General features: G+C 60.3%; 112 protein-coding genes, 2 tRNA genes and 1 pseudogene (2 of these 115 running past the window's edge). 57 read left to right on the forward strand and 58 right to left on the reverse strand.

What is annotated here, in order from left to right:
* Positions 1 to 1459: the 3' portion of an RNA polymerase-associated protein RapA gene (rapA, locus tag AB4N47_RS16895; protein WP_041478023.1), read on the forward strand. Its footprint begins 1388 nt before the window's first position; 1459 of the gene's 2847 nt are visible here — the last part of the coding sequence; the start codon falls outside the window, past its left edge; the stop codon is at positions 1457 to 1459.
* 173 nt (positions 1460 to 1632) lie between these two features.
* Here the strand turns inward: rapA and AB4N47_RS16900 are convergent, their stop codons facing one another.
* Complete coding sequence (locus AB4N47_RS16900) at positions 1633 to 2982, reverse strand: spinster family MFS transporter (RefSeq protein ID WP_073475856.1); 1350 nt, start codon at positions 2980 to 2982, stop codon at positions 1633 to 1635.
* A 301-nt stretch (positions 2983 to 3283) separates the two neighbouring features.
* Between AB4N47_RS16900 and AB4N47_RS16905 the strand changes: the two genes are divergently transcribed.
* On the forward strand, positions 3284 to 3652 hold the full coding sequence (locus tag AB4N47_RS16905; protein ID WP_016771350.1) for a YkgJ family cysteine cluster protein: 369 nt from the start codon (positions 3284 to 3286) through the stop codon (positions 3650 to 3652).
* Between the two features lie 150 nt (positions 3653 to 3802).
* On the forward strand, positions 3803 to 6085 hold the full coding sequence (locus AB4N47_RS16910; protein WP_341638641.1) for a putative bifunctional diguanylate cyclase/phosphodiesterase: 2283 nt from the start codon (positions 3803 to 3805) through the stop codon (positions 6083 to 6085).
* On the opposite strand, the gene AB4N47_RS16915 is transcribed toward AB4N47_RS16910, so the two are convergent.
* On the reverse strand, positions 5976 to 6872 hold the full coding sequence (locus tag AB4N47_RS16915) for an NAD(P)-dependent oxidoreductase (RefSeq protein WP_177435491.1): 897 nt from the start codon (positions 6870 to 6872) through the stop codon (positions 5976 to 5978). The genes AB4N47_RS16910 and AB4N47_RS16915 overlap by 110 nt on opposite strands.
* A 196-nt stretch (positions 6873 to 7068) precedes the next feature.
* Here AB4N47_RS16915 and AB4N47_RS16920 point away from each other — a divergent pair, with 196 nt between their 5' ends.
* Entirely contained in the window at positions 7069 to 9267 is a 2199-nt protein-coding gene (locus AB4N47_RS16920) for a hypothetical protein (RefSeq protein ID WP_095180557.1), read from the forward strand.
* 282 nt (positions 9268 to 9549) lie between these two features.
* On the opposite strand, the gene AB4N47_RS16925 is transcribed toward AB4N47_RS16920, so the two are convergent.
* Positions 9550 to 9855: a DUF2288 domain-containing protein gene (locus AB4N47_RS16925; protein ID WP_016771353.1), complete on the reverse strand. Its 306-nt coding sequence runs from the start codon at positions 9853 to 9855 to the stop codon at positions 9550 to 9552.
* 351 nt (positions 9856 to 10206) lie between these two features.
* On the opposite strand from AB4N47_RS16925, the gene AB4N47_RS16930 reads away from it, so the two are divergent.
* The 9 genes from AB4N47_RS16930 (at position 10207) to AB4N47_RS16970 (ending at position 17943) form a co-directional block, all read left to right on the forward strand.
* Positions 10207 to 11334 carry a branched-chain amino acid ABC transporter substrate-binding protein gene (locus tag AB4N47_RS16930; protein WP_016771354.1) on the forward strand — a complete coding sequence of 376 codons (1128 nt, stop codon included), beginning with the start codon at positions 10207 to 10209 and terminating at the stop codon, positions 11332 to 11334.
* Between the two features lie 229 nt (positions 11335 to 11563).
* Positions 11564 to 12487 carry a high-affinity branched-chain amino acid ABC transporter permease LivH gene (gene livH, locus AB4N47_RS16935; RefSeq protein WP_016771355.1) on the forward strand — a complete coding sequence of 308 codons (924 nt, stop codon included), beginning with the start codon at positions 11564 to 11566 and terminating at the stop codon, positions 12485 to 12487.
* Positions 12484 to 13740 carry a high-affinity branched-chain amino acid ABC transporter permease LivM gene (locus AB4N47_RS16940; protein WP_016771356.1) on the forward strand — a complete coding sequence of 419 codons (1257 nt, stop codon included), beginning with the start codon at positions 12484 to 12486 and terminating at the stop codon, positions 13738 to 13740. Before livH ends, AB4N47_RS16940 begins: the two co-directional genes overlap by 4 nt.
* On the forward strand, positions 13737 to 14504 hold the full coding sequence (livG, locus tag AB4N47_RS16945; RefSeq protein WP_016771357.1) for a high-affinity branched-chain amino acid ABC transporter ATP-binding protein LivG: 768 nt from the start codon (positions 13737 to 13739) through the stop codon (positions 14502 to 14504). The genes AB4N47_RS16940 and livG overlap by 4 nt, the downstream gene beginning before the upstream one ends.
* On the forward strand, positions 14505 to 15206 hold the full coding sequence (locus AB4N47_RS16950) for an ABC transporter ATP-binding protein (RefSeq protein ID WP_003222380.1): 702 nt from the start codon (positions 14505 to 14507) through the stop codon (positions 15204 to 15206).
* A gap of 290 nt (positions 15207 to 15496) precedes the next feature.
* Positions 15497 to 15802, forward strand: coding sequence for a BufA1 family periplasmic bufferin-type metallophore (locus tag AB4N47_RS16955; RefSeq protein ID WP_016771358.1), 306 nt, complete (start codon positions 15497 to 15499; stop codon positions 15800 to 15802).
* A gap of 25 nt (positions 15803 to 15827) precedes the next feature.
* On the forward strand, positions 15828 to 16715 hold the full coding sequence (gene bufB / locus AB4N47_RS16960; RefSeq protein ID WP_341638640.1) for an MNIO family bufferin maturase: 888 nt from the start codon (positions 15828 to 15830) through the stop codon (positions 16713 to 16715).
* Positions 16712 to 17470 carry an HvfC/BufC N-terminal domain-containing protein gene (locus AB4N47_RS16965; RefSeq protein ID WP_460154289.1) on the forward strand — a complete coding sequence of 253 codons (759 nt, stop codon included), beginning with the start codon at positions 16712 to 16714 and terminating at the stop codon, positions 17468 to 17470. Before bufB ends, AB4N47_RS16965 begins: the two co-directional genes overlap by 4 nt.
* The gene (locus tag AB4N47_RS16970) at positions 17467 to 17943 is read left to right on the forward strand and encodes a DoxX family protein (RefSeq protein WP_341638638.1); all 477 of its coding nucleotides are present in this window, start codon (positions 17467 to 17469) and stop codon (positions 17941 to 17943) included. Before AB4N47_RS16965 ends, AB4N47_RS16970 begins: the two co-directional genes overlap by 4 nt.
* Positions 17944 to 18053: 110 nt before the next feature.
* Here the strand turns inward: AB4N47_RS16970 and AB4N47_RS16975 are convergent, their stop codons facing one another.
* Positions 18054 to 18968 carry a LysR family transcriptional regulator gene (locus AB4N47_RS16975; protein WP_024011919.1) on the reverse strand — a complete coding sequence of 305 codons (915 nt, stop codon included), beginning with the start codon at positions 18966 to 18968 and terminating at the stop codon, positions 18054 to 18056.
* A 104-nt stretch (positions 18969 to 19072) separates the two neighbouring features.
* Between AB4N47_RS16975 and AB4N47_RS16980 the strand changes: the two genes are divergently transcribed.
* From AB4N47_RS16980 to AB4N47_RS16990, 3 genes are all read left to right on the forward strand, one after another.
* Complete coding sequence (locus tag AB4N47_RS16980) at positions 19073 to 19672, forward strand: short chain dehydrogenase (protein ID WP_341638637.1); 600 nt, start codon at positions 19073 to 19075, stop codon at positions 19670 to 19672.
* A gap of 60 nt (positions 19673 to 19732) precedes the next feature.
* Entirely contained in the window at positions 19733 to 20386 is a 654-nt protein-coding gene (locus AB4N47_RS16985; RefSeq protein WP_236168017.1) for a COG3650 family protein, read from the forward strand.
* A gap of 96 nt (positions 20387 to 20482) precedes the next feature.
* Positions 20483 to 22096, forward strand: coding sequence for an NAD(P)/FAD-dependent oxidoreductase (locus AB4N47_RS16990; RefSeq protein ID WP_341638636.1), 1614 nt, complete (start codon positions 20483 to 20485; stop codon positions 22094 to 22096).
* A gap of 138 nt (positions 22097 to 22234) precedes the next feature.
* Here AB4N47_RS16990 and AB4N47_RS16995 read toward each other — a convergent pair whose 3' ends face one another.
* Positions 22235 to 23329, reverse strand: coding sequence for a PLP-dependent cysteine synthase family protein (locus AB4N47_RS16995; protein WP_341638635.1), 1095 nt, complete (start codon positions 23327 to 23329; stop codon positions 22235 to 22237).
* Between the two features lie 251 nt (positions 23330 to 23580).
* On the opposite strand from AB4N47_RS16995, the gene nhaA reads away from it, so the two are divergent.
* From nhaA to AB4N47_RS17020, 5 genes are all read left to right on the forward strand, one after another.
* The gene (gene nhaA, locus AB4N47_RS17000) at positions 23581 to 24765 is read left to right on the forward strand and encodes a Na+/H+ antiporter NhaA (RefSeq protein WP_041478038.1); all 1185 of its coding nucleotides are present in this window, start codon (positions 23581 to 23583) and stop codon (positions 24763 to 24765) included.
* A gap of 170 nt (positions 24766 to 24935) precedes the next feature.
* On the forward strand, positions 24936 to 26108 hold the full coding sequence (locus tag AB4N47_RS17005) for an S-type pyocin domain-containing protein (RefSeq protein WP_460154290.1): 1173 nt from the start codon (positions 24936 to 24938) through the stop codon (positions 26106 to 26108).
* A 36-nt stretch (positions 26109 to 26144) separates the two neighbouring features.
* Positions 26145 to 26381 (forward strand): DUF7683 domain-containing protein, encoded by a 237-nt coding sequence (locus AB4N47_RS17010; protein ID WP_437180348.1) that lies wholly within the window; start codon positions 26145 to 26147, stop codon positions 26379 to 26381.
* A 63-nt stretch (positions 26382 to 26444) separates the two neighbouring features.
* A complete protein-coding gene (locus AB4N47_RS17015) occupies positions 26445 to 26690 on the forward strand; it encodes a colicin E3-like toxin immunity protein (protein ID WP_341638633.1) in 246 nt (81 codons plus the stop codon).
* Positions 26691 to 26710: 20 nt separating this feature from the next.
* Entirely contained in the window at positions 26711 to 26962 is a 252-nt protein-coding gene (locus AB4N47_RS17020; RefSeq protein ID WP_341638632.1) for a pyocin S6 family toxin immunity protein, read from the forward strand.
* Between the two features lie 73 nt (positions 26963 to 27035).
* Here AB4N47_RS17020 and AB4N47_RS17025 read toward each other — a convergent pair whose 3' ends face one another.
* From AB4N47_RS17025 to dinG, 6 genes are all read right to left on the reverse strand, one after another.
* The gene (locus tag AB4N47_RS17025; RefSeq protein ID WP_016771369.1) at positions 27036 to 27500 is read right to left on the reverse strand and encodes an outer membrane lipoprotein; all 465 of its coding nucleotides are present in this window, start codon (positions 27498 to 27500) and stop codon (positions 27036 to 27038) included.
* Between the two features lie 180 nt (positions 27501 to 27680).
* A complete protein-coding gene (gene pdxH, locus AB4N47_RS17030; RefSeq protein ID WP_130902007.1) occupies positions 27681 to 28328 on the reverse strand; it encodes a pyridoxamine 5'-phosphate oxidase in 648 nt (215 codons plus the stop codon).
* A 24-nt stretch (positions 28329 to 28352) separates the two neighbouring features.
* Positions 28353 to 29456 carry an OmpA family protein gene (locus tag AB4N47_RS17035; protein WP_186568211.1) on the reverse strand — a complete coding sequence of 368 codons (1104 nt, stop codon included), beginning with the start codon at positions 29454 to 29456 and terminating at the stop codon, positions 28353 to 28355.
* A gap of 113 nt (positions 29457 to 29569) precedes the next feature.
* A complete protein-coding gene (locus AB4N47_RS17040; protein WP_341638631.1) occupies positions 29570 to 30715 on the reverse strand; it encodes a serine hydrolase domain-containing protein in 1146 nt (381 codons plus the stop codon).
* Positions 30716 to 30925: 210 nt separating this feature from the next.
* Positions 30926 to 33394 (reverse strand): beta-galactosidase, encoded by a 2469-nt coding sequence (locus tag AB4N47_RS17045; RefSeq protein WP_341638630.1) that lies wholly within the window; start codon positions 33392 to 33394, stop codon positions 30926 to 30928.
* Positions 33395 to 33489: 95 nt separating this feature from the next.
* Positions 33490 to 35634 carry an ATP-dependent DNA helicase DinG gene (gene dinG / locus AB4N47_RS17050; RefSeq protein ID WP_024011911.1) on the reverse strand — a complete coding sequence of 715 codons (2145 nt, stop codon included), beginning with the start codon at positions 35632 to 35634 and terminating at the stop codon, positions 33490 to 33492.
* Positions 35635 to 35733: 99 nt separating this feature from the next.
* Here dinG and AB4N47_RS17055 point away from each other — a divergent pair, with 99 nt between their 5' ends.
* Entirely contained in the window at positions 35734 to 36198 is a 465-nt protein-coding gene (locus tag AB4N47_RS17055; protein ID WP_341638629.1) for a DUF2269 family protein, read from the forward strand.
* Positions 36199 to 36413: 215 nt separating this feature from the next.
* On the opposite strand, the gene AB4N47_RS17060 is transcribed toward AB4N47_RS17055, so the two are convergent.
* From AB4N47_RS17060 to AB4N47_RS17075, 4 genes are all read right to left on the reverse strand, one after another.
* A complete protein-coding gene (locus AB4N47_RS17060) occupies positions 36414 to 37172 on the reverse strand; it encodes a collagen-like triple helix repeat-containing protein (RefSeq protein ID WP_341638628.1) in 759 nt (252 codons plus the stop codon).
* The gene (locus AB4N47_RS17065; RefSeq protein ID WP_341638627.1) at positions 37165 to 37446 is read right to left on the reverse strand and encodes a DUF1145 domain-containing protein; all 282 of its coding nucleotides are present in this window, start codon (positions 37444 to 37446) and stop codon (positions 37165 to 37167) included. Before AB4N47_RS17065 ends, AB4N47_RS17060 begins: the two co-directional genes overlap by 8 nt.
* Positions 37447 to 37606: 160 nt before the next feature.
* Positions 37607 to 38329, reverse strand: a complete 723-nt coding sequence (locus AB4N47_RS17070) for an OmpA family protein (protein ID WP_024011909.1) — start codon at positions 38327 to 38329, stop codon at positions 37607 to 37609.
* Positions 38330 to 38419: 90 nt separating this feature from the next.
* Positions 38420 to 39115, reverse strand: a complete 696-nt coding sequence (locus AB4N47_RS17075; RefSeq protein ID WP_024011908.1) for an OmpA family protein — start codon at positions 39113 to 39115, stop codon at positions 38420 to 38422.
* Between the two features lie 199 nt (positions 39116 to 39314).
* On the opposite strand from AB4N47_RS17075, the gene AB4N47_RS17080 reads away from it, so the two are divergent.
* The 4 genes from AB4N47_RS17080 (at position 39315) to AB4N47_RS17095 (ending at position 41107) form a co-directional block, all read left to right on the forward strand.
* On the forward strand, positions 39315 to 39821 hold the full coding sequence (locus AB4N47_RS17080) for a DUF6231 family protein (protein WP_341638626.1): 507 nt from the start codon (positions 39315 to 39317) through the stop codon (positions 39819 to 39821).
* A gap of 4 nt (positions 39822 to 39825) precedes the next feature.
* Positions 39826 to 40302 carry a YchJ family protein gene (locus tag AB4N47_RS17085; protein ID WP_071174594.1) on the forward strand — a complete coding sequence of 159 codons (477 nt, stop codon included), beginning with the start codon at positions 39826 to 39828 and terminating at the stop codon, positions 40300 to 40302.
* A 92-nt stretch (positions 40303 to 40394) separates the two neighbouring features.
* Positions 40395 to 40880 (forward strand): LEA/WHy family protein, encoded by a 486-nt coding sequence (locus AB4N47_RS17090; protein ID WP_460154291.1) that lies wholly within the window; start codon positions 40395 to 40397, stop codon positions 40878 to 40880.
* 5 nt (positions 40881 to 40885) lie between these two features.
* Entirely contained in the window at positions 40886 to 41107 is a 222-nt protein-coding gene (locus AB4N47_RS17095; RefSeq protein WP_341638623.1) for an SEC-C metal-binding domain-containing protein, read from the forward strand.
* Between the two features lie 147 nt (positions 41108 to 41254).
* On the opposite strand, the pseudogene AB4N47_RS17100 reads toward AB4N47_RS17095, so the two are convergent.
* A pseudogene (locus tag AB4N47_RS17100) lies at positions 41255 to 41812 on the reverse strand (cysteine hydrolase family protein).
* A 201-nt stretch (positions 41813 to 42013) separates the two neighbouring features.
* Between AB4N47_RS17100 and AB4N47_RS17105 the strand changes: the two are divergent.
* The 10 genes from AB4N47_RS17105 (at position 42014) to pdeM (ending at position 55376) form a co-directional block, all read left to right on the forward strand.
* Positions 42014 to 44464, forward strand: a complete 2451-nt coding sequence (locus AB4N47_RS17105) for a penicillin acylase family protein (RefSeq protein WP_341638622.1) — start codon at positions 42014 to 42016, stop codon at positions 44462 to 44464.
* Between the two features lie 302 nt (positions 44465 to 44766).
* Entirely contained in the window at positions 44767 to 45801 is a 1035-nt protein-coding gene (locus AB4N47_RS17110; RefSeq protein WP_024011903.1) for a ligase-associated DNA damage response exonuclease, read from the forward strand.
* On the forward strand, positions 45798 to 47486 hold the full coding sequence (locus AB4N47_RS17115) for an ATP-dependent DNA ligase (protein ID WP_341638621.1): 1689 nt from the start codon (positions 45798 to 45800) through the stop codon (positions 47484 to 47486). The genes AB4N47_RS17110 and AB4N47_RS17115 overlap by 4 nt, the downstream gene beginning before the upstream one ends.
* Before the next feature lie 370 nt (positions 47487 to 47856).
* Positions 47857 to 48639 carry a transporter substrate-binding domain-containing protein gene (locus AB4N47_RS17120; RefSeq protein ID WP_042608231.1) on the forward strand — a complete coding sequence of 261 codons (783 nt, stop codon included), beginning with the start codon at positions 47857 to 47859 and terminating at the stop codon, positions 48637 to 48639.
* A gap of 56 nt (positions 48640 to 48695) precedes the next feature.
* Entirely contained in the window at positions 48696 to 49424 is a 729-nt protein-coding gene (locus tag AB4N47_RS17125; protein WP_016771383.1) for an ABC transporter permease, read from the forward strand.
* A complete protein-coding gene (locus tag AB4N47_RS17130; protein ID WP_130912856.1) occupies positions 49421 to 50131 on the forward strand; it encodes an ABC transporter permease in 711 nt (236 codons plus the stop codon). Before AB4N47_RS17125 ends, AB4N47_RS17130 begins: the two co-directional genes overlap by 4 nt.
* Before the next feature lie 27 nt (positions 50132 to 50158).
* Positions 50159 to 51277 carry a succinylglutamate desuccinylase/aspartoacylase family protein gene (locus AB4N47_RS17135; protein WP_341638620.1) on the forward strand — a complete coding sequence of 373 codons (1119 nt, stop codon included), beginning with the start codon at positions 50159 to 50161 and terminating at the stop codon, positions 51275 to 51277.
* 12 nt (positions 51278 to 51289) lie between these two features.
* Positions 51290 to 52054 (forward strand): ABC transporter ATP-binding protein, encoded by a 765-nt coding sequence (locus tag AB4N47_RS17140; protein WP_041478066.1) that lies wholly within the window; start codon positions 51290 to 51292, stop codon positions 52052 to 52054.
* 182 nt (positions 52055 to 52236) lie between these two features.
* On the forward strand, positions 52237 to 54726 hold the full coding sequence (locus tag AB4N47_RS17145) for a ligase-associated DNA damage response DEXH box helicase (RefSeq protein ID WP_341638619.1): 2490 nt from the start codon (positions 52237 to 52239) through the stop codon (positions 54724 to 54726).
* A complete protein-coding gene (gene pdeM / locus AB4N47_RS17150; RefSeq protein ID WP_016771388.1) occupies positions 54723 to 55376 on the forward strand; it encodes a ligase-associated DNA damage response endonuclease PdeM in 654 nt (217 codons plus the stop codon). Before AB4N47_RS17145 ends, pdeM begins: the two co-directional genes overlap by 4 nt.
* Positions 55377 to 55420: 44 nt before the next feature.
* On the opposite strand, the gene AB4N47_RS17155 is transcribed toward pdeM, so the two are convergent.
* Together AB4N47_RS17155 and dcd are read right to left on the reverse strand one after the other, a co-directional pair.
* Positions 55421 to 55630 carry a hypothetical protein gene (locus AB4N47_RS17155; protein WP_016771389.1) on the reverse strand — a complete coding sequence of 70 codons (210 nt, stop codon included), beginning with the start codon at positions 55628 to 55630 and terminating at the stop codon, positions 55421 to 55423.
* Between the two features lie 107 nt (positions 55631 to 55737).
* Positions 55738 to 56304 carry a dCTP deaminase gene (dcd, locus tag AB4N47_RS17160; protein WP_460154292.1) on the reverse strand — a complete coding sequence of 189 codons (567 nt, stop codon included), beginning with the start codon at positions 56302 to 56304 and terminating at the stop codon, positions 55738 to 55740.
* Positions 56305 to 56659: 355 nt separating this feature from the next.
* On the opposite strand from dcd, the gene AB4N47_RS17165 reads away from it, so the two are divergent.
* Positions 56660 to 56869 (forward strand): cold-shock protein, encoded by a 210-nt coding sequence (locus AB4N47_RS17165; protein WP_002554837.1) that lies wholly within the window; start codon positions 56660 to 56662, stop codon positions 56867 to 56869.
* A 118-nt stretch (positions 56870 to 56987) separates the two neighbouring features.
* Here AB4N47_RS17165 and AB4N47_RS17170 read toward each other — a convergent pair whose 3' ends face one another.
* The gene (locus AB4N47_RS17170) at positions 56988 to 57995 is read right to left on the reverse strand and encodes a DUF481 domain-containing protein (RefSeq protein WP_024011896.1); all 1008 of its coding nucleotides are present in this window, start codon (positions 57993 to 57995) and stop codon (positions 56988 to 56990) included.
* A 165-nt stretch (positions 57996 to 58160) separates the two neighbouring features.
* Here AB4N47_RS17170 and AB4N47_RS17175 point away from each other — a divergent pair, with 165 nt between their 5' ends.
* The 4 genes from AB4N47_RS17175 to AB4N47_RS17190 all read left to right on the forward strand — a co-directional run bounded on the left by AB4N47_RS17175 (position 58161) and on the right by AB4N47_RS17190 (position 62933).
* Positions 58161 to 58514: an MGMT family protein gene (locus tag AB4N47_RS17175; protein WP_071174585.1), complete on the forward strand. Its 354-nt coding sequence runs from the start codon at positions 58161 to 58163 to the stop codon at positions 58512 to 58514.
* Positions 58515 to 58557: 43 nt separating this feature from the next.
* A complete protein-coding gene (locus tag AB4N47_RS17180; protein ID WP_024011895.1) occupies positions 58558 to 60117 on the forward strand; it encodes an AmpG family muropeptide MFS transporter in 1560 nt (519 codons plus the stop codon).
* A 129-nt stretch (positions 60118 to 60246) separates the two neighbouring features.
* A complete protein-coding gene (locus AB4N47_RS17185) occupies positions 60247 to 61962 on the forward strand; it encodes a proline--tRNA ligase (RefSeq protein ID WP_024011894.1) in 1716 nt (571 codons plus the stop codon).
* A gap of 17 nt (positions 61963 to 61979) precedes the next feature.
* Positions 61980 to 62933 (forward strand): hypothetical protein, encoded by a 954-nt coding sequence (locus AB4N47_RS17190; RefSeq protein WP_073475925.1) that lies wholly within the window; start codon positions 61980 to 61982, stop codon positions 62931 to 62933.
* Between the two features lie 126 nt (positions 62934 to 63059).
* Here AB4N47_RS17190 and dinB read toward each other — a convergent pair whose 3' ends face one another.
* Positions 63060 to 64121, reverse strand: a complete 1062-nt coding sequence (gene dinB, locus AB4N47_RS17195; protein WP_071174711.1) for a DNA polymerase IV — start codon at positions 64119 to 64121, stop codon at positions 63060 to 63062.
* 279 nt (positions 64122 to 64400) lie between these two features.
* Here dinB and AB4N47_RS17200 point away from each other — a divergent pair.
* The 4 genes from AB4N47_RS17200 (at position 64401) to AB4N47_RS17215 (ending at position 68985) form a co-directional block, all read left to right on the forward strand.
* Positions 64401 to 64477, forward strand: a tRNA-Met gene (locus tag AB4N47_RS17200).
* Positions 64478 to 64694: 217 nt separating this feature from the next.
* Positions 64695 to 64771 (forward strand) — tRNA-Met (locus AB4N47_RS17205).
* 279 nt (positions 64772 to 65050) lie between these two features.
* On the forward strand, positions 65051 to 67690 hold the full coding sequence (gene mprF / locus AB4N47_RS17210) for a bifunctional lysylphosphatidylglycerol flippase/synthetase MprF (RefSeq protein ID WP_341638618.1): 2640 nt from the start codon (positions 65051 to 65053) through the stop codon (positions 67688 to 67690).
* A complete protein-coding gene (locus tag AB4N47_RS17215) occupies positions 67690 to 68985 on the forward strand; it encodes a virulence factor family protein (RefSeq protein ID WP_217864209.1) in 1296 nt (431 codons plus the stop codon). The genes mprF and AB4N47_RS17215 overlap by 1 nt, the downstream gene beginning before the upstream one ends.
* Before the next feature lie 199 nt (positions 68986 to 69184).
* Here AB4N47_RS17215 and AB4N47_RS17220 read toward each other — a convergent pair whose 3' ends face one another.
* The 3 genes from AB4N47_RS17220 to AB4N47_RS17230 are packed head-to-tail and all read right to left on the reverse strand — an operon-like array spanning position 69185 to position 71332.
* A complete protein-coding gene (locus AB4N47_RS17220) occupies positions 69185 to 69868 on the reverse strand; it encodes a serine/threonine protein phosphatase (protein WP_341638617.1) in 684 nt (227 codons plus the stop codon).
* Positions 69865 to 70563, reverse strand: coding sequence for a nucleotidyl transferase AbiEii/AbiGii toxin family protein (locus AB4N47_RS17225; RefSeq protein WP_341638616.1), 699 nt, complete (start codon positions 70561 to 70563; stop codon positions 69865 to 69867). The genes AB4N47_RS17220 and AB4N47_RS17225 overlap by 4 nt, the downstream gene beginning before the upstream one ends.
* A gap of 1 nt (position 70564) precedes the next feature.
* Positions 70565 to 71332 (reverse strand): MarR family transcriptional regulator, encoded by a 768-nt coding sequence (locus AB4N47_RS17230; RefSeq protein ID WP_341638615.1) that lies wholly within the window; start codon positions 71330 to 71332, stop codon positions 70565 to 70567.
* A 469-nt stretch (positions 71333 to 71801) separates the two neighbouring features.
* On the opposite strand from AB4N47_RS17230, the gene AB4N47_RS17235 reads away from it, so the two are divergent.
* Positions 71802 to 72128 (forward strand): DUF3077 domain-containing protein, encoded by a 327-nt coding sequence (locus AB4N47_RS17235; RefSeq protein WP_460154293.1) that lies wholly within the window; start codon positions 71802 to 71804, stop codon positions 72126 to 72128.
* A 161-nt stretch (positions 72129 to 72289) separates the two neighbouring features.
* Here AB4N47_RS17235 and AB4N47_RS17240 read toward each other — a convergent pair whose 3' ends face one another.
* Positions 72290 to 74131: a potassium transporter Kup gene (locus AB4N47_RS17240; protein WP_371699263.1), complete on the reverse strand. Its 1842-nt coding sequence runs from the start codon at positions 74129 to 74131 to the stop codon at positions 72290 to 72292.
* 349 nt (positions 74132 to 74480) lie between these two features.
* On the opposite strand from AB4N47_RS17240, the gene rimO reads away from it, so the two are divergent.
* From rimO to tsaA, 8 genes are all read left to right on the forward strand, one after another.
* Entirely contained in the window at positions 74481 to 75818 is a 1338-nt protein-coding gene (gene rimO / locus AB4N47_RS17245; RefSeq protein ID WP_024011887.1) for a 30S ribosomal protein S12 methylthiotransferase RimO, read from the forward strand.
* 215 nt (positions 75819 to 76033) lie between these two features.
* Positions 76034 to 76507: a GNAT family N-acetyltransferase gene (locus AB4N47_RS17250; RefSeq protein ID WP_073475936.1), complete on the forward strand. Its 474-nt coding sequence runs from the start codon at positions 76034 to 76036 to the stop codon at positions 76505 to 76507.
* A gap of 191 nt (positions 76508 to 76698) precedes the next feature.
* Positions 76699 to 77409, forward strand: coding sequence for an rRNA pseudouridine synthase (locus AB4N47_RS17255; RefSeq protein ID WP_341638613.1), 711 nt, complete (start codon positions 76699 to 76701; stop codon positions 77407 to 77409).
* A 70-nt stretch (positions 77410 to 77479) separates the two neighbouring features.
* Positions 77480 to 77950 carry a YehS family protein gene (locus tag AB4N47_RS17260; RefSeq protein ID WP_056783315.1) on the forward strand — a complete coding sequence of 157 codons (471 nt, stop codon included), beginning with the start codon at positions 77480 to 77482 and terminating at the stop codon, positions 77948 to 77950.
* Between the two features lie 129 nt (positions 77951 to 78079).
* Complete coding sequence (locus AB4N47_RS17265) at positions 78080 to 78850, forward strand: SDR family oxidoreductase (protein WP_041478080.1); 771 nt, start codon at positions 78080 to 78082, stop codon at positions 78848 to 78850.
* 151 nt (positions 78851 to 79001) lie between these two features.
* Positions 79002 to 79304 carry a transposase gene (locus AB4N47_RS17270; protein ID WP_341638612.1) on the forward strand — a complete coding sequence of 101 codons (303 nt, stop codon included), beginning with the start codon at positions 79002 to 79004 and terminating at the stop codon, positions 79302 to 79304.
* Positions 79301 to 80137 carry an IS3 family transposase gene (locus tag AB4N47_RS17275; RefSeq protein ID WP_341638611.1) on the forward strand — a complete coding sequence of 279 codons (837 nt, stop codon included), beginning with the start codon at positions 79301 to 79303 and terminating at the stop codon, positions 80135 to 80137. Before AB4N47_RS17270 ends, AB4N47_RS17275 begins: the two co-directional genes overlap by 4 nt.
* Positions 80138 to 80265: 128 nt before the next feature.
* Complete coding sequence (gene tsaA / locus AB4N47_RS17280) at positions 80266 to 80964, forward strand: tRNA (N6-threonylcarbamoyladenosine(37)-N6)-methyltransferase TrmO (RefSeq protein ID WP_341638610.1); 699 nt, start codon at positions 80266 to 80268, stop codon at positions 80962 to 80964.
* A gap of 173 nt (positions 80965 to 81137) precedes the next feature.
* Here the strand turns inward: tsaA and fpr are convergent, their stop codons facing one another.
* Positions 81138 to 81917, reverse strand: coding sequence for a ferredoxin-NADP reductase (gene fpr, locus AB4N47_RS17285; RefSeq protein ID WP_007908723.1), 780 nt, complete (start codon positions 81915 to 81917; stop codon positions 81138 to 81140).
* 132 nt (positions 81918 to 82049) lie between these two features.
* On the opposite strand from fpr, the gene AB4N47_RS17290 reads away from it, so the two are divergent.
* Positions 82050 to 82976: a LysR family transcriptional regulator gene (locus tag AB4N47_RS17290; RefSeq protein ID WP_024011881.1), complete on the forward strand. Its 927-nt coding sequence runs from the start codon at positions 82050 to 82052 to the stop codon at positions 82974 to 82976.
* Here AB4N47_RS17290 and AB4N47_RS17295 read toward each other — a convergent pair.
* The 3 genes from AB4N47_RS17295 to AB4N47_RS17305 form a co-directional block, all read right to left on the reverse strand.
* Positions 82973 to 83335 carry a diacylglycerol kinase gene (locus AB4N47_RS17295; RefSeq protein ID WP_341638609.1) on the reverse strand — a complete coding sequence of 121 codons (363 nt, stop codon included), beginning with the start codon at positions 83333 to 83335 and terminating at the stop codon, positions 82973 to 82975. The two genes, AB4N47_RS17290 and AB4N47_RS17295, sit on opposite strands and share 4 nt — an antisense overlap.
* Before the next feature lie 74 nt (positions 83336 to 83409).
* A complete protein-coding gene (gene erdR / locus AB4N47_RS17300) occupies positions 83410 to 84060 on the reverse strand; it encodes a response regulator transcription factor ErdR (RefSeq protein WP_016771412.1) in 651 nt (216 codons plus the stop codon).
* Between the two features lie 223 nt (positions 84061 to 84283).
* Positions 84284 to 85030 carry a tRNA-uridine aminocarboxypropyltransferase gene (locus tag AB4N47_RS17305; RefSeq protein WP_341638608.1) on the reverse strand — a complete coding sequence of 249 codons (747 nt, stop codon included), beginning with the start codon at positions 85028 to 85030 and terminating at the stop codon, positions 84284 to 84286.
* Between the two features lie 189 nt (positions 85031 to 85219).
* Here AB4N47_RS17305 and AB4N47_RS17310 point away from each other — a divergent pair, with 189 nt between their 5' ends.
* Positions 85220 to 85645 carry a PA3611 family quorum-sensing-regulated virulence factor gene (locus AB4N47_RS17310; RefSeq protein WP_007908738.1) on the forward strand — a complete coding sequence of 142 codons (426 nt, stop codon included), beginning with the start codon at positions 85220 to 85222 and terminating at the stop codon, positions 85643 to 85645.
* On the opposite strand, the gene AB4N47_RS17315 is transcribed toward AB4N47_RS17310, so the two are convergent.
* Positions 85646 to 85843, reverse strand: a complete 198-nt coding sequence (locus tag AB4N47_RS17315) for a hypothetical protein (RefSeq protein ID WP_016770569.1) — start codon at positions 85841 to 85843, stop codon at positions 85646 to 85648. It abuts the gene before it with no gap.
* 340 nt (positions 85844 to 86183) lie between these two features.
* Between AB4N47_RS17315 and AB4N47_RS17320 the strand changes: the two genes are divergently transcribed.
* Positions 86184 to 87299 (forward strand): LOG family protein, encoded by a 1116-nt coding sequence (locus AB4N47_RS17320; protein ID WP_341638607.1) that lies wholly within the window; start codon positions 86184 to 86186, stop codon positions 87297 to 87299.
* A gap of 59 nt (positions 87300 to 87358) precedes the next feature.
* On the opposite strand, the gene recX is transcribed toward AB4N47_RS17320, so the two are convergent.
* The 29 genes from recX to AB4N47_RS17465 form a co-directional block, all read right to left on the reverse strand.
* The gene (recX, locus tag AB4N47_RS17325) at positions 87359 to 87829 is read right to left on the reverse strand and encodes a recombination regulator RecX (RefSeq protein ID WP_341638606.1); all 471 of its coding nucleotides are present in this window, start codon (positions 87827 to 87829) and stop codon (positions 87359 to 87361) included.
* An 8-nt stretch (positions 87830 to 87837) separates the two neighbouring features.
* Positions 87838 to 88896, reverse strand: a complete 1059-nt coding sequence (recA, locus tag AB4N47_RS17330; RefSeq protein ID WP_024011876.1) for a recombinase RecA — start codon at positions 88894 to 88896, stop codon at positions 87838 to 87840.
* A gap of 83 nt (positions 88897 to 88979) precedes the next feature.
* Positions 88980 to 89480 (reverse strand): CinA family protein, encoded by a 501-nt coding sequence (locus AB4N47_RS17335; RefSeq protein WP_038861108.1) that lies wholly within the window; start codon positions 89478 to 89480, stop codon positions 88980 to 88982.
* A gap of 67 nt (positions 89481 to 89547) precedes the next feature.
* A complete protein-coding gene (locus tag AB4N47_RS17340) occupies positions 89548 to 90066 on the reverse strand; it encodes a lysis system i-spanin subunit Rz (protein WP_341638605.1) in 519 nt (172 codons plus the stop codon).
* Positions 90045 to 90611, reverse strand: a complete 567-nt coding sequence (locus tag AB4N47_RS17345) for a glycoside hydrolase family 19 protein (protein ID WP_341638604.1) — start codon at positions 90609 to 90611, stop codon at positions 90045 to 90047. Before AB4N47_RS17345 ends, AB4N47_RS17340 begins: the two co-directional genes overlap by 22 nt.
* A gap of 69 nt (positions 90612 to 90680) precedes the next feature.
* Entirely contained in the window at positions 90681 to 91829 is a 1149-nt protein-coding gene (locus AB4N47_RS17350) for a phage tail protein (RefSeq protein WP_341638603.1), read from the reverse strand.
* A gap of 10 nt (positions 91830 to 91839) precedes the next feature.
* Positions 91840 to 92439 carry a YmfQ family protein gene (locus tag AB4N47_RS17355; protein WP_341638602.1) on the reverse strand — a complete coding sequence of 200 codons (600 nt, stop codon included), beginning with the start codon at positions 92437 to 92439 and terminating at the stop codon, positions 91840 to 91842.
* Positions 92427 to 93470 (reverse strand): baseplate J/gp47 family protein, encoded by a 1044-nt coding sequence (locus AB4N47_RS17360; RefSeq protein ID WP_341638601.1) that lies wholly within the window; start codon positions 93468 to 93470, stop codon positions 92427 to 92429. The genes AB4N47_RS17355 and AB4N47_RS17360 overlap by 13 nt, the downstream gene beginning before the upstream one ends.
* Complete coding sequence (locus tag AB4N47_RS17365; protein ID WP_341638600.1) at positions 93460 to 93858, reverse strand: phage GP46 family protein; 399 nt, start codon at positions 93856 to 93858, stop codon at positions 93460 to 93462. The genes AB4N47_RS17360 and AB4N47_RS17365 overlap by 11 nt, the downstream gene beginning before the upstream one ends.
* Entirely contained in the window at positions 93858 to 94367 is a 510-nt protein-coding gene (locus tag AB4N47_RS17370; RefSeq protein ID WP_341638599.1) for a phage baseplate assembly protein V, read from the reverse strand. The genes AB4N47_RS17365 and AB4N47_RS17370 overlap by 1 nt, the downstream gene beginning before the upstream one ends.
* A gap of 142 nt (positions 94368 to 94509) precedes the next feature.
* A complete protein-coding gene (locus tag AB4N47_RS17375) occupies positions 94510 to 95553 on the reverse strand; it encodes a phage baseplate assembly protein (RefSeq protein ID WP_341638598.1) in 1044 nt (347 codons plus the stop codon).
* 3 nt (positions 95554 to 95556) lie between these two features.
* Positions 95557 to 96795, reverse strand: a complete 1239-nt coding sequence (locus AB4N47_RS17380; protein WP_341638597.1) for a DNA circularization protein — start codon at positions 96793 to 96795, stop codon at positions 95557 to 95559.
* Positions 96782 to 98332 (reverse strand): phage tail tape measure protein, encoded by a 1551-nt coding sequence (locus AB4N47_RS17385; protein ID WP_341638596.1) that lies wholly within the window; start codon positions 98330 to 98332, stop codon positions 96782 to 96784. The genes AB4N47_RS17380 and AB4N47_RS17385 overlap by 14 nt, the downstream gene beginning before the upstream one ends.
* Before the next feature lie 130 nt (positions 98333 to 98462).
* Positions 98463 to 98759, reverse strand: a complete 297-nt coding sequence (locus AB4N47_RS17390; RefSeq protein WP_341638595.1) for a phage tail assembly protein — start codon at positions 98757 to 98759, stop codon at positions 98463 to 98465.
* Positions 98756 to 99103 (reverse strand): phage tail tube protein, encoded by a 348-nt coding sequence (locus AB4N47_RS17395; protein WP_007908779.1) that lies wholly within the window; start codon positions 99101 to 99103, stop codon positions 98756 to 98758. The genes AB4N47_RS17390 and AB4N47_RS17395 overlap by 4 nt, the downstream gene beginning before the upstream one ends.
* A gap of 67 nt (positions 99104 to 99170) precedes the next feature.
* Entirely contained in the window at positions 99171 to 100667 is a 1497-nt protein-coding gene (locus tag AB4N47_RS17400; protein WP_341638594.1) for a phage tail sheath subtilisin-like domain-containing protein, read from the reverse strand.
* Positions 100667 to 100849, reverse strand: a complete 183-nt coding sequence (locus tag AB4N47_RS17405) for a DUF2635 domain-containing protein (RefSeq protein WP_016771429.1) — start codon at positions 100847 to 100849, stop codon at positions 100667 to 100669. Before AB4N47_RS17405 ends, AB4N47_RS17400 begins: the two co-directional genes overlap by 1 nt.
* Positions 100846 to 101430 carry a phage tail terminator protein gene (locus tag AB4N47_RS17410; protein ID WP_341638593.1) on the reverse strand — a complete coding sequence of 195 codons (585 nt, stop codon included), beginning with the start codon at positions 101428 to 101430 and terminating at the stop codon, positions 100846 to 100848. Before AB4N47_RS17410 ends, AB4N47_RS17405 begins: the two co-directional genes overlap by 4 nt.
* Positions 101431 to 101587: 157 nt before the next feature.
* Positions 101588 to 102610, reverse strand: coding sequence for a phage late control D family protein (locus AB4N47_RS17415; RefSeq protein WP_341638592.1), 1023 nt, complete (start codon positions 102608 to 102610; stop codon positions 101588 to 101590).
* Positions 102611 to 102619: 9 nt separating this feature from the next.
* Positions 102620 to 102832: a tail protein X gene (locus tag AB4N47_RS17420; protein WP_341638591.1), complete on the reverse strand. Its 213-nt coding sequence runs from the start codon at positions 102830 to 102832 to the stop codon at positions 102620 to 102622.
* The gene (locus tag AB4N47_RS17425) at positions 102825 to 103208 is read right to left on the reverse strand and encodes a phage tail protein (protein WP_341638590.1); all 384 of its coding nucleotides are present in this window, start codon (positions 103206 to 103208) and stop codon (positions 102825 to 102827) included. The genes AB4N47_RS17420 and AB4N47_RS17425 overlap by 8 nt, the downstream gene beginning before the upstream one ends.
* Complete coding sequence (locus AB4N47_RS17430) at positions 103208 to 105469, reverse strand: phage tail tape measure protein (protein WP_341638589.1); 2262 nt, start codon at positions 105467 to 105469, stop codon at positions 103208 to 103210. The genes AB4N47_RS17425 and AB4N47_RS17430 overlap by 1 nt, the downstream gene beginning before the upstream one ends.
* A gap of 128 nt (positions 105470 to 105597) precedes the next feature.
* A complete protein-coding gene (locus AB4N47_RS17435) occupies positions 105598 to 106179 on the reverse strand; it encodes a phage tail assembly protein (protein ID WP_341638588.1) in 582 nt (193 codons plus the stop codon).
* Positions 106180 to 106337: 158 nt separating this feature from the next.
* A complete protein-coding gene (locus AB4N47_RS17440; RefSeq protein ID WP_039762530.1) occupies positions 106338 to 106844 on the reverse strand; it encodes a phage major tail tube protein in 507 nt (168 codons plus the stop codon).
* Positions 106844 to 108010, reverse strand: coding sequence for a phage tail sheath protein (locus AB4N47_RS17445; RefSeq protein ID WP_341638587.1), 1167 nt, complete (start codon positions 108008 to 108010; stop codon positions 106844 to 106846). Before AB4N47_RS17445 ends, AB4N47_RS17440 begins: the two co-directional genes overlap by 1 nt.
* A gap of 2 nt (positions 108011 to 108012) precedes the next feature.
* Entirely contained in the window at positions 108013 to 108198 is a 186-nt protein-coding gene (locus AB4N47_RS17450) for a hypothetical protein (protein WP_341638586.1), read from the reverse strand.
* Between the two features lie 101 nt (positions 108199 to 108299).
* Positions 108300 to 108845 carry a DUF4376 domain-containing protein gene (locus tag AB4N47_RS17455; RefSeq protein ID WP_341638585.1) on the reverse strand — a complete coding sequence of 182 codons (546 nt, stop codon included), beginning with the start codon at positions 108843 to 108845 and terminating at the stop codon, positions 108300 to 108302.
* Positions 108846 to 108854: 9 nt separating this feature from the next.
* A complete protein-coding gene (locus AB4N47_RS17460; RefSeq protein ID WP_341638584.1) occupies positions 108855 to 111278 on the reverse strand; it encodes a phage tail-collar fiber domain-containing protein in 2424 nt (807 codons plus the stop codon).
* On the reverse strand, positions 111279 to 111868 hold the 3' portion of the coding sequence (locus tag AB4N47_RS17465; RefSeq protein ID WP_341638583.1) for a phage tail protein I. The gene runs 46 nt beyond the window's last position; only the last 590 of its 636 coding nucleotides appear in the window; the start codon falls outside the window, past its right edge; its stop codon occupies positions 111279 to 111281.

Raw genomic sequence — 111868 nt, forward strand, 5'->3', positions numbered from 1 at the left:
AGAAGAGCGCTGGTGGAAATTCGACCCGCGCGTGGAGTGGCTGATCGATCAGCTGAAAATGCTCAAGCGCACCAAAGTGCTGGTGATCTGCGCCCACGCCGAAACCGCGATGGACCTGGAAGACGCGTTGCGCGTGCGTTCCGGCATCCCGGCCACGGTGTTCCACGAAGGCATGAACATCCTTGAGCGTGATCGCGCCGCCGCCTACTTCGCTGATGAAGAGTTCGGCGCGCAGGTGCTGATCTGCTCGGAAATCGGCAGTGAGGGTCGCAACTTCCAGTTCGCTCACCACCTGGTGCTGTTCGATCTGCCGTCGCACCCGGACCTGCTCGAGCAGCGCATCGGCCGTCTCGACCGGATCGGCCAGAAGCACATCATCGAACTGCACGTGCCGTACCTGGAAACCAGCCCGCAAGAGCGCCTGTTCCAGTGGTACCACGAAGCGCTCAATGCGTTCCTCAACACCTGCCCGACCGGCAACGCCTTGCAGCATCAGTTCGGCCCGCGCCTGCTGCCGCTGCTCGAAGAAGCCGATGACGGCGAGTGGCAAGCGCTGATCGACGAAGCACGCGCCGAGCGTGAGCGTCTCGAAGCCGAGCTGCACACCGGCCGCGACCGACTGTTGGAACTCAATTCCGGCGGCGCTGGCGAAGGTGAAGCTCTGGTCGAGGCGATTCTCGAGCAGGACGACCAGTTTGCCCTGCCGATCTATATGGAAACCCTGTTCGACGCGTTCGGCATCGACAGCGAAGACCATTCGGAAAACGCCCTGATCCTCAAGCCGAGCGAGAAGATGCTCGACGCCAGTTTCCCGCTGGGCGACGACGAAGGCGTGACCATCACCTACGACCGCAACCAGGCGCTGTCGCGCGAAGACATGCAGTTCATCACCTGGGAACACCCGATGGTGCAGGGCGGCATGGATCTGGTGCTGTCCGGCTCGATGGGCAACACCGCCGTCGCGCTGATCAAGAACAAGGCGCTGAAGCCGGGCACCGTGTTACTGGAATTGCTCTACGTCAGCGAAGTGGTCGCACCGCGCTCGCTGCAACTGGGTCGCTACCTGCCACCGGCGGCGCTGCGTTGCCTGCTCGATGCCAATGGTAATGACCTGTCTCCACGGGTGTCGTTCGAAACCCTCAACGATCAGCTGGAAAGCGTGCCGCGTGCCAGCGCCAACAAGTTCATCCAGGCCCAGCGCGATCAGTTGACGCCACGGATCAACGCTGGCGAAGAAAAGATCGCCCCGCGTCACGCCGAGCGTGTGGCCGAAGCGCGCCGTCGTCTGGCCGCCGACACTGACGAAGAACTGGCGCGCCTGACCGCGTTGCAAGCGGTCAACCCGACCGTGCGTGACAGCGAACTGGAGGCGTTGCGCACTCAGCGTGAGCAGGGTCTGGCGATGCTCGACAAAGCGGCGCTGCGCCTGGAAGCGATTCGGGTGTTGGTGGCGGGTTAACCGCCCCGCTCCACCGCTGAAAACCAAGAGGCCCGCAGTGATGCGGGCCGATCGTTCCCACGCTCTGCGTGGGAACGATCATCAAAGCAAAAGCAAAGATCGCAGCCTTCGGCAGCTCCTACAGGAAACCGCATTCCCCTGTAGGAGCTGCCGAAGGCTGCGATCTTTTGTTCTTAAGCAGTCGCCGCAGAAATTTCAGGCTCAACCACCGCCACCAAACCCTCCTTCATCCGCTGCGCATCCCGCACAAAGCAACGCGATGCCAGAAACAGAAAGACCATGGTCAGGAACAGCGCCACCGGGATCAGGTACATCGCGTCATGCAGGCCGACAGCCTTGAACGCTTCGGTCATCTGCTCAGCCCCTGCCGCCAGCATCGCCGTATGCGCGAAGTGATCCGACAGCCCACCCACCACCACCGGCCCCAACCCGCCGCCGAGCAGATACAGACCGGCAAAGAACAACGCCATCGCCGTGGCCCGCAGGCGTGGTTCGACGACGTCCTGAATCGCCGTGTACACGCAGGTATAGAAGTTGTAGGCGAATAGCCAGCCGACGCTGAACACCGCGACGAACACACCAATCTCGATGCGCCCGGCATGCAGCGCCCACGCCGTACACAGGGTCGAAATGATCAGACTGAACGCGGCAAACAACAGCCGCCCACTGGCGAAGCGCTGGTGAATCTTGTCGGCGATCCAGCCGCCAAGGGTCAGCCCGACCAGTCCGGTGACGCCGACGATCACGCCGGTGGCCACCGCCGCCTCCTGCAACGGCATGAGGAAATAGCGTTGCAGCATCGGCACCAGAAACGAGTTGCAGGCATAGGTCGCGAAGTTGAAGCACAGCCCGGCCATCACCAGCCACAGGAAGGTCGGCACGGCGAGGACGCGGCGGATCGGTTTGTCGACTTTCTCTTGCGAGACCTGCACGGTTTCAGCCGCGCCGCGTTTCGGCTCTTTGATGAAGAACATGAACACCGCGAGGATCAGCCCCGGCACGGCGGCGATGAAGAACGGCGCGCGCCAGCTGTCGAACGCCTTGACCATCGCGCCGATGGTGAAGAACGCCAGCAGCAGCCCCAGCGGCAGGCCAAGCATGAAAATACCCATCGCCCGCGCCCGACGGTGCGCCGGAAACAGATCGCCGATCAGCGAGTTGGCCGCTGGTGCGTAACTGGCTTCGCCGATGCCGATGCCCATGCGCACGATGAGGAAACTCCAGAAACTGCCGACCATGCCGTTGACCGCAGTCAGCGCACTCCAGGTCGCCAGGCCCCAGCCCATCAGTTTGCTGCGTGAACCGGTGTCGGCCATGCGCCCGAGTGGCAGGCCGGCAATCGCGTAAACGATGGTGAACGCAGTGCCGATGATGCCCAGCTGAAAGTCGCTGAGGTGCCATTCCATGCGGATCGGTTCGATGATGATCGCCGGGATGGTGCGGTCGAAGAAATTGAACAGGTTGGCGAGGAACAGCAGGAACAGAATGCGCCAGGCATTCGCCGCTTGGGTCGAGTTCTGCATGGGTCCGTCTCTTTATTGTTATGAGGGCTTCACTGCCAGCGCGTCGAGCCCGGAACCTGCAATCTAGTCAGCCGCGCGGGGGCTGTCTGTCATCATTCGTCAGCCTGATATCGACCCATCGCACTGTAACGAAACGTAAGCCCTTGATAAGTCTGGAATCCCCCGCCATACGGGGCTTTCGCGGCAAAATCCGGCGACAAAAAAATAGTTTCGCGCCCCCCTTCCCAACGCCATGGCAAAGCCTAGAATGGCCGCCGGATCCGTCCGGATCTTCCGATCAATCCCTTTGATACCCCCGCCCATGTCCGAAGCCAGTCCGTGTCTGAATTGCGGTGCCTGCTGTTCCCATTTTCGCGTGTCTTTTTTCTGGGGTGAGTGCTCATCCGCTGGCGGGACGGTGCCCGATGAACTGGTCGCGCAGATCACTCCGAGCCGGGTAGCGATGATCGGCACCGATCGCAAGCCCACACGTTGCACGTCTCTGGCGGGTGAGGTCGGCAGCGCTGTGGCCTGCACGATCTACGACAAGCGCTCGAGCACCTGCCGCGAGTTCGAGGCGTCATGGGAGAACGGCGAGCACAATCCCGACTGCGACAAGGCCCGCGCCGCCCACGGCTTGCCACCCTTGCCGCCACACTGGAACGATCTGCCGCTGGAGCGCATTGCCTAAGCCTTAGCGCGAATCGCTATGAGGCTAATGGCAAAATCATTACCACCAATGTGCCACTACGGCTTGCAGCCGGAAAACCGCCTCTATACTGCTTTCATTCGCCTGCGTTGATTGACGCACGGGCCAGATGAATCCGAGACGGGGCATGCTATGGAGTGGCTTGGTTTGCAGTTTGTTGCCGAGCTGCCGGCGAGCGGGCAGATTCTCCTCGATTGCAGCCACAACCCTTTGTTGGTGATGGTGGCCTATCTGGTCGCCTGCGCGGCGAGCTTCGCCACCCTGGACATGGCAGAGCGCCTGGTGCATGCCGAAGACCCGGGGTCGCGGCGAATCTGGCGCTGGATCGGCGCGACCTGCCTGGCCGGCGGCATCTGGGCCATGCACTTCATCGGCATGCTGGCTTTCCAGACCCCCATCGATATTCAGTACGACCTCGGCATCACCCTCTTGTCGTTGCTGATCGCCCTGCTCGCCTCTTGGCTGGCCATGCACACCCTCAGTGAGGTGCAGCCGAGCGCGTTGCATTGCCTCAAGACCGCGTGTGTCATCGGTTTGGGCATCGCTGGCATGCATTACGTCGGCATGGCCGCGATGAAGTCGAGCGCCACCGCCTACTACAAGCCGGAGCTGTTCGCGCTGTCGGTGCTGATTGCCATCGGCGCCAGTTTCACTGCGCTGTGGGTAGCCCGCTATTTGAGCGAAGGCAGCGGAGTCGCGCATCAATTGCTCAAGTACAGCGCGGCGCTGATTCTCGGTGCCGGCATCATCAGCATGCACTTCACCGGCATGGCTGCGCTGGATCTGGTGCTTCCCGAAGGTGCCCTGGCAGCGAGCGGCAGTGAAACCGGGCATTTGCAGCTGGGCCTGACCGTGGCGCTGATCATCCTGTTGATTCTCGGCAGTGCGATAAGCGCCGCCCTCGCCGACAAGAAGCTGCAGAACAAGGAAAACGACCTGCGCCGGGTCAACGCCCTGCTCAGCCAACTCGATCAGGCGCGCATGTCCCTGCAGCAAGCGGCCAATTACGACGCGCTGACCAACCTGATCAACCGCCGTGGTTTCAACCAGATGTTCGCCGAAAAACTCAGCCAGAAAACCAGCGAAGGCGGCATGCTCGCGGTGATGTTTCTCGACATCGACCACTTCAAGCGCATCAACGACAGCCTCGGCCATGACGCCGGTGACGCGCTGCTCAAAGTCATCGCCCAGCACATCAAGAGCTCGGTACGCAGCCATGAAGACGTGGTCGCGCGGTTCGGCGGCGACGAGTTCTGCATCCTCATCAGCCTGCGTGACCGCGAAGAGGCGCGCGGCATGGCGCAGCGCATCATGCACAAGATGAAAGAGCCGATCGAACTGGCCGGCCGGCGCATGGTGATGACCACCAGCATCGGCATCAGCCTGTTTCCCGAAGACGGCACCACTTGCGAAGAGCTGCTCAAACACGCCGACCTGGCCTTGTACCAATCCAAAGGCGCCGGGCGCAACGGTCTGCACTTCTTCAATTCCAGCCTGAAGACCCGCGCCAGTTTCGAGCTGCAACTGGAAGAGGAACTGCGCAGTGCGCTACGGCAAGACCACGCGCTGATGCTCTACTACCAGCCGATCTTCGAAGTGAAAACCGGACGCGTGACCAAGCTCGAAGCGCTGATTCGCTGGCAGCATCCGGTTCACGGTTTGCTCACCCCGGATCGCTTCATCGGTATTGCCGAGAACAACGGGCTGATCGCCGAACTGGACAACTGGGTGCTGCGCCGCGCCTGCAAGGATCTTGGCGAGCTGTCGCGGCATGGTTGTGCCGAACTGAAAATCGCCTGGAACTGCTCGCCGCTGAATCTGGCGCGCGAAGAGCTGGCCGAGGAGATCGAGCACGCCTTGCACACGGCGGGCGTTGCCCCGGAACGCCTGGAACTGGAGGTCACCGAAAACGCCTTGATGGGCAATATCGCCGACACTCTGGTGCTGCTGCGGCAGATCCGCGCCCTCGGTGTGTCGCTGTCGATCGATGATTTCGGCACCGGCTACTCGTCGCTGGCCTACCTCAAGCGCCTGCCGTTGAACACCCTGAAGATCGACCGCTCGTTCATCCTCGACATCCCCACCGCCACGGCGGACATGGAGATCGTCCAGGCGATCATCGTCATGGCTCACACCCTGCATTTGCAGGTGGTCACCGAGGGCGTCGAGAGCCTGGAGCAATACGAGTTTCTCGAGCGTTCGGGCTGCGACTTCATTCAGGGTTATCTGCTCAGCCGCCCGGTGCCGCTGGACGAATTGCGCGCGGTGCTCGATGAAATCAATCAGCGCAAACCCGTGCTCGGAGTCAATCCGTTGAGTCTGGCGCGCGATACATTTGCACCAGCGTCGCTGGATCCTTCGCTAAAAAGCCTTGCGCCCCATGCAGGCGCATCAATTGTGCGGCCAATCCGCTGATTGGCGTCGCCGAGCCCTGCTCGCGGGAAAATTTCACCGCTGTATCGAGATCCTTGAGCAGCGTGCGCACGTGCCATTTGATCGGTTCGAAACGGCTCTCGGCCATTTGCGGGGCAAGGATCTGCAACGGCTTGGAATCGGCAAAGCCACCGGCCAGCGCCTCGGCGATCAGACTGGCATCGACCCCGGCCTGCTCGGCCAACGCCACCACTTCGGCAATCACCAGCGCATTGCAAGCGACAATCATCTGGTTGCAGGCCTTGGTCACCTGGCCGGCACCGATGCCGCCCATGTGCGTGACGCGCTGACCGAGGTTGAGCAGCACCGGGCGCACGCGCTCAAGATCTGCCGCTGCACCACCGACCATGATCGCCAGACTGCCAGCCTCGGCGCCGACCACACCGCCGGACACCGGTGAATCAAGCCAACCCATAGCGGTTTTCTCGGCCAGCTCTGCGGCCATCTCGCGAGTCGCGGTCGGTTCAAGACTGGAGAAATCCACCAATAGCTGGCCGTTTTTTGCACCTTCGGCAACACCGCCAGCACCAAACACCACCTCACGCACCACGGCAGTGTCGGCCAGACACAGCATGACGATGTCGGCGTGCGCGCACAGTTCGGCGGGGCTCGATACCTGTCGGGCGCCGGCCGCAACCAGCGGTGCACACTTGTCCGGGTTGCGGTTCCACACTGTCAGCGGGTAACCCGCCGCCAGCAGACGCCGGCACATCGGCAGGCCCATCAGGCCGATTCCGGCAAACCCCAACGAAGGTAGCGTTGACATCATTTCGCCTCTTTTCGATTAAAGATCACCGAATCATGGCCGATTCATCAACGATCAGGAAAGGATTCCGCCCGGCGATCAGACCAGCCAGCACTACGACGCCCGGGCCGTATTCGCGCACACAAGACGCGAGATCTTATTCCGTGAGGTTCGCCGGCACTGTTCGGCGGGCCAACCCAGTCCAGGTAAATGGCGCACCATGACCTCTAAAAACAACCCCGCCAGTGCAACAGCCGATCTGACCCTGAGCCCCGCCGCGAACAGCGCGTCATTATCCAGGCCGACGCCGCCTTCGCGCCCGCTGTCGACCCAGCAATACCTGTACTTCACCGAAACCAACACCGACCGCATCCTCGATAACCTCGACGGCCTGCGCGATTCGGTGTTCCCGCGCCCGGCGCATCAGGAAGGCGACAACGAACAGCACAACGACCAGGAATTCCCCTCGGTGTGCCTGATCGGCCTCGGTCGCTGCGGCTCCAACATCGCCCTTGACGTGGCGGAGTTGGTGTACAACGCGCGCAAGTTCTACCTCAACGAATTCAACAACGAAGACCGCCCGAGCGACCGGCGTCTGGCGGACAAAGGCTACAGCCCGGCGCAATGGATCAAGAACAACCTGCGCATCGGCACCAGCAAATCGACCAAACCGGTGTTTCTGGTCGAACCGCTGGTGATGCTGGGCGACCTCGACAAGGACATCGCCGGGCGCATCCGTTTCTCGCGCAAGGGCGAGAAAAGCGGCTTCCTGCGCGACTACAGCAAAATGAAGATCATGGACTTGTCCGAAGTCCACGCCGGTGGCGCCGGTAACGCGCCGATCCTCGGCCAGTACCTGGCGAAGATCATCCTCAACAAGGACACCCAGCGCTTTTCCAGCCCCGACTGGAAAATGATCCACTCGTACCTGATCGACAGCTGCGGGATCAAGGCCAACCAGTCGCGCCTGTATTTCTCGATCTTCAGTGCCGGCGGCGGTACCGGTTCGGGCATGGCCTCGGAGTTCGGTCTGGCCCAGCAGCACTCGTACATGAACAAGACCTTTGATACCAAGCCGATGGATGAGCATGACGGCAAGAGCGGTCATTCGTTTGTCTTCGAGCCGATCTTCACCAGCGGCATCTGCGTGCTGCCGAACATTTCCGACCACCGCAGCGAAATGTCCGAGGCGCTGCACATCAACGCCGGGCGCCTGCTGTGCAAATACCTGTCGGAGGAATGGGATTTCTCCTACAACTTCGCCAACGAAGACAGCAGCGAAGCCAGCGTGATGGGGCGTATCCGCCCGTGGAACGCGATGATGCTGATCTCCAACGACATCATGCGTTACGCCGAAGAAAGCGATGACGGCAATATCCAGAACATTGATGTCAATGCCATGGAGAAACACGCCAACCAGTACATCTCGCAGCAGATCTTCAACATTCTCACGGCGCAGGCAGTCACTACTGACTACGACCAGAACTACTTCCGCCGCGCCGGCATCGACATCGGCGAAACCATCCGCCTGGACGCCAACGACCTGTTCATGAGTCTGGCCGGGCCGGTGGCGATTGCCTACGCCGAATCGGTAGTCCCGGAAACCCCGCCGCCGAGCAGCGACAAGTTCAAGGTCTTCGACAAAGAGCCGCAGCGCCTGAACATCGACGACCTGTTCTTCCGTTCGATCGACCTGCCGCACTTCAACAAGGTCACTCAGGCCATCGAAGGCATCAGCCTGCTGCCGATCGAATCCAAGCGTTATCGCGCTTCGCTGGAGCAGTACAAGAATTCCGGCTACGACGCCGCCGCGCTGCACGACCTGCACTTCTTCAAGAATTGCTCGTCGGTGGTCTCGATCGTCTCGCTGCCGAAAGACTACAAGCTGTCGTACATGGACCTGAACCGGTTGAAGACCCACCTCAACAGCCTGTTCCCCAACACCACGCTCAAGCGTTACGCGCTGGTGATCGGCGCTTCGGCCAACCTGTCGCTGACCACCCTGATCGCCAAGAGCCCGTGCCTGTCGGACGACTTCCTCACGCTGATCGTGGCGTTCATCAAGCGCTGCTTTGCGAAGAATCCGTACCGTTTCGACGAGACGCTGGATAACTCGATTCTCGACTTCATCATTCAGGAAGACTTCGACGAAGAGCGGATCGACGACCTGCTCAACGAATTCGAAAACCCGGCGAAGATCCTCGATACCAACTGGTACGCGATCAAACCGATGTACGAAAAGAAATACCGTGAGTTGATCAACGACAAGGACAAGTTCGTCTCGATCAATGACATTCGCCTGTCACGCGATTGCGTGAAGAAGTCGATCAAGTACCTGCGCGAGATCTACCGCCACCGGATTGGCAAGACCAAGGTGATTTCGCTGAATAACCATACCGGGAAGACTTACTCGGTCTGATCTGGCACCGAGTCGCCCCATTCGCGAGCAGGCTCGCTCCCACAGGAAAGTGCATTCCGGTGTGGGAGCGAGCCTGCTCGCGAAGGCGCCCTCAACCTCACCGACAAATTCAGCTTACGAACATCCAGAAACAATTAAGCGGCCCTCAGGCCGCTCTAGAAACTGTTCCCGTTACGTTTACGTCACCGTGAGGCGTGGCATTTCTCCACGGCAAGGTGCCATCACGCTACTCCGCTACACACTTGCGGCGCGGCAATCGAGGCACCAAAAGAGTGCGAGCAATTAAACGGCCGCCCTTTCCTGGATCAGAATCCACGGCGAAACCACCACGGCCCACAGCTGCGGATCACGTTCGAAAATATCCAGTGCCCGCGTTTCAGACAGCTTGGCGACCTTGTCGTCGGCCAGCCAGGCCGCGACTTTCTCGCCTTCATCCGATGCCACGGCCTCGGCGGCGGCGATCAAATCCAGGTCAGGGTCGACCCACAATAGGGCACCCTTGGCGAAGAACGGCTCCAGCTCTTTCCAGGTAATAGATGCCGTTTCACCAAGCAGCTTGGCATAGAGGGTGCTAGGTTCTTGATTCATGGGAGCTGTCCGGAAAAGAAATCGACGCGAATGATAACGTCGGTGGTCCGTCAGAAAAACCCGGTTGCAAATCGCTGCACCGAACGAAAAGAGCAGGAACGCAAGGGAATGCTGCCTTTTGGGATATATGCCCCCGATTGCACCGCCGCAATTCTGTCTCTTTCATTCAAAAATGCGACACCCCCAAGTTTTGCCCCGTGGCGCCCGCTTCCCAGTTGATCAAGCGGCGCTCTACACTGTACCGGTACAGTTGCCGGGGCATTTTCCGGAGGGTATCGCAAAGATATCTGACCCGGTTCTGCTGCTACGGCGCCAGAACTCTAAAAAATACAACAGTAAGAGTGGAGCACTATGACTAAGGCTACTAAGCAGATTTCCAAACTGTTTGCCGCTATGGTTCTGGCCGGGGTTGCCAGCCATTCGTTCGCAGCTGACACCATCAAAATCGGTATCGCCGGTCCTAAAACCGGTCCAGTAGCCCAGTACGGCGACATGCAGTTCAGTGGCGCGAAGATGGCCATCGAGCAGATCAACGCCAAAGGCGGCGTCGACGGCAAGAAACTCGAAGCCGTTGAATACGACGATGCCTGCGATCCGAAACAAGCGGTAGCGGTAGCGAACAAGGTCGTCAACGACGGCGTCAAGTTCGTGGTCGGTCACCTGTGCTCCAGCTCCACCCAGCCTGCTTCGGACATCTACGAAGACGAAGGCGTGATCATGATCACCCCGGCTGCCACCAGCCCGGACATCACCGCCCGTGGCTACAAAATGATCTTCCGCACCATCGGTCTCGACAGCGCCCAGGGCCCTGCCGCCGGCAACTACATCGCCGATCACGTGAAACCGAAAGTGGTTGGCGTGCTGCACGACAAACAGCAGTACGGTGAAGGCATCGCCACCGCCGTGAAATCGACCCTCGAGAAGAAAGGCACAAAGGTTGCCGTCTTCGAAGGCGTCAACGCCGGCGACAAAGACTTCTCCGCCATCATCGCCAAGCTCAAGCAAGCCGGCGTCGACTTCGTCTACTACGGCGGCTACCACCCGGAGCTGGGCCTGATCCTGCGCCAGGCTCAGGAAAAAGGCCTGAAAGCCCGCTTCATGGGTCCGGAAGGCGTGGGTAACGACTCGATCACCCAGATCGCCAAGGACGCGTCCGAAGGCCTGCTGGTGACCCTGCCGAAATCCTTCGACCAGGATCCGGCCAACGTTGCCCTGGCTGACGCGTTCAAAGCCAAGAAGGAAGATCCGAGCGGTCCGTTCGTGTTCCCGTCCTACTCGGCAGTAACCGTGATTGCCGAAGGCATCAAGGCGGCCAAGTCCGAAGACGCGACCAAAGTGGCTGAAGCCATCCACGCCGGTTCGTTCAAGACCCCGACCGGCGACCTGAGCTTCGACGACAAAGGCGACCTGAAGGACTTCAAATTTGTCGTGTACGAGTGGCACAACGGCAAACCTAAAACCGAAGTTTCGCCTCAGTAAGGCCTTGCCCGACTGACTGCCAATAAAGCCCACGGCGTGCCGTGGGCTTTGTTTTGCGAATGTATGGGCCGCGCTGGCGTGATCCGCCAGTCGACCCACCTGAAAATCTCAAAACCGTCATCAGCGGTTCGCTGGCAAAACCCGGATTCGAAGTGGATAGAGATCCACGGGGCCGGGCGGGAAAATGACTCCACCAGTGAAATGCGTACAGGTTTTTAGGAGCGCTGTAATGCCTGACCTCTATCACTTCTTCCAACAGCTGGTTAACGGCCTCAACGTTGGCAGCATGTATGCCCTGATCGCCATCGGCTACACGATGGTCTACGGCATCATTGGAATGATCAACTTCGCCCACGGCGAGGTGTACATGATCGGTTCCTACGTGGCCTTCATCGCCATCGCCGGGCTGACCATGATGGGACTCGACAGTGTCCCGCTGTTGATGACCGCGGCGTTCATCGCCAGCATCGTCGTCACCAGTTCCTACGGTTACAGCATCGAACGGATCGCCTACCGCCCCCTGCGCGGCAGCAACCGTCTGATCCCGCTGATTTCTGCCATCGGTATGTCGATCTTCCTGCAGAACACCGTTCTGCTGGCGCAAGACTCCAAGGACAAAGCTATCCCCAACCTGATCCCGGGCAACTTCGCCTTCGGTCCGGGTGGCGCACAAGAAGTGCTGATTTCCTACATGCAGATCGTGGTGTTCGTGGTGACCCTGATCGCCATGCTCGGCCTGACCCTGTTCATCTCCCGTTCCCGTCTGGGCCGCGCCTGCCGCGCCTGTGCCGAGGACATCAAGATGGCCAACCTGCTCGGCATCAACACCAACAACATCATCGCCCTGACCTTCGTCATCGGTGCTGCGCTGGCGGCGGTCGCTGCCGTGCTGTTGAGCATGCAATACGGCGTGATCAACCCTAACGCCGGTTTCCTCGTCGGCCTCAAGGCCTTCACCGCTGCGGTACTGGGCGGCATCGGCAGCATTCCCGGGGCAATGCTCGGCGGCCTGGTGCTCGGTGTAGCGGAAGCGTTCGGTGCCGATATCTTCGGCGACCAGTACAAGGACGTCGTTGCGTTCGGCCTGCTGGTTCTGGTGCTGTTGTTCCGTCCGACCGGCATTCTGGGCCGTCCGGAGGTTGAGAAAGTATGACTAGGAATCTTAAACAGGCACTGTTCAGTGCCTTGCTGGTGTGGGCGGTGGCCTACCCGGTACTGGGTCTGAAACTGACCATCGTCGGCATCAATCTGGAAGTGCACAACACCAGCCCTGCGGTACTCGCGACCATCGCGATCTGCTCGGTGCTGATGTTCCTGCGCGTGCTGTTCAACCAGCAGATCAGCAAGGCCTGGCGCTCCTCGCCGGGCATGCCGCTGATCCCGGCCAAGGCCAGCAACTTCCTGACCCTGCCGACCACCCAGCGCTATTTCATCATCGCGCTGATTCTGATCGCCCTGGTCTGGCCGTTCTTCGGCTCCCGTGGCGCGGTGGATATCGCAACGCTGATCCTGATCTACGTGATGCTTGGCCTCGGCCTGAACATCGTCGTCGGTCTGGCCGGTCTGCTCGACCTGGGTTACGTCGGTTTCTACGCCGTCGGCGCCTACAGCTACGCGCTGCTGTCGCATTACTACGGCTTGAGCTTCTGGATCTGCCTGCCGATTGCCGGCCTGATGGCGGCGACGTTCGGCTTCCTGCTGGGCTTCCCGGTGTTGCGTCTGCGTGGCGACTATCTGGCGATCGTTACCTTGGGTTTCGGCGAAATCATCCGTCTGTTCCTGCGTAACCTGACCGACATCACCGGTGGCCCGAACGGCATCAGCAACATCGAAAAACCGACGTTCTTCGGCCTGACCTTCGAGCGCAAAGCCGCCGAAGGCCTGCAGACGTTCCACGAGTATTTCGGCCTGCAATACAACTCGATCAACAAGGTGATTTTCCTTTACCTGGTTGCGCTGTTGCTGGCACTGGCCGCGCTGTTCGTGATCAACCGTCTGCTGCGCATGCCGATCGGCCGTGCGTGGGAAGCACTGCGTGAAGACGAAATCGCCTGCCGCGCGTTGGGCCTGAACCCGACCGTGATCAAGCTCTCCGCGTTCACCCTGGGTGCTGCGTTCGCCGGTTTCGCCGGCAGCTTCTTCGCCGCGCGCCAGGGTCTGGTGACCCCGGAGTCGTTCACCTTCATCGAGTCGGCGATCATCCTCGCCATCGTCGTATTGGGTGGCATGGGCTCGCAATTGGGTGTGATTCTGGCGGCGATCGTGATGATCCTGTTGCCGGAAATGATGCGTGAGTTCAGCGAGTACCGCATGTTGATGTTCGGTGCGCTGATGGTGCTGATGATGATCTGGCGTCCACAAGGTCTGCTGCCGATGCAACGCCCACACATGGAGTTGCGCAAATGAGCCGCGAGATCCTTAAAGTCGAAAATCTGAGCATGCGCTTCGGCGGCTTGCTCGCGGTCAACGGCGTGGCGCTGACCGTCAAGGAAAAACAGGTGGTTGCCCTGATCGGCCCGAACGGCGCCGGCAAGACCACCGTGTTCAACTGCCTGACCGGCTTCTATCAGCCTACCGGCGGCAGCATCCTGCTCGACGGCGAGCCGATCCAGGGCCTGCCGGGCCACAAGATCGCCCTCAAAGGCGTGGTGCGGACCTTCCAGAACGTGCGTTTGTTCAAGGACATGACTGCGGTCGAGAACCTGTTGATCGCCCAGCACCGTCACTTGAACACCAACTTCCTGTCCGGCCTGTTCAAGACCCCGGCGTTCCGCAAAAGCGAGCGCGAGGCCATGGAATTTGCCGAGTACTGGCTGGAAAAGGTCAACCTCAAAGAGTTCGCCAACCGTACCGCCGGCACCCTCGCCTACGGCCAGCAACGGCGTCTGGAAATCGCCCGCTGCATGATGACCCGTCCGCGGATCCTCATGCTCGACGAACCGGCCGCTGGCCTGAACCCGAAGGAAACCGAAGACCTCAAGGCGCTGATCGGTGTGTTGCGCGAAGAGCACAACGTCACCGTGCTGCTGATCGAACACGACATGAAGCTGGTCATGAGCATTTCCGACCACATCGTCGTGATCAACCAGGGCACACCGTTGGCCGACGGCACGCCGGAACAGATCCGCGACAATCCTGAAGTGATCAAAGCCTACCTGGGGGAAGCGTAAATGCTGCAGTTCGAAAACGTTTCCACCTTCTACGGCAAGATCCAGGCCCTGCACAGCGTCAACGTCGAAGTCCGTCAGGGCGAGATCGTGACGCTGATCGGCGCCAACGGTGCCGGCAAATCCACGCTGCTGATGACACTCTGCGGTTCGCCGCAGGCGCACAGCGGCAGCATCCGCTACATGGGTGAGGAACTGGTCGGCCAGGACTCGTCGCAGATCATGCGCAAGAGCATCGCCGTGGTCCCGGAAGGTCGTCGAGTGTTTGCCCGTCTGACCGTTGAAGAAAACCTGTCGATGGGCGGATTTTTCACCGACAAGGGCGACTATCAGGAACAGATGGACAAGGTCCTCGGACTTTTCCCACGCCTGAAAGAGCGCTTCAACCAGCGCGGCGGCACCATGTCCGGCGGCGAACAGCAAATGCTCGCCATCGGCCGTGCGCTGATGAGCAAGCCCAAGCTGCTGCTGCTCGACGAGCCATCGCTGGGTCTGGCGCCGATCATCATCCAGCAGATCTTCGACATCATCGAACAGCTGCGCAAGGACGGTGTGACGGTGTTCCTGGTCGAGCAGAACGCCAACCAGGCGCTGAAAATCGCCGACCGCGCCTACGTTCTGGAGAACGGCCGCGTGGTCATGCAAGGCACCGGTGAAGCGCTGCTGACCGACCCGAAAGTACGCGAGGCGTACCTCGGCGGTTGAGTATTACCGCTGCACAAAAAAACGGCCTTCGGGCCGTTTTTTATTTCCTGAGCACCACCAGGGTAGCCCTGTGGGAGCGAGCCTGCTCGCGAAAGCGCTCTGTCATTCAACTATGGGTGCCTGACACACCGCCTTCGCGAGCAGGCTCGCTCCCACAGGGATACAGCTGAATCCGAAATTTTTTATAAATTTCTCGCCCCGCCTGTAACGCATCCCCCCACCCGTTCTCTAGAGGGACAAGCAAGCGCAAACCGCTTGCAGAAACCCTGATAAAAAACTGGAGAAACATCATGACTGCGACTACCCGTACCCTGTCCGCCACCGCCCTGGTTCTGGCCCTCGGTTCCGCTCTGAGCATCGCCACTGTCTCCACCGCCCAAGCCGCCGATGCCAACATGGAAAAATGCTTCGGCGTGGCCATGAAGGGTAAGAACGATTGCGCCGCAGGTGCCGGGACTACCTGCGCCGGCACGGCGAAAATGGACTATCAGGCCAACGCCTGGAAGCTCGTTCCGAAAGGCACCTGCGCCACCACCGAAAGCAAAACCTCGCCGACCGGTTTCGGTCAGCTCGAAGCCTTCAAAGCCAAATCCTGATCCACGGCCTGCCTGAGTGACGCCCATGTTCAGTCATCACGAACCGCCCCTGCCGCGCACTCAGGCAGCTCGCACCGAGCTCCCTGCCCGCGCCGGGCTGGGGCTCAAGACCGGGCACTTCCTCGAAGTGCTCGGCTCCGTACCGGACCTCGGCTTCTTCGAGGTCCACGCCGAAAACTACATGGTGGCCGGCGGCCCGTTTCATCATTTCCTCGGTCTGATTCGCGAACAGTACCCGCTGTCACTGCATGGCGTGGGACTGTCGATCGGTGGCGAAGGCGCGCTGGACAGCCAGCACCTCAAACGCCTCGCCGAGCTGATCGAGCGCTATCAACCGCAAGCCTTTTCCGAACATCTGGCATGGTCGAGCCACGGCCCGGTGTTCCTCAATGACCTGCTGCCACTGGCTTACGACACGCCGACGCTGAACCGCGTCTGTGCGCACATCGACCAGGTGCAGAACACTCTGAAACGACCGATGCTGCTGGAGAACCCGGCGACCTATCTGGGGTTTGAGCATTCGACGATCGACGAGGCCGAGTTCATCGCCGAAGTAATCCGCCGCAGCGGCTGCGGCTTGTTGCTCGACGTCAACAATGTCTACGTGTCGTGCATCAATCATCAACGCGATCCTTTGGCCTACCTTGATGCATTACCGCTGCACGCGGTCGGCGAGATTCATCTGGCCGGCTTCGCTGAAGATTGCGACAACCTCGGCGATCGCTTGCTGATCGACGATCACGGCGCGCCGGTTGATCAGGCCGTTTGGGATCTGTACCGGCAAGTGCTGCGCCGTATCGGCCCGGTGGCGACGCTGATCGAACGTGACAATCAGGTGCCGGCCTTCGACGTTTTGCTCGCCGAAGCGCAGCAAGCCGAGACGCTGTTGCGCCACGCGGAGCGTGCGGCATGAGCACGCAAGCGGATTTCGCCGCCGCCCTGCTCAATGCGCAACTGCCGTGTCCCAAGGGCCTGTGCAGCCGCAACGGCGCCGATCCGTCGCGGCGTTTCGCGGTCTATCGCAACAACATGCAAAGCTCGCTGAACAATGCCCTGGCCGACAGCTATCCGGTGGTGCTGCAATTGGTCGGCGAGGAGTTCTTTCGCGCCATGGCGGCGATTTTCGTCCAGAGTCAGCCGCCACACAGTCCGTTGATGAGCCGCTATGGCGAGCACTTTGCCGACTTCATCGCACAATTCGAACCCATTGCCGGCGTGCCTTATGTCGCTGACGTCGCGCGACTGGAGCACTTGCGTACTGTTGCCTACCACGCCGCTGATGCGCAGCCGATCCGGCCCGAACAAGTCAGTGCCGCGCTGGCCGATCCGCAGTCGCTGACTGAACTGTGTTTCGAACTGCATCCCTCGCTGCACCTGCTCGACTCTGCTTTTGCGGTCGTGGCGATCTGGGCCGCGCATCAGCAGGAGCCAACTCTGGCGGGCATTGGCCTGAATCAAGGCCAGCACGCTCTGGTGCTGCGCAATGGTCTCGACGTTGAGGTGTTTGCGCTTGAACCAGGTGCGAGCGTGTTCCTTCGTCATCTGCTCCAGGGCTCGCCACTGCTCGCGGCGGCAGAAAACAGCCCGCCGTTCGATCTCGCCCAAACCCTCGCCTTACTGATTGCGCATAACGCGATCACGCAGCTGAATTACAAGGAGTTGCTATGAACGCTTTTATCCTGCGCGTCATCGCGCTGTTCGAAAAAATCCCGCACAGCCTGATTGCCTTCATCGCGCGTTTCTCCATTGCCGCGGTGTTCTGGAAATCCGGGCAAACCAAGGTCGAAGGATTGGCCGTCGATTTGATTGACGGCACCTTTGAACTGGGCTGGCCACGTTTGGCCGATTCGACGATTCCGCTGTTTCAGAGCGAGTACAACCTGCCGCTGCTGTCGCCGGAAATTGCCGCGCATCTGGCGGCGTTTGCCGAGCATGTGTTTCCGCTAATGATCCTGCTCGGCCTAGCGACGCGGTTTTCCGCGCTGGCACTGCTGGGCATGACCCTGACCATTCAACTGTTTGTCTACCCGGATGCCTACCCCACCCACGGCACCTGGGCGGCGGTGTTGCTGTACCTCATGGCGACCGGGCCGGGCAAATTGTCGATCGACCAGCTGATTGCCCGCCGTTTCGCAAAATAAGATCCCCCCTGTGGGAGCGAGCCTGCTCGCGAAAGCGGTGTGTCATTCAACATCGGTATCGACTGAACTGACGCATTCGCGAGCAGGCTCGCTCCCACAGGGAAATCACATCAGCGCTGCAGTCGATCCAGCGCTTCGCCACTGCGCTTGAACCAGCCCATCAGATAATCCGCGAGCACCTGCGTGCGTTTCGGTAATCCACCCTGATACGGGTGCACCAGATACATCGGCATGCGTCGGGTCTGGTAATCGCGCAGCAACCAGCGCAAGCGGCCGTCCGCCAGTTCCGCTTGCAGCAGATACGACGGTAAACGCGCGATGCCGGCGCCGGACAGCGCTGCTTTCTTCAACAGGCTGTAGTGATTGCTGGCAAACGGACCCGAGACCCGTACCCGCAACAACTCGTGCTGCTGGTGATACAGCCATTCTTCGCGGCCGCTGTAATGGCTGTTGAGCAGACAACGATGCTCGGCCAAGGCATGCGGCGTCGCTGGCTCGCCGAAGCGCTCGAGGTAGGCCGGGCTGGCGCAGGTCATTTCGTGCCACGCCAACAGCGGCTTGGCCACCAGCCGATCGTCATTGGCCACTTCGGCACGAATCGCCAGATCAAAGCCATCGCGGGCCAGATCGCGATAGCTGTTGTCCAGCTCCAGCTCAATCTGCACCTCGGGGTATTGCCCGGAAAACTCCAGCAGCAAGCCATCGAAGAAGGTCTCGCCGAGCGACACCGGAACCGTCATGCGCACCGGGCCGGCCATGTCGTCCTTCAACCGCGCCAACGCCTGCCGTGCGCGTTCGACCTGGACCACCAGCGCCTGAGCCTGCGGCAGCAGCGCCGCCCCCGCCGCCGTCAGGCTCAAGCGCCGGGTCGTGCGTTGCAGCAGCACCACACTGAATTGCGCTTCGAGCTGGCTGATGCGCTTGGAGAGTTGGCCCTTGCTGCAGCCCAACTGCTGCGCGGCCAGGGTAAAACTGCCGGCTTCGATAAGCACGGCAAACGCGGCAAGGTCATCCATTTCGCTCATGGATTGTTTCCAATTGAAAACCAAAGGTTGCCCATTAGTGCGCTTATCCGCGGAAAAAACCACCCTAGACTGAAACCTCATTCACACACATGGGGTACAGCTCGATGAAAATTCTGTTGATAGGCGCAGGTGGCACTATCGGTTCGGCGGTGGACAAAGAGTTGTCGCAACGCCACGAGGTCATTCGTATCGGTCGCAACAGCGGTGACTTGCAGGTGGATATCAGCGACAGCGCGTCGATCCGCAAGCTGTTCGAACAGACCGGCAAGTTCGATGCCTTGATCTGCGCGGCGGGCAACGTGACGTTTGCAGCGCTGGACGAGATGACTGGGGACAGCTTCGCCCTCGGCCTGAAAGACAAGCTGATGGGCCAGGTCAACCTGCTGCTGATCGGCCGCGAGTTCGCCAATGACGGCGCCTCGTTCACCTTCACCACCGGCGTGCTCAGCCACGACCCGATTCGCAGCGGCGCCTCGGCAGCGCTGGTCAACGGCGCCCTCGACAGCTTCGTCCGCGCCGCCGCCATCGAACTGCCGCGTGGCCTGCGGGTGAACTCGGTGAGCCCGACCGTGCTGACCGAAGCCCTGGGCAAATACGCGCCCTACTTCCGTGGCTTCAAGCCGGTTCCTGCAACGGAAGTGGCATTGGCCTACGCGAAAAGTGTCGAAGGCCTGCAAACCGGTCAGACGTTTCACGTCGGTTAAGGCCCTTGTGATGAACGGTCAGGCTGCGTAACGTGGCGACACTTGTCTGGAGAGCCAAAGATGCGTGTTGCCCGTTCGTTCGTCCTCGTTGCCCTGCTGCCGATGTTTGCCGCCTGCCAGTTGTTCGACGGCCAGCGTGAAAGTGTGTCCCATGCCGGGCAGACGCGGATGCAGGGGCAACTGACCGCCGCCGACGGCAAACTGGTGTTCCAGCCGTGCCAGGATCAGCGGCAACTGGTGGTCAACGACATCGGCGGCACCAGCGTCCTGCAAGAGGCCGCCACCCTTGCCGACGAGCAGGGCAAGCTGTTTGCCGATGTGCGCGGCAAGGTCTCCGGCGACCGTCTCGACCTCGGCCAGTTGTATCGCGTCGAGCGCTCGGGCACGGCCTGCGACGATCCGAATTTCAAACTGCTGATCCTGCGCGCCGCCGGCCATGGCCCGGAATGGAACGTCAAAGTCAGCGGCAAAGGCATGGTCATCGAGCGCGACGGCCAGCCGCCGCTGGCCGTGCCGTATGTGGAAGAGCAATTGGGCGACGGCCGCTTCAATCTCAGCAGCGAAGCCAACAACCAGCGCATCGAATTGTGGGTCGCGCCACAGCGCTGCGTCGACAGCAGCACCGGCAGCGTGCAGCACATGAGCGCCGAGTTGCGTATCGACGGTCAGGTGCAGCGCGGCTGCGGCTATTTCGGCGGCGCGCGTAACGACTGATCGTTTTTCCCCCACGGAACCGCTCGCGGCGGCTTATAATCGCCGCCTTCAAACGCCCTGGCGCAGTTGTGCGCCCCGCGAATCCGGATCCCCGCCATGTTACGAATCACTGAACTCAAGCTGCCAATCGACCATCCCGAAGAAGACCTGCGCGTTGCTATCGTGCAACGCCTGGGCATCGCCAGCGATGATCTGCTCGATTTCACCTTGTTCAAGCGCAGCTATGACGCGCGCAAAAAGTCCTCCGAACTGTGCTTCATCTACACCATCGACCTCAACGTACGCGACGAGGCCAGGGTGTTGGGCAAGTTCGCCGACGACCGTAACGTCAACGTGGCGCCGGATGTCAGCTACAAATTCGTCGGCCAGGCACCGAGCGATCTCGGCCAGCGGCCGATCGTCGTCGGTTTCGGCCCGTGCGGCATCTTCGCCGGCCTGCTGCTGGCGCAGATGGGCTTCAAACCGATCATTCTCGAACGCGGCACCGAAGTCCGTCAGCGCACCAAGGACACCTGGGGCCTGTGGCGCAAAAGCGTGCTCAATCCCGAGTCCAACGTACAGTTTGGCGAAGGCGGCGCGGGCACGTTCTCCGACGGCAAGCTGTACAGCCAGATCAAGGACCCGAAATTCCTCGGCCGCAAAGTCCTGCACGAGTTCGTCAAGGCCGGTGCGCCGGAAGAAATTCTCTACGTCAGCAAGCCGCACATCGGTACGTTCCGCCTGACCGGGATGGTCGAAAACATGCGCGAGCAGATCCGCGAACTGGGCGGTGAAGTGCGCTTCCAGGAGCGCGTCAGCGACGTGCTGATCGAAGACGGCCAACTGGTCGGCGTGCAACTGGCCAGTGGCGAAACCCTGCATTCCAGACACGTGGTCCTGGCCCTCGGCCACAGCGCCCGCGACACCTTCCGCATGCTCCACAGCCGTGGCGTGTTCATGGAAGCCAAGCCGTTCTCGGTGGGTTTCCGCATCGAGCACCCGCAGTCGCTGATCGACCGCGCGCGCCTGGGCAAATACGCCGGCCACCCGAAACTCGGTGCTGCCGATTACAAACTGGTGCACCACGCCAAGAACGGGCGTTCGGTGTACAGCTTCTGCATGTGCCCGGGCGGCACCGTGGTCGCGGCAACGTCCGAGCCCAATCGCGTGGTCACCAACGGCATGAGCCAGTACTCGCGTAACGAGCGCAATGCCAACTCCGGCATCGTCGTCGGCATCACCCCGGAAGTCGATTATCCGGGCGGCCCGCTCGCCGGTATCGAGTTGCAGGAGCGCCTGGAATCCCACGCGTTCATCCTTGGCGGCAGTGACTACAAGGCCCCGGCGCAACTGGTTGGCGACTTCATCAACGACATTCCATCGACCGAACTGGGCGAAGTCGAGCCGTCGTACAAGCCAGGCGTGGCGCTGGGCGATCTGGCCTTGGCGCTGCCGGACTTTGCCATTGAGGCGATCCGTGAGGCCTTGCCGGCGTTCGAGAAGCAGATTCGCGGTTATTCCCTGCACGACGCTGTGCTGACCGGAATCGAGACCCGCACTTCATCGCCGCTGCGCATCACCCGCAACGAGTCGCTGCAGAGCATGAACGTCAAAGGCCTGTTCCCGGCCGGTGAAGGCGCGGGCTATGCCGGCGGAATTCTCTCGGCGGGTGTTGACGGGATTCGCATTGCCGAGGCAGTGGCTCGCGATATTCTCGGCCTCGACGCCTGATCCGCTAAGTTCGCAACAACGCAAAACCCTGTGGGAGCGAGCCTGCTCGCGAAAGCGGTCTGTCACTCAATGAAGTTGTTGAATGTGACTCCGCCTTCGCGAGCAGGCTCGCTCCCACAGTGGTTTCTGCATTTGGCTTTAGATATTCGCGCGCAGCACCGAGGTCGGCAGCGCCTCCCCGCGCTCGGCACTTGCCGCCACCGCTGCAATCAAATCACCCAGTTCATACCCTTGCGCTTTCAGCCACGCCTGATCGTAATACGTGTCGGCATAACGCTCGCCGCCATCGCACAGGATCGCCACGATCGACCCCGACTGCCCCGCCGCTTTCATCTGCTGCGCCGCCATCAGCGCACCGATCAGATTGGTCCCGCTCGACCCGCCGACATGCCGCCCCAAACGCTGCGCCAGATAATGCATGGCCGCCAGGGACAGGGCGTCCGGCACCTTGACCATCGCATCGATCACCTTGGGCAGGAACGACGCTTCCACCCGAGGCCGGCCAATGCCTTCGATGCGTGAACCGCAATCCAGACGCAGGCTGGCATCTCCCGTCTGATAAAAATCGAAGAACACCGAACGCTCGGCATCGGCACACAACACGCGGGTGCAGTGCTGGCGATAGCGCACGTAACGGCCGAGGGTCGCGGTGGTGCCGCCGGTGCCGGGGCTGGAGATCAGCCAGGTCGGTTCAGGGTGTTTTTCGTAGCGCATCTGCTGGAAGATCGACTCGGCGATGTTGTTGTTCGCTCGCCAGTCGGTGGCACGTTCGGCGTAGGTGAACTGATCGATGAAGTGACCGCCATGCTCGCGGGCCAGGCGCTCGGATTCGGCGTAGATCTGCGTCGGATCCTGCACCAGATGGCTCTGCCCGCCATAGAAGGCAATCTGGGCAATCTTCTCTTTCGAAGTGGTCGCCGGCATCACCGCGATAAACGGCAAACCGAGCATGCGCGCGAAATACGCTTCGGAAATCGCCGTCGAGCCGCTGGACGCTTCGATCACTGGCGCACCGGGTTTCAGCCAGCCGTTGCACAGCGCGTAAAGGAACAGCGACCGGGCCAGGCGATGCTTGAGGCTGCCGGTCGGGTGGCTGGATTCGTCCTTGAAATACAACTCGATGCCGGCAAAACCGGGCAGCGGCAAAGGGATCAGGTGGGTGTCGGCGCTGCGCTGGAAGTCCGCCTCGATGATGCGGATGGCTTCGCGGGCCCACTGTCGGTTGTCGCTCATGGTTTCGGTTCTCGTTGAATCAGCCAGAAGATCGGTCTTCTGAAAAAGGTCTGCCGCAAGCTTAGGAAAAATCCCGCTGGCGGCAAAGATACAGCTGAGTCTCAATGTGTCAGGCAACTGCTAGGCTCAGTGCTGCCCGTACCAGACAGCCTGTAACGACATATAACAAAAAAGAATATAACTTTTGTTTTAACAACTAACGGTACGGGTTAGGGTGTTTCACCTTTTTCTTGATTCGATGGAGAGCGACCTTGCCTCTGCGTAGCACTTTCACGCGTTTCTTTCAGTTGGAAGCCGCCAGCGGTCTGCTATTGATCGCCGCAGCCGTTCTCGCGCTGATCATCAACAACTCACCGCTGTCGTGGCTGTACACCGGCCTGCTCGACACTCCTGTGGTGGCGCAGATCGGTGCGTTGAAAATCGCCAAACCCCTGCTGCTGTGGATCAACGACGGCCTGATGGCGATGTTCTTCCTGCTGATCGGTCTGGAAGTCAAACGCGAAGTGCTCGACGGCCAATTGTCCAAGCCTTCGCAAATCGTCCTCCCTGGCGCAGCGGCGATCGGCGGCATGCTGGTGCCGGCGCTGATCTACTGGTTCCTCAATCGCGACAACCCCGCCGCCCTGAGTGGCTGGGCCATTCCGACCGCCACCGACATCGCCTTCGCCCTCGGCGTACTGGCCCTGCTTGGCAAACGCGTGCCGGTGTCGCTGAAACTGTTCCTGATGACCTTGGCGATCATTGATGACCTCGGCGCCATCGTCATCATCGCAATCTTCTATTCCGGCGAACTCTCGACCCTGTCCCTTGGCCTGGCGGCTGCGTGCATTGCCGCGCTGGTGGCGATGAACCGGCTCGGCGTGGTCAAGCTCGGGCCGTACATGATCATCGGCCTGATCCTCTGGGTCTGCGTGCTCAAGAGCGGTGTCCACGCGACACTGGCCGGCGTGACCCTGGCTTTCTGCATTCCCCTGCGCACGAAAAACGCCGAGTCGTCGCCGCTGCTGACCCTCGAACACGCGCTGCACCCGTGGGTCGCCTACGGCATCCTGCCGCTGTTCGCCTTCGCCAACGCTGGCCTGTCGCTGAGCGGCGTCACCGTCGAAAGCTTCACCCACGACGTACCGATGGGCATCGCCATTGGCCTGCTGCTGGGCAAGACCATCGGCGTGTTCGGCCTGACCTGGCTGGCGGTCAAGATCGGCATCGCCGCCCTGCCCCAAGGCGCCAACTGGGGCCAGGTCCTCGGCGTCGCGATCCTCTGCGGCATAGGCTTCACCATGAGCCTGTTCGTCGGCTCGCTGGCCTTCGAACCGGGCGTGAGTGATTACGCCGGCATGGATCGCATGGGCATCCTCACCGGCTCGATCCTCGCGGCGGTGATTGGTTATGCGGTGACGGCGGCGGCGAGTCGCAAGAATTCACAACTGCAATAACCCCTGTGGCGAGGGAGCTTGCCCCTCGCCACAGATTCTCCGTCTCACAGTTACGCAGCGAACAATCCCCACGTCATTAGCGACCCGTCCTACAGCCACACTTTCCCCGCTTCGATAACGTCGTGCAGCCCCTTTCAAGGGGCTGTCGATGATGAACGAAGGGACGATCAGTGGCGCGGAACAAGGACAATCCCCGGGTGCAAAACCCACCGCAGGGCGACGGACATCACGTTACCTGGCGGTATATGACGGCGGCAGAACTGGCCGAGCGCGAAGCCGGGCAAAACGCTTACGACGCGATGCTGGCGCGGCAGGAGGCTTTCGAGCGCAGCCGTGAAGTGGCTGCGAACAAACCTGAAGCCGTGCGTGCCGGCTGTGTATTCGCCAAGTCCTGCAAGCTGCCGGATGCGATTATCGATTACAGCAATCCTTCCGGCATGGTGCCGACCGACAGCCTGAAGGATTACGGCGAGCTGATTCTGCTCGGCGCGCGCGAAGCCGACGCGAGCGGCGGCATTCCTCTCAAGAAAATCAGCGCCAACGTCATCCCGGTCGGGTTCGGCAGTCTGGCCCTGGCAGGTTCGGCTTTTGAAGCGCTGCCAGCGCTCGCATCAAGCGCAGCCGCTGCGTCTTTGGTGGGCCTCGTTGCGCTGCTGATGCCGTCAAGCCTGGGCGACAGCGCGCTCTATACCGACGAGCAACTGAACACACTCAAACAAGCTCGAACCCGCGTACGCCTGCGCGTCGAGCAACAGGCCGATGGCAGCCTCAAGGGTTACGGTTTCTACACCGGTAAGAACCGCGATTGGGAAATGGTTGATGTCGTGCAATTCACTGCGCGCGGCGACCGGTTCGTTGCGGATCTCGGTGAAGGCGTCGAACTGCTCTGGACCCCGGCGGTGGATGGCTCGGACATTCTAGGCATTCCAGCGCTGGAGGCCGCACCGCAGACACCGCATATCTGGGTGTATCCACCGACGAAGGCGGCGGACGGAATATTGGTGAATCCGGTTTATCCGCCGGAGTACAAAGACTTTATTTTGGTGTTTCCGGCCGGATCTAGTATTAAACCGGTCTACATCGTCATCAGTACTCGCGCTGGTGATCACGAATATCATCCGCCGCCTGACATACTGCCAGCTTTTCCCGATGCCAGAATCGTCGGCCGTAAAACAGTAGTCCAAGGCGGTGGTTCAAAACGCAAAAGATGGAAAACCGCCAAAGGGCATATTCTTGAATGGGACTCCATGCACGGAACGATTGAAAAATATGATCCTCGGGGAAACCACATCGGGGAATTCGATCCAGCGACTGGTGAGCCCACGTCTACAAAAAAAGAATAAAAACTCGAAGAAAGGAAAAAAACGGAGCGTTGAGCCTTGAGATTTTTGATAGAAGCTTTTGATAAGCAGACTGATTACCAAGTATCGGTAACCGAAATACCCAAAGAGTATGCGGAGCACATTAAGTCGATTATGGGTTGGACGACCAAGCAGCAAGGGTGGGAAGGCTACGATTTGAATCAGAATCAAGTTCAAGCCTTTGAAAAACTGATGCAGATATCAATCGCAGATTCACGCTATTACTTTCAGCTGACATGTAACGGCCCCGATTAGCCGTAAGCGAGCAATGTGAAGAACAAAAAATAAAAGCAACATCAAAGTATCTGCGAGGAAGAAATGGGTCTGGTATTGAGGCTGGAGTGGTACGACACAGCAACCCTAGAAATTCAGGGCGAGGAATCGTCAAAAGATCTGGGGGACGATGAATCAGTTTTGAATGCTCTGAGTATTCCGGTAGAAGGCAGCATCAATAATGGCGGCTTCAACGTCATCGAAAAGTGGGTAGCTAGCATTCAGCCGTACTTTCAACATCAAATCACTCTGAATACCTGCGACTACCAGATTTCGTTTGATTACAGTTAAATAACCGGGATGAGTTCTTCATGCGCTTTCTTTCGATTACCGGATTCTTCCCTGACGAAGCCCAAGACGACTCCTTGCAATTCAAACTGGATATCACAGGCAGCGAGATGAATGAAAAAGTGGCTCAGCTCATTGAATCCAAGCCCTTGGATGAGGTGGAACCCGGCGAGCTGTTGTTGACTCAGGATCAGGTAACCGCATTGGAAACCCTGCTCAACGTCAGTTTTCCAAAGGGCCTCGAATACTTCATGGGCACCTGCTCCACATACTGAATGAGCAATTCACAAACAAAAAAAAACTCCGACCAGTCACCTGATCGGGGTTTTCTTTTACCCAGCTTCCCGCTTAGTGCGAAACGCGGCTGGTTCCGCCAACGGTGGAGATCCGTACCCGCTCGCCAACGCGGAATACTTCATTTTCCTGAACCTGCTGCACATAGGCGCGCATGCTGCCGTCGTCTTCGCGGACGGTGATTTCCACGCCCTGGGTGCGGGTCAGGCCTTCTTCGGTGGCCGAGCCAAGCAGGCCGCCAGCCACTGCACCGATGACCGCAGCAACGATGCTGCCCTTGCCGCCGCCGATGGCGCTACCGCCGACGCCGCCGACCACTGCGCCTGCTGCGCCGCCGATCGGGGTCTTGGTGCCTTCGATTTTTACCGGGCGCAGGGATTCGATGGTGCCCATGCGAATCGTCTGTACACGACGCGCTTCGTCACGGGAGTAGGAGTCGCCAGTGAGGCTCGATTGGCAGCCGGTCAGCAACATCGCCATCGTCGAAAAAGAAGCAACCAGCAGAACAGACTTACGCATAGCATCAACTCCAAAAGAACATGTGTTCATTAAACCCCGTGGCCTGGCGCCTGTCACGACACCATCCGGATAAAATTGGCTTCCATTCAGGCCTGGTACAGATGCCCGCGAGCGTCCACTCAAGGTAGCGTCAAATCAGCGATCCTGCGCCATCCGCGTTTATCTCGCTCGGTAGACTGCTCAGGGTGCCAGTCGTTCCAGAATCCACTCGGTGCCCTGGAGGCGGTAGTTGAGGCGATCGTGCAGGCGGCTCGGACGGCCCTGCCAGAATTCGATGCGCTCGGGCAACAAGCGGTAACCACCCCAATGTTCCGGGCAGTGCGGCTGGCTGTCGCTGAAGCGTTGCTCGGTGGCCTTGAGCAAATCCTCCAGCTCACCACGACCGTTGATGACTCGGCTCTGCGGCGAGGCCCAAGCGCCGAGGCGGCTGCCCAGCGGACGCACCTGATAATACGCGTCGGACTCTTGCGCCGTGACCTTGACCACCCGCCCCTCGATGCGCACCTGGCGCTCCAGGGTTGGCCAGAAGAAGGTCATGGCGGCAAACGGGTTGGCCGCCAGATGCTGGCCCTTGGCGCTGTCGTAGTTGGTGAAGAAGGTGAAGCCCTGCTCGTCCAGGCCCTTGAGCAACAAAATGCGGCAATGCGGACGACCGTCGGCATCAACCGTGGCCAGGGTCATGGCATTGGCTTCTACCGGCGCCTGCTCGGTTTTCACCGCATCGGCGAACCACTGGTGAAACAGCGCAAACGGCTCGGCCGGGGCTTGCGCCTCGGTCAAACCGTCACGGGTGTAGTCGCGACGCATATCGGCCAGAGCCTGGGTCATGGCGGATTCCTTTTCGTTAGCGGATCACTTCTTGGCGGCGTCGGCTGCGGCGACTTTCTTGTCGGTCGCGGCGGCTTTGGCTGGTGCAGTTTTTTTCGCTGGAGCCTTGGCCGGTGCCTTCTTCGCAGGAGCCTTGGCGGCGGTTTTCTTGGCTGGCGCCTTTTTGGCCGCCGGCACAGCGGCTTTTTTCGCCGCAGGCGCCGGGGTAACCGGTTTGGCCACTGGCTTGACGTCTTGCGCAGCGACCATCGTTACAGGCTTCGGTGCTGGCATGTTGTATTTGCTCAGCAGCGCAACCATGGTGTTCTGCGGAGTCACCAGCAGTTCGACGCGACGGTTCAAGGCACGGCCTTCAACGCTGTCGTTGGCCGCACGCGGCGCTTCGGAACCCATGCCGCGCAGCATCAGGCGATCACGTTGCAAGCCGCTGAGGCGGAAGATCGCCGCCACCGATTGCGCACGCTCCTGGCTCAGTTTGACGTTGGCCGGCGCAGCACCGCTGGTATCGCTGTGACCGAGCACCAGCACTGCGGTTTTCGGGTCGGCTTCAAGGATTTTCGCTACGCGAGTGAACGGGCCAAGGGTGACCGGCAGCAGCATCGCCGGGCGGTCTGGATTGAACGAGCCTTCGACCGGCGCCGTCACTACCAGCACATTGTCGCGACGCTCGAGTTGCAGATTGCTGTCCTTCACCGCTTCACGCAGACGCGGCTCGTAGTCATCCAGCCAGGCCTGAGTCACCTTCGGATCCGGCATCGGCACGGCTTTGGCGGTTGGCTGGTCCTTGCCGCCGAACGGCCACCACCATTTGCCATTGGACTGCGCCTCGGCTTTGGCCACCTCGACCGGTTTGGCTTCAGGTTTGACCTCGGCTTTCAGATCAGCCTTGACCGCTTCATCGCTGGAACCGAACGGCCAGTACCACGGGTTGCTGCTCTCAGCCTTGGCCACTGGCGCGGTCGCCGCAGGTTTCAAAGGAGCTGGAGCCGAAGTCGAATCTTTGGCCGCGACTTTGTCGGAAGAACCGAATGGCCACCAACTGCCGCCATCTGCATCGTTTTTCGGAGTCTGTGCGCAACCGGTGATCGCTACACACAGGGCCAGGGCGAGGGTCTTTTTAGATGACATTGAAAATCCACAAAATGAAGTAATGAAAAATCAGAGCACTTTCGCCCGGATAAACAGCCGTTTTGAAACGAAAATCCCTTCGAGGTTCCGACCCTGGAACCTCTGTTGAAGCTTTACAGACAAGTGGCAAGCACCCGCGCCAGCTTTTGCGCGCGCGGATCCATCAAAACGTAAGGCCCCAGGGTATTTGTCACGAAACCGAAAGCCACATCGTGCTCAGGATCAGCAAAACCGATCGAGCCGCCTGCTCCCGGATGGCCGAACGCGCGTGGGCCGAGGCCGTAGGTGGCGTTGGGCACGTCCGGTTGATCGAGCATGCAGCCGAGGCCGAAACGGGTGCGGGTGAGCAAGGTCTTGTCATCGCCAAGACTGTGCTCACGGGTCAGCTCTTCGACCATCTCGCTCTCGAGCAGGCTGCCGTCGAGCAGGCCGGCGTAAAACCCGGCGAGGCTGCGCGCATTGCCGTGGCCGTTAGCCGCAGGCTGCTGCATGCGGCGCCATTCCGGCTTGTTGGTGCTGGTCAGCACTGACGGCGGATTGGTGAAGGCGCGGGTGGTCATGGCAGTCGGTTCGCGCATGGTCACTTGCAGCAGGCGCTGCGCCGCAGCGTCGCCGGCGTTGCCCTTGCCACGGGCAATGTGCGCCACGCGATGAAACTCTTCGTCGGCCAGGCCCACGTGGAAATCCAGGCCCAACGGTTTGGCGACCCGAGCGACGATCGACTCGCCCGGCCCACGACCGTCGGCGCGGCGCAGCAATTCGCCGACCAGCCAGCCGTAGGTGATCGCGGCATAACCGTGACCGGTGCCCGGAGTCCACCATGGCGCTTCGGCCGCGAGGGCGTCGACCATGGTTTGCCAGTCGTAAAGCGCTTCAGGCGCGAGTAGTTCGCGCAGCGCCGGCAGGCCGGCCTGATGGCAAAGCAATTGGCGCAGGGTGACGGATTCTTTGCCGGCGGCGGCGAATTCCGGCCAGTAGCGGGCAACCGGGGCGTCGAGTTGCAACTTGCCTTCGGCCACCAGTTGCAGCGCGGTAACGGCGGTGAAGGTCTTGGTGCAGGAGAACAGGTTGGCGATGGTGTCGCTGTGCCAAGCCTCGGCGCCGTCCTTGTCGGCAGTACCGGACCAGAGGTCGAGGACGGTTTCTCCACCGACCTTGATGCACAGGGCTGCGCCGCGTTCCTGGGGATCGTCGAACAGTGCGGCGAAAGCCTCGCGCACCGCTTCGAATTGAAGCTCGTAATGTCCCTGAATCTGCACCCGCAACTCCCCCGCGAAAACGCTCTACAAAGTGGCCCGCATTGTTCCAGCCCTTGAGGGATTTGGGAACAGGCGCGGGCCAGACGGTTGATCGGCAATTTGTGTTGCTCCCTTCGCGAGCAGGCTCGCTCCCACACTGGATCTCAACAGCAGCGCAGATCCCCTGTGGGAGCGAGCCTGCTCGCGAAGAACGATAACGCGGTCTGAAACCTAGTGACCATTCCCCGAATGCCCACCCGCCTGTGCAGCCTCCGCAGCTTTGCCAGCCTCGGCCTTGCGCCCGCCTTCAACTTCCGCCGCCGGGGTTTTCTGCGCCTCCTTGCCCAACTGCTCCAGCGCCTGCAAATTGCTTTTGCGCACCGCCTCGACAAATCCCTGATACGGCAGATCGGTCACACCGACCAGACCGAAATGGCCATTCTCGCCGTCGAGCAAACGCCCGGTCACCGGTTGGTCGAGATACTGGAACCAGTGCACGCCGACAATCGACGGTTCGCTCAGCGCCTGTTTGAGGAAGTTGGCATAGGCCGGGCCGCGATCTTCCTCCTTGGCCAGCTGCGTCACGCCGCCCCAGAACGGCCCTCGGTCGGCCGAGCCGAAGTTGAATTCGGTGATCAGCACCGGTTTGTCCAGCGCCGTCAGCGCGGCGAAGTCGTAGCCGTCCTGCGGCTTGAGCGTGTACATGTTGAAGCTCAACACATCGCAGTACTGCGCGCAGGACGCCACGGCTTCAGGGGTACTGATGGCGAAACGACCGCCAAGGAGCATCTGGTTCGGCGCGTGCCATTTCAGCGAATCGGAAATGGTCTTGAAATAGGTATCGGCGAAGACCTTCTGGAAGTATTTGAAATCCGCTTCGATCTCCGGATGCTCCGGGTTCGGCAGTGGCGGCACGAAGCCTGGATCTTCCATCAACTCCCACGCCGGTAGCTCGATACCCCAGGCCTTGGACAGTCCGGCCTGATTGCGGTACTTGTCACGCAATTGCTTGAGAAAGGCGCGTTTGGCCGGCACGTCGGTGGTCATTTTCAACGTGCCGTAGGCCAGCGCGTAGCGAGCCTTCGGATCGTCGCCAGGGCCAGCCCAGGCCAGTTCGTTGTCGGCGTAATAACCGATCAGCCAGGGGTCGTCACGGTGATCGCGGGCGGCGATGGCCACGGCGCGCTCGGTGGCCATGGCGAAACGCGGATCGAACGGATCCGGCATGCCGCCCCACCAATCGCTGCCGGTGCTGATGCTGGTGTAATCGCCGACGATCGACAGCGGCAAGGTGTACGGCACGCGCTCAGCGTCAGCCAGCGACGGCGCGCTCCAGTTGCCTACCGTGTTGAAGCCCCAGGCTTGCAGCCGATCGAGGGTATGGCGGGTCCAGCGTTCTTCATCAATTGCGGCTTTGCACGGGGCGGCTTCCTCGCTGGACGCTTGCACCGCATCGGTCTGCGCCGCTTCGGCAATACCGGATTTTGGCTCGGCAGGCACCGCTGCAGTCTCAGCAGCCTGCACCGAGCCGGCCTCAGCCGCGCCCGCCTTCGCCGCTTCGGCAATCCCGGCCTTGTTGTCGCTGTCCGCCTTGCACGGTTCGCCGTACAGGCGTTGCAGATTGGCGCCATAGAAGTCGTACCAGCGGCCGTTGCCGTAGCCACGGCCCTGATCGACACCGTTGCCGCCACGGTTGTCGCCCTCGCCGAAATGCGCGGCCAGCGGGTCGTCGTTCTTCGGCAACGATTCGAACATGTACTCACGACCAGCGACGTAGGTCTGGTTGACTTGCGGGCTGACGGTGTTGACGCCCAGCGAATAGAATGGGTGGCCTTCAGGGGTCACCAGATACCAGCGGCCATCACGTTTTTCCGTGCGGAAGAAGCCGCTGGCCTTGAACGCCGGGCCTTTGTTCCAGCCGCCGAACTTGTCCAGCGAAGCCTTTTCACGCTCGGCCAGCCACGTATTCAGCTGTTGCTGCTCTTTGCTGGCGGCGCTTTTCAGTTGTTCGTCGCTGCTGACTTTTTCCGGCCATTTACTACGGGTTGACTGACCGTAGGCGTCGACCAGATTGCCGTACACCGCCCGCGTCACCGATTCGCCGTCCTGCACGCCGAAACGCTCGAGCAACAGGCTCTGCGCAACTTTCGGCTGATCCAGCGACAGATTCACTGAAACCACCTGACTGCGATCGATCTCGCCGGTGCTGCTGGCCAGCAGAATGCGTTGGCCATCGACGGTCACCGGCATCGGTGGCCCGGCTTTCATGCCCTGGCTCAGTGGCGTCGAAGCCACCAGCGGCACCAGCAAGGTCTGCGCGGGGCCGGCCGGCAGATCGACGCGGCTGACCAGAGTGCGGCCATCGTTGCTCTGGATTTGCACATAAACCGTCACCGCCCAGTTCATCGCACTCTGCAGACGCAAGCTCATCATGCCGGACTGCGACCAGTCCCAGGCGCCAGTCTGTGGGGTCAGGCGCAAGGTCGGCCGGGCGACCGGGTTGAACGTCACCCGGCGCAGCACTTCGCCTTCCGCGGTCTGTTCGGCATTGGCCTGGGGCAGGTCGGCGTTTTCCGTGGCGACCTTGACCACGTCGGCCGGGCGCACGAAGTTGAACAGCGTCTGCTGACCGGCGGGCGCGGCCAGCAACGGCGCGGCAAAGAACATGGCGAGAACAGCGGGCAACGAACGGCGGATCATAAGAACGGAGTTCTCCCTAACGACCAGTCAAGGCCAGTGAAAAAGCGGTGGCAGAGAGATAGACAACGCGGCGCGCCAATCGGCCCACCCGTGTCTCAGGATATTTCACGACGGAAAGGAGGCAACGCATTGAGGATCGCCTTGCCGTAGCGCTGGGTGACCAGACGCCGGTCGAGCAAGGTGATGGTGCCGCGGTCTTCTTCGGTACGCAGCAGACGGCCGCAGGCCTGAACCAGTTTCAGCGAGGCATCGGGCACTGAGATTTCCATGAACGGATTGCCGCCACGCGCCTCGATCCACTCCGACAACGCGGCCTCGACCGGATCATCGGGCACCGAGAACGGAATCTTGGCGATCACCACGTGCTCGCAGTAGGCACCCGGCAAATCGACACCCTCGGCAAAACTGGCCAGCCCGAACAGCACGCTGGAATCACCGCCATCGACTCGCGCCTTGTGCTTGTTGAGGGTTTCCTGTTTCGACAGGTTGCCCTGAATGAACACTTGCTTGCGCCAGTCGCGGTCGAGACCGTCGAACACGTCCTGCATTTGCTTGCGCGAGGAGAACAGCACCAGCGTGCCACGCGACCCTTCGACCAGATCGGGCAGTTCACGGATGATCGCCGCCGTATGGGCAGCGGCATCGCGCGGGTCGGCCTTCAGATCCGGCACGCGCAGCACGCCGGCATCGGCATGATGGAACGGGCTCGGCACCACCGCTGTGACAGCTTTTTTCGGCAGACCGGCGCGCATGCGGAAACGGTCGAAAGTGCCCAGCGCCGTCAGCGTCGCCGAGGTCACCAGGCAGCCGTACGCGACGTTCCACAAACTGCGACGCAAGGTTTCCGCCGCCAGAATCGGGCTGGCGTTGACCTCGATATCGAACAGCGAACCGCTTTCGGCCAGGGTCAGCCAGCGCGCCATCGGCGGGCTGTCTTCCGGGTCTTCGGCGGTGAACGCGGTCCACAATTCCCAGTTGCCGGAAGCGCGGGACAACAGGCTGCCGAACAGCGGATACCACTCTTCGGCCTGATTGCTGGCGATGCCGATATTGACCTCACCGTCCATGCCTTCCTTGAGCAGGTCGGTCAGGCGCTGGAACAGGTCGTTAAGGCGCGAATAGCCTTTTTTCAGCTCGATGCCCATCTCGCGCATGTCCTCGGGAATCACCCCGCCGACAAAGCGATGACGCGGGCGCTCGCGGCCTTCGACGTCTTCGCCGGGCTTGAAATCGGCGATCTGCTCGCAGGCGGTGAACATGAACTGCTGCTGGGTCTTGATCTCCCGTGCCAGCTCGGGCACCTGCTCGATCAGCTTGCCGAGATCGCCCGGCAGCGGATGCTGGGCCAGCAGCTTGGTGAGGTTCTTGGCGGTGGTTTCCAGCCAGTCGGCGGTGGAGCGCAGGCGCGTGTAGTGAGCGAAGTGGCCGATGGCCTTGTCCGGCAGGTGGTGACCTTCGTCGAACACGTAAATTGTGTCGCGCGGGTCGGGCAGCACGGCGCCGCCGCCCAGTGCCAGGTCAGCCAGGACCATGTCGTGGTTGGTGACGATCACGTCAACCTTGCCCATGCCTTCGCGGGCCTTGTAGAAGGCGCACTGGCCGAAGTTCGGGCAATGACGGTTGGTGCACTGGCTGTGATCGGTGGTCAGGCGCGCCCAGTCGGCGTCTTCCAGCGCGTTAGGCCAACTGTCGCGGTCGCCGTCCCATTTATTGCCGGCGAGCTTTTCGATCATGCTGGTGAACAGCTTCTGACTGGCCTCGTCGACTTCGATCTTGAAGCCTTCTTCTTCGAACAACTGCGCGGTGGCGGTTTGTGCGTGGCCTTCCTGCAGCAGCATGTCGAGTTTGGACAGGCACATGTAGCGGCCACGGCCCTTGGCCAGGGCGAAGCTGAAATTCAGCCCGCTGTTGCGCATCAGGTCAGGCAGATCCTTGTAGACGATCTGCTCTTGCAGGGCGACGGTCGCGGTGGCAATCACCAGACGCTTGCCGGCCAGTTTCGCCGTAGGGATCGCCGCCAGGCTGTAGGCCACCGTCTTGCCGGTACCGGTGCCGGCTTCCACCGCGACAATCGCGGGGTCGCCACTGCGCCGGCCTTCGTCATCGGTGTCGATATCCCCGAGGACCTTGGCGATTTCGGCGATCATCAGGCGCTGGCCGTAACGCGGCTTGAGGCTCTTGGCCTCTAGAAAACGCGAATAGGCGCCCTGGATCGTGGTTTTGAGTTCAGTGCTGATCATTGAGTGTCGGGCGCTGGAAACGCTGGATAAATTTTCAGTAGTTTGGTTCGGCGGCTATCATACCTGCCTAATCGATCCTGCGCAGAACGGAGTGCCCGAATGACACCTTTTAGCCTCGTTTACCCCCTGCATATCCTTGCCGCTCTGGTGTGGGTTGGCGGCATGTTTTTCGCCTGGATGGTCTTGCGCCCTGCGGCTGTGAAGGCTCTGGACGGCCCAGCTCGCCTGACCCTGTGGGTGGAAGTGTTTCAAGGTTTTTTCCGTTGGGTCTGGGTCGCAGTGATCCTGTTGCCGATCAGCGGCGTGGGCATGCTGCATCTGCAGCAGGTCGGATTTGAAACCGCGCCGAAGTACGTGCAGGTGATGATCGGCTTGTACGTGGTGATGACGGCACTGTTCATCCGCATTCAGGGGTTGATGTTGCCAGAGTTGCGCAAGGCGGTTGAGGCGAAGGATTGGCCGGCGGGTGCGGCAGTGCTGGGGCGGATTCGCCGGGTGGTGGGGCTTAATCTGCTGGTCGGGTTGGTGCTGGTGGCGGTAGCGGCGGCGAGACCGATGCTCTGAATCGCACTATTTTTCTGCTGTGAACACAGTTGTGGCGAGGGGATTTATCCCCGCTGGGTCGCGAAGCGGCCCCGCTCTAAAAATCAAAAGCGGGACTGCTACGCAGCCCAACGGGGCGGTGCGACGTTTCGCTAAATCCCCTCGCCACATAATTTCACTCACCAAAGATCTTCACTCACCAAAGCATTTTATTGATCAGAGAGTGGGTCGCAGTTTTAGAGCCGTTGCACGGTAACCGAACCCGCCGCCCCCACCGGCCCAGGCTGGCCATCCGCGCCGGCCTTGCCGTTCTTGCCGCCATCTGCGCGGTACACCAGGCAGCCCTTGGACTTGCCACCCTTGCCCGCCTTGCCGCCAACACCCGCCGGGCCGCCGGCACCGCCAGCCACGTTGACCTTGATCAGCTCGACTGGGTAATCCCGTGGCACGGCCAGGCGTACCAATGCACCCGGCGCGCCTGGCTGGCCATCGCTGCCGTCACTGCCATCGGCACCGTGGCCGGCCGAGCCATAGGTGCAGCCCGGATCTTCACCGTTGCCGCCGTCGAGGCCGACGAAACCCGGCGCGCCCCTGCCGCCACGGGCATCGACCGTCAGTTGCGGCGCACTCAGGGCCTGGAATTGCAGATTCAGATTGCGCCCGGCCCGGGCCGCTTTTTCATAAGTGCCGGGGGCGCCGCGCGCGGTGATCTGGCTGCCCTCGCTCAACTCAGCGCGCTTGACCTTCACTTCCAGCGCTTGTTCAGCCGGAACGATAGCAATACGTGCTTCGTGGCCCAGGCGCAGTTCATCAATGTTCAATTCAGTCACGTTGGACGGGATCAGCAAGGTGCCGTAATCGGCGACTTCCAGCTTCTCCAGCTGCAGTGTGCTGGTGGTGTTGGGCAAACGCATCAGCGAATTGCTTTGCACGTTGACCACCTGGGCGCAGGCCAGTGGACTGATGAATGCAGCGAGCAGGCAGAGTTTACGCATGGGAAGAAGCCTCCGGAGCGGCCGGGGCCGGGATGGTTTGCAGGTGAAAAACGCCGAACAACAGGATGCGGCCACGGTCACGCCAGGGATGCGGACGCCCCTTGAGACTGCGATTGCACAGCAGCGCTTCGAGTACATGAATCAGCAACAACAGAGCGCCGGCCAGATTGACCAGCAGATGCAGCGGATGAACAAACGGCACCAGTTGATTGGCCAGTACCACGCAGCAGAACAGCAGGGTCAGCAAACGCCCCAGCCCCCAGAACACCTTCATACGCTCCCCCGTGTTGCGAATTATTCTTTGCACGCACAGTACCGGCTTCTGCGGGCGATAAGCCAGAGGGAAAAATGAATTTTGTGCAAACGCTGATGAAATGGCTGCCGGGACGACGATCCCGACCCGGCAGCTCTAGCCTGCGTACTACAGAGGTTTCCTATCGATTGATGTGCAACTCGACCCGGCGATTTTCCGCGCGGCCTTCATCAGTAGCGTTATCGGCGACCGGCTCACTCTCGCCTCGGCCTTCGCTGGTGAGTTTGTTCGGCGCCAGGCCCTGACTCAGCAGATACGCCGCGACACTGCTGGCGCGGCGTTCCGACAATGCCTGGTTATAGGCGTCGGAGCCTTTGCTGTCGGTGTGCCCGATGACTTTGATACTGACCACATCGGCATTGCGCAGCTTGTCCATCAAGGTGTCGAGCTGGGCTTTTGCCGCCGGGGTCAGATCGGACTTGTCAAAATCGAACAGCACGTTGCCGGCATCGCTCAAGGTGATCACTTCGGTTTGCGGCGCCGGTTCGACCGGTTTGACTGCGACCGGATATTGCGGCAGCGGGCAGCCACGGTGATCGACTTCGGTGTTTTCCGGTGTGTCCGGGCAGCGGTCGCGGCGGTCGAACACGCCGTCGCTGTCTTCGTCGCCATCCTGGGCGTAGCAGATCAGCCCGCCGGTGACGATCCCCAGTGCCGCGCCGCCACCGGCCCAGCCGGCGCTTTCGATGGCGCCAAGACCGCCGCCGACCAGGCCGCCAAGCAGGCTGCAGATCGGCCACGTACGTTGATTGAGAGGGGCGGTGCCATCGCTGTGAGTGGCACAACCGGTGAGCAAGCTGCCAAGCAGCAGCACCGGCAAGACGGACCTTGAGAAAACACGCATTTGTGAACGCTCCTGTGTACCGGCCCATACCGGTTACTCAGGAGTAAAGACCCGCATCCGCGACTGCACAAGCCGCGGATGCGAGAGGGGCTAGCGGACGATTTTGATTTCAGTACGACGGTTCTGCGCGCGACCATCGGCCGACTTGTTGTCAGCCACAGGCTGGCTTTCACCGAGGCCCGACACCGAAACGAAGCTGGCACGTGGCACGCCCTGCTGGATCAGGTATTCCACCACCGAGTGCGCACGACGATCCGACAGTTTCTTGTTGTAGGCATCGCTGCCGACACTGTCGGTGTGACCGGTCACGGTCAGTTGCGCGGTAGAGGATTCCTGCTTCAGGCGATCGGCGACCTTGTCCAGCACCTGCTTGTCAGGGCCGGTCAGCGTGGCTTTGTCGAACTCGAAATGCACATCACGAATGACGATGGTTTCTTCCTTGACCACAACCGCTTCTTCGACCACTGGCGCAGGCGTCGGTGGCGGGCAACCGTCAGCATCGACCTGCACGCCTTTAGGTGTGCCCGGGCACTTGTCGCGACTGTCCGGCACGCCATCGCCGTCTTCATCGCCATCACCATGTACCCAGCAATAAGCCGCCGCCGTGCCGCCAACGAGCAACGCACCGTAACCGGCCCACGAAGCGCTTTCCGTCGCACCGAGACCGGCACCCACCACACCACCGACCGCCGCACAGGTCGGCCAGTCGGTTTTCTGCAAACCTGCACAACCAGTCAACACACTGGTTAGCAGAACCAAGGGTAATGCTGTCCGAACTATGCTCATCTAGTTTTCTCCTGAGGGATCGGCTTAAAACCGATTCAGGGAGTAAAGACCGGAGTTTTAATCTCCGCCAGCAATAGGCCACCGCTGTTTGCGACCGTGTTCACAGGGGTTTGCCTCTTTTGGCGAAAACCGCCGCCACCGGGCGCTTTGCCGACGCGGTCTGGCAGGCTAGTCTTGGCGGTCTGACTGAGGAGCTTCGATGAACGCCGCCATTTCTTCGCGCACGCCACAACAGGCGTTGGCCGCTTTGCTGGATCGCTACGCCCCGGCCCGTCTGCTGCTGATCGGCGCCAGCGAGTTTCCCGCGTTGAGCGCTTTCAAGGGCGCACATCCAGACACCGTGGTCGCCCATGCCGCGCCCGGCGCTTTGCCCACCGAACTGGCCGCGCAGCGCTTCGATCTGGCGCTGGTAGTCGATTGCCTGGAACATTTGCCCAAGCGCGACGGCCTGAATTTGTTGGGCGGCATTCGCAATCTCAACGCCAGTCGCATCGCGGTGCTGGCGGATCTGGCGGATCTGGCGGCCAGTGGCTGGCAGGAAACCGATTTCTATTCGCTGGCCCTGCAGGCCAGCGAGCGTTTCCAGCGCGACGAGCAGGTGCTGACCCTGTTCACCTACGATCTGCTTGACTACAAACAAGTCCCCGACTGGCTCAACTCACGCTTCTGGGCCAATCCGGAAAACTTCGGTAAATACTGGTGGTAATGCAATGAGTACAGCCATTTGCCCTTGCGGCAGCGGCAATCTGCTGGATGCCTGCTGCGGTCCTTATCATGACGGCCACCCGGCACCGTGTGCCGAAGCCTTGATGCGCTCACGCTACAGCGCTTATGTGCTGGGGCTGGTCGACTATCTAGTGGCGACCACCCTGCCCGCGCAGCAGGCGGGGCTGAACCGACAATCGATCAGCGACTGGAGTGCCCAAAGCACCTGGCTCGGCCTTGAAGTGGAAAGCTCGGAGGTGTTCGGCGGCCAGCCGGAACACGCTTTTGTGACCTTCACCGCGCGCTGGCATGACAGCCAGGGCGAGCACAGCCATCGCGAGCGCTCATCCTTTGTCCAGAATGGTGGGCGCTGGTACTTCATCGATCCGACGGTGCAGATGAAGCTGGGGCGCAATGACGGCTGCCCGTGTGGCAGCGGGCAGAAGTTCAAGAAGTGTTGTTCGGGTTATTTCGGCGCTTGAGCCAAAACATCGCAGCCTTCGGCAGCTCCACGGGATTAGCCGAAGGCTGAAATCTTTTAAGGTCTAGACTGGGCACAAAGGGAGTCCATTTCATGCTCGGTCGTCGGTGCACAATACATTTTCTGCTCTTGATGCTGATCGTAAACCTCGGCGGCTGTGCCTCGTGGTTCAGCGATGACAGCGTCGAGCCTGCCGTGCATCTGGTGAAAGTCGAGGTGGTGCGGGCCAAGCTGCTCGAGCAGAAATTCATTCTGCACTTTCGCGTCGACAATCCCAACGACAGTGACCTGACCGTGCGCGGCCTGGAATACCGCATCCATCTGGCGGATATCCTGCTCACCGAAGGCGAGCATGAGCACTGGTTTACCGTCGGGCCAAAGCGCAGCGCTTACTTCAAAGTGCCGATCCGCACCAACCTGTGGCCGAAGGTCAAACAGGTGGTGAAACTGCTGAAAAATCCGCACCAGCAGATTCCCTATCGATTGCAGGGGGAAATGGAAACCGGTTTATTCATCGCCCACTACGTGCACCTTGAGCGCAATGGCGTGATAATCCCCGCCGATCTAACTCCGGAGTGACCTCGATGACCCAGCAACCCCATGTCCATGGCCCTGACTGCAACCACGATCATGACCACCATCACGATCATGACCACCATCACGATCACGACCATGGCCATGTCCACGGCCCGAACTGCGGCCACGCCCACCAGGAACCGGTGCGCAACGCCCTGAAAGATGTCGGCCGCAACGACCCTTGCCCATGCGGCAACGGCAAGAAATTCAAGAAGTGCCACGGCGCTTGATGTCACTGGCGAAGGTCTTCTTCGCCTGACACACCGCTTTCGCGAGCAGGCTCGCTCCCACAGTTGACCGTGTTCCGTCATTTGAAATGCGATCCCTTGTAGGAGCGAGCCTGCTCGCGAAGGCGGCGGCGCATACACTACAAAACTTCAGCCCGCCGCCAGAATCTGTGAAGAGCCGACCACCGTCGCATACTCCCCATGCAGATTGCCCAGCGACATCCCGTGCACCTCTTCAGCGGTACGTGGTGTGCCGAAATAATCGGCCTTGTCGAAGGTAAAGCACGCATCCTCCGCCACCCACGTGTCGAACCCCAGGTTGCCCGCAGTGCGCGCCGTTGATTCAACCGAGTTATTGGTCGCGACACCGACGATGATCAATTGCCCGATCCCAGCCTCACGCAACTGAGCTTCCAACCCACTGGCGCAAAACGCATCCGGCACCTGTTTCTGAATCAGCCATTCACCCTACTGCGGCGCAAAGCGCGGTTGAAACTCCACTCCGTCCTGCCCGGGCCAGAACACCGAATCAGGCGAGCGCGACAAGTGCTGCACGTGAACCACCGGGCGCCCGCACCGCCGCCACAGCGCCAATAACTCAAGCATTCGCTCTTCGGCCCGAGGATTATTCCGCCGCCCCAGACGCGGATGCAGAATGCCTTTCTGCTGGTCGATGATGATCAGCGCAGCGTTGCTTTGAAGCTCCATAGCGATCTTTCTCCTGACAGGGCTCGGGACTTGTTCCGTAGTTCAACATCAGCGCTTTCCCACAAGCAACCGCCACAACCCTGACCGATCAGCCGACAACTGCATAAATAACCACTCGCCCCGCTTGCGCGGCCCTCGCGCCGTCACTAACGTAGCGGCTTTATTGCGCCCCCAGCCTTATACCCCCGCAGGAGCTTCGCCATGGCCTCGCCAGCCCTTACACATTTCCTTCCCCGGTTCGGCGTCGCCGCAGCGGTGGCCGGTGTCCTCGGCCTGTCCGGTTGCCAGACCTGGAACGCCCAGGACAGCCTGCCACCGACCTCCGGCGTGCAACCGCTCAAGGGCCTGGCGCAGAACGTGTCGGTGCGGCGCAATGCGATGGGCATGCCGCTGATCGAGAGCAACAGCTTCCATGACGCGCTGTTCAGCCTCGGTTACGTCCACGCCAGCGACCGCATCAATCAGATGGTCACCCTGCGCCTGTTGGCCCAGGGCCGGTTGGCGGAAATGTCCGGCGCGTCGATGCTCGATGCCGACCGCTACATGCGCGCGGTCAATCTGAAGAAGAGCGCCGGCGAGCTGTACAAGGCCTCGTCGCCACGGCTCAAGCGCTTCTTCGAGGTGTATGCACGGGGCGTCAACGCCTACCTGTTCCGCTACGCCGACAAGTTGCCGGGCGACCTCGCCGCCAGCGGTTACAAGCCCGAATACTGGAAACCGGAAGATTCGGCGCTGATTTTTGCCCTGCTGAATTTCAGCCAGTCGGCCAACCTGCCGGAGGAAATCCAGTCGCTGGTGCTCGCGCAAACCGTGACCACTGACAAACTCGCCTGGCTGAGCCCGTCGGCGCCTGATGAAAACCTGCCAGTGGCTGAAGCCGACAAGCTGCAAGGCCTCAAGCTCAACGGGCAGATTCCGGGGCTGACGGAACTGAGCAGCGCCAGCCAGCAACTGTCGGCGCTGAACCTGCTCGCCACGCCGACTGCGAACAATTGGGCGATCGCCCCGCAACGCAGCCGCAGCGGCAAGAGCCTGCTGGCCAGCGATGCGCACGGGCCGTTGGCCGCGCCGTCGCTGTGGAGTTTCGTGCAGATCCGTGCGCCGAAATATCAGGCCGCCGGCGTCACGGTTGCCGGTCTGCCGATGGTGCTCGGCGGCTTCAACGGCAAAGTGGCGTGGAGCATGACCAGCGTGCTCGGCGACAATCAGGACCTGTTCCTCGAGAAAATCCGCCGTCAGGGCAGCAGCCTCACTTATGAAGTCAACGGCAAATGGCAGCCGCTGGGTGTGCGCAACGAGACCTACTTCGTCAAAGGCCAGCGGCCGATTCGCGAAGCCGTGTACGAAACCCGCCACGGCGCGCTGCTCAACAGTGCCCAGGCAGCGGCGCAGGGCAGCGGTTTCGGCCTCGCCCTGCAGACGCCAAGCTTCACCGACGACAAAACCCTGGATGCCTTCTTCGACCTGACCCGCGCGCAGAACGTCGAGCGCGCCTCGGACGCCAGCCGCGAAATCCGCGCCATTACCCTCAATCTGGTCTTTGCCGATGCGAGCAATATCGGCTGGCAAGTCACCGGGCGCTTCCCCAACCGTCGCGAAGGCGAAGGCCTCCTGCCCTCGCCGGGCTGGGACGGTCGCTACGACTGGGACGGTTACGCCGACCCGATGCTGCACCCCTACGATCAGGACCCGGCACAAGGCTGGCTCGGCACCGCCAACCAGCGCGTCATCCCCGACGGCTACGGCATGCAGTTGTCGAAATCCTGGGCGGCACCGGAGCGCGGCGAACGCTTGGCGGAAATGGCTGGCAGCGGCAAGCACGACAGCCGCAGCGTGATCGCCATGCAGTACGACCAGACCACCACCTTCGCCGCCAAGCTGAAAAAAGTCTTGGAAGCGCCGGGCATGAAACAACCGCTGAAACAGGCGATCGACGCCCTGCCGGAAGCCGAACGCAGCAAGGCCCGCGAAGCCTTCACCCGTTTGATGGCGTTCGACGGCAAGCTCAGCCCGACCTCGGCGGATGCGGCGATCTACGAACTGTTTCTGCAGGAAAGCATGAAGCAGATCTTCCTCGATGAACTGGGTCCTGAGTCGAGCCCGGCGTGGAAGGCCTTTGTCGCCAATGGCGATCTGTCCTACGCGGCACAGGCCGATCATCTCTTGGGGCGTGAGGACAGTCCGTTCTGGGATGACCTGCGCACGCCGCAGAAGGAAGACAAATCCGTGATTCTCGCCCGCAGTCTCGCTGCAGCGATTACAGCGGGCGACAGCCAGTTGGGCGGCGATCATCGCGCCTGGCAGTGGGGCAAACTGCACAGCTATGCGTGGAAAAACAGCAACGGTCAGACTGTGCGCGGGCCGCTGGCAGCCGGTGGCGATCACACCACGCTGAACAGCTCGGCGTTTGCCTGGGGCCAGGACTTCGTCACCACGCGCGCGCCGTCGATGCGTTTTATCGTCGACTTCGGCCAGAGCGAGCCACTGATGGCGCAGAACGGTACGGGGCAGTCGGGCAATCCACTGAGTCCGAACTACCTGAACGGGATCGATGCGTGGCTGAAAGGTCAGTACATCGGCCTGCCGATGCAGCCGCAAAACTTTGATCGGGTGTATGGCAAGACCCGTTTGACCCTGACGCCCGGGAAATAGAGCAAAGATCAACAGCCCCTCACCCTAGCCCTCTCCCGGAGGGAGAGGGGACTGATTGGGGGATGCTTGGGTCTTGCGCCGCCCTGAAAGAGAGACAGTGAATCCAACATTGGATCAGGCTCAAGGCTGTGCCGGATCCATATTCAACTCGGTCCCCCAGGTCGATGTACCTCACCAGATACCTCGGTCGGCCCCCTCTCCCTCTGGGAGAGGGCTGGGGTGAGGGTAGCGCTTTAAAGCCGATCGAACTTCCAGCCTTACGCCCGCCTCATAGCTAACAAGCCCCCCATTCCGGTCACGACATGGATCTTGTTATTGCCCGACCTGAAGGTCTCTACTGCCCCGCCGGGGATTTCTATATCGATCCGTGGCGGCCGGTCGAGCGTTCGGTGATCACCCATGCCCATGGCGATCACGCGCGCACCGGTAATCAGCACTACCTGTCGAGCAGCGCCAGCGCCGGGATTCTGCGCGCGCGTCTGGGTCAGGACATCCAGTTGCAAACACTCGACTACGGCCAGCGCCTGACCCACCACGGCGTGACCCTGAGCTTTCACCCCGCCGGACATGTCCTCGGTTCGGCGCAGGTGCGCCTGGAATACGGCGGCGAAGTCTGGGTCGCATCGGGGGATTACAAGGTCGAGCCGGATGGCACCTGCACCCCATTCGAACCGGTGCGCTGCCACACCTTCATCACCGAATCGACCTTCGGCCTGCCGATCTATCGCTGGCAGCCGCAGGCGCAGATCTTCGCCGAGATCAATCAGTGGTGGGCGGCCAATATCGCCGCCGGCAAGGCCAGCGTGCTGTTCTGCTACTCCTTCGGCAAGGCGCAGCGGATTCTCCACGGCATCGACGAAACCCTCGGGCCCATCCTCAGCCACGGCGCGGTCGAACCACTGAACCGGGTCTACCGCGATGCCGGCGTGTACCTGCCGCCGACGATCTATGCGGGCGACGTAAAAAAAAGCGACCCGATCATGCGCCAGGCGCTGGTCATTGCTCCGCCGTCAGCAGGCGGCAGTACCTGGATGCGTCGTTTCGGCGAGTTCAGCGATGCCTTTGCCAGCGGCTGGATGCGCCTGCGCGGGACCCGGCGGCGGCGCGGCGTCGATCGCGGTTTCGTCCTTTCCGATCACGCCGACTGGCCCGGCCTGCTGTGGGCGATCAACCAGACCGGCGCGGAACGGGTGATGGTCACCCACGGCTCGATCGGCGTGCTCGTGCGCCATCTGCGGGAACAGGGCCTCGATGCACAAGGCTTCACCACCGAATACGGCGATGACGAAGACGACAACATCGCCACCGAACCCACCGTTGCCGAGACATCGCCATGAAAGCCTTCGCCGAGTTATATGCCGAACTCGACGCCACCACGTCGAGCAACGCCAAGCTGGCGGCGATGCAGGCGTACTTCGCGCAGGCCGCGCCGGAAGATGCCGCATGGGCGGTGTATTTCCTCTCCGGTGGTCGGCCTCGGCAACTGGTACCGGTGCGCATCCTCCGTGAGCTGGCGGTCGCAGTTTCGGGACTGGAGCCATGGCTGTTCGAAGAAAGCTACCAAGCCGTCGGCGATCTGGCCGAGACCATTTCTCTGGTGCTGCCGGAAAATTCCCACAGCTCCGAGGCCGGTCTTGCCGAATGGATCGAAGACAAGCTGCTGCCACTGCGCAGAGAAACGCCGGAGTACCTGATGCGCCAATTGCCAATGTTGTGGGCGCAACTGGACCGGGCGAGCCTGATGCTGTGCATCAAGCTGATCACCGGCAGTTTCCGCGTTGGCGTGTCCAAGCTGCTGGTCACCCGCGCCCTGGCGTCGATGGCCGGGCTCGACAGCAAACGCGTGGCCCAGCGCCTGGTCGGTTACACGGACCTGTCGAACCGGCCCAACGCCGCCAGCTATCTGAAACTGATCGCCCCGGAATCCGCCGACGAACACGCCCAGCGCGGCGGTCAGCCCTACCCGTTTTTTCTCGCCCATGCGTTGTCGCAACCGGTCGAGGAATTCGACGCCCTGCTCGGCCCGGCCAGCGACTGGCAGGTGGAATGGAAGTGGGATGGTATTCGCGCGCAAGTGGTCAAGCGCGACGGCAAGCTGTGGGTGTGGTCGCGCGGCGAGGAACTGGTGACCGAGCGCTTCCCCGAGTTCGATGTGCTGGTCCACGGCCTGCCCGACGGCACGGTGATCGACGGCGAAATCGTGGTGTGGAAGAGCACCCATCCGACCACCGAAGATGCCTTCGATCCGCAATCCGATGAGCCGCCGGCCGTGCAACCGTTCGCCCTGCTGCAACAACGCATCGGTCGCAAGACGCTGGACAAGAAGATTCTCGAAGAAGTGCCGGTGGTGGTGCTGGCCTACGACCTGCTGGAATGGCAGGGCGAAGACTGGCGCAACCAGCCGCAGGTCAAGCGGCGGGCGCAACTCGAAGAGGTGATCGCGCACTGCAACAGTCCGGTACTGCTGCCCTCCCCGGTACTGACCGGCGAAGACTGGCTCGACCTCGGCCGCCAGCGCGAAGCGTCACGCAAACTCGGCGTCGAAGGCATGATGCTCAAGGCCCGCGATTCGCTGTATGGTGTCGGCCGGACCAAGGACATGGGCGTGTGGTGGAAGTGGAAGGTCGATCCGTTCAGCGTCGACGCGGTACTGATTTATGCTCAGCGTGGACACGGCCGTCGCGCCAGTCTGTACAGCGATTACACCTTCGCCGTGTGGGACGGCCCGCCGGAATCCAGTCAACGCTCGCTGGTGCCGTTCGCCAAGGCCTATTCAGGGCTGACCGATGAAGAGATGCGCCAGGTCGACAGCATCGTGCGCAAAACCACGGTGGAGAAATTCGGCCCGGTGAGCAGTGTGAAACCGAGCCTGGTGTTCGAACTGGGCTTCGAAGGCATCGCCCTGTCGCGCCGGCACAAGAGCGGCATCGCCGTACGCTTCCCGCGCATGCTGCGCTGGCGCAAGGACAAGACCGTCGAAGAAGCCGACAGCCTCGCGACTCTGCAAGACTTGTTGGCCTGATTCATTCTCGACACATCGCAGAATCCTGTGGCGAGGGGATTTATCCCCGCTGGGCTGCGCAGCGGCCCCCGGCAATTTCCCCCTGAAATCGTGCACTCAGGTTTTTGCACCTGCTGCGCAGCCGATCGGGGATAAAGCCCCTCGCCACAGTTTCAACTGCTCTGAGCCACGCGCTTGAACCGAAACAGTGCATACAAACAGCAATGCCCGTTTCCGTGCATTCAACTACCCTTGCCTCTCTGCACTCGACCTTTTAAAACACCTGTTCGGCACTCTGGTTCGGAAATTGCTACTTTCTACAGGTCGTAAGCGTTGCAGTAACAATAATTCTGCGCCACAAGCGCTCATATTGGTTCTTAGGGATTGAATAATGAAAAAAGCATTGCTGACCCTTTCTGCACTGGCGTTGTGCATGGCCGCCGGCTCCGCGCTGGCCAAGGAATACAAAGAGCTGCGCTTTGGCGTTGACCCTTCGTACGCACCGTTCGAGTCGAAAGCGGCCGATGGCAGCCTGGTCGGGTTCGATATCGATCTGGGCAACGCGATCTGCGCCGAACTGAAGGTCAAGTGCAAATGGGTCGAAAGCGATTTCGACGGCATGATTCCGGGCCTCAAGGCCAACAAGTTCGACGGTGTGATCTCGTCGATGACCGTGACCCCGGCGCGCGAGAAGGTCATCGACTTCTCCAGCGAACTGTTTTCCGGCCCGACCGCTTATGTGTTCAAGAAAGGCTCCGGCATCACCGCCGATGTCGCTTCGCTCAAGGGCAAAACCGTTGGCTATGAGCAAGGCACCATTCAGGAAGCCTATGCCAAAGCCGTGCTGGACAAGGCCGGTGTGAAAACCCAGGCCTATCAGAACCAGGACCAGGTGTATTCCGACCTGACCTCCGGCCGTCTCGACGCCGGTATCCAGGACATGCTGCAAGCCGAACTGGGCTTTTTGAAGTCGCCAAAAGGCGCCGATTATGAAATCAGCCAGCCGGTCGACAGCGAATTGCTGCCAGCCAAAACCGCTGTCGGTATCAAGAAAGGTAACACTGAGCTGAAAGCACTTTTGGATAAAGGTATCAAAGCGTTACACGACGACGGCAAATACGCCGAGATTCAAAAGAAACACTTTGGCGACCTGAATCTGTACAGCGGCAAATAATGCCCCGGCGCCCATCCCCGATGGGCGCCTTTTCCATCCGCTCAGGTTGCTGATTTATGTTTGAAACCCTCCTGCAAAATCTGGGGCTGGCCTCGTTCAGTCTGCAGGGCTTCGGCCCGTTGCTGCTGCAAGGCACCTGGATGACCATCAAATTATCGGCGATGTCGCTGCTGGTGGCCGTGTTGCTCGGCCTGCTCGGCGCCAGTGCCAAACTGTCGAAAGTCAAACTGGTGCGCCTGCCTGCGCAGCTCTACACCACGCTGATCCGCGGCGTGCCGGATCTGGTGCTGATGCTGTTGATCTTCTACAGCCTGCAAACCTGGTTGACGTCGCTGACCGACTACATGGAATGGGAATACATCGAAATCGACCCGTTCAGCGCCGGCGTACTGACGCTGGGCTTCATTTATGGCGCGTATTTCACTGAAACCTTCCGTGGCGCCATCCTCGCGGTGCCGCGCGGCCAAGTCGAAGCCGCCACCGCGTATGGCCTCAAACGTGGCCAGCGTTTTCGCTTCGTGGTGTTTCCGCAAATGATGCGTTTTGCCCTCCCAGGCATCGGCAACAACTGGATGGTCATGCTCAAGGCCACCGCGCTGGTGTCGATCATCGGTCTGGCCGATCTGGTCAAGGCTGCCCAGGACGCCGGTAAAAGCACCTATCAACTGTTCTACTTTCTGGTCCTCGCCGCCTTGATTTATCTGCTGATCACCAGTGCTTCGAACTTCATCCTGCGCTGGCTCGAACGCCGCTACGCCGCCGGTGCCCGGGAGGCCGTACGATGATCGAACTTCTCCAGGAATATTGGCGCGCCTTCCTTTATACCGACGGCCAGAACATCACCGGCCTGGCGATGACGATGTGGCTGCTGACCGCCTCGATCTGCATCGGCTTCGTCGTCTCGATCCCATTGTCGATTGCCCGCGTCTCGCCGCACTTCTACGTTCGCTGGCCGGTGCAGTTCTACACCTACCTGTTCCGTGGCACGCCGCTGTATATCCAGTTGCTGATCTGCTACACCGGCATCTACAGCCTCGCCGCCGTGCGCGAACAGCCGATCCTCGACAGTTTCTTTCGCGACGCGATGAACTGCACGATCCTCGCTTTCGCGCTCAATACCTGCGCGTACACCACGGAGATTTTTGCCGGGGCGATTCGCAGCATGAACCACGGCGAAGTCGAAGCGGCCAAGGCTTATGGCCTGACCGGCTGGAAGCTGTACGCCTACGTGATCATGCCGTCGGCCTTGCGCCGTTCGTTGCCTTACTACAGCAACGAAGTGATCCTGATGCTCCATTCGACCACCGTGGCGTTCACCGCGACCATTCCCGATATCCTGAAAGTCGCGCGGGATGCCAATTCGGCGACCTTCCTGACCTTCCAGTCATTCGGCATCGCCGCGCTGATCTACCTGACCATTACTTTTGCGCTGGTCGGTCTGTTCCGCCTTGCCGAACGCCGCTGGCTGGCCTTCCTCGGGCCGACTCACTAGCACCGGTTTGACAATAAAGAGATAACAATGCGCCACCAGATTCATGACTTGCTGGCCCCGCTGCCGGGGACCGCACGGCAGATTCACAGTTTCCACTTCGGCCCACAGCAGGCCAAGGGCAAGGTGTACATTCAGGCCTCGCTGCATGCCGACGAACTGCCGGGCATGCTGGTCGCCTGGCACCTGAAGCAGCGTCTGGCCGAGCTGGAAGCTGCCGGCCGCCTGCGCAGCGAAATCGTCCTCGTGCCGGTGGCCAACCCGGTCGGCCTCGAACAAGTGCTGATGGACGTGCCGCTGGGCCGTTACGACCTGGAGAGCGGGCAGAACTTCAATCGCTGGTTCGTCGACCTCAGCGAAGAAATCGGCAATGCCGTCGAAGGCCAACTCAATGATGATGCGCAGCACAACCTCGAACTGATCCGTGCCAACCTGCGCAGTGCCCTCGACCGTCAGAAGCCGACCACACAACTGCAATCCCAGCGTCTGACCCTGCAACGCCTGGCCTGCGATGCCGACATGGTGCTGGACCTGCACTGCGACTTCGAATCGGTGGTGCACCTGTACACCACGCCTGAAGCCTGGCCGCAGGTCGAGCCGCTGGCGCGCTACATGGAAGCCCAGGCCAGCCTGCTCGCTACCGATTCCGGCGGGCAGTCGTTCGACGAATGCTTCACACTGCTCTGGTGGCAACTGCGCGAGCGCTTCGGTGAGCAGTTCGAGATTCCGCTGGGCAGCTTCTCGGTGACCGTCGAATTGCGCGGTCAGGGCGACGTCAATCACCCGCTGGCCAGCCGCGATTGTCAGGCGCTGATCGACTATCTGATCCAGTTCGATGCCATCGTCGGCGAGACCAAGCCGCAACCGCCGCTACCGTACCCGGCCACGCCGCTGGCCGGGGTCGAACCGGTGACCACGCCAGTCGGCGGCCTGCTGGTGTACTGCGCCACGCCCGGCCAATACTTGGAGGCCGGCCAGCAGATCGCCGAAATCATCGACCCGATCCATGACAAGGTCACCCCCATTCATTGCACCGCCGCCGGCCTGCTGTATGCGCGCTCGCTGCGGCGCATGGCCACTGCCGGCATGGTCATCGCCCACGTCGCGGGCGCCCAGGCCTATCGCAGCGGCTACCTACTTTCGCCTTGAGGATGCTCGTCCATGTACAAACTGACCGTTGAAGGCCTGCACAAAAGCTATGGCGATCATCAGGTGCTCAAAGGCGTTTCGCTCAAGGCCAAAACCGGCGACGTGATCAGCCTGATCGGCGCCAGCGGCTCGGGCAAAAGCACCTTTTTGCGCTGCATCAATTTCCTTGAACAACCCAATGACGGCGCCATGAGCCTCGATGGCCAGGCGATCCGCATGGTCACCGACCGCCACGGCATGCACGTTGCCGACGCCGATGAACTGCAACGCCTGCGCACGCGGCTGGCGATGGTGTTCCAGCATTTCAACCTGTGGAGCCACATGACCGTGCTGGAAAACATCACCATGGCCCCGCGCCGGGTGCTCGGTTGCAGCAAACAGGAAGCCGAGGATCGCGCCCGTCGTTATCTGGACAAAGTCGGCTTGCCGGCGCGGGTCGCCGATCAATACCCGGCGTTTCTCTCCGGCGGTCAGCAACAGCGCGTGGCGATCGCCCGGGCACTGGCGATGGAACCGGAAGTGATGCTGTTCGACGAACCGACCTCGGCACTCGACCCGGAACTGGTCGGCGAAGTGCTGAAGGTGATTCAGGGTCTGGCCGAAGAAGGCCGGACGATGATCATGGTCACCCACGAAATGAGTTTTGCGCGCAAGGTGTCGAATCAGGTGCTGTTTCTGCATCAGGGTCTGGTGGAAGAAGAAGGCGCGCCGGAAGACGTGCTGGGCAATCCCAAAAGCGAACGGCTGAAGCAGTTCCTCAGCGGCAACCTGAAATAATGCCGTACACAATTCCCCTGTAGGAGCTGCCGAAGGCTGCGATCTTTTGACTCTGCCTCAAAGATCAAAAGATCGCAGCCTCGTTTCACTCGTCAGCTCCTACAAGGGAATCGCGTTGTTTTAAACCTTTGGTCTGTTGCTGTGGTCTCTGAAACAACACCTCCAGAGCGCACGCAGCCGGCATGGCGAAATCCCCCGACTTTGCAAAAACCTGGTTCAGCGCCCGCGACTGGAAGCCGTTCGCCTTTCAGAAACAGGTGTGGGCGGCGGTGAAAAACGGCGGATCCGGGTTGCTCCACGCCAGCACCGGCGCCGGTAAAACCTATGCGGTGTGGTTTGCTGCGCTCAACCGCTTCGCCCGCCTGCAACCGCCCGTGGCTACACCGCGCAAACGCAAACCGCCGGCCGAGCCGTTGACAGTGCTGTGGATCACGCCGATGCGCGCCCTCGCCGCCGATACCGCCCGCGCGCTGCAAAGCCCGGTGGATGATTTACAGATTCCGTGGAGCATCGGCCTGCGCACCGGCGACACCAGCAGCAGCGAACGCGCTCGTCAGGGCCGGCGCTTGCCGACGACGCTGATCACCACACCGGAAAGCCTGACTCTGTTGCTCGCCCGCGCCGATGCGCGCACGGCGTTGTCGACCCTGCGCATGATCGTCATCGATGAATGGCACGAGTTGCTCGGCAACAAACGCGGCGTGCAACTGCAACTGGCTCTCGCCCGCCTGCGTCATTGGCAGCCCGATCTGATCGTTTGGGGCGTTTCCGCCACCCTCGGTAATCAATCCCACGCCGAGCAAGTGCTGATCCCACAGGGCGGCGGCGTCAGTGTTCAGGGCAAAAGCGAAAAAACCCTGCAAGTCGACACCCTGCTGCCACCGGCCATCGAGCGTTTTCCCTGGGCCGGCCACATTGGTCTGAAGATGCTGCCGCAGGTGGTGGCCGAGCTCGACGCCTGCGCCAGCAGCCTGGTGTTCACCAACACCCGCGCGCAATCGGAGATCTGGTATCAGGCGCTGCTGGAAGCGCGGCCGGACTGGGCCGGGTTGATCGCGCTGCATCATAGCTCACTGTCACGCGATACCCGCGACTGGGTCGAACAGGCGCTGAAGAATGGCCAATTGAAAGCGGTGGTCTGCACCTCAAGCCTGGACTTGGGTGTGGATTTCCTCCCGGTCGAGCGCGTGCTGCAGATCGGCTCGGCGAAAGGCGTTGCGCGGTTGATGCAACGTGCCGGCCGTTCCGGTCACGCACCGGGGCGCACCTCGCGGGTGACGCTGGTGCCGACCCACAGCCTGGAACTGATCGAAGCGGTCGCCGCACGCGATGCCGTCGAGCAACGGCGCATCGAGCCGCGCCTGTCACCGCACAAGCCGCTGGATGTGCTGGTCCAGCATTTGGTCAGCATGGCCCTTGGCGGTGGCTTTATTCCTGAAGACTTGTACGAAGAAGTCCGTGGTGCCTGGGCTTATCGTGACCTGACAGCGGCAGACTGGGCCTGGGCGCTGGCGTTCGTACGCCATGGCGGGATGTCTCTTACAGCGTATCCGGATTACCGCCGGGTCGAGCCGGACGAACACGGCGTCTGGCGTGTGCCGGATGCGCGTCTGGCGCGGCGCCATCGCATGAGCATCGGCACCATCGTCAGCGACGCGAGCATCAACCTGAAATTCTGGAGCAAGGGCGGCGGTGGCAAACAACTGGGCAGCGTCGAGGAAGGCTTTATCGCGCGACTGAAACCCGGCGATGGTTTCCTCTTCGCCGGGCGCCTACTGGAACTGGTGCGGGTGGAAAACATGACCGCCTACGTCAAACGCAGCACCGCAAAAAAAGCCGCCGTGCCGCGCTGGAATGGCGGGCGCATGCCGTTATCCAACGAACTGGCCGAAGCAGTGGTGACGCGCTTCAGCGCCGCTGCTCAAGGTCAGTTCAACGGCCCGGAAATGCACGCGCTGCGGCCGCTGCTGGAGACGCAGATACGCTGGTCCGGCTTGCCCACCACGGAAAATCTGCTGGCCGAGGTACTGAAATCCCGCGAAGGCTGGCATCTTTTCCTCTATCCGTTCGCCGGGCGCCAAGTGCATCTGGGACTGGCGAGCCTGCTGGCGTGGCGCGTCAGTCAGCGGCAACCGGTGACCTTCTCGATTGCCGTGAATGATTACGGCCTGGAACTGCTCAGCGCCACGCCGGTTGATTGGGCCGCGCATCTCGATGCAAGCCTGTTCAACGCCGATGACTTGTTGCTGGATGTGCTGGCCAGCCTCAATGCCGGTGAACTGGCGTTGCGCCGCTTCCGCGAAATCGCGCGGATCGCCGGGCTGGTGTTCGCCGGGTATCCGGGCGCACCGAAAAGCACCCGCCAAGTGCAGGCGTCGAGTGGCCTGTTTTTCCAAGTGTTCAAACAATATGACGCCGACAACCTGCTACTGGCCCAAGCCGGGGAAGAAGTCCTACGCGAAGAGCTGGATATTCGTCGTTTGGAACAGACATTGGAGCGCATCAATCAGATGAAACTGGACGTGCATCAAGTTAAACGTCCTACCCCGCTGGGCTTTCCGCTGCTGGTGGAGCGGATGCGCGAGAGCATGAGTTCGGAAAAACTGGCTGACAGGATCAGAAGAATGGTCGGTGACCTGGAAAAAACCGCTGATAACGGAAAATCGTCGTGAGTGCGTACCCGGTGCGTTTGGCCGGTGAGGAGTTGTGGTTGCTGCCGGAGAAAGCGCTGTATTGGCCAGCGCAGGAAGCATTGCTGATCGCCGATGTGCATTTCGGTAAGGCGGCGGCCTATCGCAGCCTCGGCCAGCCGGTGCCGCATGGCACGACAGCGAGCAACATCGAGGTGATCGACGCGTTGCTGGCGCGGCTGCCGTGTCGCCAGTTGATCTTCCTCGGCGACTTTCTGCATGGCCCCGGGTCACATGTCCCGACCACCCTGAACGCACTGGCAGAATGGCGAGCGCGCCACGCTGACCTGCCGATGACGCTGATTCGCGGCAACCATGACAAACGCGCAGGCGACCCGCCGGCCTCGCTGAATATCCGCGTGGTGCCAGAACCGCTGTTACTCGGGCCGTTTGCCTTGCAGCATGAGCCCGATGCGCATCCGGAACGGCACGTGCTCGCCGGCCACGTGCACCCGGTCTATCGGCTGCATGGCAAAGGTCGGCAGAGTCTGCGCCTGGCTTGTTTCAGACTCGGTGAGCGCATCAGCCTGATGCCGGCATTCGGTGCGTTTACCGGCGGCTATCAGGTCGAGCGCGACGACAGTTGCAAAGTCTTCGTGATCGGCGACAACGAAATATGGCCCGTCAGCTAGATCGCAAATCGATCAGACTGACGGGCCATATTCATGACAGTGGATCAGGCCACAGGCGCCGGAGGCGGTTCGTCCGGCAGGGTCGGTTCGCCTGGTTCGGTCGGTTGTTCGTTGGGAGTATCGGGATCGGGCTGGCCGGGCACGCCGCCGGACAGGCTCAAAGACGGATTCGCCAGTAACGACCAAGCCAGAACGCCTATCTGATTGGGCTCAAGCCTTGCCAGTTCAGCGCTGATTCGCGGGTCGATCTTCATAGGGCACTCCTCAGTGAAGGCCCGAATCTGTGTGTAACAAAAACGGGCAGTACACCCCATAGAGTGTCTGCCCGCCAAAGAATTCCCGACATCCGTCGGATGGTCGATCAGGTACGCGGCAAGGTCACGCCACGCTGGCCCTGATATTTGCCGCCACGATCCTTGTAGGAAACTTCACATTCTTCATCGGATTCGAGGAAGAGCATCTGCGCCACGCCTTCGTTGGCGTAGATTTTCGCCGGAAGGTTGGTGGTGTTGGAAAATTCCAGCGTCACATGACCTTCCCACTCAGGCTCGAGCGGAGTGACGTTGACGATGATGCCGCAGCGCGCGTAGGTGCTTTTACCCAGGCAGATGGTCAGCACGTTGCGCGGAATGCGGAAGTACTCGACGGTGCTGGCCAGGGCGAAGGAGTTCGGCGGAACGATGCAGACGTCGCTGTGGATGTCGACGAAGCTGCCGGCGTCGAAGTTCTTCGGGTCAACAATGGCCGAGTTGATGTTGGTGAACACCTTGAAGTGGTTGGTGCAACGCACGTCGTAGCCGTAGCTCGACACGCCGTAGGAAATCACCCGGCTGTCGTCGCTGCCGCGCATCTGGCGCTCGACGAACGGTTCGATCATGCCGTGTTCCTGCGCCATGCGGCGAATCCACTTGTCCGATTTGATGCTCATGGCGGGTTTGTCCTGAATAGCGAGGTGGAAAAATTCTGTCCGGCATCTTACCGGGCGCGTCGCCGCGATCAAAGTGCGCAACGCAATTCTCGGCGAACACCCCGTATTTACGCGCTGTGGCGACGAACCGTCGCACCGCCGATCCCTAAAACACAGAATCCTTTGCAAGAAACATTGGCACGTTCCGGAAAAAGGGTTAAGGTGGCGTCACTGTGTTGCTTGTGTCACTGAGAATCTCTACACGATATGTTGAATTTCGATCCAACCATCTACAAGAATTTTTCCTGCTCTTTGCACTCAGTCTCGGCCAGGGTTCTTCCTGAGTCGCAGTTATCTTTGTTCAAGGAGTTACACCATGTCTAATCGCCAAACCGGTACCGTTAAGTGGTTCAACGATGAAAAAGGCTTCGGCTTCATCACTCCACAATCCGGTGACGACCTGTTCGTTCACTTCAAAGCTATCCAATCCGACGGCTTCAAAAGCCTGAAAGAAGGCCAACAGGTTTCTTTCATCGCTACCCGCGGTCAGAAAGGCATGCAAGCTGAAGAAGTACAAGTTATCTAACTTGTAGCTTCTTTAGAAAAGAGCCCCGCCCTTAAAAGCGGGGCTTTTTTGTGGGCGCCTGTTTTGTTCAGGCAAAAAAAATCGCAGCCCGAAAGGCTGCGATTTTTCGTTTGTGTTTTTACCAAGCCACACCAAACCCTGCGGTATATCGGGTCTTGTTCAGATCCGCATCGTTGGTGCCACTGATGATGTCGCGCTCGGCCTTGAGGTTGAGCGAAGCCCAGTCGGTGACCTTGTAGCGCAGGCCCAGCTCGGCATCCAGTGCGTAATCGGCAACACCCGACAGCGGCTTGCCGACTTCGCCATTGGTGAAGAACTCGACCTTCTTGCCGATCAGGTAGCGGTTGTAGTCCCACTTCATCGCGACGGAGTAGAAGTTGTCCTTGCTGCCATCGCGATACTCGTAATCGGTTCGGTTAAGCAACGAGCCCAGCGAGAACGCGCCGAGTTCGTCGTCCCAGAACTGGTAGCCGGGACCGGTACCGACCACGCGCTGACGCGCCAGCTCTTCGATGTGATCACGCTTGTAGTTGATGCGTCCCTGCCAGAACCACTGATCGGTGAGGAAGCGGTCGAGGGAGTATTCGGCGCGCCAGTTGTTGGTGGTGGTTTCCGCATCCTGGACTTCGCGGTTGTACTCGCCCTCGCCGGTATGCCGCCAGCGGCCATGGCGAGCCGAAGTCTTGAAGGCAACGTCGTAATCGTCGGTGTCCTTTTCGGCGCGCTGATAGTCCAGCGCCAGATCGACGTTGCCCTTCCATACCAGGTCAGTGACGATCGGCTTGGGTTTGAGGATCTGCTGAATGCTCGCCAGCTCGACCGTCTTCGGCGCCTCGCCGTTGGCCAGGGTGACCTTGCCATCGTCGGCCGCCGTCAGCGACTTCGACACTTCGCCGGCATAGGCGTCCTGCTTCACCAGCAGATGCTGATCGCTGTCGAGGGTCTTGACCTCTTTCCAGTCAATCGCCACTGCGCCGGCGTATTTGGTCTGGATCAACAGCTTGCCGCCGTCGAATACCGTGATAGTGCCACTCAGCTTGTCGCCGTTTTTCAACCAGACGGTGTCGGCAAGCAGGGGCGTGGACGCGCTGAAAACAGCAAGGCACAACAGGGTTCTGGGGAACATAAGCAGATCGGGGGCTCGGAGTTGGCGAAAAGGGTCGGCATTATCCGTAGGATTTTGCCCATGACAAGGACTGACCGGACTATTTCAATTGAGTTCATTTCTCAATTGCGCCACGAGCGATTACCCTTGTCGCCATCATCACGCCAATGCTCAGGAGCCGCGTACGTGAAAGACCCGCTCGACAGCGTCGAAAATGATGCGCAAATCCGACGCACGGCACTCTACTCGACGCTCGCGCAAGTGCCTGAAGGCAAAGTCGTCAGTTATGGCCAGTTGGCCGAACTTGCCGGGCTGGGCCGCGCCGCGCGCTGGGTCGGGCGGACTTTGAGCCAGTTGCCTGGCGACACCAGGCTGCCCTGGCACCGCGTACTCGGCGCCGGCGGGCGCATCAGTCTGCCGGTCGGCAGCCCCTCCGGTGATGAACAACGTGCGCGATTGCGTATGGAAGGCATCACCGTCCAGAACAATCGTGTGGATATTCGGCGCCATGGCTGGCGTCCGGTAGAGCACAGCGGTTAGAGTGCGCGCTTTGTTTTCGCAATTTTGAGGCAGACTTCAGCCCATGCCCCGTAAAACCTGGCGCGCCGCGCTCGCCGCCTATGCCAGTCCTTCGACGCTCGTGCTGTTGTTGCTCGGTTTTGCCGCCGGCCTGCCGTACATGCTGGTGTTCTCGACGCTCTCCGTATGGCTGCGTGAAGCAGGCGTGGCCCGTGAAACCATTGGCTATGCCAGCCTGATCGGCCTGGCGTATGCGTTCAAATGGGTCTGGTCGCCCCTGCTTGACCAATGGCGCCTGCCCTTGCTGGGCAAGCTCGGCCGCCGCCGTTCCTGGCTGGTGCTCTCCCAGGCACTGGTGATTCTCGGGCTGATCGGCATGGGCTTCTGTGATCCGCAAAAACATTTGTCCTGGCTGATCGCCATTGCCGTCGTCGTCGCCTTCGCCTCGGCCACGCAGGATATCGCGGTCGACGCCTATCGCCTGGAAATCGCCGATGACAGCCGCCAGGCCGCCCTCGCCGCCAGCTACATGTCCGGTTATCGTGTTGCTGCCCTGCTCGCCACCGCCGGCGCGCTGTTCTTCGCCGAAGGTTTCGGCTCAACCGGCTTCAACTATAAGCACGCGGCGTGGACCGGCACCTATGTACTGTTTGGCGCATTGATGGTGCCCGCACTGCTGACTACGCTGTTCATGCGCGAACCACCGGTGCCGCTGCGCACGCAGTTGCAGGCCGGGCGCTACACGTTCATGCATCAATTGATGTCGGTGTTCGTGCTGATCGTTTTGCTGGTTTCCGTGCCGGCGATGTTCACCCAGCTGTACAACACGGATTTTGCCGGCGTGCTGTTTGGCGACATGAGCCCGCTCGACCTGCTCCTCGAAGATCGCGCCTTTCTGCGCGCCATCCTCTACATATTGCTGACGGGGATGTGCCTGTCGGCCATGGGCCGGCGCGGACTGGCGCCGGTACTGACGCCGATCAATGACTTCATCCTGCGTTATCGCTGGCAGGCGCTGTTGCTGCTGGGCCTGATCGCCACTTACCGGATGTCCGACACGGTAATGGGCGTCATGGCCAACGTGTTTTATATTGACCAGGGTTTCACCAAGGATCAGATCGCCAGTGTCAGCAAGATTTTCGGCCTGATCATGACCCTCGTCGGCGCCGGCATGGGTGGCCTGTTGATCGTGCGTTTCGGCATTCTGCCGATCCTGTTTATCGGTGGTGTTTCTTCGGCAGCGACCAACCTGCTGTTCGTCATGCTCGCGGACATGGGCCCGAACCTGCAGATGCTGGTGGTGACCATTTCCCTCGACAACTTCAGCTCGGGCCTGGCGACGTCGGCGTTCGTTGCCTACCTGTCGAGCCTGACCAACCTGAAGTTTTCCGCTACGCAATATGCCCTGCTCAGCTCGATCATGTTGCTGCTGCCGCGCCTGATGGGCGGCTATTCCGGCGTGCTGGTCGAGAAGTTCGGCTATCACAGCTTCTTCCTCATTACCGCCCTGCTCGGCGTGCCGACGCTGCTACTGATCGCGCTGCACTGGTTCCAGGAGCGCCGCCGCGAAGGACAAACACCGACGCCCGAGCCTGCACCGACGCCCGTCACCGAAGAATCGTAGGACGCTTCGCCAATGGCGGGAGGAATCCCGCCGCTGGCGCCTTCCGCCGGCCACACTTCTGTACGTCAGCAAAACTCGCCGGTACACTGCTCCGTCATTTCCAGTCATAGCAACCGACAACGGCCAACCATGCGCACCAGTCAATTTTTGCTCGCCACACAGAAAGAAACGCCTTCCGACGCGGTCGTGATCAGCCACCAGCTGATGCTGCGCGCCGGCATGATCCGCAAGCTTGCCTCGGGCCTGTACACCTGGCTGCCGATGGGCCTGCGAGTCATGCGCAAGGTCGAAGCCATCGTTCGCGAAGAAATGAACGCTGCCGGTTCTCTAGAAGTGTTGATGCCGAGCACCCAACCGGCCGAGCTGTGGCAGGAATCGGGGCGCTGGGAAGAATACGGCCCTGAGCTGCTGCGCATCAAAGACCGCCACGGTCGTGATTTCTGCGCGGGCCCGACCCACGAAGAAGTGATCACCGATCTGATGCGCAACGAGTTGAGCAGCTACAAACAGCTGCCAATCAACCTGTACCAGATCCAGACCAAATTCCGCGATGAAATCCGCCCACGCTTCGGTTTGATGCGCGGCCGCGAATTCATCATGAAGGACGCCTACTCCTTCCACGCTGATCAGGCGTCGCTGCAGATCACTTATGACCGCATGCATGAAGCCTACTGCAACATCTTCACGCGTCTGGGTCTGAAATTCCGTCCGGTAGAAGCCGACAACGGCTCGATCGGCGGCGCCGGCTCCCACGAATTCCACGTGCTGGCCGAGTCCGGCGAAGACGATATCGTCTTCAGCAACGGTTCCGACTACGCGGCGAACATCGAAAAAGCCGAAGCGGTGCCTCGGGAAACCTCGCGCCCTGCGCCAACCGAAGAACTGCGCTTGGTCGATACGCCTGACACCAAGACCATCGCGGCGCTGGTGGAAAAATTCAATCTGCCGATTGAAAAGACCATCAAGACCCTGATCGTCCACGCCGAAGAAGAAGGCAAGCTGATCGCGCTGGTGATTCGTGGCGACCACGAACTGAACGAAATCAAGGCTGCCAACCAGCCTGGCGTGGCCAGCCCGCTGGTGATGGCCTCCGATGCCGAACTGCGTGACGCGATCGGCGCCGGCGCTGGTTCGCTCGGCCCGCTGAACCTGCCACTGCCGATCATCATCGACCGCTCGGTCGCGATGATGAGCGACTTCGGTATTGGCGCGAACATCGACGACAAGCACTACTTCGGCGTGAACTGGGAGCGTGATCTGCCGGTTCCGACCGTTGCCGACCTGCGCAACGTCGTCGCCGGCGACCCAAGCCCGGACGGCAAAGGCACGCTGGAAATCAAGCGCGGCATCGAAGTCGGCCACATCTTCCAGCTGGGCAACAAGTACAGCAAGGCGATGAAGTGCGAAGTGCTGGGCGAAAACGGCAAGCCAGTGACCCTGGAAATGGGCTGCTACGGCATTGGCGTTTCCCGCGTGGTGGCTGCTGCCATCGAGCAGAACAACGACGCCAACGGCATTATCTGGAGCGACACCCTGGCGCCATTCCAGATCGCGCTGGTACCGCTGCGCTATGAAACCGAGCAGGTGCGCGAAGCCACTGACAAGCTCTATGCCGAACTGACGGCGGCCGGCTTCGAAGTGCTGCTGGACGATCGCGACAAGAAAACCAGCCCGGGCATCAAGTTTGCGGACATGGAGCTGATCGGCATTCCACACCGGATCGTGGTCAGCGACCGCGGCCTCGCCGAAGGCAACCTGGAATACAAGAGTCGTTCCGAAGCAGAGGCGCAAGCACTGCCGGTGGCCGATGTTGTGTCCTTCCTTCAGGCCCGTATCCGCCGCTGAAACCAGATAGAGACGTCATGTTCAAGCGAAACACCTTAGGCCTCGGTGGCGCCGCCCTGTGCGGCGCCCTGCTGGTCAGCGGCTGCGCCAATCACATGTCGCAACGCAGCGAGCACGAAGAGCGGGTCGAGCGAAAACTGCTCGATCACAGCCTGCAGATCGATGTCGGCGAGCCCAAGGTGCTCGAGCTGCCGCAGCGACGCGTGAAGATCAACGAGCAGAAGACTTTCGAAGTCACCGAGTTCGAGGTCACCCGTCGTTACGACCGCTACACGCCTTACCAACCCTGGCGCGAAGTCTACGAGATTCCGCTGGGCGCGGTGGCCGTGGTCGGTGGTGTCGGTGCGAACGTGGTCAACGTGTTCGCTCTCGGTAACCTGCCGGACAGCGTCACCAAGGATTGGCTGAGCTACGGTTTCGCCGGGCTCAACCCGTTCATGAACGTGCAGTCCAACGGTCGCGCGCAGCAGAACCTCGCGGGCATCGACGAAGTCCAGCGCGACAAGCGCACGGAGTATTCGAGCCTGCCGTGGAGCGAACGACCGGTGCAGGTCAAGGCCGGCAAGCAGACCTTCGACATGACTACCGACCGCAACGGCGTGCTGCGCTTGAATCTGCTCGATAGCCCTTTCGCCGAACATGACCTCAACCATGTTGGCCGCTTGCAGATCAGTGTCGAAGACGCCAAGGACGACGTGCATACCGACTCGACCCTGATGCTCAGCGGCCACCTGCGCGGCAAGTTGATCGAGGCGCACGGGCTGATTTATGACGACCTGGAAGATGATGAGGTGAGCCAGTGGGTACACCGGGTCAAACGCCTGTCGGAGCTGGGCCTGGAAGAAGAAGCCAGCGAACTGGAACAAAGCCTGATCGAACTGACCCGCAATGATCCTGAGTTGCAGACTGAGTTTCTCAAGTCTCTGGCCAAGGATGCCGGGCGCTTAGTGGCTGATCCGGGACCGAATTAAAAGCTAAAGGCATCGCGGGCAAGCCCGCTCCCACAGGGTTTATGGGTGTTCACACAATATGTGTTTCACCATCGATCAATGTGGGAGCGGGCTTGCCCGCGATGACTATCTGAATACGCCGCGAATCTACCGCTCAAACAACTCCATCTGCTCAAACCCGCCGCGCAAATCCTCCAGTCTCACTCCCACCCCCAACAGCCGCACCGGTTTGCCGCCGCGATTGAACGCCTGCGTCAGCATCAACTGGTAACTGCCCAGGTCACGCCCTGCCCCGGCCTGTTCCAGCGTGGTCTGGGTGAAATCATGAAATTTGACTTTGACGAACGGCTTGCCCGGTCGATAACTGCTGTCGATTCGGGCCATGCGGTTTTTCAAGGTGTCGAGCAACTCGGGCAATTTGTCCAGGCAGCTGCGCAAGTCCGGCAGATCGACGTCGTAGGTGTTTTCCACGCTGATCGACTGACGCCGGCTGTCGTTGTGCACCAGCCGGTCATCGATTCCACGGGCGAGATTCCACAAGCGCTCGCCGAAACTGCCGAATTCGCGCACCAGCGCCAGCCTGCCCCACTCGCGCAGGTGCTGGCAGTCAACGATGCCAAGCTTGCCGAGCTTGTCGGCGGTGACCTTGCCGACGCCGTGCAGCTTGCTCACCGGCAGACCACTGACGAACTCCTCGACCTGATCCGGGGTGATCACGAACAAACCGTTGGGTTTTTTCCAGTCGCTGGCGATCTTCGCCAGAAACTTGTTTGGCGCAACGCCAGCGGAAACGGTGATGTGCAACTGATTGGAGACCCGGCGACGAATGTCCTGAGCGATGCGCGTGGCGCTGCCGCCGAAGTGCGCGCTGTCCGACACATCGAGATAGGCCTCGTCCAGCGAAAGCGGCTCGATCAGGTCGGTGTAGTCGGCAAAGATCGTATGAATTTCTTTCGAAGCTTCGCGATAAGCCTCCATACGCGGCTTGACGATGGTCAGGTCCGGGCACAGCTTTAATGCATGCCCGGAAGCCATTGCCGAGCGCACACCATAGGCGCGCGCTTCGTAATTGCAGGTGGCGATCACCCCGCGTCGATCCGCCGAACCACCCACCGCCAATGGCTTGCCGGCCAGACGCGGATCATCGCGCATCTCGATGGCGGCGTAGAAACAGTCACAGTCGATGTGGATGATTTTTCGCTGGGTCATGTCGGAAAAAGACAACGTGGCAAGCCGGAGCGGCAGTATCTCATTGGCACCTGTATATAGCACCAGTGGTTGAATGTTCTTTTCCGACCGTAGGAGATTTCCGCTGAATTTATTTTTTCAATCACAGATCAAGGTGCAATAGAGCTGAAAGCCTTGAGCTACCTGCCCTGCGCGCCGGCCAACCGCCGCGAAAAGACGCTAAGCGCTTGAACCTCAACAGATTTATCCAGATCGACGGTTGACACACTGGCGAACCTCTGTAGAATGCCGCCACACAGACGCGGGATGGAGCAGTCTGGTAGCTCGTCGGGCTCATAACCCGAAGGTCGTCGGTTCAAATCCGGCTCCCGCAACCAAACATCAAAAAAGGCTACTCGAAAGAGTGGCCTTTTTTGTGCGCGTCTGTATTGCAAACGGGCGCCCTGCTCAATCGCTAGCGAAACGGCAATTCGTTGCATTTCCGAAACTTACGCATCACCTGCGACCGTTTGCCGCGATTTCGCAGTTATTTGGCCCATTCCGGGATTAGCGGTTGACACCTCGTCGTTCGCCTGTAGAATGCCGCCACACAGACGCGGGATGGAGCAGTCTGGTAGCTCGTCGGGCTCATAACCCGAAGGTCGTCGGTTCAAATCCGGCTCCCGCAACCAAACATCAAAAAAGGCTACTCGAAAGAGTGGCCTTTTTTGTATCTGTTGAAAAAGTCCTTTCGCAACAATGATCTGTCACTGTGCAGTGAACCGCTGGGGATCATCAGAACCACTGACTTGCGACTATGCTTGAGTCGCAGACAGGGTTTCTGCAATCCAGGAACTGCCCTCGCCGATGCCCGACGAGAGGCGTAGTATTTTGTGATTATTTTTTTCTACAGGGATTGGTAACTTGGCTGGATACCTCCATCCTGTCGCGCACAATCCAAGAGGTGATTGATGCGCGCCAACTCGTCTGATCCACAAGACACCGTTACAGCAGAACAACCGATCAAACCCGAGCGTTTGCGCTGGCTGGATCGATTAAGCAAATACCGTCAGCCGATCGGTCTGGCCGTCACGTTGCTGCTGTTTGCCATTGCCCTGATTGCCTGCCGCCATCTGCTCGCCGAGCTTGATCTCGACGCATTGCATGACTCGATTCTTGACGTGCCGAAGCCCGCCCTGCTTGGCGCCATTGGCGCGACCGTGGTCGGTTTCATCATTCTGCTCGGCTATGAATGGTCGGCCAGCCGCTACGCTGGCGTGAAACTGCCGCCGCGCACCCTCGCGCTCGGCGGCTTCACTGCATTTGCGATTGGCAATGCCATTGGTCTGTCGCTGCTGTCCGGCGGCTCGGTTCGTTATCGTTTATATGCGCGACTGGGCGTCGGTGCGTCGGAAGTTGCGCACATGACGCTATTTGCCAGCCTCTCGCTGGGCTGCGCCTTGCCGCCACTGGCAGCGCTGGCCACCCTGAGCAACCTGCCCGCCGCCTCGCAAGCGCTGGGACTGTCCGAAGTCTTGCTCGACTCCGTCGCCGCTGCCGTACTGATCCTCGGTGCAGTGCTGGCGATCGGCATCTATCGCCGTCGTCTGCCGGAACAACCCTACCCCGACAATCTGCTGGTCCGTGCTGGGCGGCGGACATTGCGCCTGCCGGGTCGACGCCTGACCTTGCTGCAACTGGTGATCACCGCCCTCGATGTCGCGGCTGCCGCCACCGTTCTGTATTTGTTGCTGCCGGAAGCGCCGCCGTTTGCGCCGTTCCTGCTGGTGTACCTGCTGGCCCTCGCCGCCGGTGTCCTTAGTCATGTGCCGGGAGGCGTCGGCGTATTCGAGGCGATACTGCTCGCCGCGTTTGCCGACAAGCTCGGCGCCGCCCCACTGGCAGCCGCACTGCTGCTGTATCGCCTGATCTACGTGGTGCTGCCGCTGCTGGTCGCTTGCGTATTGCTGCTGATCAACGAAGGCCAGCGCCTGTTTCAATCCCAGACCATGCGCGCCGCGTCCGGTCTGGCCGCGCCGGTGCTGGCGGTGTTGGTGTTCCTGTCTGGCGTGGTGCTGCTGTTTTCCGGCGCCACCCCGGAAATCGACACGCGCCTGGAGCACATCGGTTTTCTGATCCCGCATCGTCTGGTCGATGCCTCGCACTTCGGCGCCAGCCTGATTGGCGTTTTGTGTCTGTTGCTCGCCCAAGGTCTGCGCCGACGCCTGTCGGCGGCGTGGATGCTGACCGTCATTCTGCTGCTGGTCGGTGCCCTGCTCTCCCTGCTCAAAGGCTTCGACTGGGAAGAAGCCACGCTGATGACGTTTACGGCCGCGCTGCTCGGCGTGTTCAGGCGCTCCTTCTATCGCCCGAGCCGTTTGACCGAACTGCCGTTTTCGCCGCTGTATCTGGTCGCCAGTCTCTGCGTGCTGGGCGCTTCGGCCTGGTTGCTGCTGTTTGCCTATCAGGACGTACCCTACAGCCATCAGCTGTGGTGGCAGTTCACCCTTGATGCTGACGCTCCGCGTGGCCTGCGCTCGCTGCTCGGTGCGGCGGTGTTGCTGGTGATCATCTCGCTGACCTGGTTGCTGCGCACCGCGCGCCCGGTGATTCATTTGCCGACGCCGGACGAACTGGATCGCGCGGCGAAAATCCTCATGGCCTCGTCGCAACCCGACGGCGGCCTCGCGCTGACCGGTGACAAGGCGTTGCTGTTTCATCCCAACGATGAGGCGTTCCTGATGTACGCCCGCCGTGGCCGCAGTCTGGTGGCGCTGTACGACCCGATCGGGCCGAGCCAGCAACGTGCGGAAATGATCTGGCAGTTCCGCGACCTCTGCGACATTCATCACACCCGCCCCGTGTTCTATCAAGTGCGCGCGGAGAACCTGCCGTACTACATGGACATCGGCCTGACTGCGATCAAGCTTGGCGAAGAAGCCCGGGTCGATCTGCTGCGCTTCGATCTGGAAGCCAAGGGCAAAGAGATGAAGGACCTGCGCTACACCTGGAACCGTGGCACCCGCGATGGTCTGTCGCTGGAAATCCATGAGCCGGGCCAGGCGCCGATGGACGAGCTGAAGGTGATTTCCGATGCCTGGCTGACCGGCAAGAACGTGCGCGAGAAAGGCTTCTCCCTCGGCCGTTTCAGCGACGATTACCTGAAGCATTTCCGCATTGCGGTGATTCGCTTCGAAGGCCGCCCGGTGGCGTTCGCCAATCTGCTCGAGACTTACAGCCACGATCTGGCCAGTCTCGACCTGATGCGCGCGCACCCGGAAGCGCCCAAGCTGACCATGGAATTCATGATGGTCGGCCTGATTCAACACTATAAGAGTCACGGATACGCGCGCTTCAGCCTGGGCATGGTGCCGTTGTCGGGGCTGCAACCCCGGCGCGGCGCACCGCTGACCCAGCGCCTGGGCTCGATGGTCTTCCGCCGTGGTGAGCAGCTGTACAACTTCCAAGGCTTGCGCCGCTTCAAAGACAAGTTCCAGCCTGACTGGGAACCCCGTTATATGGCCGTGCCCGCCGGACTCGATCCGCTCGTGGCGCTGGCCGACACTGCCGCCCTGATCGCGGGCGGCTTGACTGGATTGGTGAAACGCTGATGATTCAACGCTCCCTGAAGTACATCCTGGCCGCCCTGCTGGTGCTGGCCGTGATTGCCGGCGGCGGTTACTGGTACCTCAAACGTCCGGCACCGGAACCGACCGTCGAACAACTGAAACCCGCCGATGGCACAGTCATGACCCGCGTCATCCCCGGCAGCAAGCCGAAGGCTCAGGTGCTGGTCGCCGTCACCGACGAACAGAAGCTCTCCGAGAAACAACTGACCACCCTCAGCCGCAGCGCCTCGGCGCAGATCGTTCAGGTGATTCTGCCGAAGGACTGCCTGCTGCAAAGCCGCGCCCTGCAATCGGGCCTGCGTGAACTGAATGGCCCGGCCACTCTGGTCAGCGGCATCGGCCCAGGCGCTGTGCTGGCGTGGCGCTGGCTGGCGGAACAGAAAGACGACAAGGCCCAGGCCGTCTCCGTCGACTTGGCCCTGGAAAAGCCCGGCTGCACCCACCTGTTGCCAAAATCCGCCGCCCACGGCCACTGGCTGGTGGCGTGGAACGACAACCCGGACGACGCCAGCGCAGGCTTCGTGCGCGATCAGCCGAACGCCGAAACCAGCATCAGCGACTACGACATCAACCTGCCGCAAGTGCTGAACAACGAACTGCGCAAAATCCTCGTCGGTGGCGACAAGGCCAACGGCGGCCTGGCGATCCCGGTCGTGGAAGTGCCGGCCGGTCAGGCCAACGACACCGTTACCCTGTTCCTCTCCGGCGACGGCGGCTGGCGTGACCTCGACCGCGACGTGGCCGGGGAAATGGCCAAGATCGGCTACCCGGTGGTCGGCATCGACACCCTGCGCTACTACTGGCAGCACAAGAGCCCGGAGCAAAGCGCACTCGACCTCACCGAACTGATGCAGCACTACCGGCAGAAATGGGGCACCAAGCGCTTCATCCTCACCGGCTACTCGTTCGGTGCCGACGTTCTGCCAGCGATCTACAACCGTCTGCCAGAGAACGAACAGCAACGCGTCGACGCGATCATCCTGCTCGCCTTCGCCCGCACCGGCAGCTTTGAAATCGAAGTCGAAGGCTGGTTGGGTAACGCCGGCAAAGAAGCCGCCACCGGCCCGGAAATGGCCAAACTGCCGGCGGCCAAGGTTGTGTGCATCTATGGTGAAGAAGAGACGGATGAAAGTGGCTGCACGGACAAGACTGCTGTTGGTGAAGCGGTGAAACTGCCCGGCGGGCATCACTTTGATGAAAACTACCCGGCGCTGGCCAAGCGCTTGGTCGAGCTGATTCAGAAGCGCCAGAGCAAGGATTCGGTGGCTGAAGAGTGATCTGAAGCGCATCCACAAAAAGCCCCCGCAACTTCGCAGTGACGGGGGCTTTTTACATTCCAGCCGCGACCAAAATCTACTTGTGGGCGCGAGCCTGCTCGCGAATGCGGTGGGTCAGTTTACAGATTCGTCGACTGACACTACGCCTTCGCGAGCAGGCTCGCCCCTACAAGGGGTTGCGCTGGATTCAGGCAACTCGTCAGTCCCGCTGGCCAAGCTGAACATCTATCCACGTGACATCATCGTCGCCAACGCTAAAGTCGCTATCCGGCGCCGCTAACAAAATGCTTTGCTGGGCTTGCGTCAAGTCCGCCCAAAAGCCATCAGTGACAAATACCAAGCGCTCAACAGCCTTCAGTGCACAACAAACAAAGTCAGGGTTCGGAACCCGATTGATCTTCAAGCATCGTGTTACCGAATTTCGCGCGGGGTCTCGCGCCAACTCACAGTGCGAACGGTCGCGCCGCCAATTGGCCTTGCAGTGAGGTGGCGTAATCCACTCGATGGCTCCCGCCAGCGTAACAATCCCGCATGAACAGTCTCCCTCATATGCAATGGTGAGTCGGTCATGAGCGACCAAGCCAATCAGGTAACAGATGGCTCCCGTCTGATCAGCAGGCAACGACGCATGAAAATCCGCCAGTATTGAACCCAATAGACGCTCAACTGCTTCGGGTTCTGCAGGATAGGCCCCCTGCTCCATCCGTGTGGAATGAGCCGCCAACATGCCGCTTACGAAGCTTTCAGCCAGCTGTCCACTGCCGCGCCTGGAAGTGCCATCCGCGACAACAAAAAAACCACCGTCATCCTCACAGGTCGCTCCGGCATAGTCATTATTTGCCCTGCTGGCTTGCCCAGTGATTGATCGGGAGTGGTATCTCATGCGCTGGCCAGCGCTTTCAAACGCCAGTGAATAATCTGCCCTCTGCCTGGATTCGCCTGCACCGAGCCTGAACTTTCGATCACATAGCCAACCCCGTCGAGCGCCATCAGTTTGCGGATTCCATCTGTGACGAACGCCTTAAGGTCGCTGTCGGCCTGGCCCACCTCCTCCAACAGCTCAGGCCGACCATCGATCAAGATGATCATGTCCTCGACATCCTTGTGATAAGGATCACCATTTCCCCGACCGGCGAAAGCTTCCAATTTCGTCGCGAGAAAATACGTGGGCTGGAATATCTGGATGACAGTGCCGCTGGGCAAGGTGAATTTATCCGCACTCGCCAGCCCCTCGACGAACCAGCGGTTGGCATAGCCGAGTACTGCAGGGTCGGAAGGCATGACATCCACAACAACGTCATTGAAGCGAAAACGACAATTGACCTCGTCCTCACCGGTGATCTTGAATCCCTTGGCAGCCAGCCGTTCAGTGAGTTGGTTCCAGGCGCTGATACCGGCCAACTCGATCACTAAATCAACGTCATCAGTGAAACGAATGTCGTCCAGCACGGCTGTATCTGTAATCAGCATGGCGGTTGTGCAACCGCCAACAAAAGCAACTTCGGCGAGAAACGCCTCGCCCAAGCCTTCAGCCACGAACTCAATAAGTTCGTAGTTGTGATCCGCGTTTGACGACATGTTATTTAAGCCCCATCCCTGCCTTCAGAATACTGATTGCCACACCACACTCACGCGGACCACCCAGACGGATTGCATCAGCGAGCGCCAGATAGTGGTAAAGGATCCGGTCTTTTTTCACCGCTTCCGGCACTGTTTTGTAAAGCGGCTCTATCGCTTGGCCTCGCTCGGTTCCCTGCGCATCCGGCCAGACCGGAATCAAACCACCCGCACTCTTGATGCTTTTGGACAGCGCAGGCGCCGCAAAGCCTGTGGGTATGCCACGAACCATCGCGCCAGGCTTGACCGGGAAGAAGTACTTCAGCGCGTACTCGGTAATTTTCAGCAGTTCCCGGCGGTGCACTTTGGCAAGCCCGGTGTCGTAGTCATGGATGAGCAATCCGGATTCCCGGCATCGGGCGAGAGCATTTGAGACTTCGCTTTTGCTCAGTCCGAGAGAGGCAGACAGCGCACGCAGAGAGTACCGATCGCTCCAACTTGTCAGCGGTGGATCAGATGCTGGTTCCGCCCACCCCTCCCAGCCTGGCCCATCAGCGAAAGGCGAATCGAGTTCGCGGTGTTGGAAGATTGTGTCTTCCCCATCAGTGGAGTAGGTGACCAATGGCTTCCCCACACTCTCCCCTGCGGTCATTGGGCTGACGACATAAGGCCTGTGCAGCTCTTCGACCCTGTCCGAATTCGATTCGGCCTCCATCTCCCCCAAAAGGCTCTCTTCCTGAGCGTGCAGACTGGCCATCTTGAACAAAAGTAAAATGTCTTGACTCTTCATTTAGCTCAAAACCTCAAGTGTCCACATTCCATAAAACGTGGACACTTGTCTCACTGCCGAGGCCGGGTCGTCAAGCCCTTGGGTCGAATCGCTGCATACCTTGCCCGCATATCGTCATGGCTGTGTTCGTGTCAGACGTTTAGTATCGTTTACTTCCAGTTTCGCAATATCAGATGACGCCCACAGACCTTGTAGGCAAACTCCGAAACTCTTGTTGGGGCGCTGTGCCGCTCTATTGCGCTGTTTTTCGACGGGATACTCTCCGGGACGTCGCTGACCCATTCAGCGATCGGGTGTGGTAACCCGGAGAAACCATCGCAACAGCGCGCTCCTCAAGTTATGGCGGCTGTGCGTGGGACGCTTTCGGGCGTGCCGGTTTCCTTGGTTCCCGGTTTACCACCCTGCGTACAGTTGCCTCCCTTTCGCGTGGTAACGAAAGTCGCGGCACTTCGAACCAAGGAGTAACACGATGACCGAAACTGATCTGCACGGACTTGCAAACGCTAAAACCATCAGCTTCACCCCTTTCCTCTACAACGCGGATCAAGCGTTCTTCAACGTCCGCTCCGGCATTCCGATCATCGATGCCTTGTCCCAATCCTCCGACCTGCTGTCCCTCGCCAAATCCTTCGCCGAGGATGCTGCTTTCATCAAAGACACCGATCGCCATGCCTGGGCCGCGCATTACCTGACGGTGATGGGCAAAGCCTTGATTGATGATGTGATCCAAGCGCTGATCCCACGACCTGCGCGGACGAAGACCGAGTCTGAAGCAGAGATGCCTGAAAGCTTGTAGAGGTTTGAAGATCAAAAGATCGCAGCCTTCGGCAGCTCCTACATGGAATGCGAAACCTGTAGGAGCTGCCGAAGGCTGCGATCTTTTGATCTGAAGTTGCCGCCGACAAAAAAGCCCCCGCCAACCACAAGGCTGACGGGGGCTCTTTCTATAACGCGAAGTTACATCTCCACCTGCGTCCCCAACTCGATCACTCGGTTCAACGGCAGATTGAAGAACCGCAAATTGCCATTGGCATTCTTCAACATGAACGCAAACAGCGCCTCTCGCCAACGCGCCATCCCCTCAAGTTTCGAGGCAATCACCGTTTCCCGGCTAAGGAAGTAGGTGGTGCGCATCGGGCTAAAGTCCAGATCATCCAGATGACACAGCTTCAACGCTTGCGGCACGTCCGGCTCGTCGGTGAAGCCGAAGTGCAGGATCACCCGGAAGAAACCCTCTCCGTGCGCTTCGACCTCGAAGCGCCGCGATGGCGGCACACGCGGGATGTCTTCGTAGACCACCGTCAGCAACACCACTTGCTCATGCAGCACCTGGTTGTGCAGCAGGTTGTGCAACAGCGCATGCGGCACGGCGTCGGAGCGGGCGGTGAGGAACACGGCGGTGCCCTGCACGCGATGCGGCGGTTGCACGCGGATGCTGCTGATGAAGATCGGCAGCGGCAGCGCGCCTTCGTCGAGGCGTTCGACCAGCAGCTGTTTGCCGCGCTTCCAGGTGGTCATCAGCACGAACAGGGCGATACCGGCGATCACCGGGAACGCGCCGCCCTGGACGATCTTCGGCACGTTGGCGGCGAAATACAGACCGTCCACCAACAGGAAGCCGAGCAGCACCGGCACCGCGAGGATCGGTGGCCATTTCCACAGCAGCAGCATGACCGCCGACACCAGAATGGTGGTCATCAGCATGGTACCGGTCACCGCCACGCCGTAGGCCGAGGCCAGGGCGCCGGAGGATTCGAAGCCCAGCACCAACAGGACCACACCGACCATCAGCGCCCAGTTCACCGCGCCGATGTAGATCTGGCCCTGCTCGTCGCTGGAGGTGTGCTGGATGTACATGCGCGGTATGTAACCCAGTTGAATCGCCTGACGGGTCAGGGAGAACGCACCGGAAATCACCGCTTGCGAGGCAATCACCGTGGCCAGGGTCGACAGGCCGACCAGCGGAATCAGCGCCCAGCTCGGTGCCAGCAGGTAGAACGGATTGCGCGCGGCGTCCGGGTTTTCCAGCAGCAATGCGCCCTGGCCGAAGTAGTTGAGCACCAGCGCCGGCAGCACCAGCAGAAACCAGGCGCGGGCAATCGGCTTGCGGCCGAAGTGGCCCATGTCGGCGTACAGCGCTTCCGCGCCGGTAAGCGCCAGCACCACGGCGCCGAGAATTGCGACGCCCATGCCCGGGTGCACGACGAAAAAATTCACCGCCCACATCGGGTTCAGCGCGTGCAGCACTTCCGGCGTGTGGCTGATGCCGTACACACCGAGGGCGCCGAGGACGAGGAACCAGGTGACCATGATCGGCCCGAACAGAATACCGATCCGCGCAGTACCGTGGCGCTGGATCAGAAACAGCGCGACCAGCACCACCAGCGACAGCGGCACCACCCAGTGATCGATGCCTTCAAACGCCAGGCCGAGGCCTTCGATCGCCGACAGCACCGAAATGGCCGGGGTGATCATGCTGTCGCCATAGAACAGCGCCGCGCCGATCAGCCCGCACACCACCAACAGCGTGCGCAGGCGCTTGCGCCCCGCCGCTGCCCGCCGTGCCAGTGCCGTCAGGGCCATGATGCCGCCCTCGCCCTGGTTGTCGGCGCGCAGGACGAACATCATGTACTTGATCGAGACCACCCAGATCAGCGACCAGAAGATCAACGACAGAATGCCCAGCACGCCGTCGTGATTGACCGGCACACCATAACCGCCGGAAAACACTTCCTTGAGGGTGTACAACGGGCTTGTGCCGATGTCGCCATAAACTACCCCGACTGCCGCGACCAGCATGCTCAGCGGTCTGCTTGCCGAACCCTCGGCGCCCGCCGCATGACTACTTGCCTGACCCATCCAACACTCCTGATCTCGATACCGGCTTCTTTAAAGGAAGCACTATGCTTTGAGTTGCAGCATGCGCTGTTTTACCTGTTGTTACAGACCAATGATTGACTGCACGAAATCGGTAAAGCTCAACGGCGCGAAGCATAGCGCAGCACTCGTCGTATTTCCCCGTATAAAGCTGGTCAAGTGCGTTGCCCGCCGCTAGAATTGCGCACTTTTTGATCAGAGGCGCATCTCAAGCGCCCATCCGTCAGCTGCCGCGCGTGGCCAGCGACGTCACAAAACACCGAGGTTAGACATGTCCACCACTCCTGCGCCGGCCAATCCAAAGGTTGGCTTTGTATCTCTGGGTTGCCCGAAAGCACTGGTCGACTCCGAGCGCATCCTGACCCAGCTGCGCATGGAAGGCTATGACGTGGTGTCCACCTATCAGGACGCTGACGTCGTGGTGGTCAACACCTGCGGCTTCATCGATTCGGCCAAGGCCGAGTCGCTGGAAGTGATCGGCGAAGCGATCAAGGAAAACGGCAAGGTCATCGTCACCGGTTGCATGGGCGTGGAAGAAGGCAACATCCGCGACGTGCACCCGAGCGTGCTGGCCGTGACCGGTCCGCAGCAGTACGAGCAAGTAGTCAACGCCGTGCACGAAGTGGTGCCGCCGCGTCAGGATCACAACCCGCTGATCGATCTGGTGCCACCGCAAGGCATCAAGCTGACCCCGCGCCACTACGCGTATTTGAAGATTTCCGAAGGCTGCAACCACAGCTGCTCGTTCTGCATCATCCCATCGATGCGCGGCAAACTGGTCAGCCGTCCGGTTGGCGATGTGCTCGACGAGGCGCAGCGCCTGGTCAAATCCGGCGTTAAAGAGTTGCTGGTCATTTCGCAAGACACTAGCGCCTACGGCGTTGATGTGAAATATCGCACCGGTTTCTGGAACGGCGCGCCGGTGAAAACCCGCATGACCGAGCTTTGCGAAGCACTGAGCACCCTGGGCGTCTGGGTCCGCCTGCACTACGTTTATCCGTACCCGCACGTCGACGAGCTGATTCCACTGATGGCCGCCGGCAAGATCCTGCCGTACCTGGACATCCCGTTCCAGCACGCCAGCCCGAAAGTCCTGAAGTCGATGAAACGCCCGGCGTTCGAAGACAAGACTCTGGCGCGCATCAAGAACTGGCGCGAAATCTGCCCGGACCTGATCATCCGTTCGACCTTCATCGTCGGCTTCCCGGGCGAAACCGAAGAAGACTTCCAGTACTTGCTCAACTGGCTGACCGAAGCCCAGCTCGACCGCGTCGGCTGCTTCCAGTACTCGCCGGTTGACGGCGCACCAGCGAATGATCTGGATCTGGAAGTGGTACCGGACGACGTCAAGCAGGATCGTTGGGAGCGCTTCATGGCGCACCAGCAGGCGATCAGCTCGGCACGCCTGCAAATGCGCATCGGTCGTGAGATCGAAGTGCTGGTGGACGAGGTTGACGAACAAGGCGCGGTTGGCCGCTGCTTCTTCGACGCCCCGGAAATCGATGGCAACGTGTTTATCGACAATGGCAGCAACCTGAAGCCGGGCGACAAGGTCTGGTGCAAGGTGACTGACGCCGACGAGTATGATTTGTGGGCTGAGCAGATCTAAACACCGCAAAATACCTGTGGGAGCGAGCCTGCTCGCGAATGCGCTGGGTCAGTCGCTGCAAATATTGCCTGACACGCTTTCGCGAGCAGGCTCGCTCCCACAAGTGAATAGCGCTGTATCCAGAAGCCCCGCTCTTTTACGAGATGCGGGGCTTTTTTGCGGCTATCGTTTAGCGGGGGACGGACTCCCTTGAACCGCACAAGAGGCACACGCACATGCGTCAGCATTCGGTCATTCACACACCGAAAATCAGCGATTACGAAGAACTGACCCGGGTCTGGGAGGCCTCGGTCCGTGCGACTCACCAGTTCCTGCCGGACAGCTACATCGAGCTGCTGCGCAATCTGGTGCTCACCCGCTATCTTGATGCGGTCATGCTGATCTGCACCAAGGATCGCCAGCAGCGCATCACCGGGTTTGCCGGTGTGGCGGCGGGCAAGATTGAAATGTTGTTCATCGATCCTGATCATCGTGGTCAAGGCTTGGGCAAGCAGTTGCTGCGCTATGCGATCGAACGGCTCAACGCCGATGAACTCGACGTCAATGAGCAGAACCCGCAAGCCTTGGGTTTTTATGAAAAGCAGGGATTTGAAGTGATCGGCCGCTCCGAGGTCGATGGCATGGGCCAGCCGTATCCGCTGCTGCATATGCGCTTGCGGCAGTCCCAACAGCGCTCAAGCAACGGCTGACACACCATGAAACCCCTGTGGGAGCGAGCCTGCTCGCGAATGCGGTGTACCAGTCACTGCACACATAGACTGGCAGGACGCCTTCGCGAGCAGGCTCGCTCCCACATTGAATACAGCGCCTGCAAATGGAACCGGGCTTAACCGCTTCCACACAGGTACAATGCCCACCCCTTTTTTGTTACGGCCCCGTCATGACTGACCCGATTCGCCTCTCCAAACGCCTCATCGAACTGGTCGGTTGCTCCCGCCGGGAGGCCGAGCTGTTCATCGAGGGCGGCTGGGTCACCGTGGACGGCGAAGTCATCGATGAGCCGCAATTCAAGGTCGGCGAGCAAAAGGTCGAGCTCGACAAGGACGCCAAGGCCACTGCGCCGGAGCCGGTGACCATCCTGCTCAACGCGCCCGCCGGCATGGATGTCGACAGCGCCATGCAAACGCTCAGCGCCGAAACTCTCAGCGAAGAGCATCGCTACGGCAAGCGTCCGTTGCGCGGGCATTTCCTGCGTCTGAGCGCCAGCGCCGACCTGCAGCCCAAGGCCAGCGGCCTGCTGGTGTTCACCCAGGACTGGAAAATCCTGCGCAAGCTCACCGCCGACGCTGCGAAGATCGAGCAGGAATACATCGTCGAAGTCGAAGGTGAGATGGCCGCCCACGGCCTCAACCGTTTGCAGCATGGCCTGACGCACAAGGGCAAGGAGCTGCCGCCGGTCAAGGCCAGCTGGCAGAACGAAAACCGCCTGCGCTTCGCCATGAAAAACCCGCAGCCGGGAATCATCGCGCAGTTCTGCGAAGCGGTCGGCCTGAAGGTCATCGGCATCCGCCGCATCCGCATCGGCGGCGTGTCGATCGGCAAGGTCCCGCTCGGCCAGTGGCGCTACCTGTCCGGCAAAGAGAAGTTCTAGAACTTTCACTGCCGCCACACATTTCGGCAGTGCTTACGAGCGCTGCCCACAACGCATCAGGAATACCGACATGGTTCATAACGACGTACTGCGCAGCGTGCGCTACATGCTCGACATCAGCGACAAGAAAGTTGTCGAGATCATCAAACTGGGTGGCATGGACGTCACGCTCGCCGATGTCATCACCTGGCTCGACAAGAAAGAAGAAGACGAAGAAGGCTTCGTACGCTGCCCGGACGAAGTCATCGCGCATTTCCTCGATGGCCTGGTGATCTTCAAGCGCGGCAAGGACGAAAGCCGTCCGCCGCAACCGATCGAAGTGCCGGTGACCAACAACATCATCCTGAAAAAACTGCGCGTGGCCTTCGAGCTGAAAGAAGACGACATGCACGCTATCCTCAAAGCCGCCGAGTTTCCGGTATCCAAACCTGAACTGAGCGCGCTGTTCCGCAAGGTCGGCCACACCAACTACCGTCCGTGTGGTGACCAGTTGCTGCGTAACTTCCTCAAGGGCCTGACCCTGCGCGTCCGCCCTGCCTGATGCCCTTGTGCGGTGGCGATCGATAGTCGCCGCCGCAACGCATGACCGTTCATTCCCTGCAAAAATAATGGCTCCGCTTTTCGCGGCTGACGACTAGGGTGTACTGATCCCTAATCTTCAGGATTCGCCATGCATCCCTACTTTTCCCTGCAAGGCCGCACCGCTCTGGTGACTGGCGGTACTCGTGGTATCGGCAAAATGATCGCCAAGGCGTTCGTCGAGGCCGGCGCCCATGTCTACGTGTGCTCGCGCGACGTCGAAGCCTGCCATCAAACCGCCGAAGAACTTGGCGCCATGGGCACTTGCCACGGCGTGGCGGCAAACCTGGCGACCGAAGAAGGCGTGCGGGAATTGGCCGCGCGTCTGGGTGAGCAGATCACTCATCTGGACATTCTGGTGAACAATGCCGGCACCACGTGGGGCGCGCCGCTGGAGAGTTATCCGGTCAAGGGCTGGGAAAAGGTCATGCAGCTCAACGTGACCTCGGTGTTCAGTTGCATCCAGCAGTTTCTGCCGTTGCTGCGCAAGGCTGGCTCGGCGGCGAATCCGGCGCGGATCATCAATATCGGTTCGGTGGCGGGGATTTCTTCGTTTGGCGAGCAGGCATATGCCTACGGGCCGAGCAAGGCCGCCCTGCATCAGTTGTCGCGCATTCTGGCGCGGGAACTGGTGAGCCAGCACATCAACGTCAACGTGATTGCGCCGGGTCGCTTTCCGAGCAAGATGACCCAGCATATTGGTAATGATGAGCAGGCATTGGCTGAGGATACTGCGCTGATTCCGATGAAGCGCTGGGGGCGTGAGGAAGAGATGGCGGCGCTGGCGATTAGCCTGGCGAGTACGGCGGGGGCTTATATGACCGGGAATATCATTCCTCTTGATGGTGGATTCAGTCTGTAGATCGGCGGTGCGGCATTCGCGAGCAGGCTCGCTCCCACAGGGATTTCGTACACAACGCAACTCCATTGTGGGAGCGAGCCTGAACTGGCCTAATGATTTTGGACACTTCAATCAGGCGCTATGATGGCGTCCAAATCTGAGGTGTTCGGATATGCGTAACTCTTATTCAACTGAATTCAAACTCAAGGCTGTCGGCATGGTATTGGACGAGGGGATATCGGTTCCCGAAGTCTGTGCCAGTCTAGACATCGGCCCTACCGCGTTGCGTCGCTGGGTCGCCCAGGTTCGCAAAGAGCGCCTGGGTACAACGCCGGGGGGGGCCAAAGCGATTACCGCTGACCACCGAGAGATCCAAGAACTCAAAGCCTTGCTCAGGCAAAAAGACCGGGATATTGAAATCCTAAAAAAAGCCAGTGCTCTGCTGCTATTGGACGCCAAAGATCATTCTCATTGATCAATGAGCTGGCAGAGCTATACGGCGTTAACGACTGTTGCCGTGTGTTTGATGTTTGCCGCAGCAGCTTTTATGCCTGGCGTCAGCGCCAAGGCAAGGTGAGTCCTGAGCGGGAGAAACTCAAAGCCATGCTGGTTGAGCATCATAAGGAATCGAGAGCATCGGCCGGGGCACGCACCCTTTCCCGGGAACTACAGGCCAAAGGACATCGAGTCGGGCGGTACATGGCTCGTAGTTTGATGCGTGAAGCCGGAGTGACTAGCCGTCAGCGCCGGCGCCATAAATACAAATCATCAGGCGTAGAGGCTTTGGTCGCACCGCACGTGCTCAAGCGCCAGTTCGATGTCACATCAATCAATGAGGTGTGGTGCGCCGATGTCACGTATATCAAGGTCGGCACCCGGTGGATGTATTTCGCTGCGGTTTTGGATCTCTTCGCCCGACGACTGGTGGGTTGGGCGTTTTCAATGATCTCGGATGCGGAACTGACCTGTGAGGCCTTACGAATGGCCGTTGAGTTGCGAGGCAGACCTAAAGACGTGCTGTTTCACTCCGATCAAGGCTGCCAGTACACCAGCCATAAATTCAGGAATGAGCTGCTAGCGCACGGGCTGAGGCAGAGCATGAGTTGCAAGGGAGAGTGTTGGGACAACGCACCGATGGAGCGTTTCTTTGGAAGTCTGAAATCGGAGTGGGTACCTGAAGCGGGGTACCGCTCCGAGTACGAAGCCCGGGTTGATTTGCAGCGCTACCTAATGCGCTACAACAACACCAGACTCCATAGCTACAACAACTACCGGTCACCGGTCGCCATGGAGAAAATGGCGGCCTGAAAAACCCTAACTGGTGTCCAATATTACTTGACCAGTTCAGCCTGCTCGCGAAGAGGCCAGCCCTGTCACCACCAGACTTGAAGCGAGCCGGGTTATCATGCCCGCCCTACCCGCTTCGATCCCAGACCATGACTTACAGCGTCTCCCCCATCGGCTTCGTGCGCTCCTGCTTCAAGGAGAAGTTCGCCATCCCCCGCCAGCCACAACTGGCCCCAGCCGCTCGTGGCGTGTTGGAACTGGTCGCGCCGTTCGATCAGGGTGACGCCGTGCAGGGGCTGGAGCAGGTCAGTCATGTTTGGCTGTTGTTTCTGTTCCACCAAGCCCTGGAAGACAAACCGCGCCTGAAGGTGCGCCCGCCTCGCCTGGGTGGTAACAAGTCGATGGGCGTATTCGCCACCCGCGCCACGCACCGGCCGAACGGCATTGGCCAGTCGGTGGTGAAGCTGGACAGCGTCGAAGGTAATCGGCTGTTTATCTCCGGGATCGATCTGCTCGACGGCACACCGGTGCTGGATATCAAACCCTATGTGCCGTATGCCGACATCATCCCTGGGGCGACCAATGACATCGCCAGCGCCGCGCCGCAGCTGATCGACGTGCAGTGGGCGGATTCGGCTTTGAAACAGGCGCACGCCCAAGCTCAGCGCCTCGATGAGCCGTTGGTTGAGCTGATCGAGCAGTGCCTGGCGCAGGATCCGCGTCCGGCGTATCAGACTCCGGCGCCGGAACGTGAATATGGTGCGCAGTTCTGGGACTTGGACGTGCGCTGGCATTACCCGACGCCCGAACAGATCCGCGTGCTGGAAGTCATCCCGGCCGAGGCATAAAGCCCGCAAACGAAAAAGCCCGCGCTGCCTTCTCAGGCAACGCGGGCTTTTACTGTCACACCGAAAAACCAACTGTGGGAGCGAGCCTGCTCGCGAAGGCGTCGTGTCAGCCAACATCAATCTTAATGACAGACTGCTTTCGCGAGCGGGCTCGCTCCCACAGGTAACGCAGGTTATTTTTCGACGAACGCACGCTCGATCAGATAATCACCCGGCTCGCGCATCCGCGCCGAGATCTTCAGGCCAAAGCTGTCGAGCACTTCGCTGGTCTCGTCGAGCATGCTCGGGCTGCCGCAGATCATCGCGCGGTCGTCCTGCGGGTTGATCGGTGGCAGGCCGATGTCGCTGAACAGCTTGCCGCTGCGCATCAGGTCAGTCAGGCGGCCCTGATTCTCGAACGGCTCGCGGGTCACGGTCGGGTAGTAGATCAGCTTGTCACGCAGCGCTTCGCCGAAGAACTCGTTCTGCGGCAGGTGCTCGGTAATGAATTCGCGGTAAGCGACTTCGTTGACGTAACGCACACCGTGAACCAGGATCACTTTCTCAAAGCGCTCGTAGGTTTCCGGGTCCTGAATGACGCTCATGAACGGCGCCAGACCAGTGCCGGTGCTGAGCAGGTACAGGTGCTTGCCCGGGTTCAGGTCATCAAGAACCAGCGTGCCGGTAGGCTTCTTCGAGATGATGATCTCGTCGCCTTCCTTCAAGTGCTGCAGCTGGGAGGTCAGCGGACCGTCCTGCACTTTGATGCTGAAGAACTCGAGATGCTCTTCCCAGTTCGGGCTGGCGATCGAGTAAGCGCGCATAAGCGGGCGGCCGTTGGGCTGTTGCAGGCCGATCATCACGAACTGACCGTTCTCGAAGCGCAGGCCCGGATCGCGGGTGCACTTGAAGCTGAACAGAGTGTCGTTCCAGTGATGAACACTGAGGACACGCTCGTGGTTCATGTTGCTCATGTACGTTTGACTCCTGGAGATTGGTCTGCGCGGCTCAATGAGGCTCAATGTGCGCAATTGCATCGCATTCTAATAGCGACAACAATATCTGTTAACTGGATTATTAAGATAAGGGTTATCGGTTATATCGATATGCGATTTACTCTCCGTCAACTGCAAGTCTTCGTCGCCGTCGCCCAGCAGGAAAGCGTATCCCGTGCTGCGGGTCTGCTCAACCTCTCGCAATCGGCGGCCAGCACTTCGATCACCGAGCTCGAGCGCCAGTCCAGCTGCCAGCTGTTCGACCGCGCCGGCAAACGCCTGAGCCTCAACGCCCTCGGCAAACAACTGTTGCCGCAAGCGGTGGCCCTGCTCGACCAGGCCAAGGAAATCGAAGACCTGCTCAACGGCAAATCCGGTTTCGGCTCTTTATCAGTAGGGGCGACGCTGACCATTGGCAACTATCTGGCCACCCTGCTGATCGGCAGCTTCATGCAGCGCCACCCCGAAAGTCAGGTCAAGCTGCACGTGCAGAACACTGCCAATATCGTGCAACAGGTCGCCCACTACGAAATTGATCTGGGTCTAATCGAAGGCGATTGCAGCCACCCCGACATCGAAGTGCAGAGTTGGGTCGAGGATGAGCTGGTGGTGTTTTGTGCGCCGCAGCATCCGTTGGCCAAACGCGGCAGTGCGACGATGGAAGAGCTGACCCATGAGGCATGGATTCTGCGGGAGCAGGGCTCCGGCACGCGGCTGACCTTCGACCAGGCCATGCGTCACCATCGCAGCGCGCTGAACATCCGGCTGGAGCTGGAACACACCGAGGCGATCAAACGTGCGGTGGAATCAGGCCTGGGGATTGGCTGCATTTCGCGGCTGGCGCTGCGCGATGCGTTCCGGCGCGGCAGTCTGGTGCCGGTGGAGACGCCGGATCTGGATCTGGCCCGGCAGTTCTATTTCATCTGGCACAAACAGAAATACCAGACCTCGGCCATGCGCGAGTTTCTCGAGCTGTGCCGCGCTTTCACCGCCGGGGTGCAGCGCAGCGACGAGATCGTCTTGCCGACCATCGCTTAAAGCAGAATCACCGCCCACACCAGTCCGATCATGCTCAGGGCCACGAACTGCGCGGCGCTGCCCATGTCCTTGGCGTTCTTCGACAGCGGGTGCAATTCCAGCGAGATGCGGTCAATGGCCGCTTCCACCGCCGAATTGAGCAACTCGACAATCAGCGCCAGCAAACACACCGCGATCAACAATGCCTGCTCGACCCGGCTGAGATTGAGGAAGAATGTCAGCGGAATCAGCACCACGTTGAGCAGCACCAATTGACGGAACGCCGCTTCGCCGGTGAAGGCGGCGCGCAGGCCGTCGAGCGAATAGCCAGACGCGTTAAGGATGCGTTTCAGGCCGGTCTGGCCCTTGAAAGGTGACATAAGGAAGAAACCAACCAAAAAGGAGTGGGGAAGCTAGATCAACGAAAGTCAAAAAAGCGTGAAACTGCCAGCCATCACTGGCTGGGAATTGACTCAAGTTGTTGCAGCAGTAAAGCCGCTTGCGTGCGAGTGCGCACATTCAATTTGCGAAAGATCGCGGTGACGTGGGCCTTGATGGTCGCTTCCGACACGCTCAGCTCATAAGCGATCTGCTTGTTCAGCAGACCTTCGCAGACCATGGTCAGCACGCGGAACTGTTGCGGCGTCAGGCTGGCAAGGCCATCGCTGGCAGCTTTCGCCTCATCCGACACGCTCACCGCTTCGAACGCTTGCGGCGGCCAGAACACGTCGCCATCGAGCACCTTGCGCACCGCTTCCTGAATCACGCTCAGATCGCTGGACTTGGGAATGAAGCCACTGGCGCCGAACTCGCGGGACTTGACCATCACCGAAGCTTCTTCCTGGGCCGAGACCATCACCACCGGAATCTGCGGATACTGCCCGCGCAGCAGCACCAGCCCGGAAAAACCGTAGGCGCCGGGCATGTTCAGATCCAGCAGGACCAGATCCCAGTCAGCCTTTTCGGTCAGGCGCGCTTCCAGTTCGGCGATGCTCGCCACTTCCACCAGTCGCACGTCCGGGCCAAGGCCCAGCGTCACCGCTTGGTGCAGGGCGCTGCGAAACAGGGGATGATCATCGGCAATCAGGATGTCGTATGTGGCCATTTTTCAAATGATCCTGTTTTTGATGGCAGACGCGGTAGATTCCGGTCTGGCCAAAGCAACTCGATACAGCGCTTTCAAGCGATATCCACAGGGGCACGTTCGACGCCAATCAACAGCAAACACGGCGTCTCAAACCTTGGCCGCACCCTAATCGGCGCCAAGCATGCCCAGCGCAGCCGGGGTGGTCAAGCAAGATGGCCAGCGCTGTCGACAGTATGGGCCACTATCGGGCCAACTCCGGCTGCGGCTTTCGTATATAGGGCAACAGCTCGGCGTGAGCGGGCGTTGATTCATTCATGTCCAGTTGCTGCTTGGCACCGAGGTAATGCTGGCTGAACACATCGAAATAGGCGTCCAGCGCCGAAGCGGCAGCGCTGTCACCGGCCAGCTCCAGGCACAACGCCGCGACTTCGGCAGTGCACAGGTGCTCGCTGCGGGTCGAACGGCGCAAGCGATAGCGCGAGAGTTTGTCGGGCAGCAGGCTGAGGATCGGCAAGCAGTCGAAATACGGACTTTTGCGAAAGATCTTGCGCGCCTCGGTCCAGGTCGCATCGAGCAGAATGAACAGCGGGCGCTTGCTGCTATCGACTGCCACCGTGTTGGTCACCCGCGACGGTTCGACATACTCGCCCGGAAACACCAGGTACGGCTGCCACTGCGGATCGTTGAGCAGTGCAAGCATCTGCGGGTCGGGCTCGGTGCGTGACCAGATGAACGCATGGTTGTCGCGCACCACGTCGGCAATCAGCCAACCGGTGTTGCTTGGCTTGAACACTTCCTTGCCGGTCATGATCAGGCACACGCCGGAACGGGTGTCGACGCTTGGCCGCCACGCGCACAGGCAATGACTGATGATGACCCGGCAATCGCGGCAACGTTCGGAGCGAAAGCCGCGCGCCTGAATCGGCTTGATACCTTCGTCCTCACGCTGATCGCGCAGGCGGGCCACGGCGTTGGGGGCATGGATCATCGCAGGCAACACCTGCAGACAGGGAAACTCGACACGAACGACACTCGGCAGGGCAATAAAGGCCGGCAGTTTACCAGAGCGACGGCCACAAGCCTGTACCGTCCAGACCGGCTCCCCTATAATTCGCCGCCACTGAACGCACCGCCCCGTGACGGGTCGAACCACCAGTCACCGAATCAGGAGAGTTTCATGCTGCGCCTTATCGTTCCCACCGCTGCCATTCTGCTGGCGTCGTCCTTTACCGCTCAGGCTGCGTCCCTGAGTGAGCAGAATCTGAACCGAGAGCTGCGCAACGTCGCCGCCCAAAGCAGCGTCGGCACGCCACGGGCGATCAATGAAGACATTCTTGATCAAGGCTACACCGTCGAGGGCACGCAGCTGATCAACCATCTGAGCGTGCAGAAGAGCCACGCCGACAAGATGCGCGCCGATCCCAAGGCTGTGTATTTCCAGTTGGGCGCTTCGGTCTGCAATAACCCGTCGTACCGCAAGCTGATGGCCAAGGGCGCGATCATGCGTTACGACTTCACCGAAGTGAAAACCAACAAAGCGATCGGCTCGGCCAGCTATCAGGAATCCGATTGCCCGAAAGCCGCGCCAGCGAAGAAGAAGTAATCAGCGCGAAGCCTTGGCGCGCCGCTGTTCATCCTCGGCGCGCAGTTCCGCCACTAGCGCCTGCAGATAGCGCGAGCGACGTTCGCCGCCGGCCAATCGTCGGCAGCACTCTTCTTCGAGACTCAATTGATGCGTCTCGGCCGACTCCTGCAACATTCGATACAGCTGAGTATCGATCTCCAGAACCACTCTGACCATGCATCCCGCCTCCTTGCCACCCACGAATCCATGAATTGCCTGGCCTTGCGCAAGCGCAGGGATGTCTTGCGACGTCTGTATTTGAGTAAATCAGAGTGATGGCCCTTTGCGACACGTTCAGACGAGCGGCGGGGCTTTGGTGCAAATCAGTAAGCGGTTGCCAGGCAAAACGTTACAGCTCACTGTTCAAGTCAGCGCGAATGCGTGCGAGGGTCTAGATTGAGAGTATTCCCGATCATTCGTTAACGGCAGAAATGGAACTGCCGGCCCTGTGTGTTTTTGCAGTGCGGCCCGGACGCTGGTTGTCAGGCTAACCGCTCTGTACAGAAGGAGACGTTGAATGCCTTATCAACCGAATGACCTCTTGAGCCGTCATTTTCAGGAAAGCGGCGACCTCATCAGCCAGGTCGAAGCCCAACTCAACCGTATTTCCACCAACAGCCCGAACATCCCCATCTACCGCGACATGATCCTGACCGTGCTGCGCATGGCTCAGGAAGACCACAACCGCTGGAACGCCAAGATCACCCTGCAAGCCCTGCGTGAACTGGAGCAGGCGTTCCGCGTGCTCGAACAATTCAAGGGCCGGCGCAAAGTCACCGTGTTCGGCTCGGCACGTACGCCAGTGGAACATCCGCTATACGCGATGGCCCGCGAACTCGGCGCAGCGCTGACACGTGCGGACATGATGGTCATCACCGGCGCCGGCGGCGGCATCATGGCCGCCGCCCACGAAGGAGCCGGGCGTGACCACAGTTTGGGGTTCAACATCACCCTGCCCTTCGAACAACATGCCAACCCCACCGTCGACGGCACCGATAATCTGTTGCCATTCCACTTTTTCTTCACCCGAAAACTGTTCTTCGTCAAAGAGGCAGACGCGCTGGTACTGTGCCCGGGCGGTTTCGGCACCCTTGATGAAGCGCTGGAAGTGCTGACGCTGATTCAGACCGGCAAAAGCCCATTGGTGCCAGTGGTGTTGCTGGATGTTCCGGGCGGTACCTTCTGGCAGGGAGCGCTGGACTTCATCCGCAATCAGCTGGAAGAAAACCGCTATATCCTGCCGACCGATATGAAGTTGATGCGCCTGGTTTACAGCGTTGAAGAAGCGGTAGACGAGATCAATCAGTTCTATAGCAACTTCCACTCCAGCCGCTGGCTCAAGCGGCAATTTGTGATCCGCATGAACCACAAGCTCAGCGACCAGGCACTGACGCGAATGCAGGAAGAGTTCGCCGACCTGTGCCTGAGCGACGAGTTTCATCAACACGCCTACAGCGGTGAAGAACACGACGATGCACAGTTCAGCCATCTGGCACGGCTGGCGTTTGCCTTCAATGGCCGTACCCATGGTCGTCTGAGGGAGTTGGTGGACTTTATCAATCTGCCGGAAAACTGGACCGATTCGAAACCGCCCACTGCACAACGCTCACGCGAGCCTTTCAACGTAATTTGAAGGCAAAAAAAAGGCCCGCTATTTTCTAAAAAATAGCGGGCCTTTTTTGTTGAATCGGTCTAATCGTCCATCCCTCGACCGCTGAACAAGCGGTTGATCATCTCCATCGAGAACCCCCGATACGCAAGAAACCGGCCTTGCTTGGCCCGTTCTTTCGCATTAATCGGTAAATGCCCGGAGAACTTGCGTTGCCACGTATCCTGAAGCTGCGCTTGCCAGTTGATACCGCTTTCGCGCAGGGCGATTTCGATATCGGTACGTTGCAAGCCCCGCTGGCTGAGCTCCTCACGAATTCGCAGAGGGCCATAGCCGGAACGGGCGCGGTAGGAAACAAAACTTTCAAGGTAACGGGCTTCGCAAAGCAGCCCCTCTTCCGTCAAACGGTCGAGGGCTGTTTCGATCAGCTCCGCCTCGGCGCCGCGCTGACGCAGCTTACGCGTCAACTCGACTCGACCATGCTCACGACGTGCGAGCAGGTCCATGGCGGTTCGCCGCACCGCGACGAGGGTATCCAGTACGGCGGTGGTCATCGCTGGTATCAGAGGTCAGCGTCGGCCAGGTCGTCTTCGGTCTCTTTGACCGCCGAGGCCTTGGAGTCCGCGATCACCGCTGGCGACAGCAGCTTGTCACGCAGCTGCTTCTCGAGCTTCGCGGCAATTTCCGGGTTGTCCGCCAGGAACTTGGCCGAGTTGGCCTTGCCCTGACCGATCTTGGTGCCTTCGTAGGCGTACCAAGCGCCGGACTTCTCGACAAAACCGTGCAGCACACCCAGGTCGATCATCTCGCCGTTGAGGTAGATGCCTTTGCCGTAAAGAATCTGGAACTCGGCCTGACGGAACGGCGAAGCCACCTTGTTCTTCACAACCTTGACGCGGGTTTCGCTGCCGACCACTTCGTCGCCTTCCTTCACCGCGCCGGTACGGCGGATGTCGAGACGAACCGAGGCGTAGAACTTCAGTGCGTTACCACCGGTGGTGGTTTCCGGGCTGCCGAACATCACGCCGATCTTCATACGGATCTGGTTGATGAAGATGACCAGGCAGTTGGCGTTCTTGATGTTACCGGTGATTTTACGCAGCGCCTGAGACATCAGACGTGCTTGCAGGCCGACGTGCATGTCGCCCATTTCACCTTCGATTTCAGCCTTCGGTACCAGTGCCGCCACGGAGTCGACGATGATCACGTCAACGGCGTTGGAGCGCACCAGCATGTCGGTGATTTCCAAAGCCTGTTCGCCAGTGTCCGGCTGGGAAACCAGCAGGTCGTCGACATTGACGCCGAGCTTGCCGGCGTACTCTGGATCGAGCGCGTGCTCGGCGTCGACGAATGCGCAGGTCGCGCCGGCTTTTTGCGCCTGGGCGATCACGGACAACGTCAGCGTGGTTTTACCGGAAGATTCAGGACCGTAGATTTCAACGATACGGCCTTTTGGCAGGCCGCCGATGCCGAGTGCAATGTCCAGACCCAGAGAGCCAGTAGAGATGGCCGGGATCGCCTGACGGTCCTGATCGCCCATACGCATTACGGCACCCTTGCCGAATTGACGTTCGATCTGACCCAGGGCCGCAGCCAAGGCTTTCTTCTTGTTGTCGTCCATTAAAGTCCTCACGTAATCAATAAGGCCTGACGGCCAACACCTGTATAAGTAGCCAGTATTATTCCACAGCGTTGGAAGATCGCCTACCCCTGATTTTCGATTTCTCGTGCCGCTAGTCGCACAAGCCCCTCTAGCGCGGCCTTCACCGTTTGTCGGCGGACTTCATCACGGTTGCCGGGGAAGTGCTGAACCTCACTGTAAACCTCATCGCCAACACCCCAGGCCAGCCATACCGTGCCGACTGGCTTGTTCGGTGTGCCACCGTCGGGGCCGGCGACACCGCTGACCGCCACGGCAAAATGCGCCAGGCTGTGCTGCTGCGCACCGCGCACCATGGCCTCGACCACTTCGCGACTGACCGCCCCTACCGTTTCGAACAAGTCGCCCGGCACATCCAGCTGCCGGGTCTTCTGCCGATTGGAATACGTCACGTACCCCGCTTCAAACCAGGCCGAACTGCCCGGAATCCGCGTAATCGCTTCGGCGATACCGCCACCGGTACAGGACTCGGCGGTGGTCACATGGGCATTGAGCACTTGCAGACGTCGGCCCAGTTCTGCGGCCAGTTGGGTGGTTTCTTTCACGGCGAGCTCCGGATCGTGTGGAATGCCTTCACCGTACACGAGCCGGCCATGCTTTCAATACACAGAATCATTCAAGATGTTCGGGCGCCAGCGCTCTGACATAGGCCTGACAGGCCTGCAACGCAATCAATCCACGGTCGCCGGTGTCGGTGATGGCGATAATTCGTTGAGCATGCGCCGGGTCAAGTCGGGCGCGTACGGTTGCAGAATCCACGCCGCCGGTGCCGGCGGTGGCTGGCACCGCACAGCCGTGGGCAACGTCGCCGGCGTCGAGAAGTACTGACAGCCGCACATCGGCAGTAGCAAGACGATCGCGCAGGCGATCCTGATCACGTTGGGCATCGCTCAGCACTCGGTAATGGGTTTGTTCACTGGCCGCGAGCCGTTGCTCCAGCGCCAGGCGTTTATCCTGCTCGGCCTGTTGCACGGTCGCGGCGGTCTGCGTCAGTTGATTGAGGGATTCGGCGTTTAACCGCGCCTGCTCGGCCAATTCCCGCCCGTAGCGCCAGTCCTGAAACTGCCATGCCGCTGCAAACGCCCCGGCCACCAGCAGCATCAGACCCATCACGCGCCAGGAGCCGGACATAGCACCGCCCTCGCCCGTGCCCAGATCTCGAGTCGATCCTGCAAGCCATTCAACCCGCCGTTGATCCGGCGGGTGATGGTGTTGAACTGGTCTGCGTCGGCCAGTTCATTCAAGCCCTTCTGCGCCCAGAACCACGCCGCCGATTCGGCCGCCCATTGCGGTTGCTCGAGCAGTTCGGGCAATGCCAACAGGCGCTCATCGCCGAACAAGCCGAGGCTGCATTGTCGATAGTTGGCGCGACCGGTGATTTGGATGAGCCCACGCCCCCGGTACTTTTGCCCGTCGCCATCGGCCTCGGGCGTGTTGCCCAGACGCAGCGCCAGCGTGCCAGTGTCGTATTTGCTCAGGTACTGGTTGTTGCCCAGTTCGCGCACGTAACGCAATTGGCCAGACTCGTGACCGACCTGTGCAAGGAACGCCGCGATACGTTTTGGCGTATCGATGCGATGCCTGGCCATCGCAGTGTTGAGTGCAGAAACAAAAACGCCCGCTTGGGAGCGGGCGTTGGGAAAGATCTCGAGCAGTTGTTGAATGGTCAAAACCATCACTCGCTCCCGAATGAGGAAAAGAAAAACCAGCGCCCCGCAGGCATGGACAATCTGCGAGGCAGGGCTTCAGTATTTGATGACGTACAACAAAGCGACGTTCCGAGGCCGAGCCTCAGGGCCACCGTCCGCGGCCACTGTAATGGCGTGGGTGTGGTCACCTACCGCGTTCACGGTGATGGTATGAGAGTGATCGCCGGCCGCCGTGATATAGAGACCATGCGCATGATTGCCGCCCAGTGCCGTAACCGCTGCATAGTCGCCAGGGCCGCTACCGGTGCCTTGGCGGCCGTAAGACGTATTGTTACCGGATGCAAGCACGCCGTGCTGATGGTCACCGGATTCGTTGGTGAAACCGCCATGACCATGGTTACCGGCAACGGCCGCGGAGGCACCATGAGCATGGCTGCCAGCCGCGGCTGCTGAAGCCGCGTGGGTATGAGAAGCGTTCTGCCCGGCCTGGCTGCTGCCCAGCGCACGGCCGTTGTCGATCTTGCGACCATCGTCCCAGCCACGAACAAATTCACCGCGCAGGTCCGGAAGCGCAAACGTCGTGCTTCCATCGCCTACACCGAAACGCGTGCCGATCGCGGCAAACAGCGCCGCATACTGCGTGCGAGAAACGGTAGCACCGTTGCACTTCAACCAGCCCTTGGGTGCATCCGCAGTGGCCACGGTCTTGATGTCGCCGATGTCACTGCCAGTCTGTCTGATCATCCCAGTACTGGCGATCATCACCCAGACGCCACCGGCAATCGAGCTGTTCCACTGTACCCAGACATCACCGGCGGCGGTGATTTCACCTTCCTGCACCGCGTTGTGGTCCACGCCGACAATGGGTTTGGCCGCCAGACCGTTTGCCGAAAATGTACTGGCACCGGTATTGGCGTTCAGCGCCTTGAACCGCAAGACCAGCCCGTCCACAAGATTTGGCACGGCTGGTGCGTAAGTGGCGCGATAATTGTTCGCCGTGCCGGTATCTATGGCGTAATCCACCAACCCCGTCTGACTGATCTTGCGCACAGCCAGGAACAACTGGCCAAGTTCGACTTCATCGGGCGTCAGGCCTGCGCCCTTGATCACCCCCAACAGTTCTTCGGTAACCGAGTTGCCCCAGGCTGCAGGAATCAGCGAGCCCGGCGTTCCGGCTACCGGGTTTTCATCCACGAACTTGCCGTTGACCAGCCCGACGCTGGGCACACTCTTTGGATAATCCATTATTCATTCCTTAGTCATAATTGATGTACACCTGGGTATGAGCCGGTGCGCTACGGTGAATCAGGCACTCCAGGGCGGACCCCGGGTTCATGCCAAAACGCTCGCCCCAGTAACTGGCGCCAAACCGGCGGCCCAGCGAAAGGCGTCCACCAGTGTTGAGAATCCACATGAATTGCGCCTTCCAGGTTCCGAAGTGCGCCTTGCCGAAGCGTGAGCGCCCCATCCGCGGGACACGCAGTTCGGTGACAGTGGCGTCGGGATAGCCCTGACTGCGCGCAATCTCGATGAAGTACGCCGTCGACTGATCGCCCACGGCCAACAAGCGTCGGCGCACGGCCAGACGTCGATCGTCGTAGAGGGGCGTGGCGCCCAGGCACGGATCGGGCAGGTTCATCACCCGCTCCCAGTCAGGCACCAACTCGCTGACGCCGGCCGGGTCCATTTCGTTGAGCAGATCGACCGAGCGCGCATCCAGGCGCGCCAGTTCCGCGGCGACGCCTTGCAAGACCTGATCAAGTTCCGGCAGGCGCTCCAGCTCCCAGGCCGGACCGCTGGGCAGCAGACTGCGTAGCTGATTGCGGTACTGCGCGACACCTCTCAAGACAGCCATTCGCAACCTCCAAAGGTCAGCAATTGATTGTTCTCGGCCGTCACATTGCTCGTCGGCGCCACCAGCGTGTGATCCGTTTCACCGGTCGCGCTGCTGATGGCTTCAGCGATGTGGCTCAGCAATAAGGTCTCACCCAGCCCAGCCTCGCGGTTGTGCAAATCTCGTAACTGATTTTCGATGGCCGCACGCACCGCGCTGGTGTCAGGGGTGATACGCAACCGGTAACTGACCAACACCTGCATCGGGGCCAACACCCGGACATCCGCCGTCACCGGACGCAAGGGCTCGATGTAGGCCTGAACCTCGGCCAGTTGCTCCTCATTGGGAATGGGTTGCGGGTCGTCGTCACGCATGATGAAAACGCCAACGGTGCCCGGCCCGAGAAAGTTGCCTCGACACCAGGCGCGACTGACGCCGGGGCATTCCAGTGCCCATGTTTCATAGTCTTGCGCGCAACCGCCATGAGGAATCAGGCGATAGGAACGAATGACCCGTGAACGCAACGACTCAAGGCTCTCGCGGGCAACGCCTCCGGTCAGTCCGGGTTCCAGGACGACAAAGCTGCTGCTGGTGATTCCGAGAATCGGCTGCACCGGCGTCAGCACCAGACCGGCGTCGGCATTGCCCTGAGTGCCGGCATCGAGCGCGGTAATCGTGGTGCTGTTCGTGCCATTGACGGTGGTGCGCGCGACGGCGACTTTGTAAGTGCGCCCGTCGTTCGATTGCAGCAACGTGTCGACATCCAGCACGGCGCCGGCGGACGCACTGAATCCGACGTTGCCGGTGGCCGCTTGCGCGGGTTTGCGCGGCTGGTTCAGGCGCAACGTAGCGATGCGTTCCAGGGTTGACTCATCCGCCTTGTCGGGCAGGATCTGTTCGGCAATCCAGCCCAGATAACCGTACAGACCATAAGCGGCGCCGCCGAGAGTTCGGGCGAGCACTTGCGCATCGGACTGGCGCAGCGAATCGCCGGCCAGGTCGCTTTGGGTGCGCTTGATCAGCACCGGCAGCGAAGGGGTTTCAAACGGCATAGATCACCTGCCAACTGTTATCGGGGTTGATGTCCAGACGCTCACCGTCGGCCAGGGTCAGGACCATGCGCAGGTTCAGGCGCTGAGCGTCGAGGCGTTCGCTGATGATGTCGATGGCGCTGCAGTGGCCGTCGTCGAGCAGCCATTGCAGAGCTTCACGGGCATAGAACTCGGTGTCCATCTGCGTCTGCCGGGTCAGCTTGACCCGACGCAACAGCCACAGCCGCGAGCCGATGCGATCGTCGGCAACCGTGGGAAAACTGTCGCCCCACCAGCCGAAGCGTTCTTCGTCATCAAGGGCATCGTCATCGGCGGCGCGACGCCAGGTGAACAGGCTGATCAGGACGGCGCGGGTCAGTGCGGCGTGGAGGTTCTGGCTTATGAACATCACTGGCCTCCTGCCGGCGCGCCGGTCTGACCGTTACCGGCCTGCACGCCAACATGCACGTGTTTGATCTGGCTGATGCCGCCGGCCAGTTGATCGCCTGTGGAAACGATCTGGCCGGTCTGGTTTATGACCGGCGTGTCGAAATTCACCGCAGTACTGGCGCGGATGTTCAGCGTGGCGGTTTCGATGTCGATGATCCGTCCGCGCTTGAAATGAATTTTGTCGCCCTCGTCGGTGTAGATCGCCACTTCACCGGCAGCGAGCGCTTGCAGGCGATAGCGACGGTCGGCGATGACCAGGGCGATGGCATGGGAACGATCGCCGCCGATGAAGGTGACGACCCCTTCGGCGCCAGCCAGCGGATGGCTGGTGAAACCGTAGGGTTCGAAGTGTTCGAGATCGTCGTTGATTTCACCGGCGGTGAGGCGCATTTGCAGCGATTGCAGTTTCGAAGCCGAATTGGCGAGCACGACAGTGCCGCGCGCCAGCAGGCGTGTCAGTAGGCTCATGGGGTGTCCTTGAAAAGAGTCGCCCGAATGGGATAAGTGTGGGAGCGAGCCTGCTCGCGAACGCGGCGGGTCAGGCGCTGTGATGTTGAGGCTGGCGACGCTTTCGCGAGCAGGCTCGCTCCCACAGGGTTCGGGGTCAGGCTCAGGTTTCTTTCGGGGGAGTCGGATCAGGATCAAAGGTATGCGGCGGGGCCACTTGCAAGGTGGTTACCGAACCTTGCGCCGACAGTGAATAAGTCACTTTGGAAATCAGCATGTCGTCATCAAACCCAAGCACCGGGTCCTTGACCCGGACCAGCGTGTTGTGACGCCACAGATCACCATTGGACTGACGCCAGCCCTGCACCTGATAAGTCGTGGTCTGTGCCCGTCCGACGCGCGTCGAGCTTTCCCACATTGCGCGTTGCAACGACAGGTCGGGACTGATCTGCAGGCCTTCGTTGATGACCCTGACGCGGCGGCGCTTGTAACTCAGATCGGTGGCAACCGACTCAATCTCGCTGACGGACGCCCCGCTCTTTTGATCGTTGCCCTTTTGCTGGCCGATCACCCGGTATTCGGAAAACACCTGGCTGTAATCCATCGGCGCGCTGGCCGAAAGAATATTCTTGCCAAGCTCCAGCACATCACTGGCCCGACCACTGCTGCCTGGCTTGGCCAGCAACAGCCGGCCTTGTGCGTCATCGGTGGAAAACACCCGAAACAACGAGAGCAACCGGTCGATGGATTGAAATACCGTCTCCCCCGGCACGATGGTGTAACTGCCCAGTCGGGCTGTTTCGGCAATCTCGCTGACCACCTTGACCTTGTAGGAGGACGCCAGCGCTTCGACGATGCTCAGCATCGGCTGATCCTTCCATTGGTTAGGGCGATTGATCGCGGCGCAGTCCACCAGATCCTGCGTACAGGAGCTGCCTTCAATGCTCAGGCTGATCTGCCGCCCGTCATAGCGAATCGGCGCCTTGAACACATACCCGGTCAGCACCAGGTCCTTGCCGATCCGCACCTCGCAGGCGTCACCGGCGGCGATCCGTTGATCGACTGTCTGCCCAGGCCATTGCCAGGTGATATCGAGTTTGAAGGTGCGAAACTGGCGCTCCAGATCAGCGCTGATTTCGACGCTTTTCCAGCCGCCATATTCCATGTCACCGACGGCGAGCGTGACGCGATTGTCCATGTCATTCATGGCTCACTCCCCGGAGACTTTGACATCGTTGGGCGGCAGAAACCCGGGATGAGCGACACCGTTGCGCTGCGTGACTTCCGCAACCCGCGTGGCATCGGCAAATTGCTGATAGGCCACCACCAGCGCCGGTAGACTGTCCTGGAAAGACTTGCTGACCAGCCGCACACCCGACGACGCCACGGCTTTGACGTGTGCGATCAATGCCTGTTTGACGTCGTCAATTGCCTGGTAATGCGCGGGGCCGGCTTTATCCAGCATTGGATTTGTCGCTTCCACCAAGGCCTTTTGCAGCGCTTTCATGTCATCGGTAACAGGCACTTCCTGACGGCTGATCGGCTGCCTGGCCTGTTGCTCCAGCGACGGCATCGACGACAGCTTCACTGGCGTCGTCGCCACTGGCATCGAGGCGACCCATTGCGCCACTTTGATCAGCATCGTGTCCTGCACCAGATCCGCCACGGCTTGCGCCGCCGCCGTGGTGTCCTTGCCGGTGGTGAGCCTGGGCGCGTCAGCCTTGCGAATCGCTTCGAGTTGCTGCGACACGTCGGCAATCACGCCACGGTAGCCTTCCTTGGCGAATGCTTTCAGTTCCCTGATATCGCCGAGCAAGCCCTTGAACTCCGCTGCCACTTCCTTGGGCAACTCCTTGACCGCTTTGACCAGTTCGGTGATTTCCTTGTACTGCTCGATCAATGGTTTGAGTTGTTCCTTTATCACCTCGTACACGCCAGTAAGGCTGTTGCGCAGATTGGCGATGCCGATCCGTGCGGCTTTGATCAATGTCATCGCCTGTTCGAAACGAGCCACCGCTGAACCCAGCAGACCGTCGGCTTTGGCCAGCAGGACTTTCTGCGTGCTGACCGTAGCTGTCGGAAACGGCAAAGGCTGATCGGGATAGAACTTCAACGCGAACGTCACCATCCCGCCGTCCTGGCGGCTGTGGGTCATGTCGCATTCGCCGACCTTGACCTGCAGACGTCCGAGCCATGGATGGACCAGTTCGCCACGCCCCTGCTCCAGCGCCTTGAGCAGCTTGTCGCGCTGCTCCAGGCAATCAGGGCCGATGATGAACGCCGTCAGATCGTGGGTCTTGGCCTGCTGGCCGAGGTCCTCGAAAAACGGCAGGTCGCGTTGCGGGTATTCATGCAGTTGTCCTTTGCGACCGACCGGGGTTTTCGCCTGGTCGATCCAGAAGCCGACACCGCGAAAGGATGCCGGCAATAAACGGTCACGCCAGTTCATTGGAACCCCCTGCCGACAGCGAGCGATAGCCGATGCGCGAAGACAACGCCAGCCCCGGTTGATTGGTTTGTGGTTGGTCGGTGCGCAACCCGGCCGGCGCGTTTTCGAAGCGCACGGTCAGGTCGCCTTCGAGTTGCGTGCGGTTGTTGATTGCGCTTTGCTGGATCAGGCTGTTGGAGGTTTGCGACAGTGAAGTCGAAGACTGTGTCAGCGCCCCCATCGGCAATGGGCTTGCGGAAGTGAAGTCCGCACTGGAGCCAAAAAACTCCGGCGCCCATTCGCCTTTGCCTTGGGCATTGGTTCTTTCCTGCGCATGGGTAAAGACATCGACCTTGGCCGACGCCTCGGCCGCGAGTTCCCCCAGGCCCCCATTGAAAAATGCCCTGACCGGTGCAAGCGCCTGGTAAAACTTCTCGCTCCACTTTTCAATCCATACCGTGACCGAGCCCCAGGCCTGAATGATCAGTTCCAGAGGCGACCAGCCCAACTGCTCGCGGATCACCGCATACAAGGCGAGCACGGGCAGTTTGATAGACTCGACAAGGTCCTGGAAAAAAGCCCCTACCGGAACCGACACCGCCCTGAGCAAATCCCATATCGATGCAAAAAGTCCGACCAAAGGTGCCCAATTCTTCAAAATCAGCGCCTGCGGGGAATACGCGAACAATGTGGAGTAGAAGTCGATCACCGGTGCTGCCAGCGCTTTGAGCACATCCCACAGCGCTGCGAAGAACGCGCTGACCGGTCCCCAGTTGCTGATCAGCAAGCCCATCGGGGTGAACCCGAACATTGTCCGAAAGAAACTGGCCATCGGCATCACGACCGGCGCAATTTCTTGCCACAGTCGCGTAAAAAAAGCCGAGACCGGTTTCCAGTTGGCGACGATCAGACCGGCCGCCAGCGCTGCTGCGGCGGCAAATATTCCGACAGGCGAAGCGAGCAGAGTCAGCACCGCGCTGAAGCCGGCAGCTGCTGTTGTCACGAGCGTAAACGCCAGCGCTGCCGCCGCTAGCCCTTCCACGAGTTGCGGATGATCGGCGACAAACTCACCGACCGAAGTCACCACCGGCACCAGCGCCGTTACAAGGCTGTTGACGGCGGGTAACAACGCCTGACCGATCTTCAACGAAATGTTGTCGAGCGAGACGTTGAACTTCGCTAGATTGGTCGAGGTTTCACCCTTCACTTCCGCCGGCAGCTGCGCCGTCGCGGGCTTGTTCAACGAAGCAGGGATTACCGCGTCCTTGCCCAGCGTCGGCACGTTGAGTTTTTTGCTCTTGGTCGCCAGCTCGTCTTCGGCCTTGATCGCCCTCTTCAAGCCTTCCTGAAAAGGCTTGAGCAAGCCGCCACCGGAAATGAAACCGGATAAATCAAAGGGCTTGATCGAACTGCTTTCCAGGCTTTTCCTGAACGCCGCCACCTTGCCCCGGACGCCCTTCATCTCGGTGTCCATTTTCTGCAGGCCCTGCATCACGACGAGCATGTTCACCGTGGTCTGCATGTTTTGCTGGAGCGCGTTTATCTGTGTATTGGCCATCACTGCACCTGCTGCATCGCATTGATCCGTTGCGCGTGCTCCAGCGATTCGCGGAGCACATCCAGTGGCCTGGCCATCATCTGCTCGGGGTCAACCTTCCAGAACCAGGCCAGGTCATAGGCGACGGCGATCAGGTCGGTGATGGCGCCGACGCCGCACTCATGAAAAAACTCGCAACGGCCCAGCTCAGCGCGTTGAGGTCAGCCAGATCCAACTGGTTGACCGACGACGGCGGAATGCCGGCGCACACGGCGATGTATTTGGCCGCCACGTCCATGTCGAGGCTGACTTCTTCACTCTTGTCGATCCTGTACGGCAGCGCCTTGATCGCTCGCACTTCCTGCACCGTCGGACGGCGCAGAACGAGTTCGGTCAGTGGCTCGCCGTGGGCTTCGATTGTTACTTGAAGCTTCACGGCGCCGCTCATTGCCAGGTCCCCTTGATGCCTTCGAATTTCAGTTCGATGGTGGCGTCGTCGCCCTTGGAGACTGGCTCCTCGACCAGATAGGCGCCGGCCAGCACGTAAACTTTGCCGTTGCTGAATTCGCAGGTGACGGTGATATCGGTGCCTTCGATCAGCTTCTTCAGCGGGAAGTCGGCGGTGTGCAGCGCGGTCACTTTGAACGACGGTGCGATGTCGGTTTCCTTGTAGAAACCGGGCACGACGGTTTCACGTTTGACGGCCATCAGCGGCGCTTCGCAGCCGCCATTGATGGTCAGTTGTGCGCCGTCGACCTTGACGTAGCAGGTGCCTGCAATCAGTTGACCCATGGTATTTCTCCCTTCAAATAAAAAGCCCACGCGAGGTGGGCTGAATGCTTAGCGCCGACTGCGCGGATCAGGCCGCGTCGTCGTACTGCAGACGGAACTGGTTGAGCAGTGCGAACACGCGCAGGCCGTTGATGTAGTCCGGCGGGAACAGCACGTTCACGCGGCTCGGGTCCTGCACGTCGCGCTCGACGATCAGGTGCTCGGCGAACAGCTCGGCGTTCTCCACATGACCTTCCAGCTCCAGCTTGGCGTACTGCGCGATCAGCTCGCCGCGAATGGTCGCCGGGGTGACGATCGGCTGACCGGCGCCGAAACGGGTACCGTCGGAGGCCAGTTTGTGGCGGCCGTATTTGCTGGTGATCACGCTTTGCAGACGACGCACGATGAACGCCGACTGGTGCATGGTTTCGCTGTCCAGATAGGAATTGTCGGCCTGGCCGTAGGCGTTCTTCTGGTAGGTGGTGATCGAACGCTGGATGCGCACATAACCGCCTTCGTAGTACGCGGTGGCGATGCCATAGTTGAGCAGCGATTGACGCTCGGTCAGGGTGAAACGCTCGCTCGCCGGCGCCGGGTCAACGCCCGGCAGGCTGCCGCTTTGCGTCGGACGGCTGGCGTCGGCGGAGATGAATACCGAGGTGCGTGCAGCCAGCGCGGCGGCTTGTACCCAGACCGGTTGCGGGACGCCCGGTTCCAGCGCCTGAATGGTCATGTGCTGATCGTTGCGCGCCTGGCCTGCAGCGACCAAAGTGCCGACGGTGCCGCGCTTGGCGCTGTACACGTGACCGAACAGTTGCTTGGCCCACGACCAGCGACCGGTGCTGTCGTCCATCACCGCTTGCCAAGTGTTGAGGGTGGCCACATCGGACCATGGCAGGCAGATGAATTCGAACGGCTCATCACCCAGTGCCGCGATCGCCGCGACCTGATCCGGGACACCGACACCGCCGATCATCGGCGTAATCGCGGTGACCAGCCCGGCCGGGGTCTCCTCACCGTTGCTTTTGCCCAGCCGATTGAATTGAAGGCTGATGTCGTTACCACTATCGCCGGTCCATTTGGTGCTCAGGGTAACCACGCCTTCGGCAGCAATCGCGGTGACGGGCAGATCGGCAGTCGCGTTGACTTTCAGCGCCAGCGCAGTGGCCGCCTGAGAAGCGGTCGCACCGGTGACGACGGTGGCTTGCACCCGCACACCACCGACATACAGATTAAGTACGCCAGCCTGAGTGGCGGTGCCGGTCAGGGTCAGGACGCCTTTGGCAATGCTGCCTTCAGCGTTGTGCAATGGCAGGCACCAGATCTCACCGACCGGGTCGGCTTTGCGGAAGGTTTCGTACATCGAGGCGAGCATCGAGCCCTGCCCGCCGATGCTCTTGGCCAGCGCCACACTCGACACCAGCACCAGTTTGCCGGCATCGGCCGGGGCAATATTGTCGTTGACCTGCGCGACGATCAGACGGCGCATGGCCGAGGTCGCGCTGTTGGCGGCCGAATTGTCCATTTCGGCATAGAACAGCGGCACACGAATGTCCGCCGGGATGTTGCTGAATCCGATCGCCATTATTTGGCTCCCTGTGGTTTAGCCGCTTTTGCGGTTTTGAGTGTGATATCGCCGTCGGCCAGACGCCGGCGCCACCAGGCGCTGTCCAGCACGTCACGGCCGGCAGCCGGCAACAGGTCGCCGGCCTCCGGGTCAGGTACGACACGGCCGGCGGCCGGCACTACGGTGATGCGGTTGCTCATGGGGTTACGTCTCCAGAGAAAGTCATTTCCACCCGGCCATCCGGGCCCGGGCGGTGCAGGTTGGGGTCAGCCGGATCGATCGCATCGACCCGCACCGTCATCCCGGTAAAGGACGACAAAGCGTCCAGTTCGCGCTCGTGCCAACTCTCCGCAGGCTGACTTGGCAGATTGCGGCCGAGCTGGAACTCGGCATAAAAACGCAGCCGATAGAACAGGCGGCTGCTGTTGATCGAGACCAGCTCGCCGCCGTCGTAAACGATGGCGCTGTAGTCGGCATCGGGCTTGAACCCCACCAGCGCGCGCCACAGTTCGGCGCGCAGGTCGTGCAACCCATCCAGCGCTTTTGTCGCGTCGGTAGCGTCAAGTACGAGGACGAGTTCAAAGCGGTCGCGGATTGGTTGGGTGGTGAGGTTTTGGGTGGTGCTGTTGCTGGCCAGATCGGCGATTGGCAGCACGTGGGCCGAAGGTGTTGGCAGATCCGGGTTGCCTTGCAGCAACGCCAGGTCGACACCCACCGAAATATGATTAGCAAGCCCAGGGCATTGCCCACGCAGTTGCGTGAGGATCGGGGTGATCTTCATGGGGGTGTTCCGAATTAAGAGAAATTACAGTGAACGCCGCAGTCCCTGTGGGAGCGAGCCTGCTCGCGAAAGCGGTCGATCAGTCACATCGATGCTGAAGCTGACGTTCCTTTCGCGAGCAGGCTCGCTCCCACAGGAATAAGCACTCGGTTCAGGATTACTGTTCCGCCTTCGGATCCAGGCACGACGCATCGATCAGGCAGCGATAGCTGTTCTCGCGACTGCCGCTGGCGGTGACCTTGTCGATCGACCAGCGTCCGCGCATGAAGTCCGGCCAGCTCTCATCAAGCAACAGCAGACCTTCGGCCGCCAGGCGCGGATCGCCCGGGCAGGTGATTTTCACTTTGTACCTCTGCCGCAACATCTTGCGTACTTCGCCCTCGGCTACTGCGATGGCATCCGCTTCGCTGGGCTGCTTCTGGCGCAGCGTCTTGAACGGCGCTACGCCCGTCTCGACCCAACGCAACACCCCGGCCGCCGCATCCCAGAAACAGGTCTTGCAGCCCTTGGCCTGCTCGCGGGCCGATTCTTCCAGCGTGGCGCTGATAAATGCGTGATCGCCGGGGCGATTGTTGTGGGTAACCGACAGCGTCACGTCCGGCAGAATCTGCCCCGACAACGACTTGGTCTGCCCTGGGCGCGCCAACACATAAACATCGCCGTAAGGCTTGGCGACGACGTTGTATTTTTTCGCTAGACGCGTGACAAACCCCATGTCGGTCTCGTTGGACTGGTCGATGTGCTCGATGCGTATCAACGAAATCTCCGGCGCGACCCGTGGCGAAAAGCCGTGCAGCTCCACCAGCTTGCGAAATAATCCACCCAGCGTCGTTGGCCCATGACTGGCGGTGCGGCGCTGCTTGAAGCCCGTTTCATCATCCTTGCTGAACGGCGCCGCTGTGGCCACCAGCGTCAGGCGAAACGGAAACAGCGTCGGCGTCAGGCGCGTCACTTTGAACAGGCCTTTATCGACCATTGCGGTTTCTCGATAACCGACTTCCAGCCCAATTTTGCCGCCCAGACTTGGCAGCCCTTCAAGGCCCTCCAGATCGATGGTCAGCGTCAGCTGATCGGACTCGAAACCGGCGGCATCGATGTGCTCCCAACTGATCAGGCGTTGATTGAGCAAGGCCGCGTTGGCCCCGTAGATATTTACCGCGGGCGTAAATCCCAGTGCCATGTCACCTCCTTAATCCCAGGCCGTTACTGCTTTGACCACGGCGGGTTTCACATCCAGTTCCGGCAGCACGATCCAGACGCCAGCGGGCAGAATCGGCCCGTGTTCGGCCAGGGTCGGGTTGAGTCTCCACAGCGCTTCTTCGGCGCCGTCATCACTGCGCCCGGTTTCGCGGTAGAGCAGCCGATTCACCGAATCACCGGCCACACTTCGTGCGTTACGCATTGTTGAACTCCGCTAGTTCGATGACCCAATCGACCACCATCGCCGTGCCGTCATCGATGATCTGGGTCTGGGTTTCCTGAACGCTACTGATCCGCCACAGGCCCCAGTTTCGACCAATCCCGTCGATCAACGGCAGCGGGCTGCGCAGCGCCTGCAAAGCACGCAATTCATCGAGCCGATCCATGGCCACGGCGTACATCGACTTGCCGGTAATGGTCAGGGTTTCCGGTTTCTGTCCGGTCTGGCTGGACTTGGGTTTGCTGGTGAGGATCTGTATCTCGGTCCAGCCGCCGTCAGACTTGCGCAGCAACTGGTGGTACGCAAAGTTGCGCGACAGGCCGAAGATGAAATTGCCCAGTGCCATTTGTTGTTTCATCAGGCGACTCCATCGGTCAGGGCTGCGTCGCGGCGGGTGGCGAGGGGGTTGGTACTCATTGTCGACATGAACTGAGTGCTGAAATGGTTTTGCATCACTTGCGAGATCACCGCGCCGACTTTTTCCGAGCTGGCGATTTCGCTGCCGCTGATCTGAATCGACGGCGCATAGGTGATCTGCTGGTTTTGCGTTTGAGCGTTGCTCAGGTCCTTGGCCACTTGCGCGGGAGCCGCGAGTTTGTCCTCGGCAGGTTTGCCCCATTGTTCACCGACGTAAGAACCGAGCATTCCGCCCAGAGTCCCACCGAGGAATGTCCCAATACCGGGCGCAATGAAAGTGCCGATCGTGGCGCCAATGGCAGTGCCGGCCAGCTCGCCGGCGGCACCTTTGACCGCTTGGTCATCGCCTTCGCGCCAACCTTTCAGTCCGGTATAGGCCGCGTGCGCGATGGCCAGCGGCGCTCCCAGTTTTACCGCTGGCAGCGCTTGGGCGATTTTGGGCATGACCTTGGCGCCAACGCTTTCGACCAGGGGCATAAGCTTGGCAACGGGCCCTTTGAGTCGCGATGCCATCTCGCTGTTGCCCAGGCCATCGGCGAACAGTTTGAAGCCCGTTTTGATGTCATCAAACAGAGGCGCGACCTTGGCCGTGAGCCCACCCAAACGAGTGCTCCCACTGGCGCGTGGAACTGTAGTGCGCGCCGATGTTCTGGCCGGCGTGCGTCGACCCGGTCGACGACCCGCTCGTTTGTTTTTCCGCCCGCCATCAGAGACATCGTCACCGACGATGGCATCAGCAATATCGGGAGGCAATCGCGTCGTCGCCAGACGCAACAGCTTCGCGGAAACGGTGTCGATGACTGACGCAACGCCGGTTTTCAGCGCCCCTCCAACAAAAGGAAGAGCAGCGGCACCAAGCAGAACCAATCCTGCAGTAAGGGCCGGGAAAGCCTGCGCCGCAGTACTCACGCCATTGGCCAGCGCGGTGAGGACCACTGCGGCACCATCGGCCAACGGCGCCAATGCCGTGCCGAATGCGGTGGTCATCCGGGTCAGACTCGCATCGAGCGCATTCCAGCGCCCTTGCGACGTATTGCCAAACACTTCGGCGGATTTCGCGGCTGCCCCCGAGTCGGCGCCCAGTTCCGATGTCGCGTATTGGCGCTTGTCGGCCACTTGGGAGAATGCGTTTTTTACATCCTCTGGTTTCTTCAGCAGTTCAAGAACTCTGACGTCGTTTTCGCCAAACAGCGTCTTCGTCAGTGTTGCCCGTTCTTGCAGCGGTTGTTTATTGAGTGCAGCAAGCACCGAGTTGATGGCAGCGGGAGCGTCCTTGCGCATCTCTCCTGCCAACGATTCGGGATTCAACCCTAACTGGCTCAGAGCCGTACGTTGCTCCGTCGATACATTTGCGCCCTTCGCCAGCAGCGATGTAATACCCTTCAACGCGGCGCTCGCGCCCTCCTTGTCTGCGCCACTGTTGAGCAGTGCCGCCGCAAACGCGGCCGTTTGTTCCGGAGTCATACCGGCAGTAATTGCAGCCTCGCCGGAACGTTGCACGACCGAACCGATGTCGGCGGCCTTGGCATCCAGGCCACTGTTGCCGAGATAGCTCGTTGCATCGGCCAGATCCTGGCTCTGATAGCGATCCAGCTCCAGCGATGAACGCCAGGCCGCCAACATCTCGCCAGCCGTTTTGACGTCCATCCTGAACGCCGCTGCGTTGATCGCGGCATCACGGGAGAACCACTTCAGTTCGTTCGCCCGCTGGTCGCCCCTGGCACCGTCGGCGATACCGGATCGCGCTCCGGCGACTTGCACTTGCAACAGGTCGGCGTTGGTTGCACCACTGGCCGCCACCTGTTTCTCGCTGGCGAGTTCCAGAGTGCTTTGTGAATGCGTTTGCAGCTGGTCGCTGCTCATCTTGAGCAACTGATCGAGTTCAACCAGCGCAGTCTCGTTGGCCATCGCCGGCTGCATCAGCTTCGGCGGCGGACGCTGCTCGATCTCGGCCTTGAGTTTTGACTTTGGTTCGCTCGTCGCGACCGGTGCAGCGCCAGCCTTGAATAGCGATTGCTGGCTTGCCAACAACTCGCGAAGCCTGATCTGTTCCTGGGTCAGCAAACGAATATCCACGCTTGCCAACGCGAGCGTCACATTCAAATCCTGCAGCGGTTTGCCGAGGTTGTCGGGCAACGAAAATCCGTCCGTTGCATTGCCGCTCTCACCGGCGTACGTGAGCGCATATTTGCTCTCTGCCATGCCGCTCTACTCCTGTTTCACGCCAAGGCGAGTGATCGCTATGTCGTAGCGGCGCAACGCCTTTTCGGCGTCCCATTCCAGAATCTCCGCTTCACTTACCGGGTAAATGAGCGGGACGATATCGAGTATTACTTCGATGTCGCGTTCCGAAAGTAGGCCGCCGGCTGGTTTAAAAAATCGTCGATGCGCACCTGCAATTGCGTCCAGTCGGGGACGGTCAGCTGGGCCAGATCGGGGATCATCAGGCCGGTGCAGTGGGCGGTGATGAATTCGGCGCGTTCCTTGGCCGTTTTCAGTTTCTTCATCACTTTGGTGGCGCGCAGCAAGGGCATTTCCAGGCTCAGCGAAGTCACGGTGCGGCCGGTTACGGCGAGCGGCTGCAGCAATTGCACCTGGTCGGGATCGTCGGATTTCTCCGCCTCCTCGATCTGGTCGAGAAAGTACGCACTCGGCCGGGTCGACATCTCATGGACGTACTGAGCGATGCTCACGTAGTCCGGGCGTTTGAGCTGATCGAGTTCCTTGACCGACAGGCCGGTGGCGAGCAGCGCCAGCTCGAAGAACTGATCGTCTTCGTCATCACCGGCGCGCTCCAGCGCATCTTTCTGTGCGGCGTAGAACAGCGGTTTGAGCTGGATCGATTCGATCTGCGAGCCATCGTCGCCGGTGATCGGCGACAGCAGTTCGTGTTGGGGTGGCATCCACGGCATGTATGAATTCCTTGGAGATTCTTTGGGAATTATTGAAATCCCTTATGGGAGCGGGCTTGCCCGCGATGAGGTCGGTACTTCCAACACTGAGTTGTTTGACCCACCGCTATCGCGGGCAAGCCCGCTCCCACAGGTTTTGTGTGTTGTGTGCTGCCGGTTTACGGCATCAACACCGCACGCCGTGCATCACCGAGGATGTCGACGCCGTTGAGCACGAACTTCTGGGTGCGTACGTCGATGTCGATCACCGGTACGCCGTTTTCCAGGCGGTTGTACGTGCGGCAGGACAGTTCCAGATTGGTCTTGGGTTTCTCGCCCATTTTCACCGCGGTTTCCTCAAGGGATTTCAGCTGGCCGCCGACGGTGTGGTAGGTGAACCAGGTATTGCCGTCCTGATCCTGTCCGGCTTCACGCACGTTCAGCAGGATGTCGTCGCCGAGCTTCACGCCCAGCGCCAGCAGCACTTCGGCGCCGAGGCCTTGCAGGGTCAGCTTGGCGCCGAGCGCTTTGCCGCCCTTGGCCATTTCTTCGACGATGAAGCGCCCGCCGCGCATCTCTTCCATGTCGAATTCGATTTTCGGCGGGGTGAACTCCTCAACGGTCGCCGACAACGGCAGGCCTTGCAGGGTGGCCGCGATGGCCTGTCTTACGCGGTTGGTAAACATTAGAGAACGTCCTCCAGGAACTGCTCGATGATTTCATCGCGGGCGTTGAGTTGATAAACCATGTGTTCGTTCGGCGCGTAGCGGCCGTAGTCGATGGCCACGTACCAGGTGCCGTTCTTGTACTTCTCGACGCTGTTGAGTTCCGGGTGCAGATACACGCTGCCGCCGGGAATGGTTTCGTCGGCGACCAGGGTTTGCAGCCAGTCGTTGATGCGCTTGACCTCCTGATCCATGAAGGATTTGGTGAGGTTCTTGGCCATGGCTTTCTGGCCGGCCTTGACCAGCTTGCGGCTGATCGCATCTTCGAGGCCGACGTAGCTGATGAACTTGCCGGTGATCGAGCGGTTACCCAGCAGCGAGAAACCGCCGAGCACGGTGCGGGCGTAGTAGCTGACGCCGTAACGGTTGAGCAGATCGCCTTCGGTGGAAGTGTCGAGGATGTTGTACTCGACGACGCGCGAAACGTCTTCGGCGAAAGTCACCTGGTTGCCCGGGCTCTCCCATTGCTTGACCTTGGCCAGCGCGGCAATCGCCAGACTGGACGGCGACAGGAAGACGTTTTTCTTCGCTGCTTTCGAATACACGGCGGGCATGTTGTGCACCACCAGGCAACGGTCGAAACCGAGTTCGGCGCCGCCGAGTTCCTGGCTGTACAACACCTGATCGGCCACCGACACATCCTTGCCGTCCAGCACGACGCGGGCCTTGATGCGCTTGCCGAACGCGGCGAACTCACCGGCCACCGCTTTAGTGCCGGTGAAGCCCGGCGCACCGATGATGGTCAGGTCTTCCGAGACACTGCCCAGCGCCGCCAGACCCAGCTTGCGGCCAGTGGCCGGCTCGACACCGCCGATCACATTGTTGACCGTGTCGGCCGGCGTCGCGCCGGCCTCGACGATGACTACGTACACCGGCACTTTCACCACTTTGAGGATCTGGTAAACCGCGTGGTACAGCGTGCCCTCTTCCGACCCAGTCGGATCGAGCAGCGCATGGGTGGTGAAGCTGTTGATGCGAAACGGCGCGTTTCGCGGAATCAGCGGATCGGCTTTCGGCGCAGTGCCGACCAGCCCGATGACGTTGTCACCCAGGCCACCCATGGCCTCGGGGGATTCGGTGGCATTGACGGTAATGCCGTTGTGCTCGAAGTTCAGAACCTCAGCCATGTTCAGTCAGCCTTCTTGGCAGCGGCCTTTTTGGCCTGGGTGATAGGGGTTTTCAGTTCCAGTCGACCGGCAAAGTGCAAGGCACTGGCCTCGACATCGAGCAGATCGAGTTCTTGACCAACGCTCGACCAATGCCCACCTCCGGTGGGGAATGGGACGAGCACGGTGTAGGTTTGGCGGGTTGCCATTTTTCGTTTCTCCATAAACGGGAAAGCCCCTCATGGGGAGGGGCTTTGGCGGGTGTTGGGTGTTTTGACGGGGATAACAAAACGCCCCAGGATCGGAGCGGTTAGTAAGTAAGAGAACTTGATGTCTGCGACTTAAAATACGGCCAACCTTTCTTGAGCATATCTTCCAAGTAAGTACCAGCTTCAATGAATTTAAGCAGTTCGAGTTCTCGGTCGAAACAAGCTTGGACGTGAGCCCTGACGGCTTTGGCGATCGCTAGAATCTTTAGGGCATCAATTTCCACGAATCCATCGAGCGATTTGAAGTTGCAACGATAATCAGGATCAAGGATCGCCGAGAGAGCCGCGCCATAGATCAGAGCCGCGCTTTCGCGGGAGGTCGAGACGCAAAGCCCCTCCACTGACACGACGGAGTTTTCTCGCTCGTAGCGCTCGGCGGCGACAGACTTCGCATAGTCCGCAGCCGCTTCCGGGAACGCCTCTTTCACTATTTGTTCGCCCACTTTACGCCAGATACCATCGGTTTCTTGCGTCAACCTGATAAACAAATCCTGGTCAATTTTTACTGCTGACGTGGGGATCTTATGAACTCCCTCGATCAGACAGGTCTGTAACTTCGCTTTTTCGTCAAACAGTGCGTATTTCATGATCTCTCCTTAACTACCCACCGCGATCCAATGGAATACAGTGACCCCGGGAAATGTATGTTTTCCATAAAATGCATTCAGATTTGAAACACCCACGTCCACATACCCGTTCACCGCAGAACCCGGCGTGTAGTTCAAAGTAGCGTTCAGGCTGTACATGGCATTTGGGAAAGCGATAGGAAAGGCCGTTGCGATATCCGTACCGCCATTTCCTGAAACTCTTCCCCACTGGATGATCAGACCTCCCAGCCATGAGGGGAAGATGATGTAGCCATTAATGGCTTTGAGGATTTGAAAGCCCCAGCGAAGTTTTTTGGGCGTGACGGTTGTTGTGTCGTTAGCTCCGGTATCCGTCAGTTCTTGAGTGGCAATTTGAGCGGTGCCACGCTTGATTTCAGTCGCTTGTTGAGCCAAAGCGGCTAAACCGGCGATATCAATACTTCCCTGATTGATCGGCGCGTTCCAGGCTTTGATGCACCACATGACGGCAAGGTTGCGGGGACGGGTTTCCGTTCCACCTGCGTTCACTGTCGTGACAACAGTCACCGTCTGCATGGTAGTTCCGGCATCTACAGCGGAAAGAAAAGCACCTGTAGATATCGCTGCAACAGCACCATTGACCTTACCACCCTGCCATTCGCCTGCCGGATCCAATGTAGCGCCGGTTTCGTCAAAATAACGGTGATTGTGCGCCTTAAAGGATTCTGCCTGGATACTTCCCAAAGCTCGACCAGCATCCACTCCGCGGCCATGATCCCAGCCACGCAGAAACTCGCCACGCGACTCCGGCAAACGGAAGTTCCCCGCCCCCTCGTTACCCTTGTTGTAGGTGGTACCGAGAAGAGCCGCTAGATCAGGATAAGCCGCAATACTCTGCACACTGCCATCCAGCTCCAGATAACCGGGAGCGACGATGCCGGTCGGGAACGCCAGAACAGCCCCCACCGGAACGGCGGATTTCAGCCGTTCGACCTCCTTCGCCAGCGCGGAGACATCAATCGTTCCCTGATTGACCGGGGCGTTCCAAGCTTTGATGCACCACATGACGGCGATGTTGCGGGGGCGTGCCTCTGCGCCACCAGAACTATTGAAACCTGCCGCGAAATTGTTCATTACGGCCGTATTGCCGTTGTCTACCACTACGGCACTTGGATTGCTGCCGGAAGCATTAGCGAACGCCTGCATGCGGGTGACCGTATGAGCGTGCGATTTGTTGTCGTCGGCCTGCCAGCTGCCAAGCCCACGTCCGGCATCCACTCCCCGCCCATGATCCCAACCGCGCAAAAACTCCCCACGCGCCTCCGGCAGCCGGAAGTTACCAACCCCCTCATCCCCCTTGTTGAACTTGCCACCCAGATAAGCACTCAAGTCCGGATAAGTCGCACTGCTCTTGACGCTGTTATCCAGCTCCAGAAAACCCGGCGGTGGCGCATCAACCGGAAACGCCACAATCGATCCCACTGGCAACGCAGAAGCCTTGGCGATCAACGCCTCAACTTCAGCCTTGGTGTACGAATCCTTGATGCCAAACCCAGCCAGCGTTTCCGGATTGGCCCCAGCCGTAGCGCGGCCATATTCGTCAACGGTCAGACTTTTATAAGTCCCGGCCGCAATCCCGGTGCGGCCTGCGAGCATCTTGAACGTCAGTGCAGTCGTGCCGAGGTTGATCGGCGCGTTGGTAGTCAGGTGCCACAGCGAATCTCCGTTCGCCGTGCCCTCCTCCACCATCACCGTCAGGCCCGGGGTGACCTTGGCGCTGGTGCTGGCATCGGTCGCCCGCTGCCAGTCGCCATTGGCGACGATCCACAGGCCGTTGTCCTTGGCCAGGGTCTGGCTCGGCAACAGCACGCGATCGCCGGCCACCACGGCAACACCATCGATCTGCTGGGCGCCGTTGAGTACGATATTGCCGGTGGCAGCGACGCGTACCGACTGCTTGCCATCGAGCTTGCCGAGTTCTTCGGCCAGATAACTCATGACCCAGGCACGGGTGGCCTTGACCACCGTGTCATCGATCAACAAGGTCACCAGCGAGGCATTGCTGGTCTCGAAAATCGAGCGAATGTAAAACTCTTTGCCCGAGCCCGAGGTGGCGAGCACCGGTTTGAACGACTCCGGATATTTGACGATGGCGTAGAGAATTCCAGTGTCGGTCCACAGCCCGGCCTCTCGCACGTACCAGCCGCCGACATCCGGCGGGATGGTGACTTCGGCGAGCAGCCAGCTCGGATTTTTCTCATCCTGAAACAGCGCATTGAGCGGTCCGCGCCAGACTTCGCGTTTCAGTGCGGTTGCGGTGGCGGCCGGGTTGTAGACCGCGCCGCCGCCGTCGCCGACGGAAATCTGCGTCAACTTGATCGGCGTGCCCGCAGCCTTGCACGCCGTTTCGTAGGCAATCCCTGCGTTGGTGAGCAGGGTGTAATAGTCAGCCATTCAGGCCCCCTGAGGATAAATAGTGGATGTTTCGACGGTGTACAACGCAGCGGCCAGGAACGCCTCGCCAGAGGTTTCAAGGCCTTCGATGAACACTGGATAAACCGTGGTCAGCTCACCGCAGAACGTAGCGGCACCGATGACGTGATTGCCGAATGCGCTCAAGCCCACCGACACCGAAAGAACGTCCCTCTCGCTTTTCGCATCGGCCAGACGGCGGTCGAGACGTGCATCAATTTCTTCGCTGTAGGGTTGTTCGCTGAAGGCACGCACGGAAAAGCTGTACGGCGCGCCGGGCGGTGTCTGTTCGTACCAGGCGCGGATCTCGGGTCTTAATTGCAAACCCTTGGCGGCGTTTTCCAGCGCCTTGCGAGTGCCGGCCTGGCGCGCGGTGGGCCAGGCCAGTTCGACGGTGAGGCGCTTCTCCGCCACCGGCGCATCAGTGCTCCATTCGGCGACGCCACGATCGGCAGCCAGATAAGGCAGGAAAGCCACTGGCGTTTCGCTGGGGTTCATCAATTCCGGGAACGGCGGTGCGATGCGATCGAGCAAGGCGCCGAAGCCCAGATCCAGTCCGCGCTCAAGTGCCG

The organism is Pseudomonas sp. S3_G06, assembly GCF_054667565.1.

Bases quoted from the DNA above. Each gene is read 5' to 3' on its own strand.
- AB4N47_RS16900 (WP_073475856.1), bottom strand. From the start codon at position 2,982: ATGCAGAACTCGACCCAAGCGGCGAATGCCTGGCGCATTCTGTTCCTG.
- AB4N47_RS16905 (WP_016771350.1), top strand. From the start codon at position 3,284: ATGTCCGAAGCCAGTCCGTGTCTGAATTGCGGTGCCTGCTGTTCCCAT.
- AB4N47_RS16910 (WP_341638641.1), top strand. From the start codon at position 3,803: ATGGAGTGGCTTGGTTTGCAGTTTGTTGCCGAGCTGCCGGCGAGCGGG.
- AB4N47_RS16915 (WP_177435491.1), bottom strand. From the start codon at position 6,872: ATGATGTCAACGCTACCTTCGTTGGGGTTTGCCGGAATCGGCCTGATG.
- AB4N47_RS16920 (WP_095180557.1), top strand. From the start codon at position 7,069: ATGACCTCTAAAAACAACCCCGCCAGTGCAACAGCCGATCTGACCCTG.
- AB4N47_RS16925 (WP_016771353.1), bottom strand. From the start codon at position 9,855: ATGAATCAAGAACCTAGCACCCTCTATGCCAAGCTGCTTGGTGAAACG.
- AB4N47_RS16930 (WP_016771354.1), top strand. From the start codon at position 10,207: ATGACTAAGGCTACTAAGCAGATTTCCAAACTGTTTGCCGCTATGGTT.
- livH (WP_016771355.1), top strand. From the start codon at position 11,564: ATGCCTGACCTCTATCACTTCTTCCAACAGCTGGTTAACGGCCTCAAC.
- AB4N47_RS16940 (WP_016771356.1), top strand. From the start codon at position 12,484: ATGACTAGGAATCTTAAACAGGCACTGTTCAGTGCCTTGCTGGTGTGG.
- livG (WP_016771357.1), top strand. From the start codon at position 13,737: ATGAGCCGCGAGATCCTTAAAGTCGAAAATCTGAGCATGCGCTTCGGC.
- AB4N47_RS16950 (WP_003222380.1), top strand. From the start codon at position 14,505: ATGCTGCAGTTCGAAAACGTTTCCACCTTCTACGGCAAGATCCAGGCC.
- AB4N47_RS16955 (WP_016771358.1), top strand. From the start codon at position 15,497: ATGACTGCGACTACCCGTACCCTGTCCGCCACCGCCCTGGTTCTGGCC.
- bufB (WP_341638640.1), top strand. From the start codon at position 15,828: ATGTTCAGTCATCACGAACCGCCCCTGCCGCGCACTCAGGCAGCTCGC.
- AB4N47_RS16965 (WP_460154289.1), top strand. From the start codon at position 16,712: ATGAGCACGCAAGCGGATTTCGCCGCCGCCCTGCTCAATGCGCAACTG.
- AB4N47_RS16970 (WP_341638638.1), top strand. From the start codon at position 17,467: ATGAACGCTTTTATCCTGCGCGTCATCGCGCTGTTCGAAAAAATCCCG.
- AB4N47_RS16975 (WP_024011919.1), bottom strand. From the start codon at position 18,968: ATGAGCGAAATGGATGACCTTGCCGCGTTTGCCGTGCTTATCGAAGCC.
- AB4N47_RS16980 (WP_341638637.1), top strand. From the start codon at position 19,073: ATGAAAATTCTGTTGATAGGCGCAGGTGGCACTATCGGTTCGGCGGTG.
- AB4N47_RS16985 (WP_236168017.1), top strand. From the start codon at position 19,733: ATGCGTGTTGCCCGTTCGTTCGTCCTCGTTGCCCTGCTGCCGATGTTT.
- AB4N47_RS16990 (WP_341638636.1), top strand. From the start codon at position 20,483: ATGTTACGAATCACTGAACTCAAGCTGCCAATCGACCATCCCGAAGAA.
- AB4N47_RS16995 (WP_341638635.1), bottom strand. From the start codon at position 23,329: ATGAGCGACAACCGACAGTGGGCCCGCGAAGCCATCCGCATCATCGAG.
- AB4N47_RS17015 (WP_341638633.1), top strand. From the start codon at position 26,445: ATGGGTCTGGTATTGAGGCTGGAGTGGTACGACACAGCAACCCTAGAA.
- AB4N47_RS17020 (WP_341638632.1), top strand. From the start codon at position 26,711: ATGCGCTTTCTTTCGATTACCGGATTCTTCCCTGACGAAGCCCAAGAC.
- AB4N47_RS17025 (WP_016771369.1), bottom strand. From the start codon at position 27,500: ATGCGTAAGTCTGTTCTGCTGGTTGCTTCTTTTTCGACGATGGCGATG.
- pdxH (WP_130902007.1), bottom strand. From the start codon at position 28,328: ATGACCCAGGCTCTGGCCGATATGCGTCGCGACTACACCCGTGACGGT.
- AB4N47_RS17035 (WP_186568211.1), bottom strand. From the start codon at position 29,456: ATGTCATCTAAAAAGACCCTCGCCCTGGCCCTGTGTGTAGCGATCACC.
- AB4N47_RS17045 (WP_341638630.1), bottom strand. From the start codon at position 33,394: ATGATCCGCCGTTCGTTGCCCGCTGTTCTCGCCATGTTCTTTGCCGCG.
- dinG (WP_024011911.1), bottom strand. From the start codon at position 35,634: ATGATCAGCACTGAACTCAAAACCACGATCCAGGGCGCCTATTCGCGT.
- AB4N47_RS17055 (WP_341638629.1), top strand. From the start codon at position 35,734: ATGACACCTTTTAGCCTCGTTTACCCCCTGCATATCCTTGCCGCTCTG.
- AB4N47_RS17060 (WP_341638628.1), bottom strand. From the start codon at position 37,172: ATGCGTAAACTCTGCCTGCTCGCTGCATTCATCAGTCCACTGGCCTGC.
- AB4N47_RS17065 (WP_341638627.1), bottom strand. From the start codon at position 37,446: ATGAAGGTGTTCTGGGGGCTGGGGCGTTTGCTGACCCTGCTGTTCTGC.
- AB4N47_RS17070 (WP_024011909.1), bottom strand. From the start codon at position 38,329: ATGCGTGTTTTCTCAAGGTCCGTCTTGCCGGTGCTGCTGCTTGGCAGC.
- AB4N47_RS17075 (WP_024011908.1), bottom strand. From the start codon at position 39,115: ATGAGCATAGTTCGGACAGCATTACCCTTGGTTCTGCTAACCAGTGTG.
- AB4N47_RS17080 (WP_341638626.1), top strand. From the start codon at position 39,315: ATGAACGCCGCCATTTCTTCGCGCACGCCACAACAGGCGTTGGCCGCT.
- AB4N47_RS17085 (WP_071174594.1), top strand. From the start codon at position 39,826: ATGAGTACAGCCATTTGCCCTTGCGGCAGCGGCAATCTGCTGGATGCC.
- AB4N47_RS17090 (WP_460154291.1), top strand. From the start codon at position 40,395: ATGCTCGGTCGTCGGTGCACAATACATTTTCTGCTCTTGATGCTGATC.
- AB4N47_RS17095 (WP_341638623.1), top strand. From the start codon at position 40,886: ATGACCCAGCAACCCCATGTCCATGGCCCTGACTGCAACCACGATCAT.
- AB4N47_RS17105 (WP_341638622.1), top strand. From the start codon at position 42,014: ATGGCCTCGCCAGCCCTTACACATTTCCTTCCCCGGTTCGGCGTCGCC.
- AB4N47_RS17110 (WP_024011903.1), top strand. From the start codon at position 44,767: ATGGATCTTGTTATTGCCCGACCTGAAGGTCTCTACTGCCCCGCCGGG.
- AB4N47_RS17115 (WP_341638621.1), top strand. From the start codon at position 45,798: ATGAAAGCCTTCGCCGAGTTATATGCCGAACTCGACGCCACCACGTCG.
- AB4N47_RS17120 (WP_042608231.1), top strand. From the start codon at position 47,857: ATGAAAAAAGCATTGCTGACCCTTTCTGCACTGGCGTTGTGCATGGCC.
- AB4N47_RS17125 (WP_016771383.1), top strand. From the start codon at position 48,696: ATGTTTGAAACCCTCCTGCAAAATCTGGGGCTGGCCTCGTTCAGTCTG.
- AB4N47_RS17130 (WP_130912856.1), top strand. From the start codon at position 49,421: ATGATCGAACTTCTCCAGGAATATTGGCGCGCCTTCCTTTATACCGAC.
- AB4N47_RS17135 (WP_341638620.1), top strand. From the start codon at position 50,159: ATGCGCCACCAGATTCATGACTTGCTGGCCCCGCTGCCGGGGACCGCA.
- AB4N47_RS17140 (WP_041478066.1), top strand. From the start codon at position 51,290: ATGTACAAACTGACCGTTGAAGGCCTGCACAAAAGCTATGGCGATCAT.
- AB4N47_RS17145 (WP_341638619.1), top strand. From the start codon at position 52,237: ATGGCGAAATCCCCCGACTTTGCAAAAACCTGGTTCAGCGCCCGCGAC.
- AB4N47_RS17155 (WP_016771389.1), bottom strand. From the start codon at position 55,630: ATGAAGATCGACCCGCGAATCAGCGCTGAACTGGCAAGGCTTGAGCCC.
- dcd (WP_460154292.1), bottom strand. From the start codon at position 56,304: ATGAGCATCAAATCGGACAAGTGGATTCGCCGCATGGCGCAGGAACAC.
- AB4N47_RS17165 (WP_002554837.1), top strand. From the start codon at position 56,660: ATGTCTAATCGCCAAACCGGTACCGTTAAGTGGTTCAACGATGAAAAA.
- AB4N47_RS17170 (WP_024011896.1), bottom strand. From the start codon at position 57,995: ATGTTCCCCAGAACCCTGTTGTGCCTTGCTGTTTTCAGCGCGTCCACG.
- AB4N47_RS17180 (WP_024011895.1), top strand. From the start codon at position 58,558: ATGCCCCGTAAAACCTGGCGCGCCGCGCTCGCCGCCTATGCCAGTCCT.
- AB4N47_RS17185 (WP_024011894.1), top strand. From the start codon at position 60,247: ATGCGCACCAGTCAATTTTTGCTCGCCACACAGAAAGAAACGCCTTCC.
- AB4N47_RS17190 (WP_073475925.1), top strand. From the start codon at position 61,980: ATGTTCAAGCGAAACACCTTAGGCCTCGGTGGCGCCGCCCTGTGCGGC.
- dinB (WP_071174711.1), bottom strand. From the start codon at position 64,121: ATGACCCAGCGAAAAATCATCCACATCGACTGTGACTGTTTCTACGCC.
- mprF (WP_341638618.1), top strand. From the start codon at position 65,051: ATGCGCGCCAACTCGTCTGATCCACAAGACACCGTTACAGCAGAACAA.
- AB4N47_RS17215 (WP_217864209.1), top strand. From the start codon at position 67,690: ATGATTCAACGCTCCCTGAAGTACATCCTGGCCGCCCTGCTGGTGCTG.
- AB4N47_RS17220 (WP_341638617.1), bottom strand. From the start codon at position 69,868: ATGAGATACCACTCCCGATCAATCACTGGGCAAGCCAGCAGGGCAAAT.
- AB4N47_RS17225 (WP_341638616.1), bottom strand. From the start codon at position 70,563: ATGTCGTCAAACGCGGATCACAACTACGAACTTATTGAGTTCGTGGCT.
- AB4N47_RS17230 (WP_341638615.1), bottom strand. From the start codon at position 71,332: ATGAAGAGTCAAGACATTTTACTTTTGTTCAAGATGGCCAGTCTGCAC.
- AB4N47_RS17235 (WP_460154293.1), top strand. From the start codon at position 71,802: ATGACCGAAACTGATCTGCACGGACTTGCAAACGCTAAAACCATCAGC.
- AB4N47_RS17240 (WP_371699263.1), bottom strand. From the start codon at position 74,131: ATGCTGGTCGCGGCAGTCGGGGTAGTTTATGGCGACATCGGCACAAGC.
- rimO (WP_024011887.1), top strand. From the start codon at position 74,481: ATGTCCACCACTCCTGCGCCGGCCAATCCAAAGGTTGGCTTTGTATCT.
- AB4N47_RS17250 (WP_073475936.1), top strand. From the start codon at position 76,034: ATGCGTCAGCATTCGGTCATTCACACACCGAAAATCAGCGATTACGAA.
- AB4N47_RS17255 (WP_341638613.1), top strand. From the start codon at position 76,699: ATGACTGACCCGATTCGCCTCTCCAAACGCCTCATCGAACTGGTCGGT.
- AB4N47_RS17260 (WP_056783315.1), top strand. From the start codon at position 77,480: ATGGTTCATAACGACGTACTGCGCAGCGTGCGCTACATGCTCGACATC.
- AB4N47_RS17265 (WP_041478080.1), top strand. From the start codon at position 78,080: ATGCATCCCTACTTTTCCCTGCAAGGCCGCACCGCTCTGGTGACTGGC.
- AB4N47_RS17270 (WP_341638612.1), top strand. From the start codon at position 79,002: ATGCGTAACTCTTATTCAACTGAATTCAAACTCAAGGCTGTCGGCATG.
- tsaA (WP_341638610.1), top strand. From the start codon at position 80,266: ATGACTTACAGCGTCTCCCCCATCGGCTTCGTGCGCTCCTGCTTCAAG.
- fpr (WP_007908723.1), bottom strand. From the start codon at position 81,917: ATGAGCAACATGAACCACGAGCGTGTCCTCAGTGTTCATCACTGGAAC.
- AB4N47_RS17290 (WP_024011881.1), top strand. From the start codon at position 82,050: ATGCGATTTACTCTCCGTCAACTGCAAGTCTTCGTCGCCGTCGCCCAG.
- AB4N47_RS17295 (WP_341638609.1), bottom strand. From the start codon at position 83,335: ATGTCACCTTTCAAGGGCCAGACCGGCCTGAAACGCATCCTTAACGCG.
- erdR (WP_016771412.1), bottom strand. From the start codon at position 84,060: ATGGCCACATACGACATCCTGATTGCCGATGATCATCCCCTGTTTCGC.
- AB4N47_RS17305 (WP_341638608.1), bottom strand. From the start codon at position 85,030: ATGATCCATGCCCCCAACGCCGTGGCCCGCCTGCGCGATCAGCGTGAG.
- AB4N47_RS17310 (WP_007908738.1), top strand. From the start codon at position 85,220: ATGCTGCGCCTTATCGTTCCCACCGCTGCCATTCTGCTGGCGTCGTCC.
- AB4N47_RS17315 (WP_016770569.1), bottom strand. From the start codon at position 85,843: ATGGTCAGAGTGGTTCTGGAGATCGATACTCAGCTGTATCGAATGTTG.
- AB4N47_RS17320 (WP_341638607.1), top strand. From the start codon at position 86,184: ATGCCTTATCAACCGAATGACCTCTTGAGCCGTCATTTTCAGGAAAGC.
- recX (WP_341638606.1), bottom strand. From the start codon at position 87,829: ATGACCACCGCCGTACTGGATACCCTCGTCGCGGTGCGGCGAACCGCC.
- recA (WP_024011876.1), bottom strand. From the start codon at position 88,896: ATGGACGACAACAAGAAGAAAGCCTTGGCTGCGGCCCTGGGTCAGATC.
- AB4N47_RS17340 (WP_341638605.1), bottom strand. From the start codon at position 90,066: ATGTCCGGCTCCTGGCGCGTGATGGGTCTGATGCTGCTGGTGGCCGGG.
- AB4N47_RS17345 (WP_341638604.1), bottom strand. From the start codon at position 90,611: ATGGTTTTGACCATTCAACAACTGCTCGAGATCTTTCCCAACGCCCGC.
- AB4N47_RS17350 (WP_341638603.1), bottom strand. From the start codon at position 91,829: ATGGATTATCCAAAGAGTGTGCCCAGCGTCGGGCTGGTCAACGGCAAG.
- AB4N47_RS17355 (WP_341638602.1), bottom strand. From the start codon at position 92,439: ATGGCTGTCTTGAGAGGTGTCGCGCAGTACCGCAATCAGCTACGCAGT.
- AB4N47_RS17360 (WP_341638601.1), bottom strand. From the start codon at position 93,470: ATGCCGTTTGAAACCCCTTCGCTGCCGGTGCTGATCAAGCGCACCCAA.
- AB4N47_RS17365 (WP_341638600.1), bottom strand. From the start codon at position 93,858: ATGTTCATAAGCCAGAACCTCCACGCCGCACTGACCCGCGCCGTCCTG.
- AB4N47_RS17370 (WP_341638599.1), bottom strand. From the start codon at position 94,367: ATGAGCCTACTGACACGCCTGCTGGCGCGCGGCACTGTCGTGCTCGCC.
- AB4N47_RS17375 (WP_341638598.1), bottom strand. From the start codon at position 95,553: ATGAATGACATGGACAATCGCGTCACGCTCGCCGTCGGTGACATGGAA.
- AB4N47_RS17380 (WP_341638597.1), bottom strand. From the start codon at position 96,795: ATGAACTGGCGTGACCGTTTATTGCCGGCATCCTTTCGCGGTGTCGGC.
- AB4N47_RS17385 (WP_341638596.1), bottom strand. From the start codon at position 98,332: ATGGCCAATACACAGATAAACGCGCTCCAGCAAAACATGCAGACCACG.
- AB4N47_RS17390 (WP_341638595.1), bottom strand. From the start codon at position 98,759: ATGAGCGGCGCCGTGAAGCTTCAAGTAACAATCGAAGCCCACGGCGAG.
- AB4N47_RS17395 (WP_007908779.1), bottom strand. From the start codon at position 99,103: ATGGGTCAACTGATTGCAGGCACCTGCTACGTCAAGGTCGACGGCGCA.
- AB4N47_RS17400 (WP_341638594.1), bottom strand. From the start codon at position 100,667: ATGGCGATCGGATTCAGCAACATCCCGGCGGACATTCGTGTGCCGCTG.
- AB4N47_RS17405 (WP_016771429.1), bottom strand. From the start codon at position 100,849: ATGAGCAACCGCATCACCGTAGTGCCGGCCGCCGGCCGTGTCGTACCT.
- AB4N47_RS17410 (WP_341638593.1), bottom strand. From the start codon at position 101,430: ATGAAGATCACCCCGATCCTCACGCAACTGCGTGGGCAATGCCCTGGG.
- AB4N47_RS17415 (WP_341638592.1), bottom strand. From the start codon at position 102,610: ATGGCACTGGGATTTACGCCCGCGGTAAATATCTACGGGGCCAACGCG.
- AB4N47_RS17420 (WP_341638591.1), bottom strand. From the start codon at position 102,832: ATGCGTAACGCACGAAGTGTGGCCGGTGATTCGGTGAATCGGCTGCTC.
- AB4N47_RS17425 (WP_341638590.1), bottom strand. From the start codon at position 103,208: ATGAAACAACAAATGGCACTGGGCAATTTCATCTTCGGCCTGTCGCGC.
- AB4N47_RS17430 (WP_341638589.1), bottom strand. From the start codon at position 105,469: ATGGCAGAGAGCAAATATGCGCTCACGTACGCCGGTGAGAGCGGCAAT.
- AB4N47_RS17435 (WP_341638588.1), bottom strand. From the start codon at position 106,179: ATGCCGTGGATGCCACCCCAACACGAACTGCTGTCGCCGATCACCGGC.
- AB4N47_RS17440 (WP_039762530.1), bottom strand. From the start codon at position 106,844: ATGTTTACCAACCGCGTAAGACAGGCCATCGCGGCCACCCTGCAAGGC.
- AB4N47_RS17445 (WP_341638587.1), bottom strand. From the start codon at position 108,010: ATGGCTGAGGTTCTGAACTTCGAGCACAACGGCATTACCGTCAATGCC.
- AB4N47_RS17450 (WP_341638586.1), bottom strand. From the start codon at position 108,198: ATGGCAACCCGCCAAACCTACACCGTGCTCGTCCCATTCCCCACCGGA.
- AB4N47_RS17455 (WP_341638585.1), bottom strand. From the start codon at position 108,845: ATGAAATACGCACTGTTTGACGAAAAAGCGAAGTTACAGACCTGTCTG.
- AB4N47_RS17460 (WP_341638584.1), bottom strand. From the start codon at position 111,278: ATGGCTGACTATTACACCCTGCTCACCAACGCAGGGATTGCCTACGAA.